The 114585-nt window shown below is 72.4% G+C and carries 92 protein-coding genes and 1 pseudogene (1 of these 93 running past the window's edge); 54 read left to right on the top strand and 39 right to left on the bottom strand.

The window, feature by feature from the left end; translation table 11 throughout:
• On the top strand, positions 1-230 hold the final stretch of the coding sequence (gene fabG, locus ACE1OA_RS02845; RefSeq protein WP_432752181.1) for a 3-oxoacyl-ACP reductase FabG. 529 nt of this gene lie to the left of the window's left edge; only the last 230 of its 759 coding nucleotides appear in the window; its start codon lies off the left edge, out of view; the stop codon is at positions 228-230.
• Positions 231-492: 262 nt separating this feature from the next.
• A complete protein-coding gene (locus ACE1OA_RS02850) occupies positions 493-1182 on the top strand; it encodes an esterase/lipase family protein (RefSeq protein ID WP_384868505.1) in 690 nt (229 codons plus the stop codon).
• Between the two features lie 64 nt (positions 1183-1246).
• Here ACE1OA_RS02850 and ACE1OA_RS02855 read toward each other — a convergent pair whose 3' ends face one another.
• From ACE1OA_RS02855 to ACE1OA_RS02915, 13 genes are all read right to left on the bottom strand, one after another.
• Positions 1247-2323 carry a Zn-dependent alcohol dehydrogenase gene (locus ACE1OA_RS02855; RefSeq protein ID WP_432752182.1) on the bottom strand — a complete coding sequence of 359 codons (1077 nt, stop codon included), beginning with the start codon at positions 2321-2323 and terminating at the stop codon, positions 1247-1249.
• 27 nt (positions 2324-2350) lie between these two features.
• A complete protein-coding gene (locus ACE1OA_RS02860) occupies positions 2351-3814 on the bottom strand; it encodes an aldehyde dehydrogenase (protein WP_432752183.1) in 1464 nt (487 codons plus the stop codon).
• A gap of 38 nt (positions 3815-3852) precedes the next feature.
• Positions 3853-5733 carry an alkyl/aryl-sulfatase gene (locus ACE1OA_RS02865; RefSeq protein WP_432752184.1) on the bottom strand — a complete coding sequence of 627 codons (1881 nt, stop codon included), beginning with the start codon at positions 5731-5733 and terminating at the stop codon, positions 3853-3855.
• Positions 5734-5789: 56 nt separating this feature from the next.
• Entirely contained in the window at positions 5790-7619 is a 1830-nt protein-coding gene (locus ACE1OA_RS02870; RefSeq protein WP_386540389.1) for an AMP-dependent synthetase/ligase, read from the bottom strand.
• Between the two features lie 49 nt (positions 7620-7668).
• Positions 7669-8511, bottom strand: a complete 843-nt coding sequence (locus ACE1OA_RS02875; RefSeq protein WP_432752185.1) for an enoyl-CoA hydratase/isomerase family protein — start codon at positions 8509-8511, stop codon at positions 7669-7671.
• Between the two features lie 128 nt (positions 8512-8639).
• Complete coding sequence (locus tag ACE1OA_RS02880; RefSeq protein ID WP_432752186.1) at positions 8640-9968, bottom strand: MFS transporter; 1329 nt, start codon at positions 9966-9968, stop codon at positions 8640-8642.
• Between the two features lie 297 nt (positions 9969-10265).
• Positions 10266-11468, bottom strand: coding sequence for a TetR/AcrR family transcriptional regulator (locus ACE1OA_RS02885; RefSeq protein ID WP_386540300.1), 1203 nt, complete (start codon positions 11466-11468; stop codon positions 10266-10268).
• Between the two features lie 99 nt (positions 11469-11567).
• Positions 11568-12353 (bottom strand): SDR family NAD(P)-dependent oxidoreductase, encoded by a 786-nt coding sequence (locus ACE1OA_RS02890; RefSeq protein WP_386540299.1) that lies wholly within the window; start codon positions 12351-12353, stop codon positions 11568-11570.
• Positions 12354-12414: 61 nt separating this feature from the next.
• Positions 12415-13581: a CaiB/BaiF CoA transferase family protein gene (locus ACE1OA_RS02895; RefSeq protein WP_386540297.1), complete on the bottom strand. Its 1167-nt coding sequence runs from the start codon at positions 13579-13581 to the stop codon at positions 12415-12417.
• 72 nt (positions 13582-13653) lie between these two features.
• Positions 13654-14448, bottom strand: a complete 795-nt coding sequence (locus ACE1OA_RS02900) for an enoyl-CoA hydratase-related protein (RefSeq protein ID WP_432752187.1) — start codon at positions 14446-14448, stop codon at positions 13654-13656.
• Positions 14449-14494: 46 nt separating this feature from the next.
• Entirely contained in the window at positions 14495-15688 is a 1194-nt protein-coding gene (locus ACE1OA_RS02905; RefSeq protein WP_432752188.1) for an NAD(P)/FAD-dependent oxidoreductase, read from the bottom strand.
• Positions 15685-15882: a ferredoxin gene (locus ACE1OA_RS02910; RefSeq protein ID WP_386540291.1), complete on the bottom strand. Its 198-nt coding sequence runs from the start codon at positions 15880-15882 to the stop codon at positions 15685-15687. Before ACE1OA_RS02910 ends, ACE1OA_RS02905 begins: the two co-directional genes overlap by 4 nt.
• Positions 15883-15903: 21 nt before the next feature.
• Positions 15904-17139 carry a cytochrome P450 gene (locus tag ACE1OA_RS02915; protein WP_386540289.1) on the bottom strand — a complete coding sequence of 412 codons (1236 nt, stop codon included), beginning with the start codon at positions 17137-17139 and terminating at the stop codon, positions 15904-15906.
• A gap of 251 nt (positions 17140-17390) precedes the next feature.
• Between ACE1OA_RS02915 and ACE1OA_RS02920 the strand changes: the two genes are divergently transcribed.
• The 4 genes from ACE1OA_RS02920 to ACE1OA_RS02935 are packed head-to-tail and all read left to right on the top strand — an operon-like array spanning position 17391 to position 20247.
• The gene (locus ACE1OA_RS02920; protein WP_386540287.1) at positions 17391-18578 is read left to right on the top strand and encodes a lipid-transfer protein; all 1188 of its coding nucleotides are present in this window, start codon (positions 17391-17393) and stop codon (positions 18576-18578) included.
• 3 nt (positions 18579-18581) lie between these two features.
• Entirely contained in the window at positions 18582-19037 is a 456-nt protein-coding gene (locus ACE1OA_RS02925; RefSeq protein WP_386540285.1) for a MaoC family dehydratase N-terminal domain-containing protein, read from the top strand.
• Positions 19034-19429 carry a MaoC/PaaZ C-terminal domain-containing protein gene (locus ACE1OA_RS02930; protein WP_386540283.1) on the top strand — a complete coding sequence of 132 codons (396 nt, stop codon included), beginning with the start codon at positions 19034-19036 and terminating at the stop codon, positions 19427-19429. The genes ACE1OA_RS02925 and ACE1OA_RS02930 overlap by 4 nt, the downstream gene beginning before the upstream one ends.
• A gap of 11 nt (positions 19430-19440) precedes the next feature.
• Positions 19441-20247, top strand: a complete 807-nt coding sequence (locus tag ACE1OA_RS02935; RefSeq protein WP_386540282.1) for an SDR family NAD(P)-dependent oxidoreductase — start codon at positions 19441-19443, stop codon at positions 20245-20247.
• A gap of 289 nt (positions 20248-20536) precedes the next feature.
• Here ACE1OA_RS02935 and ACE1OA_RS02940 read toward each other — a convergent pair whose 3' ends face one another.
• The 4 genes from ACE1OA_RS02940 to ACE1OA_RS02955 are packed head-to-tail and all read right to left on the bottom strand — an operon-like array spanning position 20537 to position 24610.
• Positions 20537-21058 (bottom strand): acyl-CoA thioesterase, encoded by a 522-nt coding sequence (locus ACE1OA_RS02940; protein WP_386546249.1) that lies wholly within the window; start codon positions 21056-21058, stop codon positions 20537-20539.
• Complete coding sequence (locus ACE1OA_RS02945) at positions 21055-22227, bottom strand: acyl-CoA dehydrogenase family protein (protein ID WP_386546251.1); 1173 nt, start codon at positions 22225-22227, stop codon at positions 21055-21057. Before ACE1OA_RS02945 ends, ACE1OA_RS02940 begins: the two co-directional genes overlap by 4 nt.
• A 36-nt stretch (positions 22228-22263) precedes the next feature.
• Positions 22264-23424: an acyl-CoA dehydrogenase family protein gene (locus ACE1OA_RS02950; RefSeq protein ID WP_432752189.1), complete on the bottom strand. Its 1161-nt coding sequence runs from the start codon at positions 23422-23424 to the stop codon at positions 22264-22266.
• 19 nt (positions 23425-23443) lie between these two features.
• Entirely contained in the window at positions 23444-24610 is a 1167-nt protein-coding gene (locus tag ACE1OA_RS02955; protein ID WP_432752190.1) for a thiolase family protein, read from the bottom strand.
• Positions 24611-25032: 422 nt separating this feature from the next.
• Here ACE1OA_RS02955 and ACE1OA_RS02960 point away from each other — a divergent pair, with 422 nt between their 5' ends.
• From ACE1OA_RS02960 to ACE1OA_RS03005, 10 genes are all read left to right on the top strand, one after another.
• The gene (locus tag ACE1OA_RS02960; protein WP_432752191.1) at positions 25033-25959 is read left to right on the top strand and encodes an acyl-CoA thioesterase; all 927 of its coding nucleotides are present in this window, start codon (positions 25033-25035) and stop codon (positions 25957-25959) included.
• Between the two features lie 119 nt (positions 25960-26078).
• Positions 26079-26981, top strand: coding sequence for an SDR family NAD(P)-dependent oxidoreductase (locus ACE1OA_RS02965; protein ID WP_432752192.1), 903 nt, complete (start codon positions 26079-26081; stop codon positions 26979-26981).
• Positions 26982-27220: 239 nt separating this feature from the next.
• A complete protein-coding gene (locus tag ACE1OA_RS02970; protein WP_386546258.1) occupies positions 27221-28750 on the top strand; it encodes an acyl-CoA synthetase in 1530 nt (509 codons plus the stop codon).
• Positions 28751-28802: 52 nt separating this feature from the next.
• Positions 28803-29960 (top strand): acyl-CoA dehydrogenase family protein, encoded by a 1158-nt coding sequence (locus tag ACE1OA_RS02975; RefSeq protein ID WP_386546260.1) that lies wholly within the window; start codon positions 28803-28805, stop codon positions 29958-29960.
• Between the two features lie 20 nt (positions 29961-29980).
• Complete coding sequence (locus ACE1OA_RS02980; RefSeq protein WP_432752193.1) at positions 29981-31588, top strand: thiamine pyrophosphate-binding protein; 1608 nt, start codon at positions 29981-29983, stop codon at positions 31586-31588.
• 507 nt (positions 31589-32095) lie between these two features.
• Positions 32096-32953, top strand: a complete 858-nt coding sequence (locus tag ACE1OA_RS02985) for an ABC transporter ATP-binding protein (protein ID WP_432752194.1) — start codon at positions 32096-32098, stop codon at positions 32951-32953.
• Positions 32950-33906 (top strand): ABC transporter ATP-binding protein, encoded by a 957-nt coding sequence (locus ACE1OA_RS02990; protein WP_432752195.1) that lies wholly within the window; start codon positions 32950-32952, stop codon positions 33904-33906. Before ACE1OA_RS02985 ends, ACE1OA_RS02990 begins: the two co-directional genes overlap by 4 nt.
• A complete protein-coding gene (locus ACE1OA_RS02995) occupies positions 33903-34790 on the top strand; it encodes a branched-chain amino acid ABC transporter permease (RefSeq protein WP_432752196.1) in 888 nt (295 codons plus the stop codon). The genes ACE1OA_RS02990 and ACE1OA_RS02995 overlap by 4 nt, the downstream gene beginning before the upstream one ends.
• The gene (locus ACE1OA_RS03000; protein WP_432752197.1) at positions 34783-35997 is read left to right on the top strand and encodes a branched-chain amino acid ABC transporter permease; all 1215 of its coding nucleotides are present in this window, start codon (positions 34783-34785) and stop codon (positions 35995-35997) included. The genes ACE1OA_RS02995 and ACE1OA_RS03000 overlap by 8 nt, the downstream gene beginning before the upstream one ends.
• Entirely contained in the window at positions 35994-37250 is a 1257-nt protein-coding gene (locus ACE1OA_RS03005) for an ABC transporter substrate-binding protein (protein ID WP_386542228.1), read from the top strand. Before ACE1OA_RS03000 ends, ACE1OA_RS03005 begins: the two co-directional genes overlap by 4 nt.
• A 132-nt stretch (positions 37251-37382) precedes the next feature.
• Here the strand turns inward: ACE1OA_RS03005 and ACE1OA_RS03010 are convergent, their stop codons facing one another.
• Positions 37383-38666, bottom strand: a complete 1284-nt coding sequence (locus ACE1OA_RS03010) for a helix-turn-helix domain-containing protein (RefSeq protein WP_386542229.1) — start codon at positions 38664-38666, stop codon at positions 37383-37385.
• A gap of 419 nt (positions 38667-39085) precedes the next feature.
• Here ACE1OA_RS03010 and ACE1OA_RS03015 point away from each other — a divergent pair, with 419 nt between their 5' ends.
• Positions 39086-39376, top strand: coding sequence for a hypothetical protein (locus ACE1OA_RS03015; RefSeq protein WP_386542230.1), 291 nt, complete (start codon positions 39086-39088; stop codon positions 39374-39376).
• Positions 39373-40947: a sodium:solute symporter family transporter gene (locus ACE1OA_RS03020; protein ID WP_386542231.1), complete on the top strand. Its 1575-nt coding sequence runs from the start codon at positions 39373-39375 to the stop codon at positions 40945-40947. The genes ACE1OA_RS03015 and ACE1OA_RS03020 overlap by 4 nt, the downstream gene beginning before the upstream one ends.
• 712 nt (positions 40948-41659) lie before the next feature.
• On the opposite strand, the gene ACE1OA_RS03025 is transcribed toward ACE1OA_RS03020, so the two are convergent.
• Together ACE1OA_RS03025 and ACE1OA_RS03030 are read right to left on the bottom strand one after the other, a co-directional pair.
• The gene (locus ACE1OA_RS03025; RefSeq protein WP_356605198.1) at positions 41660-42088 is read right to left on the bottom strand and encodes a nucleoside deaminase; all 429 of its coding nucleotides are present in this window, start codon (positions 42086-42088) and stop codon (positions 41660-41662) included.
• Complete coding sequence (locus tag ACE1OA_RS03030; RefSeq protein WP_386542232.1) at positions 42085-42948, bottom strand: TIGR03619 family F420-dependent LLM class oxidoreductase; 864 nt, start codon at positions 42946-42948, stop codon at positions 42085-42087. The genes ACE1OA_RS03025 and ACE1OA_RS03030 overlap by 4 nt, the downstream gene beginning before the upstream one ends.
• A 94-nt stretch (positions 42949-43042) precedes the next feature.
• On the opposite strand from ACE1OA_RS03030, the gene ACE1OA_RS03035 reads away from it, so the two are divergent.
• Positions 43043-43510: an Lrp/AsnC family transcriptional regulator gene (locus ACE1OA_RS03035; RefSeq protein ID WP_386542233.1), complete on the top strand. Its 468-nt coding sequence runs from the start codon at positions 43043-43045 to the stop codon at positions 43508-43510.
• 326 nt (positions 43511-43836) lie between these two features.
• Here the strand turns inward: ACE1OA_RS03035 and ACE1OA_RS03040 are convergent, their stop codons facing one another.
• Positions 43837-45822 carry an FG-GAP-like repeat-containing protein gene (locus tag ACE1OA_RS03040; protein ID WP_432752198.1) on the bottom strand — a complete coding sequence of 662 codons (1986 nt, stop codon included), beginning with the start codon at positions 45820-45822 and terminating at the stop codon, positions 43837-43839.
• A gap of 202 nt (positions 45823-46024) precedes the next feature.
• Between ACE1OA_RS03040 and ACE1OA_RS03045 the strand changes: the two are divergent.
• Positions 46025-46391 (top strand): annotated as a pseudogene (locus ACE1OA_RS03045) (IS5/IS1182 family transposase); the annotation flags it as partial.
• Positions 46392-46422: 31 nt separating this feature from the next.
• Here ACE1OA_RS03045 and ACE1OA_RS03050 read toward each other — a convergent pair.
• Complete coding sequence (locus tag ACE1OA_RS03050) at positions 46423-47763, bottom strand: tetratricopeptide repeat protein (protein ID WP_384868490.1); 1341 nt, start codon at positions 47761-47763, stop codon at positions 46423-46425.
• Between the two features lie 138 nt (positions 47764-47901).
• On the opposite strand from ACE1OA_RS03050, the gene ACE1OA_RS03055 reads away from it, so the two are divergent.
• Positions 47902-49251 (top strand): M64 family metallopeptidase, encoded by a 1350-nt coding sequence (locus tag ACE1OA_RS03055; protein ID WP_356605206.1) that lies wholly within the window; start codon positions 47902-47904, stop codon positions 49249-49251.
• Between the two features lie 126 nt (positions 49252-49377).
• Here the strand turns inward: ACE1OA_RS03055 and ACE1OA_RS03060 are convergent, their stop codons facing one another.
• Positions 49378-51030: a cation acetate symporter gene (locus ACE1OA_RS03060; protein WP_432752199.1), complete on the bottom strand. Its 1653-nt coding sequence runs from the start codon at positions 51028-51030 to the stop codon at positions 49378-49380.
• A complete protein-coding gene (locus ACE1OA_RS03065; protein WP_356605210.1) occupies positions 51027-51245 on the bottom strand; it encodes a hypothetical protein in 219 nt (72 codons plus the stop codon). Before ACE1OA_RS03065 ends, ACE1OA_RS03060 begins: the two co-directional genes overlap by 4 nt.
• Positions 51246-51837: 592 nt before the next feature.
• On the opposite strand from ACE1OA_RS03065, the gene lanKC reads away from it, so the two are divergent.
• Entirely contained in the window at positions 51838-54438 is a 2601-nt protein-coding gene (gene lanKC, locus ACE1OA_RS03070; protein ID WP_432752200.1) for a class III lanthionine synthetase LanKC, read from the top strand.
• A 399-nt stretch (positions 54439-54837) separates the two neighbouring features.
• Here lanKC and ACE1OA_RS03075 read toward each other — a convergent pair whose 3' ends face one another.
• The 3 genes from ACE1OA_RS03075 to ACE1OA_RS03085 all read right to left on the bottom strand — a co-directional run bounded on the left by ACE1OA_RS03075 (position 54838) and on the right by ACE1OA_RS03085 (position 58800).
• A complete protein-coding gene (locus tag ACE1OA_RS03075; RefSeq protein ID WP_356605214.1) occupies positions 54838-55011 on the bottom strand; it encodes a hypothetical protein in 174 nt (57 codons plus the stop codon).
• A 641-nt stretch (positions 55012-55652) separates the two neighbouring features.
• Positions 55653-57464, bottom strand: coding sequence for a methyltransferase (locus ACE1OA_RS03080; protein ID WP_432752201.1), 1812 nt, complete (start codon positions 57462-57464; stop codon positions 55653-55655).
• Between the two features lie 124 nt (positions 57465-57588).
• On the bottom strand, positions 57589-58800 hold the full coding sequence (locus tag ACE1OA_RS03085) for a 4-hydroxybenzoate 3-monooxygenase (RefSeq protein WP_432752202.1): 1212 nt from the start codon (positions 58798-58800) through the stop codon (positions 57589-57591).
• Between the two features lie 498 nt (positions 58801-59298).
• Here ACE1OA_RS03085 and ACE1OA_RS03090 point away from each other — a divergent pair, with 498 nt between their 5' ends.
• Positions 59299-60540, top strand: coding sequence for an NAD(P)/FAD-dependent oxidoreductase (locus tag ACE1OA_RS03090; protein ID WP_356605266.1), 1242 nt, complete (start codon positions 59299-59301; stop codon positions 60538-60540).
• Between the two features lie 75 nt (positions 60541-60615).
• On the opposite strand, the gene ACE1OA_RS03095 is transcribed toward ACE1OA_RS03090, so the two are convergent.
• Both ACE1OA_RS03095 and ACE1OA_RS03100 read right to left on the bottom strand, forming a co-directional pair.
• On the bottom strand, positions 60616-61611 hold the full coding sequence (locus tag ACE1OA_RS03095; protein WP_432752203.1) for a helix-turn-helix domain-containing protein: 996 nt from the start codon (positions 61609-61611) through the stop codon (positions 60616-60618).
• A 137-nt stretch (positions 61612-61748) separates the two neighbouring features.
• On the bottom strand, positions 61749-65483 hold the full coding sequence (locus ACE1OA_RS03100) for a S8 family serine peptidase (protein ID WP_432752204.1): 3735 nt from the start codon (positions 65481-65483) through the stop codon (positions 61749-61751).
• Between the two features lie 365 nt (positions 65484-65848).
• Between ACE1OA_RS03100 and ACE1OA_RS03105 the strand changes: the two genes are divergently transcribed.
• The 7 genes from ACE1OA_RS03105 (at position 65849) to ACE1OA_RS03135 (ending at position 75491) form a co-directional block, all read left to right on the top strand.
• On the top strand, positions 65849-67378 hold the full coding sequence (locus ACE1OA_RS03105) for a gluconokinase, GntK/IdnK-type (RefSeq protein WP_432752205.1): 1530 nt from the start codon (positions 65849-65851) through the stop codon (positions 67376-67378).
• 32 nt (positions 67379-67410) lie between these two features.
• Positions 67411-68328 (top strand): cyclase family protein, encoded by a 918-nt coding sequence (locus tag ACE1OA_RS03110; protein ID WP_432752206.1) that lies wholly within the window; start codon positions 67411-67413, stop codon positions 68326-68328.
• A gap of 125 nt (positions 68329-68453) precedes the next feature.
• Complete coding sequence (locus tag ACE1OA_RS03115) at positions 68454-70058, top strand: GMC oxidoreductase (RefSeq protein WP_432752207.1); 1605 nt, start codon at positions 68454-68456, stop codon at positions 70056-70058.
• Between the two features lie 193 nt (positions 70059-70251).
• Entirely contained in the window at positions 70252-71091 is an 840-nt protein-coding gene (locus ACE1OA_RS03120; protein ID WP_384874981.1) for an SDR family oxidoreductase, read from the top strand.
• Between the two features lie 42 nt (positions 71092-71133).
• On the top strand, positions 71134-72600 hold the full coding sequence (locus tag ACE1OA_RS03125) for a cytochrome ubiquinol oxidase subunit I (protein ID WP_356605232.1): 1467 nt from the start codon (positions 71134-71136) through the stop codon (positions 72598-72600).
• A complete protein-coding gene (locus tag ACE1OA_RS03130) occupies positions 72600-73655 on the top strand; it encodes a cytochrome d ubiquinol oxidase subunit II (RefSeq protein ID WP_432752208.1) in 1056 nt (351 codons plus the stop codon). Before ACE1OA_RS03125 ends, ACE1OA_RS03130 begins: the two co-directional genes overlap by 1 nt.
• 60 nt (positions 73656-73715) lie before the next feature.
• On the top strand, positions 73716-75491 hold the full coding sequence (locus ACE1OA_RS03135) for a cation:proton antiporter (RefSeq protein ID WP_432752209.1): 1776 nt from the start codon (positions 73716-73718) through the stop codon (positions 75489-75491).
• Positions 75492-75534: 43 nt separating this feature from the next.
• Here ACE1OA_RS03135 and ACE1OA_RS03140 read toward each other — a convergent pair whose 3' ends face one another.
• A complete protein-coding gene (locus ACE1OA_RS03140) occupies positions 75535-77361 on the bottom strand; it encodes a glycoside hydrolase family 15 protein (RefSeq protein WP_432752210.1) in 1827 nt (608 codons plus the stop codon).
• Positions 77362-77623: 262 nt separating this feature from the next.
• Here ACE1OA_RS03140 and ACE1OA_RS03145 point away from each other — a divergent pair, with 262 nt between their 5' ends.
• On the top strand, positions 77624-78955 hold the full coding sequence (locus ACE1OA_RS03145) for a DUF2254 domain-containing protein (RefSeq protein ID WP_432752211.1): 1332 nt from the start codon (positions 77624-77626) through the stop codon (positions 78953-78955).
• A 97-nt stretch (positions 78956-79052) separates the two neighbouring features.
• Here the strand turns inward: ACE1OA_RS03145 and ACE1OA_RS03150 are convergent, their stop codons facing one another.
• Positions 79053-80183: a polyprenyl synthetase family protein gene (locus tag ACE1OA_RS03150; protein WP_384874995.1), complete on the bottom strand. Its 1131-nt coding sequence runs from the start codon at positions 80181-80183 to the stop codon at positions 79053-79055.
• Positions 80180-81328: a tetratricopeptide repeat protein gene (locus tag ACE1OA_RS03155; protein WP_386542246.1), complete on the bottom strand. Its 1149-nt coding sequence runs from the start codon at positions 81326-81328 to the stop codon at positions 80180-80182. The genes ACE1OA_RS03150 and ACE1OA_RS03155 overlap by 4 nt, the downstream gene beginning before the upstream one ends.
• A 580-nt stretch (positions 81329-81908) precedes the next feature.
• Between ACE1OA_RS03155 and ACE1OA_RS03160 the strand changes: the two genes are divergently transcribed.
• The 9 genes from ACE1OA_RS03160 (at position 81909) to ACE1OA_RS03200 (ending at position 91307) form a co-directional block, all read left to right on the top strand.
• Positions 81909-82784, top strand: coding sequence for a DUF1684 domain-containing protein (locus tag ACE1OA_RS03160; RefSeq protein ID WP_384875001.1), 876 nt, complete (start codon positions 81909-81911; stop codon positions 82782-82784).
• A 194-nt stretch (positions 82785-82978) separates the two neighbouring features.
• Complete coding sequence (locus tag ACE1OA_RS03165; protein WP_432752212.1) at positions 82979-83512, top strand: rhodanese-like domain-containing protein; 534 nt, start codon at positions 82979-82981, stop codon at positions 83510-83512.
• A gap of 627 nt (positions 83513-84139) precedes the next feature.
• Entirely contained in the window at positions 84140-85207 is a 1068-nt protein-coding gene (locus ACE1OA_RS03170) for an ABC transporter substrate-binding protein (protein ID WP_432752213.1), read from the top strand.
• A 4-nt stretch (positions 85208-85211) separates the two neighbouring features.
• Complete coding sequence (locus tag ACE1OA_RS03175; protein ID WP_356605252.1) at positions 85212-86060, top strand: ABC transporter ATP-binding protein; 849 nt, start codon at positions 85212-85214, stop codon at positions 86058-86060.
• A complete protein-coding gene (locus ACE1OA_RS03180) occupies positions 86057-86992 on the top strand; it encodes an ABC transporter permease (RefSeq protein WP_384875011.1) in 936 nt (311 codons plus the stop codon). Before ACE1OA_RS03175 ends, ACE1OA_RS03180 begins: the two co-directional genes overlap by 4 nt.
• A gap of 61 nt (positions 86993-87053) precedes the next feature.
• Positions 87054-88406, top strand: a complete 1353-nt coding sequence (locus ACE1OA_RS03185; RefSeq protein ID WP_356605256.1) for an LLM class flavin-dependent oxidoreductase — start codon at positions 87054-87056, stop codon at positions 88404-88406.
• Positions 88403-90007: an FAD-binding protein gene (locus ACE1OA_RS03190; RefSeq protein WP_432752214.1), complete on the top strand. Its 1605-nt coding sequence runs from the start codon at positions 88403-88405 to the stop codon at positions 90005-90007. The genes ACE1OA_RS03185 and ACE1OA_RS03190 overlap by 4 nt, the downstream gene beginning before the upstream one ends.
• Complete coding sequence (locus ACE1OA_RS03195) at positions 90004-90372, top strand: ferredoxin family protein (protein ID WP_356605260.1); 369 nt, start codon at positions 90004-90006, stop codon at positions 90370-90372. Before ACE1OA_RS03190 ends, ACE1OA_RS03195 begins: the two co-directional genes overlap by 4 nt.
• 26 nt (positions 90373-90398) lie before the next feature.
• Entirely contained in the window at positions 90399-91307 is a 909-nt protein-coding gene (locus ACE1OA_RS03200) for a TauD/TfdA dioxygenase family protein (protein ID WP_356605262.1), read from the top strand.
• Positions 91308-91449: 142 nt separating this feature from the next.
• On the opposite strand, the gene ACE1OA_RS03205 is transcribed toward ACE1OA_RS03200, so the two are convergent.
• Positions 91450-92319, bottom strand: a complete 870-nt coding sequence (locus ACE1OA_RS03205; RefSeq protein ID WP_432752215.1) for a substrate-binding domain-containing protein — start codon at positions 92317-92319, stop codon at positions 91450-91452.
• Positions 92320-92394: 75 nt separating this feature from the next.
• Between ACE1OA_RS03205 and ACE1OA_RS03210 the strand changes: the two genes are divergently transcribed.
• The 7 genes from ACE1OA_RS03210 (at position 92395) to ACE1OA_RS03240 (ending at position 99469) form a co-directional block, all read left to right on the top strand.
• Positions 92395-93162 (top strand): IclR family transcriptional regulator, encoded by a 768-nt coding sequence (locus ACE1OA_RS03210; protein WP_384867990.1) that lies wholly within the window; start codon positions 92395-92397, stop codon positions 93160-93162.
• A 104-nt stretch (positions 93163-93266) separates the two neighbouring features.
• Positions 93267-94478, top strand: a complete 1212-nt coding sequence (locus ACE1OA_RS03215; protein WP_432752216.1) for a 4-hydroxybenzoate 3-monooxygenase — start codon at positions 93267-93269, stop codon at positions 94476-94478.
• 27 nt (positions 94479-94505) lie between these two features.
• Positions 94506-95531 carry an amidohydrolase family protein gene (locus tag ACE1OA_RS03220; RefSeq protein WP_432752217.1) on the top strand — a complete coding sequence of 342 codons (1026 nt, stop codon included), beginning with the start codon at positions 94506-94508 and terminating at the stop codon, positions 95529-95531.
• 16 nt (positions 95532-95547) lie between these two features.
• A complete protein-coding gene (ligK, locus tag ACE1OA_RS03225; RefSeq protein WP_432752218.1) occupies positions 95548-96237 on the top strand; it encodes a 4-carboxy-4-hydroxy-2-oxoadipate aldolase/oxaloacetate decarboxylase in 690 nt (229 codons plus the stop codon).
• A gap of 2 nt (positions 96238-96239) precedes the next feature.
• Entirely contained in the window at positions 96240-97157 is a 918-nt protein-coding gene (locus ACE1OA_RS03230) for an amidohydrolase family protein (RefSeq protein WP_432752219.1), read from the top strand.
• 25 nt (positions 97158-97182) lie between these two features.
• Complete coding sequence (gene ligA / locus ACE1OA_RS03235; protein ID WP_356602096.1) at positions 97183-98493, top strand: protocatechuate 4,5-dioxygenase subunit alpha; 1311 nt, start codon at positions 97183-97185, stop codon at positions 98491-98493.
• A gap of 1 nt (position 98494) precedes the next feature.
• On the top strand, positions 98495-99469 hold the full coding sequence (locus ACE1OA_RS03240) for a Gfo/Idh/MocA family oxidoreductase (protein ID WP_432752220.1): 975 nt from the start codon (positions 98495-98497) through the stop codon (positions 99467-99469).
• A gap of 28 nt (positions 99470-99497) precedes the next feature.
• Here ACE1OA_RS03240 and ACE1OA_RS03245 read toward each other — a convergent pair whose 3' ends face one another.
• Positions 99498-99908, bottom strand: coding sequence for a DUF4345 domain-containing protein (locus tag ACE1OA_RS03245; protein ID WP_356602092.1), 411 nt, complete (start codon positions 99906-99908; stop codon positions 99498-99500).
• A gap of 87 nt (positions 99909-99995) precedes the next feature.
• On the opposite strand from ACE1OA_RS03245, the gene ACE1OA_RS03250 reads away from it, so the two are divergent.
• Entirely contained in the window at positions 99996-100628 is a 633-nt protein-coding gene (locus ACE1OA_RS03250) for a TetR/AcrR family transcriptional regulator (protein WP_432752221.1), read from the top strand.
• 40 nt (positions 100629-100668) lie between these two features.
• Here the strand turns inward: ACE1OA_RS03250 and ACE1OA_RS03255 are convergent, their stop codons facing one another.
• A complete protein-coding gene (locus ACE1OA_RS03255) occupies positions 100669-101379 on the bottom strand; it encodes a TetR/AcrR family transcriptional regulator (protein ID WP_356602088.1) in 711 nt (236 codons plus the stop codon).
• Between the two features lie 93 nt (positions 101380-101472).
• On the opposite strand from ACE1OA_RS03255, the gene ACE1OA_RS03260 reads away from it, so the two are divergent.
• A complete protein-coding gene (locus tag ACE1OA_RS03260) occupies positions 101473-103107 on the top strand; it encodes an amidohydrolase (RefSeq protein WP_356602086.1) in 1635 nt (544 codons plus the stop codon).
• Here ACE1OA_RS03260 and ACE1OA_RS03265 read toward each other — a convergent pair.
• Positions 103074-104165 carry a LacI family DNA-binding transcriptional regulator gene (locus ACE1OA_RS03265; protein WP_384868009.1) on the bottom strand — a complete coding sequence of 364 codons (1092 nt, stop codon included), beginning with the start codon at positions 104163-104165 and terminating at the stop codon, positions 103074-103076. The two genes, ACE1OA_RS03260 and ACE1OA_RS03265, sit on opposite strands and share 34 nt — an antisense overlap.
• A gap of 131 nt (positions 104166-104296) precedes the next feature.
• On the opposite strand from ACE1OA_RS03265, the gene ACE1OA_RS03270 reads away from it, so the two are divergent.
• The 5 genes from ACE1OA_RS03270 to ACE1OA_RS03290 are packed head-to-tail and all read left to right on the top strand — an operon-like array spanning position 104297 to position 109632.
• On the top strand, positions 104297-105937 hold the full coding sequence (locus tag ACE1OA_RS03270; protein WP_432752222.1) for an ABC transporter substrate-binding protein: 1641 nt from the start codon (positions 104297-104299) through the stop codon (positions 105935-105937).
• Positions 105934-106887 carry an ABC transporter permease gene (locus tag ACE1OA_RS03275; RefSeq protein ID WP_432752223.1) on the top strand — a complete coding sequence of 318 codons (954 nt, stop codon included), beginning with the start codon at positions 105934-105936 and terminating at the stop codon, positions 106885-106887. The genes ACE1OA_RS03270 and ACE1OA_RS03275 overlap by 4 nt, the downstream gene beginning before the upstream one ends.
• Entirely contained in the window at positions 106884-107762 is an 879-nt protein-coding gene (locus tag ACE1OA_RS03280) for an ABC transporter permease (protein ID WP_432752224.1), read from the top strand. The genes ACE1OA_RS03275 and ACE1OA_RS03280 overlap by 4 nt, the downstream gene beginning before the upstream one ends.
• Before the next feature lie 5 nt (positions 107763-107767).
• Positions 107768-108814: an ABC transporter ATP-binding protein gene (locus tag ACE1OA_RS03285; RefSeq protein WP_432752225.1), complete on the top strand. Its 1047-nt coding sequence runs from the start codon at positions 107768-107770 to the stop codon at positions 108812-108814.
• The gene (locus ACE1OA_RS03290) at positions 108811-109632 is read left to right on the top strand and encodes an ABC transporter ATP-binding protein (protein WP_432752226.1); all 822 of its coding nucleotides are present in this window, start codon (positions 108811-108813) and stop codon (positions 109630-109632) included. Before ACE1OA_RS03285 ends, ACE1OA_RS03290 begins: the two co-directional genes overlap by 4 nt.
• 34 nt (positions 109633-109666) lie before the next feature.
• Here ACE1OA_RS03290 and ACE1OA_RS03295 read toward each other — a convergent pair whose 3' ends face one another.
• From ACE1OA_RS03295 to ACE1OA_RS03305, 3 genes are read right to left on the bottom strand one after another with little or no spacing between them, the layout of a single operon-like run.
• On the bottom strand, positions 109667-111796 hold the full coding sequence (locus ACE1OA_RS03295) for an ATP-binding protein (protein ID WP_386543144.1): 2130 nt from the start codon (positions 111794-111796) through the stop codon (positions 109667-109669).
• The gene (locus ACE1OA_RS03300; protein ID WP_432752227.1) at positions 111793-114249 is read right to left on the bottom strand and encodes an FxsB family cyclophane-forming radical SAM/SPASM peptide maturase; all 2457 of its coding nucleotides are present in this window, start codon (positions 114247-114249) and stop codon (positions 111793-111795) included. The genes ACE1OA_RS03295 and ACE1OA_RS03300 overlap by 4 nt, the downstream gene beginning before the upstream one ends.
• Entirely contained in the window at positions 114219-114419 is a 201-nt protein-coding gene (locus tag ACE1OA_RS03305) for a hypothetical protein (protein ID WP_356602068.1), read from the bottom strand. The genes ACE1OA_RS03300 and ACE1OA_RS03305 overlap by 31 nt, the downstream gene beginning before the upstream one ends.
• Positions 114420-114585: the final 166 nt, after the last annotated feature.

Genomic DNA, 114585 nt, shown 5'->3' on the forward strand with positions numbered 1-114585 from the left:
TCAACGTCAACGCCGTCGCCCCCGGCTACATCGCGACCGCCATGACCGCCGCCACCGCCGCGCGGGTCGGCGCCGACGCCGAGGAGCACCAGCGGCTCGCCGCCGAGCGCACCCCGCTGCGGCGCGTCGGCCGGCCGGAGGAGGTCGCCTCCGTGGTCGCCTTCCTCGCCTCCGAGGACGCGTCCTACGTCAGCGGGCAGACCCTGTACATCAACGGTGGCGCACGCTGAGATCCGGTGCGTTCCACGCGGTGCACACCCACCGCAATGTGCCGGGCCACACAGCTGTGACGGGCTGTGCTGTGCTCGGCCACAGAACCGGCCCGGCACCCCTCCCGCCCGCGCCGACCCCCTGGATTCCGCTCTTCCGCTCCGTGCATCCTCTCGGTGCGCGCCGCGGTCCGGCCCCGAGAGGCCGGTCGTCCGCGGCGCCGTTCCGACCGGGCCGGGCCCTTGTCCGCCCGCTTTCGACCGTACGGAGAAGAGCCGCTCCATGAGAAGATTCCTCGCCGGATTCCGCACCGCCGTCGTGACGGCGGTCTGTACCCTCGCCGCCGCCGTGGCCCTGCCGGTGGCCCCCGCGCAGGCCGCCACCCACGACCCCGTGCTGTTCGTCCACGGCGTCTACATGGACGGGCCCACCACGTGGACCGACATGATCGCCGACTTCGAGCGTGAGGGCTGGGACCCCGACTCGCTGCAGATGATGAACTACAACTCCTTCCAGGACCTGGAGGCCAGCGCCGCCGAGGTGGTCCAGGAGGTCGCCGCGCTGCGGGCGAAGACCGGGGCGGCCAAGGTCGACATCGTCACCCACTCCATGGGCGCGCCGATGGTCCGCTGGTACCTGAAGTTCCTCGGCGGCACCCAGTACGTCGACGACTTCGTCTCGATCGCCGGCGGCAACCACGGCGGCATCGGGACCGAGTTCTGCGCCCCCGTCCAGCCGTCCTGCCAGGACATGCTGATGTACAGCCCGTTCCTGAACGCCCTCAACTCCGGCGACGAGACCCCCGGCCCGACGAACTACACCGCCATCTGGTCGAACTGCGACGAGGTGCTCAACCCGGACGCGACCGCCCTGCTCGACGGGGCGAACAACATCTGGGCCGGCTGCATCGGCCACCTCACCATGGCGGCCTGGCCGCCGAACTTCGACCGCACCCAGAACGCGGTCGCCTGACGCCCCGATGAGAGAGGCCCTGGTCACCACCGTGACCAGGGCTTCGTCGTGTTCCCGTCGCGGGTCAGGCGATGTCGACGACCGTGCGCAGGGCCTCGCCCGTGCGCATCTGGCGCAGCGCCTCGTCGATGCCGTCCAGCGGCACATGGTGGGTGATCATCGACTCCAGGTCGAGGCGTCCGGCGCGCCACAGGTCGATGATCGTCGCGTACGTGCGGCGCACATCGGCGCCACCGTAGAACGAGGGCAGGAGCTTCTTCTCGCTGCCGACCAGTTCGCCCATGCCGATGTCCGGAAGGTCCCGCTGCCCGCCGACGCCGACGAGGCAGACGGTGCCGCCGTTGCGTGCGGTGTCGTAGGCGGACCGGAGGGTGGCGGGCCTGCCGACGGCCTCGAAGGCGTAGTCGAATCCGACGCCGCCGGTGAGGCGCTTCACGGTGTCCTTGAGCTGCTCCGGGGCGGCCGTGTCGGTGGCGCCGAAGCCCAGCGCCCAGTCGCGCCGGTTGGGCGTGGGGTCGACGGCCAGGATACGCGCGGCGCCGGCGACCTTCGCGCCCTGGACGATGCTCATGCCCACGCCGCCGAGTCCGATGACGGCCACGGAGGAACCGGGCCGCACCCGGGCGGTGTTGAGCGCGGCGCCGATGCCGGTGGTGACGCCGCAGCCGATCAGCGCGGCGATGTCGTACGGCAGGTCGTCCGGGATCGGGACGGCGGCGTTGGCCGCGATCACGACCTCCTCGGCGAAGACGCCCGCGCCGAACATGCCGGGGACGGGGTCCTCGCCCACCCGGAAGTTGGGGGTGGCGAGGTTGCGGTACCCGCTGCGGCACAGGTGGCCCTCGCCGGCCCGGCAGGAGGGGCAAGCGTCGCACGGGGGCATCCAGCAGACGATGACGCGGTCGCCGGCCTTCACGCTTGTGACGCCCTGACCGACCTCGACGACCTCGCCGGCGCCCTCGTGGCCCAGCACGCAGGCCGTGGGGTGCGGTACGAGGCCGGTCATGACCGACAAGTCGGAGTGGCACAGGCCGGCCCGGTGCATCCGCACCCTGACCCGGCCGGGGCCGAAGGAGACGGCTTCCGCGTCGACGACGTCCAGTGTCTCGTCGCCGGTCTTACGAAGGACCGCAGCGCGCATGGTTCTCTCTTCTCGGGTCGGCGGGGCTCAGCCCCGGCGGGGCGGAACGGGCAGGTGGACGCTCTGGTACTCGAAGTAGCCGGCCAGGCCCTCGGGGCCGAACTCGCGGCCGATGCCGGAGTTCTTGAAGCCGCCGAAGGGGGCGGCGGGGTCGAGGCGGAAGCCGTTGACCGAGTAGGTGCCGGTGCGGACCCGGCGGGCGAACCGGACGCCGCGCTCCTCGTCGGCGGTGAAGACGGCGCCGGAGAGGCCGTAGTCGGAGTCGTTCGCGATCCGGACCGCGTCCTCCTCGGTCTCGTACCGCAGGAGGCAGACGACGGGCCCGAAGATCTCCTCCCGGGCGATGCGCATGTCGTTGGTGACCTCGCCGAACAGGGTCGGTTCGACGTACCACCCGGTCTCCCGGTCCGCGGGGGTCCCGCCGCCGGTCAGGACCTCGGCGCCCTCGTCCCGGCCGATACGGACGTAGTCCAGGACGCGCTGCCGCTGGTTGCGGGTGACCATCGGGCCGACGACGGTGGCGGGGTCCGCCGGATCCCCGACCTTCAGCGCCCGGAAGGCCTCGGTGAGCCGGGCGGCGACCTCGTCGTACCGGGAGGCGGGGGCGAGGACGCGAGTGAGGGCGACGCACGCCTGGCCGCTGTTGGCGGCGCAGGTGGCGCCGACGACGACGGGCAGGGCCGTGTCGAGGTCGGCGTCCTCCAGGAGGACGGCGGCGGACTTTCCGCCGAGCTCCAGGGACACCCGGGTGAGGTTCCGGGCAGCGGCGGCCATGACCGCCTTGCCCGCCGCGACGGAGCCGGTGAAGGCCACCTTGTCGATGCCGGGATGGGCGGCGAGGTAGGAGCTCGTCCCCCGGTCGGCGGGGAGCACCGACAGGACGCCCTCGGGCAACCCGGCCTCCTCGCAGATCTCGGCGAGGAGGAAGGCGTCGAGCGGAGTCTCCGGGGCGGGCTTCAGGACGACGGTGCAGCCGGCCAGGAGGGCGGGGGCCAGCTTTCCGGCGATGGTGAACTGCGGGACGTTCCAGGGGGTGATGGCGGCGACGACGCCGACGGGCTGCCGTCGGACGAGGACGGGCCCGGTGAGCCCCTCCCGTTCCTCCTCCAGCGTGAGTCGCTCGGCGGCGGCGAGCGCGGCGGCGAAGATGCCGACCGGGGCGAGGGCCTGGCCGCGCAGCGAGAAGCCCAGGGGCGAGCCGTTCTGCAGGGTGATGAGCTCCGCCATCTCCTGGTAGCGGGCGAGCAGGGCGTCCTTGATCCGGGTGACGACCTCGGCCCGTTCGGCGACGGCCAGCCGGGGCCAGGAACCGTGGTCGAAGGCGTCGCGGGCGGCGGCGACCGCCCGGTCGACGTCCTTCGGGTCGGCGTGCGGAACGCGGCCGACGACCTGCTGCGTCACGGGCGACACGACCTCGATGGTGGCGGCGCCGGCGGGCTCGACCCACCGGCCGCCGATGAAGAGTCTGTCGTACTGGGTGATCTCGGCCATGTGCCGTCTGTGCTCCTGGGGTGGGTGACGGTGTTCCGTCACGGAAGGACGATCGGGAAGGCGGTGCTCGGCTGTTCGAGGAGCGCCTGGAGGGTGGCGAGCGCGCCGGTGTCGCCGTCCGCGCGGATCGCCCCGGTGTCCAAGGCGTCGGTGAAGGCACAGCGGCCGGCGACGATCCGGTCGAGCGTGCCGCGCGCGAGACGGAGGGCGACCTGGGGCTCCTCGCCGCCGGGGGCGTCCCCGGGCAGCGGCGTGAGCACCCCGTTGCCGAGCAGCAGCGTCCACACGTCGCCGGTGTCCGTGAACTCCCAGCGCAGCAGCAGCCGGTGGGCGGCGGCCCGGGGGCCGTCCACGCAGACGGCCAGACTCTCGAAGACCTGCCGTGTGGTGAGGGCTGCGATCATGTCGACGGCGCCGAGGGAGAAGCCGGGCCGCGTCGGGGGCCGCTCGTCGTGCGGGGCGCGCAGCTCCTGGGCGCCGGTGAGGTAGAAGTTGCGCCAGGTCCCGTTCTCCTGGGCGTGGGCGAGCCGTTCGTACGTCGAGGCCAGCAGTTCGCGGGCCTCGGTGTTCGCCGGGGCTGCGAACACCACGTGGTTGACCACCTCGGCGACCCAGCGCAGGTCGTCCTCCTCGTACGAGGCCCGCGCCTTGGCGAGGACGGCGTCGGCGCCGCCCATGTAGGCCACGTACCGCTCGGCCTGTTCGACGGGCGGGTGCTGCCACAGGTGGGCGGGGTTGCCGTCGAACCAGCCCATGTAGCGCTGGTAGACGGCCTTGACGTTGTGGCTGAGGGAGCCGTAGTAGCCGCGGACGCTCCAGGCTCGGCCCAGCTCGCCGGGGAACGCGGTCAGTTCCTCGGCGATCTCGGGGCCGGTCAGGCCGCGGTTCATGAGGCGGACGGTCTGGTCGTGGAGGTACGCGTAGGCGTCGCGCTGTTCGGTGAGGACGCGGTGGACGCGGTCGCGGCCCCAGGTGGGCCAGTGGTGGGAGCCGATGAGAACCTCGGCGTCCTCGAAGAGCCGGAGCGACTCGGTGAGGGAGGCTGCCCAGGCGTGGGCGTCGCGGACGAGGGCTCCGCGGAGGGTGAGCACGTTGTGCAGGGTGTGGGTGGCGTTCTCCGCGATCAGTAGGACCCCGAGGTCGGGGAGGGCGAGGTTCATCTCGCTCGGCGCCTCGGTCTCGGGGGCGAGCTGGAAGACGAACCGCACGCCGTCCAGCGTCGCCTCCTGTCCGGTGGCCTCCACGGTGAGGGTGGGCGGGATCAGCCCGAAGCCGCCCCGGGACATGCCCTGGGCCAGCCCGAAGCCGACCATGCCCTCGGGCCCCGCGGGCAGCCGAGCGCCGTACATGTAGGAGGCGCGGCGGCGCATGGCGGGGCCGGCGAAGACGTTCTCGCTGACCGCGTGCTCCATGAAGCCCTCGGGGGCGACCACGGCGCAGTCCCCCGCGGCGACCGTCGCGGGGTCGGTGACGCCGTGGACGCCGCCGAAGTGGTCGCCGTGGCTGTGGGTGTAGATGACGGCCGTGACGGGGCGGTCGCCGCGGTTGCGCCGGTAGAGCGCCAGGGCGGCCTCGGCCGTCTCCCGCGAGCAGAGCGGGTCGATCACCACCACACCGGTGCCGCCCTCGACCAGGGTCATGTTGGAGCCGTCCAGGCCCCGTACCTGATGGACGCCGGGGACGACCTCGAACAGGCCCTGGAGGGAGTTGAGTTGCCCGATCCGCCACAGGTGGGGGTGGACGGTGTCCGGGCAGTCCTGGTCCAGGACCGCCCAGCGCTCGTTGTCCCAGACGACGCGGCCGCGGCTGTCGCGGATCACGCAGGGTTCGAGCCGGTCGACCAGGCCGCGCGTGGCGTCGGCGAAGTCGGTGCGGTCGTGCGGGTCGGGCCCCGCGGGGTCGAGGTCTGCGGTGTACATGGGTGTCCTTCCGCCGGCTCCGCGACGGGGCCGCGGCCGGCCTGCGCGTCGGGGGATCAGCGGAGCGGGGCGGGCCCGCGGCCGGCCGGGCGGGCGTACAGGGCCTCGATCTCCTTGGCGTACTTCTCGGTGACGACCTTGCGCCGCACCTTCATCGTGGCCGTCAACTCGTCACCGTTGGCCTCCCAGAACACGGGCAGGACGGTGAAGGCGCGGACCTGCTCCACGCGGGCGAGCCGGCCGTTGCCCCGGGTGACGCCCTCCTCGACCGCGGCGCGGACCTTCGGGTGCCGGGCGAGGGCTGCGGGGCCGGTGTCGGTGAGGCCCTGGGCGGCGGCGAAGGCGCGCGCCTCCTCGGGGTCGAGGGTGATGAGGGCGGTCACGTGGGGGCGGGTGTCGCCGATGGCGACGATGGAGCCGATCAGCGGGCACTCCAGCTTGACGGAGTTCTCGATGTGGGACGGCGCCATGTTCTTGCCGGACGAGTTGATGATCACGTCCTTCTTGCGGTCGACGATGCGGACGTAGCCGTCGGCGTCGAGGGTGGCGACGTCGCCGGTGTGCAGCCAGCCGTCGGCGTCGACGGCCTCCGCCGTCTTCTCGGGGTCGTTGCGGTAGCCGCGCATCACGCCGGGGCTGCGGAGCAGCAGTTCGCCGTCGTCGGCGAGCCTGACCTCGACGCCGTGCCGGGCCTGGCCGACGGTGCCGGGGCGCCGCTTGCCGGGCATGTTGGCCAGTCCCGCCGCCGCGGTCTCGGTCATGCCCCACACCTCGCAGAGCGGCACGCCGAGCGCCATGAAGAACTCCAGGGCCTCTGGGGCGATCGGCGCTCCGCCGGACGTGGTCACCCACATCCGGTCGAGACCGAACTCCTCGCGGAGGGGGCGGAGCACCCGCTCGTCGGCGAGCGCGAGGAGCTTTTGCTCCGCGGGGGCCAGGACGGTCCCGGCCACCTCCGCGCGGGCCGCGGCGGTGCCGAGGCGGAAGGCTTCCTCGAAGGCGGCCTCGGCCTGTCCGGTCCGAGCGGCGAGGGCCTGTTCGATCTGGGCCTTGATCTTGTACCAGATCATGGGTACGCCCATGAAGCCGGTGGGGTGCACGTCCTTGAGGACCTGGATCACGGTCTTGCCGTCGCGCACGGTGGTGACCGTGGACCCCGTGGCGATGGGGCCGTAGTGGGCCGACCAGCGGTTGGCGAGGTTGGCGTCGGGGAGGTACGACACCATGCTGCCGCGCAGGTCGGTGCTGCCCGTGATCTCGGTCTGCGAGGTCATGTTGCTGCTCAGCGAGAAGAGCAGGTTGCCGTGGGTCAGTTCGACGCCCTTGGGGGCGCCGGTGGTGCCCGAGGTGAAGATGAGGGTGAGCAGGTCGTCGCGGGTGACGGCCCGCCAGGCGGCGTCGAAGTCGAAGCCCGCCGGTTCCCGGGCTTCGAGGCCGGCGAGGCCGACGGCGCCGTCCGCCTCGCCGTCGACACAGACCACGGTGCCGGTCCCGGCCTGGCGTCCCGCGTCGCGTACCCGGTCGAGGAACTGCTCCTCGCAGACGACGACGTCGTTGCCCGCCACGGAGAACAGATGGGCGATCTGGTCGGCCGGGTAGGTGTTGTAGACCGAGTACGAGGCGGCGCCGAGGTGCATCACGGCGGCGTCGACCAGGTGGAACTCGGGGCGGTTGGTGAGCATGAGCGCGACGGTGCTGCCGCGGCCCACGCCGAGCGAGGCGAGACCGGCCGCGATGCGACGGACCCGCTGGTCGTACTGGTGCCAGGTGAGGGTCACCGTGCCGTCCGACGAGCGCAGGGCGGTCTCGTCGGGAACGGCGGCGACGGTGGCCTGGAAGACGTGGCAGAGGCTCGCCGCCTCGGCCACCTGTCCGGGCGACATCATGTCGGACACGTTCGGCCTTTCTGGGTTTCTCCGGGAGCCGGACGCCGGCTCAGGCGGTGGCGTCCGACAGGGCCTTGGCGGCCTCGGCCGCCTTCGCCGCCTTGGCCTGCGCGTGTGCGGCGCGGAAGGCGTCGACCGCGCGCTGGTGGTCGCCCGAGGCGAAGCACTCCTTCTCGGTGGCGAGGGCCGCGTCGAGGGTGAGGTTGGCGGTGTCGAGCCAGATCCTGTTCAGGGCCTGCTTGGTGCCCTGGACGGCGCGGACCGTGCCGCCGGCCAGCCGGGTGGCGAGGGCGTGCGCCTCGTCGAGCAGGCTCTCGGGCTCCACGACGCGGTTCACCAGGCCGATCCGCTCCGCCTCGGCCGCGGTGAGCTTGTCACCGGTGAGCAGGTACTCCTTGGCGCGCGCCATGCCGACCAGCCAGGGCCAGGCGATGAGGCCGCCGTCGCCGGCGACGACGCCGACCGTCACGTGAGGGTCGGAGATGACCGCGGTGCGCGACATGAGGGTGATGTCGCAGAGCAGCGCGAGCGTGGCCCCGAGGCCGACGGCGGGGCCGTTGATCGCCGCGACGACCGGCTGGGGGACTTCCAGCAGGTCGGTGACGATCTTACGGGCGTCCTTGAAGAAGGCGTCGAGCACCGGTCCCGCGCCGGGCCGGGGGCCCTTGAGGACGTTGCCGCCCGCGGAGAACGCCTTGCCGCGGCCCGTCAGCACCACGGCCCGGACGTCGTCGTCCTTGCGGATCTCGGCGAAGACCCGGGCCAGTTCGCTGTGCAGGGGGATGTGGATCGCGTTGTAGTCGTCGGGGCGGTTGAGCTCCACCGTGAGGACATGTCCGTCACGGCGGAAGGCCAGGTACTCGTAGTCGGAGTAGCGCTCGGTGCTGTTCATGCGTCCTCTTCCAGGGAACTGAGCCAGGCCGGCTACACAGAAGTAGATCGAATTTCCATCAACTTGTGTGGCATCTCGACTTGGCCAAGCGGGCCTCAAGTTCGATGCTGAGCCTAATCACCGTTAACCTAAGCGTCAACGGCCACCTTGGCCGGCGGAGCCGCCGCGGCGAAGGAGGCGACGTCCCGCTCGGGCCTGACCAGCCGCATCGCGGTCAGCGCCGCGACCAGGAGGAGGGCTCCGAGGCCGGCGAAGCCCAACCGGTAGCCGTCGAGCGGGTCCGCCGCGGCGTCCACCAGGCCGCCCAGGACCAGGGGGGCCAGGACGCCGCCCATGCTGTAGCAGCTGACCATCACGCCGATGACCGTGCCGCGCTGACGGGCCGGGGTGACGTCCGAGACGAGCGCCCAGGCCACGCCCTGCGCCCCCACGCACAGGGACGTGCCGACCACGAGGAAGAAGACCTGCGCCGGACCGCGCCCAAGGGCCGGCCAGAGCATCGTGCACAGCCCGGCGACCGCGACCAGTACGCAGGACAGCAGGCCGCGCGAGGCCCTCACACCGGCCCCCCGCTTGGTCATGGTCCGAGAGACGGCCCCGAAGACGATCATGAGCACACCACCGCTGCCGTAGGTCAGCGCCACCAGCCACCCGGTGGTGGTGGCGTCGTACCCCAGGCCCTGACGCAGGGCGAGCGGCAGCCAACTGACCTTGATCGCGACGCTCGCGTAGGTGGCGAAGAACAGGACGGTGAGTCCGACGACGGTGCCGGAGGCGAGCAGCCGGCGGTACGGCACGCGCTCCGGCAGATCGACGAAGATCGATCCCGCATGGCCGACCGCCTCGGGGCCGTCGCGGCCCACGAGCAGCCAGACGACGACCCAGACCAGGCCCGCGGCGGCCGTGACGGCGAACGCCGCATGCCAGTCGAAGCGCGCCACCACGGCAGTGATCACCGGAGCGGCGACGAGCGGGCCGAAGGACGCGCCGGCGATGACGAGGGAGGTGGGCAGCGTGCGCCGGTCGGCCGGGAACCAGCTGTGCGCGACACCGAGAGCCATGGCGGCCGAGGGCCCTTCGGCGAACCCGAGGAGCATCCGGCTGACCAGCAGGACCGTGAAGCTGGTGCTCCACACCATCGGGAGCAGGCAGAGCACCCAGAGCAGGGCGACACCCCCCAGCAGCCAGCGAGCGGGGATCCGGCCGGTCAGGAAGCCGCCCGCGACGGCACCCGCCGCGTACAGCCAGAAGAATCCGCTCTGGACGACGCCGAACTCGCCGGCGTCGATGCCGAGGTCGTGGAGGAGGTCGACGCCGACGAGGCCGACGACGGCCTTGTCGGCGTAGTTGAGGAGCATGAAGGCGAGGAGCGCCATCACCATGAGCCAGGCCCGGCGGCGGTACGACGGGGGCGCTGCGTCGGCGGGCGTGGACGGGGGCAGGGAGTCGGCAGCCATGGGCGACCTTCTTCGCAGGAGGGAGTCGTGGGCTGGACGCACCCACACGGGATCCGCGGCCGCAGTCCTCGCTGAGGTGCGCGTCACAGACCCGGCCGCCGCACACGAGTGAACCACCGCATGAACGACCAGACAAGGCATCGCCCTATCGATGGCTAACTTGTGGCTAGCTGGCCTGGCCGAACGGGTCTCATGGAGGCGATCAGTGGATCACTTGGAAGTCCTCCTCCGGGCGGCACGACAACGGGCCCGGTCCTCGCGAGGAAGGATCGGGCCCGCAGCGGGATCGTCGGAGTGTCAGTCCTCCGGAGGCGTGTCCACCGGCAGGCCGAGCACCGTCCGCCCGAGGGCGACGATCTCCCGGCGGAGCGCCCGGCGGGTCCAGAGCTCGTCGGCCTGGCTGAGCGTGGTCACGACGGTGTGCGCCGTGTGGACCAGCAACTCAGCCTCCGCCGAGGACAGTTCGGGCTGGTGACCGGAGAGGAGGGCCGTCCACTCGGTGACGTAGTCGTGCTGCATCCGGCGGACGGCCTGCCGTTCCTCGGCGGGCACGTTGACGATCTCGTGGAGCAGCGCCCTCATGGCGTCGCCGTGCTGGATGCTGACCCGCACGAACGAGTGCAGGGCGCCGTCGAGAGCCTGGCCGGGCTCCTCCGCGTACTCCAGGGCCGCCGACAGGTCGAAGAGCATCGCCTCCAGGCAGCGGGTCAGCGCCGCGACGAGGATCGCGGACTTCCCGGCGAAGTGGTGGTACAGGCTGGGGCCCGCCATGCCGGCGGCGGCGGCCGCGATGTCCTCCATGCCGACCGCCTCGTACCCCCGCTCGGCGAAGAGCCGGGTGGCGACGGTGAGGACCGCCTCGCGGCGCGAGACCGGCAGCAGGCGGCCGCGCGGCACCGGCCGCCGCCCGCCCTCGGCCTCCTCGTCCGGAGCGAGCCCCCGGAACGCGCAGAGGAGTACGGCGAGATCCGTCATCAGCGGCCGGGCACGGGCGGGCTCGACCTTCCCCGCGTGCTGGCTCATGGCGGCGAAGACGGCGATGACCGCCCGCAGCAGCAGCTCGGCCCCGCCGGCCGTCAGGTCCGGACGGGAGGCGGCGATCGCGGCCCGCAGCGGCTCTATGGTGGCGATGTACCGGGTGCGCAGCTCCTTGCGCTGCTCCGCCGGCAGGTGCGGCAGCTCCCGCTCCCAGAGGACACCCGTGTGACGGCGCTCCAGCATGGCCCCGGCGACCGCGTCGAGCATCTCGCGCAGATCGCTGTACTCGCCCTGGAAGGGCTGGGTGTTCTTGTCGATCGCGTCCACCAGGGTGGCGTGCAGCAGCTCCTGCTTGCCCCGGAAGTGCCGGTACACGGCGGGGCCGGAGATGCCGACCGCCTCGGCGATGTCGGAGATGCCCACGTTGTGGAATCCGGACGCGCGGAACTGCTCGGAGGCGGCAGCGACGATCTGCTGCTTCCGGTCCCGGGGGCGCGTGCTCCTCGGCCGGGCTTCGGTCATCGGGCTGGCATCTCCCCTGTTCAGTTCGCTGCTTCGGCAGCTCGATGGTAACGGCCCGGCCGACCGCCCGATCCGCCGGCCGGGCCGTTCCCGGCCACGTCAGCGGTACAGCGGGAGGATGTGCCCCGACATGAATTGAGACTCCGGGGTCGCCAGGTAGCGGACGGCGCGGGCCACGTCCGCCTCGGTGCCGACGCCGGCCATCAGCTCCTCGGCGCGCCGGGCGTCACGCTCTCCGATCTCGCGGGCCCGCATCCGCAGCCGGCCCGTCGCGATGGGGCCGGGCGCGACGCAGTTGGCGCGGACGCCGCGCGGGGCGAGGTCGGCGGCGAGGTAGCGGGTGTAGTGCATGACGGCGGCCTTGCTGACGCCGTAATGCGCGTACGAGCCCACGTCGTTGGGCTTGACGCCGGTGACGGAGCCCATGGTGACGATGGCCGGCCGGTCGGCGCCGAGCAGGGCGGGCAGCGCGGCCTGGACCGTGGTGACGGTGCCGTAGAGGTTGCGGCGCATGACCTCGTCGAGCTGTTCGAGGTCGACGGCCGAGCCCCGGTTCCCGTCCAGCGGGCCCGATCCGCCGCCCGCGTTGCAGACGAGGGCGTTCAGCCCGCCCCACTCCGCGGTGACCCGGGCGACGACCTCCTCCATGGCGGCCCCGTCGGTGGTGGACGCCTGGGCGGAGACGACCCGGGCACCGGCCTCCTCCAGCTCGCTCATGACTGTCCGCGTCTGGTCGTCGTCGTAGGCGAGGTAGCCGTCGAAGTCGACGTCGACGACGGCCACGTCGTGGCCGGTGCGTGCGAGCTCCAGCGCGACGGCCCGGCCGATGCCGCGTGCGGCGCCGGTCACCAGCGCCGTCCGCCTGCTGCCGTGGGACTCCTGCATGGTGGTCTCCCGAGGTTCGTGGGGTGGATGGGTCCGGCCGGGCGGGCCGGGAGGACACGCGCTAGCGGACGACGCCCGCGGCGCGCAGCCCCGCGACGGCCTCCGGGCCGTAGCCGGCCTGGGCGAGCACCTCGTCGGTGTGGGCGCCGACGACCGGCGCGGGCTCCGGATCGGCGGCGGGCGTGCCCGAGAAGCGGGGCACGGGAGCGGGTTCGACGCCGCCGTGCGGGCCCGTGCGGAAGGTGCCCCGGGCGGCGTTGTGGGGGTGGTCCGGCGCCTCGGTCAGGGAGAGGACCGGAGTCACGCAGGCGCCGCGCCCCTCGAAGGCCGCCGCCCACGCGTCGCGGGGGCGGCCCGCGAAGACGGTGGCGAGCCCCTCGCGCATGGCGGGCCAGGCGGTGCGGTCGTACTGGTCGGCGAAGACGGGATCGTCCTGGAGCCCGAGGACTTCCAGCAGCGCCGCGTAGGAGCGCCGGTCGCCGATGCCGAGGGCGACGTGGCGGCCGTCGGAGCAGCGGTGGACGCCGTACCAGGGGCAGCCGCCGTCGATGGTGTTGGCCGCGCGCTGGTCCTTCCAGCGGCCCTGGGCGAGGAAGCCGTGGACCATGGCGAGGAGGGAGGCGGAGCCGTCCGTCATGGCGGCGTCCACGACCTGGCCGCGTCCGGTGACCCCGGCGCTGACGAGGGCACTGACGACGCCGAAGGCCAGGAGCAGGCCGCCGCCGCCCATGTCGCCGAGGAGGTTCAGCGGGATCACCGGCTCCTCGCTCCCGCCGATGGCGTGGAGCGCGCCGGTGAGGGCGATGAAGTTGATGTCGTGCCCGGCCTCCTGGGCCAGCGGGCCGTCCTGGCCCCAGCCGGTCATCCGGCCGTAGACCAGGGCCGGGTTGCGGGCGAGGAGCGCCTCGGGGCCTACGCCGAGCCGTTCGGCGACGCCGGGGCGGAAGCCCTCGATCACGATGTCCGTGTCGGCGGCGAGCGCCAGCACGACGGCCGTGCTGTCCGGGTGCTTGAGGTCGAGGGTGAGGGAGCGGCGGCCCCGGTGCAGGACCGGGGCGGGGTTGGCCAGTCCGGCCTCGTCGGGCCGGTCGAGGCGGATGACGTCCGCGCCGAGGTCGCCGAGGAGCATGCCCGCGTACGGGGCGGGGCCGATGCCGCCCAGTTCCAGCACGCGGACGCCGGCCAGGGGGCCGTTGGTGTCGAGCCCCGACGGGGGCAGGGGGTTCATGGTCGCGGTTCCTCGTTCCGTGGGTCCCGGCCCCGCGCCCGGCCGACGGGGGCGCGGGCGGGGGGCCGGTGGTCAGCCGTTCGTGCCGAAGCGGGGGGCTCGCTTCTCCACGAACGCGCGGCGCGCCTCCTCGGCGTCGGGTGACGCCGCGCACCAGGCGTACGTCTCGGCCTCCAGGGGCAGGTAGTCGCCGAGCGACAGGGTCTGGGCGGCCAGCAGGTTGCGGCGGGTGCGGGCGACGGCATGCGGTGAGAAGGACACGAGCTGCCCGGCGGTCTCCCGGACCTTCCCGGACAGCTCCTCCGGCGGAAGCACCGCGTTGACCAGCCCCCAGTCGGCGATCTCCCGGCCGCGCAGCTTCGGCGAGAGCAGCATCAGTTCCCTCGCCCTGGCGGGGCCGACGAGGCGGGTGAGGTGCCAGGACGCCCCGAGGTCGCCGGCGAAGGCGACCTTGACGAAGGCGGTGCTGAGCACGGCGGTGGTGTCGGCGTACCGGAAGTCGCAACCGAGCGCGAAGGACAGGTGGGCGCCGGCGATGCCGCCGCGCAGCTCCGCGATGGTCGGCGTGTTCATGTCGTACATGAAGTGGACCAGGCGGGTGTAGTGCAGCAGCGAGGTGCGGCCCGCGAGGTGGTCGCCCGGCGGGTACGGGGGCGGGGTCGTGTCGGAGTTGTCCCGGCCGACGCCCCAGTGCGGGCCGGTGCTTGTGAGGACGGCGGCGCGGACGGCCGGGTCGTTCTCGGCGCGTTCGAGGGCGTCGAGCAGGCCGTCGGCCATCTCGATGGTGAAGGAGTTGCGGCGCTCGGGGCGGTTCATCGCGATGGTGGCGACGCCGTCGGCGACCGTGGAGATGACGGTGTCCGTCATGGTGTGTCTCTCTGCTCGGAAGGCGAGGGGGGCGGTCGCGCGGGGATCAGCCGTGCGCGGCCGCGGCCTCGTGGGGCCAGGGGGCGCGCTCCACGACCCGTGCGCGCAGCGTGCGGGCCTCGCGGGGCATGTTCCAGGTGACGGCGGCGGTGGTCCGGCCGTCCCGCCCGTAGAGGGCGGCGAAGGGGCCCTCGTCCGGATCGCCGGCGACCACGAGGACGTCGGCGTCCTCGGAGGGCCGGCCGTAGGCCTGGATCCTGACGTCGTACTGGTCGGTCCAGAAGTACGGCACGGGGGCGAACGGCTCCCGTCGGCCGAGCAGGGTGCGGGCGGCCGCCATGCCCTGTTCGGTGGCATTCATGCGGTGCTCGACGCGGATCCTGCCGTGGTCGGGGTGGAGCCAGGAGGCGACGTCGCCCGCCGCCACGACGCCGGGGGCAGCCTCGCAGAACGCGTCGCAGAGCACTCCGTCACCGAGGGGCAGGCCGCTGTCGCGCAGCCAGTCGACGGCGGGCGCCGAGCCGATCGCGACCAGGACCACCTGGGCGGGGAGCGTGGCGCCGTCGTCCAGGCGTACGCCGGTGACCCGGCCGTCCTTCTCGGTGAAGCCGACGACGCCGGTGGCGCAGCGCAGGTCGACCCCGCGGGCGCGGTGCAGGCCGGCGACCCGGGCGGCGACCGCGGGGCCCAGCTGACGCACCATCGGTGCGGGCAGCGGATCCACCAGGGAGACGGCGCAGTCGAGTTCACGGGCCACGGCCGCGGCCTCGGCGCCGAGGAATCCGGCGCCGACGACCACGACGGAGGGGGCCGCCCGCAGGGCGTGGCGCAGTGCCAGGGCGTCCTCCAGGTCGCGCAGCACGTGCACGCCGTCGAGGTCGTGGCCGTACGGCAGCCGGCGGGGCCGTACGCCGGTGGCGATGACGAGGCCGTCGTACGGGACGCGTGCGCCGTCCGCCAGTGCGACGGTGCGTCCGGCCAGGTCCAGGCCGACGGCGGCGCGGCCGAGCAGCCACTCCGCGTCGAGCCCGTCGCGCGTCTCCGCGGGGCGCAGGGCGAGCCGTCCGGGCTCCCACTCCCCCTTGAGTACCTGCTTGGACAGCGGCGGCCGGTCGTAGGGCGGGTGCCGTTCCTCACCGACGATCGTGAGGTGTCCGGTGTGGCCCTCGCGGCGCAGGGTCTCGGCGGCGGTCAGGCCGGCGGCGGAGGCGCCGACCACGACGATCCGGGAGGGCGTCACCGGTCGTTCACCTCGATGGCGAGGGCGGGGCAGAGCAGCGCCGCCTCGCGGACGGAGGCGTGCAGTTCGGGGCCGGGGTTCTCGATCAGGAGGAAGGCCACGCCGTCCTCGTCGCGCTGGTCGAAGACGTCGGGCGAGGCGACCACGCACTGCCCGCCGCCGACGCACTTGGCCTCGTCGATGTGGATCTTCATGGGTGGGGGTCCTCTCGGGTCTTACCAGGTCACCAGGAGCGAGTGGGCTCCGTAGATCGACATGTCGTGCTTGAAATCGATGTCGCCGAGCGGCTGGGCGAGGGCCAGCGTGGGGATGCGGCGGAAGAGGGTGCCGAAGACGACCTGGAGCTCCACACGGGCCAGTTGCTGTCCCAGGCACTGGTGGACGCCGAAGCTGAAGGCGAGGTGGTGGCGGGCGGGGCGGGTGACGTCCAGGTCGTCCGCCGGGAGCGTGGACTCGGTCTCGAACGCCTCCGGGTCGCGGTTGGCGGTGTCGATCGCGCAGACGATGCCTTCGCCCTTGCGGATCAGCTGTCCGCCGATCTCCATGTCCTCGCCGGCGACGCGGCGCAGACCGCTGTGGACGACGGTGAGGTAGCGCAGGAGTTCCTCGACGGTGTTCGCGATCAGCGCCGGGTCGTCGGCGTGGGTCCGCACCTTCTCCAGCTGTTCGGGGTGGCTGAGGAGGGCCGCCGTGCCCAGGGCGATCATGTTCGCCGAGGTCTCGTGGCCGGCGGTGAGGAGCAGGAGGGCCATCTTGGCCAGCTCGTCACGGGTGCGGAGACCGGTCTTGAGCTGTTCCTGGGCCAGTCGGCTGAGGAGGTCGTCGGCGGGTGCGATGACCTTCTCGTCGAGCAGGCCGCCCAGCAGGTCGAGGAGCCGGTCGGTGGCGGCGACGGTGTCCTCCGGGGTGGAGGCCCGGTCGACGAACGCCTTGGTGAGGCCGTGGAACTCGTCCTGCGCGGCGTACGGCACGCCGAGCAGTTCGCAGATCATCAGGGAGGGCACGGGCAGGGCGAAGACCTCGACCAGGTCGACCGGCTTCGGCCCGGCCAGCAGGGAGTCGATCAGCTGGTCGGTGATCCCCTGGATGTGGTCGCGCAGCGCCTGCATCCGGCGGGCGGTGAAGTCGCGGGCGAGCACTCGGCGGGGCTCGTCGTGCTCGACCGGGCCGTCGCTGGTGAAGAAGGACTTGGCGCGCTTCCGCCGGGCCTGGATGGCGGCGGACTGGTGCGGGTAGCCGGGGTTGTCCGTGTCGGAGCTGATCGCCGGGTGGCTGAGCACGGCACGGATGTCCTCGTGGCGGGTGACCAGCCAGGGCTCGCTGCCGTCCCAGATGCGGATCCGGCTGACCGGCGCGGCGGCCTGGAGGTCGACGAGCGCCGGCGGGGGGTCGAACGGGCAGCGCGCGGCCCGTTCCATCGGGAACGCGGGGGCTGCGGGGGTATCGGCCATGGGATCTCCCTGGAGTCACGAGCGGAGCGCCACTGCCCCCTCGATCACTGTTTCGATTCAAACCATAGTTAACTTAGAGACGTGGATGTCAAGCCTTGTAGCTCTATTGAGGCGCCTCGCGTTGATCACACCCTAATCATCGATCACATGAAATCAGCGCGCAGATTGCGCTCCCGGTGCCGCCACACCTTGACTCGCATCGGGGCGAGGGTCGAAAGTTAACGGCGATTAGACACTCAAAGGGAGGTCTCATGGGCCGCAGAGTGCTGGTGGCGGGCGTCGGCATGGTGCCGTTCGCCAAGCCCAGTGCCGCCAAGACGTACGACGACATGGGGGCGGGAGCCGTGAAGGCGGCCCTCGACGACGCCGGTCTCCCGTACGCCGGCGTCCAGCAGGTGTACGCCGGCTATGTGTACGGCGATTCGACCTGCGGGCAGCGGGTGGTCTACCGATTCGGTCAGACCCGGGTTCCGGTGCTCAACGTCAACAACAACTGCGCCTCGGGCTCCTCGGCGCTGTGGCTGGCCCGCCAGGCGGTCGAGAGCGGCGCCGTGGAGTGCGCGCTCGCGGTCGGCTTCGAGCAGATGCCGCCCGGCGCCCTCGGGGCCAAATGGGCCGACCGCCCCACGCCGCTGACCGACTTCGCCGCCGCCCTCCACGACGTGTACGCGGTCGATCCCGGCCTGCCGATGACCCCTCAGTACTTCGCCGCCGCGGGTGTGGAGTACATGGAGAAGTACGGCATGGCGCCGGAGACGTTCGCCAGGGTCTCGGTGAAGGCGCGGACACACGCGGCGAACAACCCCTACGCGGTCTTCCGCGACCCGATCACCCTCGACGACGTGCTCGGCTCACCGGCCGTCGCCGGTCCGCTGACGCGGCTGCAGTGCTGCCCGCCCACCTGCGGGGCCGCGGCGGCGATCGTCTGCTCCGAGGAGTACGCCCGTGCCCACGGCCTGCGCCCGAAGGTCGCCATCGCCGCCCAGACGCTCCAGTCGGACGCGGAGGGACTCTTCGACAAGCGGAGCGCCATGTCGCTGGTCGGCTCGGACGTGACCCGCGCGGCGGCGGCGGAGGTGTACGAGAAGGCCGGCGTCGACCCGCGGGACATCAAGGTCGTCGAGCTGCACGACTGCTTCACCGTCAACGAGGTCCTCACCTACGAGGGCCTGGGCCTGTGCGAGGAGGGCGGCGCCGAGAAGTTCGTCCTCGACGGCGACAACACCTACGGCGGTCGCGTCGTCACCAACCCCTCGGGCGGCCTGCTCTCCAAGGGCCACCCGCTCGGCGCCACGGGCCTCGCCCAGACCGCCGAGATCACCTGGCAGCTGCGCGGGGAGGCGGGCGCACGCCAGGTCGAGGACGTCACCCTCGGCCTCCAGCACAACCTCGGCCTCGGCACCGCCGGGGTCGTCACCCTCTTCGAGAAAGTCTCCTGACCCATGCCCATCGACCCCGCCGTCATCGGCACCCGCACCCCGGCGTTCTCCACCGTCGCCGAACGGGGCCGGCTGCGCTTCTTCGCCGCCGCCACCGGCCAGGACGACCCGGTCTACCGCGACGTGGAGGCGGCGAAGGCCGCGGGCCACCCCGACCTGCCGATCCCTCCCACCTTCCTCTTCTGCCTGGAGATGGACGACCCCGACCGGGGCTCCTTCCTCGCAGACCTGGGCGTCGACGTCCGGACGATCCTGCACGCCGGACAGCGGTTCGACTTCCACGAGCAGGCGTACGCCGGAGACACCCTGACCTACACCACCGAGGTGAAGGACGTGTACGCGAAGAAGGGCGGCGCCCTGGAGTTCATCGTCCGCGCCACCCACGTCACCCGGGGCGAGACTCCGATCGCCACCCTGACCGGCACCATCGTGGTGCGCGACCCGAAGGCGGGCCAGTGACGACCACCCTGAGGCCGGGCGCCACGCTCACGCTGGAGTGCCCGAAGATCACCCGTACCGCGCTCGCCCTCTACGCGGGCGCCTCGGGCGACCACAACCCGGTGCACATCGACATGGACGCCTGCCGGGCGGTCGGCATCGACGACGTCTTCGCCCACGGCATGCTCTCCATGGCCTACCTCGGCCGCCTCCTGACCGACTGGGTGCCCCAGGAGCGCATCGCCTCGTACGAGGTGCGCTTCACCTCCATCACCCCGGTCAACGCCACCCCGACCTGCACCGGCGTGGTCACCAGGGTCGAGGACGGCCTCGCCCACCTCGACCTCACCGTCCTCCTGCCCGACGGCACCGTGACCCTCCGGGGCTCCGCCACCCTCACCACCGAACGATAAGGACCACCATCATGGGAACCCTGGACGGCAAGGTCGCCCTCGTCTCCGGCTCGGGCCGCGGCATCGGCCGCGAGGTCGCGCTCAAGCTCGCCTCCGAGGGCGCGGCGGTCGTCATCAACGACCTCGACAAGGAGCCCGCGGAGGCCACCGTCGCGGACATCGTCGCCGCCGGCGGCAAGGCCGTCGCCTGCGTCGGCTCGGTCGTCGAGGACGACTTCGCCGACCGGTTCGTGAACACCGCGGTCGACACCTTCGGCGGCCTCGACATCATCGTCAACAACGCCGGCTACACCTGGGACACCGTCATCCAGAAGATGACCGACGAGCAGTGGGACGCCATCCTCGACGTCCACCTCAAGGCCCCGTTCCGGATCCTGCGCGCCGCCCAGCCGTACATCAAGGCGAACCCGACGGACCACCACCGCAAGGTCGTCAACGTCTCCTCCGTCTCGGGCGTCTACGGCAATCCGGGGCAGATCAACTACGCCTCCGCCAAGGCCGGCGTCATCGGCCTCACCAAGACCATGGCCAAGGAGTGGGGCCGCTACAAGGTCAACGTCAACGCGGTCGCCTTCGGCTTCATCCTCACCCGCATGACCGAGGCCGTCGCGACGGACGGGGACACCACGGTCGAGATCGAGGGCCGCCGGATCAAGGTCGGCGTGAGCCAGGCGGCGATGGACTCGGTCCGACGCACCAACCCCCTCGGCCGGCCGGGCACCCCCGCCGAGGCCGCCGGCGCCGTCTACCTGTTCTGCACCCAGGACTCGAACTACGTCTCCGGGCAGGTGCTGACCGTCGACGCGGGCAGCCGCTGACACCGAGGAACCAGCCCTTCGGCCCGCCCCTGGAAGGGGCGGGCCGAAGGGCTGCGCACAGTGGCGCCAGGCCGCGGAACGGCTCCCGCGGAGCCACAGGGCGCGCCCGAGGCCGGCGCACGCGGCGACCGGGATCAGCAGCGGCAGGGCGTTGGCCACCGGGGAGTCGGTCCCGGTCAGATCGGCGTAGTGGACGATGCCCAGGACGGTCGCGCCGCCCACACCTCGCCTCGCGCGACCTCGACCGGACCCTGGCCGACGTCGAGGCGCTGGTCCTCCAGCCGGTCCGCTACGCCGACCCGCGGCCGGCCACGACGGGACCGTGAGGCTCCTCGCGCGGGGCGAGGCCGACCCGGTCGCGGAAGACGGGCCGCGGGCCGCCGTAGCGGCCGAGGAGTTCGCGGGTCGCCTCGTCCATGGGCCACGGCCGGCCCGTGCCGGACGCCAGCAGGACGGCACCGGACTCGGCGACGACGGCGGGATCGTCGTGGCCTTCCTCGTGGATCGCCGCGGCCAGCGCCAGGCTGCTGCCGCCCAGCACGGGGATCCACAGCCGCACCCGGAGCGACCGCACCGGGGGCCGGACCTCCCGGCGGTACTCGACGAGGTGCTGGCCTATCACGAGCCGGGCACGGCCGCCGAGCACCTCCAAGAGGCCGCCCGGCCCCGCCGGGCCGGGTCCGAGGAGGCGGTTGCGCGCCTCGTCGAGGAGGCGCAGGTGGGCGACGTTGTTCACGTGTCCGTCGGGGCCGAGGTCGGAGACCCGGACGTCCAGGCGGACGGAGAGTCCGGTGGTCGCCGTCCCGCTCACCGGAAGGCGTCCTGGCCGGTCAACAGCTTGCCGATGACCAGCTGGTGCATCTCCGGCGTGCCCTCGTAGGTGAGGACGGACTCCAGGTTGGCCGCGTGCCGCATGATCGGGTACTCGTGGCTGATGCCGTTGGCGCCGAGGACCGTCCGGCTGGTGCGGGCGATGGCGATGGCCTCCCGGACGCTGTTGAGCTTGCCGTAGCTGACCTGCTCGGGGGTCAGGGTGCCGGCGTCCATGCGGCGGCCGAGGTTCAGGGCGAGGAGCAGGCCCTTGTTGAGTTCCAGGGACATGTCGGCGAGCTTGGCCTGGGTGAGCTGGAAGCCGCCGATGGGCCTGCCGAACTGCTCCCGGGTGACGCTGTAGTCGCGGGCCGTCTCCAGGCAGGAGCGGGCTGCGCCCAGGGCGCCCCAGACGATGCCGTAGCGGGCCTGGTTCAGGCAGGAGAGCGGGCCGCGCAGGCCGTGCGCCTCCGGGAGGACCGCGTCGCCGGGCAGGCGCACGCCGTCCAGCACCAGCTCGCTGGTGACGCTCGCCCGCAGGGATCCCTTGTGCTTGATCTCGGGGGCGGAGAAGCCCGCCGTGTCGGTGGGGACGACGAAGCCGCGGATGCCCTCGTCGGTCCGGGCCCAGACGACGGCCACGCCGGCGACGGAGCCGTTGGTGATCCACATCTTGCGGCCGTCGAGGACCCAGTCGGTGCCGTCGCGCCTGGCGGTGGTGCGCATCGAGCCGGGGTCGGAGCCGTGGTCGGGCTCGGTGAGGCCGAAGCAGCCGATGACCTCGCCGGCCGCCATACGCGGCAGCCACTGCCGCTTCTGCTCCTCGGAGCCCCAGCGGTGGAGGGCGTACATCGCGAGGGAGCCCTGGACGGAGACCAGGGAGCGGAGGCCGGAGTCGGCGGCCTCCAGCTCCAGACAGGCCAGCCCGTACTGGACCGCGCTCGCCCCGGCGCAGCCGTAGCCCGCCAGGTGCATGCCGAGGGCGCCGAGGGCGCCCAGCTCCCGGGCCAGCTCGCGGACCTGGGGCAGCTCACCGGCCTCGTACCACTCGGCGACGTGGGGCAGGACCCGGTCGCGGCACCAGGCCCGGACGGTGTCACGGACGGCGCGGTCCTCGTCGTTCAGCAGATCGTCGATACCGAGCGGGTCGGTGACGTCGAGCACGGGCATGGCACAACCTCGTTCTGTGGAAGGGGAGTTCGGGACCTACAGGCCCATGTCCTTGGCGATGATGGTCTTCATGACCTCGTTGGTGCCGCCGTAGATGCGGGACACGCGCGTGTCGGCGTAGTGGCGGGCGATGGGGTACTCGGTCATGAAGCCGTATCCGCCGTGCAGCTGGAGGCACTTGTCGATGACCCGGCCTGCGGCCTCGGTGCAGAACAGCTTGATCCGCGCGGCGTCGGCCGCCGTCAGCTCGCGGGCGTCCTCCAGCTCCATGCCCCGGTCGACCATGGCCTGGGCCGCGGCCACCTCGGCCTCGCACTCGGCGAGGACGAACCTGGTGTTCTGGAAGGCGGCCACCGGCCTGCCGAAGACCGTGCGGTCACCGGTGTACTCCACGGCGCACCGGATCGCCGCGGCGGCGGACGCGACCGCGTTGACCGCGATGGAGAGGCGCTCCCGGGGGAGGTTCTGGCCGAGGTACGAGAAACCCTGGCCGACCTCGCCGAGGACGTTCTCCACCGGGACCCTGACGTCGGTGAAGTGCAGCTCCGAGGTGTCGCGGGCGTGCAGGCCGAGCTTCTCCAGCTGCTTGCCGTAGCCGAAGCCCTCACTGTCGGTCGGGACGACCAGGAGGGTCAGACCAGCCCGGCGGTCCTCGGCGGTGGCGGGGGAGGTCCGGGCGGCGACGATGCACAGTTCGGAGTTGAGGGCCCCGGTGATGAAGGTCTTGGCCCCGTTGAGGACGTAGTGGGTGCCGTCCTCCGACAGCTCGGCCTTCGTGCGGATGCCCGCCACGTCGGAGCCGGTGCCCGGCTCGGTCATGGCGAGGCACAGGCAGATCTCCCCGGAGGCCACGCCCGGGAGCCAGCGCCTCTTCTGCTCCTCGGTGGCCAGGCCCAGCAGGTAGGGCAGGGAGATGCTGGTGTTGATGGTGTAGTGGGCGAAGGAGACGCCGTCGGCCGCCGCGGTCTCCTCGGCGAGGATCGCCTCGTACTTGAAGCTGGTCTCCCCGGGGCCGCCGTACTCCTCCGGGATGCCGAAGCCCAGCACGCCCAGGGCGCCGAGCTTGTGGAACAGCTCGCGCGGGGTGCGCCGGGCCGCCTCCCACGCGGCGAAGTACGGGGTGACCTCCTTGGCGACGAAGTTGCGGACCACGGCGCGGAACGCATCGTGCTCCTCGGTGTAGACGGTGCGCTTCATCGGGTGTCGCTCCTCGGTCCTACAGCAGTTCCAGGATGGTGGCGTTGGCCATGCCGCCGCCCTCGCACATGGACTGGAGGCCGTACCGGAGGCCGTGGTCGCGCATGTGGTGGACGAGGGTGGTCATGATGCGGGCTCCGGAGCCGCCGATGGGATGGCCGATGGCCATGGCGCCGCCGTTGGGGTTCATGCGCGCGTAGTCGGCGCCGGTCTCGCGCAGCCAGGCGAGGGTGACGGAGGCGAACGCCTCGTTGATCTCGTAGACGCCGATGTCGTCCAGGGCCAGGCCGGCCTTCTTCAGCGCCTTGGCGGTGGCCGGGATGGGGCCCTTGAGCATGGTGACCGGGTCGGTACCGGTGACGACAGCCGTGTGGATGCGCGCCATCGGGGTCCAGCCCTGGGCCCGGGCGAACTCGCTGGTGGTGATGAGCAGGGCGCCGGCACCGTCGGAGATCTGGGAGGCGTTGCCGGCGGTGATGGAGCCGTTCTCCCCGTAGGCGGGCTTGAGGGAGGCCAGCTTCTCCAGGGTGGAGCCGCGACGGATGCCCTCGTCGGTGTCGAAGACGCGCTCCGTGCCGTCCTCGTCGGTGACGGTGACAGGGGCGATCTGGGCCTTGAAGCGGCCCTCGTCGATCGCCCGGGCGGCGCGGGCGTGGGAGTCGAGCCCGTGCTGGTCCAGCTCGGAGCGGGTGAGGCCGTACTCGTCGGCGATCATCTGGGCGCCGACGCCCTGGTGGAAGCGGACGCCGTCGTAGCGGTCCCAGACGTCCGGGCCGTGCGGCTCGCCGTACCTGCCGTCGAGCGCGGTCAGGCTGGGCGGGACGGCGCTCATCATCTCCACGCCGCCGGCGACGGCCACGTCGTACTGGCCGGAGACGACCCCCATGGCGGCGAAGTGGACGGCCTGCTGGGAGGAGCCGCACTGCCGGTCGATGGTCACTCCGGGCACGGACTCGGGCCAGCCTGCCGCCAGGACGGCGGACCGGCCGATGCAGCCGGTCTGCATGCCGACCGGGGCGGCGCAGCCCCAGATGACGTCGTCGACGAGGGCGGGGTCCAGGCCGGTGCGGTCCGCCAGGGCCTTGAGGACGTGGGCGGAGAGCGAGGCCGAGTGCAGCCGAGCCAGCGAGCCGTTGCGCTTTCCCACGGCGGTTCGGACGGCGTCGACGATCACTGCGTCACGCATGGTTGCTCCTTGCTGAGGGCGGGAGGGAGCCGCGACGGGCCGGCCACGGCGGAAGCGTTCCGCAGGGCGCCGGCGCGACCGGACGACTTTAAGTTAATTCCAATTAGCCCTACTGTCCACGGGCTTCTCCCACCCTACGGACGGGAAACCGGTTCCGATCGCGGCGATGCCGACCCCGCCGTCACCCCTCGTCACCGACACGGTCACCCATGCGACCGAAGCCTCGTTCGACCCTTTTCACCAGCAGGTATGTCGATCAACAGCGTCGCCGCAAGCTCCACGTGCGCCCATCGGAGACACCCCGTGACCAAAAACCCCGCCGCCCCCCACCTTTACGCAAGGGATGGACACAGCGCCTATTGGAGATTAACTTTGCGGCGTCCGGGTGATGCTCTCCCCGGCGAGCGAAGGGTCTGTGAACCGTGTACCGAACCGGGTCCCCATCCATCGGAGGCGACTCCCCGGCCTCCTTGTCCCCGTACGCCTCGTGCGGTCTCGTCGACTTCCTCGGCCTCGAACCGACGGACGAGCCGGACGGCTTCCGCGGCCGCTGCCACGCGGGGATCCCCGGCCAGGCATACGGCGGCCAGGTCGTCGCGCAGGCGCTGGCCGCCGCCGGGCGCACGGTCGATCCGGACCGGCCCGCCCACTCCCTGCACGGCTACTTCCTGCGGGCGGTGAAGCCCGGGAGAAGCGTCGTGTACCGCGTCGAACGGCTGCGGGACGGCCGGCGGTACAGCTCCCGGCGGGTCACCGCCTCCCAGAACGGCGCGGTCGTCTTCACCCTCTCCGCCTCCTTCAAGACCCCCGAGAAGGACGAGCCGGAACGCCGGCCCCCCATGCCCGTCGTGCCGCCGCCGGAGGAGGTCCCGGACGCCTTCGAGTTCTGGGCGCGGCACGACCCCGAGCGGCACCGGGAGGCCGGGCACGCCCAGGTGGTCTCTATGCGCGTCGTCCCCCCGCCGCCGGGCCCTCCCGCCGGAGGGTCCGGCGGGAACGGGCAGGACGTCTGGTTCCGCACGCACCGGCCGCTGGCCGACGACCCGCTGCTGCACCTCTGCGCCCTGACCTACCTGTCGGACCTCACGCTGGGATCGACGTCGGCGCTGGACTTCGAGGACCTCTACCCGCTGCGGCAGGGGCCGTCCGAGGCGGTGCTCGCCTCCCTCGACCACGCGGTCTGGTTCCACCGGCCGTTCCGGGCTGACGAGTGGCTGCTCTTCACCCAGCGCAGCACCTCCGCCGGCGACGGGCGCGGTTTCAACACCGGCGAGTTCTGGACCAGGGACGGCACGTTGATCGCCTCCGTGGCACAGGAGACCGCCCTCCGCCGCCGCCCGCCCCGCTGAACCCGCCGCGTCCCGGGCCCGGGCGCCCCCGTACGACGAGAACTCAAGGGACGAGCCGCCCCCGCCGATCGTGGGCCAGGGGCCCCGTACCCCCGCCTCCGCAAGAAAGCGAGCACCTCATGGGACAGCTGGACGGCCGCGTCGCGGTGATCACCGGCGCCGGCAGCGGCCTCGGCCGCGAACACGCACTGCTCCTCGCCTCCGAGGGCGCCCAGGTCGTGGTGAACGACCTCCACGGCGCCGCCGCGGTGGTCGAGGAGATCACCGCGGCGGGCGGGGAGGCCGTGCCCGTCGAGGGCAGCGTCGCCGACCTGGAGGTCGGCGAGCGGCTGGTGACCGCCGCGGTGGAGTCCTTCGGCGATCTGCACGTCGTGGTGAACAACGCGGGCGTGGTCCGCGACGCCATGGTGTGGAACATGACCGAGGAGCAGTTCGACCTGGTCCTCGACGTGCACCTCAAGGGCGCGTTCGCCGTCACCCGCGCCGCCGCGCGCCACTGGCGCGCACGGGCCAAGGCCGGCGCGACCGCCGACCGATCGATCGTCAGCACCACCTCCTCCGCCGGACTCCACGGCAACGTGGGCCAGTGGAACTACGCGGCGGCGAAGGCCGGACTCGTCGCCCAGACCCTCACCGCCGTCCTCGAACTCGGGCGGTACGGCGTGCGGGCCAACGCCATCGCGCCGATGGCCCGCACCGCGATGCTCGCCGGCAACCCGGGCTTCAGCGCCGCCGTCGCCGCGCCGGAGGCGGAGGGCGCGCTCGACCGCTACCACCCGAAGCACGTCTCCCCGCTGGTCGGCTACCTCGCCACCGCCGACTGCCCCTTCACCGGGCAGGTCTTCTCGGTGACCGGCGGCCACGTCGGTCTGTACGCCGGATGGTCGCTCACCCACCAGGTCGACGCGGACCGGCAGTGGTCGGTGAAGGAGCTGGCCGAGGAGCTGGGCTCCGACGCCTTCCCCAAGTCGATCCCGGTGAACCGCCAGCGGCTCCTCCCCGTCGACGGCTCCGCACACTGACCCACCGGTCCCGGCGACGTCGGACTCCTCCGCGGCGTCCGCAACGCTCGACCGTTCGGGACCGGCGTCACCGCCGACACGTCCTTGCGTACCGCCACGCTCGACCGTTCAGCCCCGGCCGCCCCACGGACACGTCCGTGGGGTCCGCCTCGCTCGACCGTTCTTCCCGCACCACCCCTCTCCCTCCCCCCTTCCCCCGTGGCCCGCCGAAGCAGCCGGGCCGTCCCTTGGAGGCTGTCGTGCACCTCACCCAGTCCCTGCACCGTGCGCTCCAGCAGGCACCGGACCGACCCATGACGATCTGCGGCGACCGGGTCCGCACCACCCGCGAGGTGGCCGACCGGGTCTCCCGGCTGGCCGCCGCCTTCCAGGGCCTCGGCGTCCGCGAGGACGACCGGGTGGGCCTGCTGGCGCTGAACTCCGACCACCACCAGGAGTTCTTCTTCGCGAGCTGGTGGACGGGCGCCGTCGCGCACCCGCTCAACACCCGCTGGTCGCCCGCCGAGATCGCGTACGCCCTGACCGACTCCGGCACCGAGGTGCTGCTGATCGACGACACCTTCGCGGCGCTGGGCCCCGAACTCCTTGAGCGGGCGCCCGGCCTGCACACCCTCGTCCACTGCGGCGGCGGACCGACCCCCGACGGGATGCTGGCCTACGAGGAGCTGATCGCCGGCTTCGAGCCGGTGCCGGACGTCCGGCGGGGCGGCGACAAGGTCGCCTTCCTGCTCTACACCGGCGGCACCACGGGCACCCCCAAGGGGGTGATGGTGACGGACCAGGGCCTGCAGACGTCCATGATGAGCTCCCTCATCATGACCCAGGCCGCGCTCCCGGGCGGCGTCAACCTGCTGACGGCGCCGCTCTTCCACATCGGTGCGCTGACCGGCTGGTACGCCCAGAACCTCGTCGGCGGCACCCTGGTCTTCCTGCCGAACTTCACCCCCGAGGGCGTCCTCGACGCCGTCCAGAAGCACGGGGTCACCACGACCACCTTCGTGCCGGTCATGGTCCAGACGGTCTGCAACCACCCGGACTTCGCGACGTACGACACCAGCAGCCTGAAGCGGATCACCTACGGCGGCGCGGGCAGCCCGGAGAGCCTGCTGAGGCTCGCCATGGAGTGCTTCCCCCAGGCCCGGTTCACCCAGGGCTACGGCATGACCGAGACCAGCGTGCTCACCGTGCTCACCCACGAGGACCACGTGCGGGGCGGACAGCGGCTGCGCTCGGCGGGCCGCGCCACCCCGGGCATCGAGATCTCGGTCTTCGGCCCCGACGGCAGACCGGTGACGAAGGGAGAGGTCGGCGAGATCGTCACCCGGGGCGAGCACGTGATGGCCGGCTACTGGGGCAAGCCGGAGCTGACCGCCGAGGCGCTGCGGGGCGGCTGGATGCACACCGGCGACGGCGGCTACCTCGACGAGGACGGCTATCTGTACATCGTCGACCGCCTCAAGGACATGATCATCACCGGCGGGGAGAACGTGTACTCCGCCGAGGTCGAGAACGCCCTCGCCTCCCACCCCGCGGTGGCCTCGTGCGCCGTGATCGGCGTCCCCGACGAGCACTGGGGCGAGCGCGTGCACGCCGTGGTCGTGCTGCGGCCCGGGGCGACGGCAACCGCCGAGGAGATCCGGGCGCACGCCAAGACCCTGATCGCCGGCTACAAGGCGCCGCGCAGCGTCGAGTTCGTCGAGACGCTGCCCCTGTCCCCCGCCGGAAAGATCCTCAAGCGGGAGCTGCGGAACGCACGCGCCGACGGCTGACCCCCTTTTTCCTCCCCCACCTCTCCGCTGCACGCAGAAACGAGACCCCATCATGAAGCGCACTGTCTACGACGAGGACCACGAGGCCTTCCGGTCGATGATCCGGGAGTTCGTCTCCAAGGAGGTAGTCCCCCACTACGAGGAGTGGGAGGACCGGGGCATCGTCCCGCGCGACCTGTTCCGCAAGCTCGGCGACCTCGGGGTGACCGGCTTCGGCATCCCCGAGGAGTACGGCGGCCCCGGAGAGACGGGCTACAAGTACCAGGCGATCATCACCGAGGAGAGCGCCCGGGCGGCCGTCATGCTCGGCCACTACGGCCTGAGCACCGGCATGGTCCTGCCCTACCTGCTGACGCTGGCCACCGAGGAGCAGAAGCGGCGCTGGTTCCCCGGCATCGTCAGCGGCGACCTCATGCTGTGCATCGCGATGACCGAACCCGGCGCCGGCTCGGACCTCGCGGGGATCCGTACCCACGCCGAGTTGTCCGACAACGGCCGGCACTACGTCCTCAACGGCGCCAAGACCTTCATCTCCGGAGCCCGCAACTCCGAACTGTGCGTGGTCGTCGCCCGCACCTCGCCGGCGCGGCCCGAGGACCGGCGCGGCGGCCTCAGCCTGCTCGTCGTCCCGACCGACAGCGAGGGCTTCGGCTACGGACGCAAGCTCCAGAAGATCGGCCTGAGGTCCAGCGACACCAACGAACTCTCGTTCATGAACGTCAAGGTGCCGGTGGAGAACCTCCTGGGCGAAGAGGGCAACGCCTTCTCCTATCTGGGCCGCAACCTCGTCAGGGAGCGCCTGGCCGTCGGCGTCGACGCCACGGCGCGGGCCGGCGCAGCCATCGAGTTCACCAAGGCCTACGTCAAGGAGCGCACCGCCTTCGGCAAGCCGGTGGCCGCCTTCCAGAACACCAAGTTCGTCCTGGCCGAGTGCGCCACCGAGGCCGAGGCGGCGCAGTCCCTGGTCGACCGCGGCATCGAGCTGGAGGAGACCGGGGAGCTCACCCCCGCCGACGCCGCCCGGATCAAGCTCTTCGCCACCGAGGTGTGCGGCCGGGTCATCGACAAGTGCCTCCAGCTGCACGGAGGTTACGGCTACATGCTGGAATACCCGATCGCCCGCCTCTACGCCGACGTCCGCGTCAACCGCATCTACGGCGGCTCCAACGAGGTGATGAAGACCATCATCGCCAAGGACCTCGGCCTGTAGGCCGGGCCGGAGACACCGACATGAGGGTTCACCAGCAGCTCGCGGACGCGCTGCTCGATCACGGCGTCGACACCGTCTTCGGGCTGATGGGCGACGCCAACATGCTCTACCTGTGCGACTACGTGGAACGGGGCGGACGCTTCGTTCCCGTGGCCCACGAGGGCGGAGCGGTGGGAATGGCGGACGGCTGGTCGCGGACGACCGGCCGGGTGGGCGTCGCGTCCGTCACGCACGGGCCGGCGGTCACCAACGCCGTCACCTCCCTGGTGGAGGCCGTCCGCAACCGCAGCCGGGTCCTGGTGCTGACCGGGGACACCCCGGCCGAGCCGACCCACTTCCAGCGCCTCGACCTGGCGGCGGTCGCCACCCTGGCCGGCGCCGGCTACGAGAAGGTGCACCGGCCCGGCAGTCTGCTCCGCGACCTCGACCGGGCCCTGCGGCGCATCGTGGCGGAGGACCGCCCGATCCTGCTCGACCTGCCGATCGGGCTGGTGCGCAAGGAGGCGGCCCCCGGCGGCCCCGTGTCCCGCCCGCTCCCGCGGGCCGCGGGGGCACCCGACCAGGAGCGGCTGGACGCCGCTCTCCGGGTGATCACGGGCGCGCGGCGGCCGATCGTCCTCGCCGGACGGGGCGCCGTCGCAGCCGGCGCGAGGGAGGCGCTGATCGCGCTGGCCGAGAAGCTGGCCGCCCCGACGGCCACCACTCTGCTCGCCAAGGAGCTGTTCCGCGACCGCCCCGGCGACCTCGGGATCTTCGGCGGCCTCGCCCACGAGGCGGCCGCGGAGGTCGTCGAGGAGGCGGACTGCGTCATCGCCTTCGGGGCCCGGCCGGACGCGTTCAACAGCGCGAACGGCCGGCTGCTCCGGGGGAAGCGGATCGTCCAGGTGGACAGCGATCCGGCCGCGTTCGGCTGGTTCGCCCCGGTCGACGAGGCCGTCCCCGGCGACGCGGCGACGGTGGCGACGGCGATGGGGGAGGCGCTGTGGGTCGCGGGGCACAAGCCCCGCCAGGACTGGCTGGAGACGGTACGCGAGCGGCTCGCCGGGCAGCGGGCGGGAACCGGCTTCCGCGCCGCCTCGCGCGCCGGCACCGTCGACGTGCGGACCGCCGCGATCCGCCTCGACGAGGTCCTGCCCAGGGAACGGGTCGTGGTCAGCGACATCGGCAGGTTCGCGATGGGCGTCTGGCCCCACCTGCGGGTCCCGCGCCCCGGGAACTTCGTCTGCATGGGCGCCTTCGGTGCCATCGGCCTGGGGCTGGCCGGAGCCGTCGGCGCGGCCGTGGCCCGCCCCGGTGAACTCACCGTCCTCGTGGTCGGCGACGGGGGGTTCATGATGAACGCGGCCGAGTTCACGACGGCCGTCCGGCAACGCCTGCCCCTGCTCGTCGTGGTGCTCGACGACGGCGCCTACGGCGCCGAGCACGTCAAGCTCCGCCACTTCGGGGCCGATCCGGGCCACTCGCTGACCGCCTGGCCGGACCTGGTGCCGCTCGCGGAGGCGATGGGCGGGCGTGGCACGACCGTGCGCCGTCCCGAGGACCTCGACGCGCTCCGCGAGGTCGTACGGAGCCTCGACGGGCCGTTCCTGGTGGACGTCAAGCTCGACCCGGACGTCGACGTGGTCTGAACCCGAGGGTGGTTCCGGTCCCCGGCCGCCCCCGGCGCACTCGCTGCGCCGGGGGCGGCCTCTTCGCGTACGCCCGGGCCGACCGCGGACGGCCCGGCACCGGGCCGGGAGACCGCTTCCCCGGGCGCTCCACCGGCGTCCGTCCCCGTCTCTCCGCGCGTTCCCCCCGGCCCGTCCGCCCGGCCCGGCGGCCCCCTCGTGTGCCCCGTCAACGGAAGAGCGGCGGATTCCTGTGCGGGCGCACACGTTCCCGGACGGCGACCACATACCTCCTGGTCACCCGTGGACTCCCGTCGACGGCGATCCCCATAATCCAGCCACCGACCGGCTCACGGCCGGTGGCCGACCGTGCGGCGTCCGGTCCGGGACGTCCTCCACGCCTCCCGGCGCCGACACGGCTCTTCGCCTCCTCCCCTCCCCGCGGCACCGCGGCGCACCGGTCCCTCCGCCGGAAGAGCGCCCCCTCCCCCGGTCCGGGGTCCTGCCACTCGTCGAAAGCGTGCGCTCATGAACGCCTCCCCACCGTCCCTCCCTCCCCCGGCCGCACTGGAGGTCGACGACCTCACCGTGGTGTACGGGGGCTCCGTACGCGCTCTGGACGACGTCTCCCTGCGGGTGCCGGGCGGAGCCGTCGTGGCCCTCCTGGGGGCCAACGGCGCGGGCAAGTCGACGCTGCTGCGCGCGATCTCCGGCACGCTGCCGCTCCACGGCGGCTCCGTCCGACGCGGCACGGTCGCCTTCGGCGGCATGCCGCTGACCGGCCGTCCCGCGGCCGACGTCGTCGCCGCCGGAGTCGTCCAGGTGCCCGAGGGGCGCCGGGTCTTCACCGCGCTCTCGGTGGAGGAGAACCTGCGCGCCGGGCAGTTGGGGCCGGGCCGGCACGGCCGGGCCGCGTACCGGGAGACCCTGGAGCAGGTCCACTCCCTCTTCCCCGTCCTGGCCGAGCGCAGACGGCAGGCCGCCGGGCTGCTCTCCGGCGGAGAGCAGCAGATGCTGGCCCTGGGCCGGGCCCTGATGTCGCGCCCCCGGCTGCTGCTCCTGGACGAACCCTCGCTCGGCCTCGCCCCACAGGTGGTCGAGCAGATCGCCGGCATCGTGCGGCGGATCCACGAGCGGGGCGTGGGCGTGCTGCTCGTCGAGCAGAACGCCGCGCTCGCGCTGCGGCTGGCCGACGACGCCTATGTCCTGGAGGTCGGCCGGGTCCGGCTGTCCGGGAGGTCCGTGGAGCTGTCCCGGTCCGACGAGGTCCGCCGGCTCTACCTCGGCGAGCGCCCGGACGAGGACGGGGATGAGGGCGGTGGACCCGAGGCAGGGGCCGTGACGGTCGCCGCGGGGCCCCGGACGCTGGGCCGGTGGGCCGGATGAGCCGCTTCTCGCTCTTCCCCGTCCGGCTTCCGTCCCTCCCCGCCGGGCGCGCGCCCGGCGTCGGCGCCGAGGCGCCGGAGGTCCCGGCCCTGACCGTCGAAGGGGTGACCGTGCGGTTCGCCGGGCTCACCGCGCTCGACGGGATCGGCTTCACCGTGGCGCCCGGATCCGTCCACGCCCTCATCGGGCCCAACGGGGCCGGCAAGTCCACCACGTTCAACGTGCTGTCCGGCGTCTACGGGGTGAGCGGGGGCAGCGTGCGGTTCGGCGGAACCGAACTGACCGTCCTTGGGCCGCACCGCATCGCCTCCCTCGGCGTGGCCCGGACCTTCCAGAACATCGTCCTGACCGCCGGCACGGTCACCGACAACCTGATGCTGGGCCGGCACACCCTCACCCGTGCGGGCTTCGCCGCGACGGCCCTGCGGCTGCCCGGTGCCGTCCGCGAGCAGCGGCGGCACCTCGAACGGGTCCGGGAGATCGGCGCGTTCGTGGGGCTCGGCGCCGTCCTCGACGCACCGGTCGCCCTGCTGCCGTACGGCGACCGCAAGCGGGTCGAGCTGGCGCGCGCCCTGTGCATGGAGCCGCGGCTCCTGCTGCTCGACGAGCCGGTGGCCGGAATGAACACGGCCGAGCGCGCGGGCATGGCACGGACGATCACCGAGATCAGGGACGCCCTGGGCATCTCGATCCTGATCGTCGAGCACGACATGGGCATGGTCATGCGGCTCGCCGACGAGGTGACCGTGCTGGACTTCGGGCGCCGGATCGGCGGCGGAACCCCGGAGCAGGTGCAGCGCGACCCCGCCGTCGTCCGGGCCTACCTCGGCACCGGCGGCGACGAGGGTGACCAGGGGACTCCCGACGAGGGGACTCCGGACGCCAGGCCCGCCGACCACGGGACCACCGACGACGGAACGCCCGCCGACCCGGCCACGGAGGAGACCCCGTGAACACCCTGCTGCAGACCCTCTTCAACGGACTGGCGCTCGGCTCCGTCTACGCGCTGATCGCCCTCGGCTTCAGCCTCGTCCACAAGGCCTCGCACGTGGTGAACTTCGCCCACGGCTCCCTGCTGCTGCTCGGCGGCTACCTGGTGACGGTCCTCCACGAGTCCCTCGGGTTCCCCGTCGCGGTGGCCGTCGCCGCCGTCGGCACCGGGGCGGCCGCGATGCTGGAGGCGCTGGTCCTGCGCCGGCTGCGCCGCTCCGGGGCGGCCGTGCCGACGATCCTCACCATCGGCGTGGACATCCTGCTGCTGACCGAGCTCGCCCGGCGCATCGGCGGGGACGTCCTGCGCTCCGGCGACCCCTGGGGCGCCGCGGTGGTCTCCGTCGGCGGCATCACCGTGCCCCAGACCCGGATCGCCTGCCTGGTGGTCACCCTCCTCCTGGTCGGCGCCTTCTTCACCGCCTTTCGCTGGTCCCGGTGGGGCCTCGCGATGCGCGCGATGTCCCTCGACGAGGAGGCGGCGGCCCTGATGGGCGTACGTGCCGACCGACTCCGCATGACCGCCTGGGCGCTCGCGGGGCTGATGGCCACGGTCGCGGCCGTCTTCCTGGCCGCCTTCCCCACCCCCGGCCTCGACCGGACCACCGGCCACATCGCGCTCGCCGCGTTCCCCGCCGCCGTTCTCGGCGGGCTCGGTTCCGTCGGCGGCGCGCTCCTCGGCAGCCTCGTCGTGGGGATGGCCGAGGCCGCGGCGGTCGGTTACCAGCAGCACCTCGACCTGCTGGGCGGCGGGCTCGCCGACATCGTCCCGTACCTGGTCATGGTCCTGGTCCTCATGGCCAGACCGCAGGGCCTGCTCGGATCCAAGGAGCTCACCCGTGTCTGACGCACCGTCCTCCTCTCCCGCCTCCCTCGTGGCGGGGCGCGCCACGGGCGTCCTCGCACGCCTGCGGAGCGCCCCCGGCAGGCCCGTGGCGCTCGTAGCGCTGCTCGTGCTGCTGGCCCCGCCGTTCTACCTCGACGCGTTCTGGCTGCAGACCGGTCTGTTCGCGATGGCGGCGGTGGTCGCGGCGCTCGGTCTGAGCCTGCTGTCCGGCACGGCGGGCCAGCTCTCCCTGGGCCATTCCTTCTTCCTGGCGGTGGGCGCCTACGGCTATGCCTGGTTCGCGGACGCCCCGCGCACCAAGGGCGGCCACACGCTCACGGGCCTGTCCCTTCCGCCGTCGCTCGCCTTCCTGGCCGCCGTCCTGCTCGCCGGGGCCGCCGGGGCGGTCTTCAGCCCCCTCTCGGGACGTCTCCGCAGCATGTACCTGGGCGTGGCGACGCTGGCCCTGGTCTTCATCGGACAGCACGTGCTGGTGAACGCCACGCCGGTCACCGGCGGCTTCAACGGACGCTCGGTGCCGCCGATGGAGTTGTTCGGGCTCTCGCTGTCGGACGCCGGCGACGGCCTCACCGTGCTCGGCGTGCCGTTCGGCGGGCTGGAACGGCTGTGGTACTTCGGCCTGGTGCTGGTGGTCGCCGCCTACCTGGGGGCGCGGAACCTGCTGCGCGGCCGGCCCGGCCGGGCCATGGGCGCCCTGCGCGACAGCGAGGTCGCGGCGGCGGTGATGGGCGTGCCCGCCACCCGCTTCCGCGCCGCGGCCTTCACCGTCTCCTCCATGTACGCCGGTGCGGGCGGCGCCCTGCTGGCGCTGGCGTACCAGCGCATCGTGCCGGACACCTTCGGGCTGACCCTCTCCATGGACTTCCTGGCGATGCTCGTGATCGGCGGTCTCGGCTCGGTCGCCGGGGCGGTCGCGGGCGCGGTCTTCGTCACCGTGCTGCCGCAGCTGCTCACCCACTACGCGGACGCCCTGCCCCTCGTGGTCGCTCCGGGGTCCCCGGAGCCGGGGCTGGGTTCGGTGGACGCGGCCCGCTACCTGTACGGCGCGGCCCTCGTCCTCACCCTGCTGTTCCTCCCCGGCGGGCTGGCCTCGCTGCCCCGCCCCTCCCTGCCGCGGGTCCTCCGGGGCCCGCGCACGCCCGTCCTCCCCCAGCCGCCCGCCGCGACGACCGCCGGCGGGAACACCCTCAAGGAGCCCACCTCATGAACCGCACACACCTCGGCACCGCCGCCGTCACCGCCTCCCTCGTGCTGACGCTGGCCGGCTGCAGCGGGAAGGCCGGATCCCCCGCGGACGACACGAACGCCGGTGGCGTCAAGACCGGTCCCGGCGTGACCGCCACCGCCATCAGAGTCGGCATCATCACCGACCTGACCGGTGCGGCGGCGCCCCTCGGCAAGCCCTCCCTCCAGGCGACGCAGCTCTACGTCGACCAGGTCAACGCGGCGGGCGGCGTGTGCGGCCGCACACTGGAGCTCGTCGTCCGCGACCACGGCTTCGACGTGCAGAAGGCGGTCGCCGCGTACGCCGAGGTCCAGCCTCAGGTCGCGGCGCTGGGCTCGCTGCTGGGCTCCGCGCAGACGGCGGCGCTCCTCGACTCCATCGAGCGCGACGGGCTCGTGACCATGGTCGGCGGCAGCGCGGCCTCCAGCCTCGGGCACGAGCACATCCAGGTGATGAGCACGACCTACGACCTCGACATGATCAACGGCGTCGACTGGCTCGTGCGGACGCAGGGGCTCAAGGCCGGTGACAAGGTCGGACTGGTCCACCAGCCGGGCGAGTACGGCGAGAACGCCGCCGAGGGCGTGCGGTTCGCGGCGAAGAAGGCCGGGCTCGACCTCGTCGTGCAGTCCGTCAAGCCCACCGAGACCGACATGACCGCGCAGGTGACCGCCCTCGGCGCCGCGAAGGTCAAGGCGATCGTCTTCGCCGGGACCCCCGGCCAGACCGCCTCGCTCGTCGGCGTGGCCGCCGCCGGCGGCCTGAAGGTGCCGGTCCTGGCGCACGCCGCCGCCTACGTGCCGCAGCTCCTCGCCACCCCGGCGAAGCCCGCGCTGGAGAAGATGCTCTACGTCACGGGCGGCGTGCCGGCGCTCAGCAGCGACCTGCCGGGGGTGAAGAAGCTCGTCGCGGACTACCGCGCGAAGTACCCGAAGGAGGAGCTGAACGTCGGCGTCCAGGTCGGCACGACGAACGGGGCGGTGCTCGTCGAGGCGCTCAGGGCGGCCTGCGCGGCCGAGGACCTCAGCCGGGCCGGCATCACGGCCGGGCTGCGCACCCTCAAGGGCTTCGACAAGGGCATGGGCGGCGTGCTGGACTTCTCCGACCCGGCGAAGTCGCCCAGCCGCAAGAGCTACGTGCTCCGGCCGGCGGCCGGTCTGCCGGGCGGTCTGAAGACCGTCCAGGACGGCACCGAGGTCCCGGCCGTCGCCGAGTACCTGGCCGCGCGCGGCTGACGCCCGCCCGTCACCCCGTCCACCGGCACGAACGGCCCCCGCGGCTTCCCCCGCGCGGGGCCGTTCCCGTGTCGTCGTCGAGGGGTGGCCGCGCATGACGCCGGGCGCCCTCACCGGGGCGGGGGAGCCTCGTCACGCGGTGCCGTGCAGCCGGTACGCGTCGAGGGCCAGCGCCAGGTCGATGAGGTCCCGCGGACGGTCCAGACGGCGTCCGGTGAGGCGTTCCAGCCGGCGCAGCCGGTTCAGCACGGTGTTGCGATGGCAGTACAACAGGGTGCCGGCCTGTCCGGCGGAGCCCTGGCAGTCCAGCCAGACCTCCAGGGTCTCCATGAGGATCCGCCGGTCCGTCGCCTCCAGTGCCATCACCTCGCCGAGGGTGCGGGTGATGAGTTCCTTCGCCAGGTCGGGCCGCGACAGGACGAACCCGGCGGACATGCGGTCCTCCAGGGCGGCCAGTTCGCCGTCCCGCGTGCAGGTGCCGAGGGCGAGCTCCGCGAGCTCGCGGGCCCGGCGCAGCTCGGCCAGACCGTCCACGACCGGGCTCAGGCCGCCCCGGACGCCGGGCCCGACGGGCACGACCTCACGCAGCTGCTCCAGCGGCCGGTCCCGCAGCAGCGCGACCACCACCTGGCCGTCCGCGTAGGGGCACCAGTTGAGCTGGATGCCGCCGGCCTCCTGCCGGACCGGGGCCTCAGGGGGCCGCTCCGCCGCCGCCCCGGCGAGCCGGACGACGGCGTAGCGTCCGGCGAGCGGCAGCTCAAGGATGACGGCGGCGCCCGACAGGTCCACCGGGTCGCTGTGACCGCGCAGGAGCGCCTTCAGGGCGGGTAGGAGTTTGCGCGCGTCGTCGCGGGTGAGCCCGGCCGTGCGCTCCCGGTGCGCCTCCTTGAGGAGATTCATGTCCCGCTCGACCCACCGCCAGAAGTCGTTCGCCGCGTACACCAGCAGCTGCGCGTCCTCGGCGTTCTCCGCCAGGACGGCCTCCACGAGGCCGTCCCAGATGACCGAGGCGCCGATCCGGTACGCCTGGGTGACCGCCAGCAGCGGAATGCCCTGGGCCGCCCTCCTGCGGCCCACCGCCCAGGCCCGTTCGCCGGATTCGGCGAACCGCTCGGGGTGGGCGAGCGAACCGACGGCGACCTCCAGTGCCACGTGGGTCGACTGGGCGACGTCCGGTGGGGCGAGCAGGGGGCTCGAGTAGTGCACGATCTCGGCCCGCAGTCGGGGGAGCGCCTTGTCGACCAGGGTGGAGAGCCTGCCGAGAAGGGTGGTGGCGGCTCTCTGGAGCACGGTGTCGACCTGGGTGGGGTCACCGTCCGCGCCCGGCCGCCCGGGCGGCCGGGTGCCGTCGTCCCCGGGCGGCGCGGGCCGGCCGGGGGCGGCGGCTCCGATCGTTCCGTACCGCGCTGTCTCCAAGGCCACCTCCATTGCTCACGGCTGCCGACTCGCAGGTCCTGGCATTCTTGGCCATGACACGGACAAAGACCAGGCCCGGTCACGGGCTGGTCCGCTCCGGCGCGGAGACGTCGGGCCGGGGCGTGGGAGCGCGGCCGTCCGGGTGTGGGCCGGCACAGGCCGCGCGCCGGAAGACTGTGCCCCGTCACCCGATGGACCCGCCACGTGTCCGGCGGCGTCCGGGCGCTGGACGTGCCGCACGCCCCCCGCCATGCTGCCCTGGTCGCCGGTGACCACGCACCTGAACCAGGGCGGGCGAGGCGGCCCCTCTCTTCTTCCGCGCGGCGGAGGCACCGACACCGTGCCTCCGCGGCCTCCCCTCCCCTGCCGTTCCGGGCCGAGTCCGGGCCCGGCCTCCGACGAACTTCCGTGGAGCCTTCGTGAACTCCCCGCACCGTCCCCCGCGGACCGGCAGTCGCCGTCCGCGTCGGCCCCACCGCCACGCCTGGGCCGTGGTGGTGGGCTACGCCGTCCATGTCGTGGTCTCGGCCCTCTTCCCCGCCCTGATGAGCACGCGGGTCGTGGGCCACCTGAGCGTCGGCCTGTGCCTCATGGGCGCGCTGGCGGCCGCCATGGGCGTCGCCCTGGTCCGCTCGGGGCGCGACGACCGCCCCGGGTCCCCGGACGCCGACGCACCCGGTGTGACGGCCGGTCAGGAGCGGTGGACGTGAGCGGCGGCTCCCAGGCGACCACCGTGGTGGGGTTGCTCGTCTTCATGGCCCTCTGCGGTCTGTTGTGCGTGGTGACCAACTCGGGCTCGGAGGACGGCGACGAGGGTCCAGGCGGGGATGCGGCGAGCGGCGGCCTGAGGCCGTGGCAACAGGGCCTCGCGATCAGCGGCACGGGCATGTCGTCGGTCAGCCTGATGGCGATCACGGGGATGGTGGCGGTCACCGGCCACGACGGGGTGATGCTGCTCCTCGGCATGGTGCTGAGCATGGTCCTGCTGGCCATGGTGTTCGCCGAGCCGCTGCGCCGGGCCGGACGGCGGACGGTCGGCGGCGCGGTGGCACGCCGGCTGCCGGGGGCCTCGGTCCGGGTCCCCCTCGCGCTGGTGACCCTCCTGGTGTGCCTGTGCTTCCTGGTTCTCCAGCTGTCGGCGGTCGGAGCCATGACCGCGCACGTCCTCGGCCTGTCCGGCACCGGCCCCAGGACGGCGTGCATCATGACCGTCGGGGCGCTCATGGTGTCGCTCGCCGTGACGGGCGGCCTGCGCGGCACCGCGCTGGTGCAGATCGTGAAGGTGGGCGTGCTGCTGCTCGTGTACGCGGCCCTGGCCCTCGTCGTCCTGCGCCGGTTCTCGTGGGACCCGGACCGGCTGCTGGCGGCAGCCGTGGACGGGAGCCCCTTCGGGGAGGCGCTGCTCGGTTCGGGCGTGCAGTACGGCTCCGACGCCGTCGGTGTCCTGAACCAGGTCGGCACGGCGATCGCCCTTCCGCTCGGCATCGCCTGTCTGCCCCAGGTGACGATGCGGGTGCTCGACGTGCGACGGCCGGACGAGACCCGGCCGGCGATGCGGTGGGCCGTCGGGCAGATGCTGGTGATCTCGGCGCTGCTGGTGGTGGTCGGCTTCGGTGCCGCCGCGGTGGTCGGAGGAAACGGTCTCGCGGGCGCCGACCCGACCGCCGGCGCGGTCCTGTCACTCGCCGGGGCGCTCGACCGGGACGGCCTGCTGCTGTCGGCGGTGGCCTGCGCCGTCTTCCTGGCCGCGCTCGCGACGGTGGCCGACGTCGTCCTGGCAGGGGCCCGCACGGTCGCCCACGATCTGTACGCCCACGCTCTGCGCGGTGGTGGCGCACGCCCCGGGGCGGTCGCGGCCTGCGCCCGCTGGACCGCTCCGGTGATCGGTGCGGTCGCCGTGGTCCTCGCTGTGCTGGCGGGCGAGTGGCCCCTGCTGCTGCTGTCCACCGTGGCGGCCACCCTCGCCGCCTCGGCGCTCGCGCCGGTCCTCCTGTACTCCCTGCTGTGGCCGCGCTTCACGGGCCGGGGGGCGGTGTGGTGCCTGTACGGCTCCACGGTGCTCGCCCTCGGCCTGACGGCCGCGTCCCCGATGGTCTCGGGCGCCCCGACCGCGGTCTTCCCGCACCTGGACTTCCACCTCACGTCGTTGATGGCGCCAGGCGTGATCACCGTGCCGGCGGGCTTCGCCCTGGGGTGGCTCGGCTCGGTCCTGAGTCGCTCCGGCCCCGCTCCGACGCGGGGGTTCCGGTACGACGGCGGCGACCGCGTCCCGCGCTCCTGACCGGCGACGCCGCCGGGGTGCCGTACGGAAGCTCCGTACGGCACCCCCGGCCGTCGGCGGAGACCCAGGGGGGAAGGAGACGGACATCTGGGTGCGGTCGCGGGGCGGTCGGGCGCCGGAGGGCGCGTCCGCCTGGGTGGCGGGGTGCGGCACCGACGCGCCCGCGCCGCCCACCCGCCACTCCGGCATCCTGCCCCCATACGGCCCCGGGCCGGTCCGAGAGCCGGAATCGAGCGGCGCTCGACGTACCCGAAGGTCGTGGGCGGCTTCTGCCGCTGGAGCGACAAGGTGCTCTTCGGCACGGATGACACGGCGAGGCAGGAGTTCTCTCCTCTCGGGCGTGCGGATCCGTCGTCGGTGCGTCCGGCGACGTTCCACCACGACATGGTCCGCTCCACGACGGACTCCGCACGGGTGCCAGGATCCGGACCATTCCCGGACCGCCTGGCCCGTCCGGGGCACCAGCGCCACCGTTTACGCAGGCCAGGGCCACGGGGCTCCAGTACCGCCACCAGACGAAGAACCTGCTGGTGAGCTACTCGCCGAAGAAGCTCGGCTTCTTCCAGAGCCTGAAGTCGGGCTCCTGGAGGAGAGTTTCCCCTCCAGGAGCCCATTCCGATCAGAAGCCGACCGGTTCCGTTCCATTACGCCGAGTATCCAAGGGCTCCGTTCGGCCTTCTTCCCGGACCAGTCACGGACCGGATCCAGACGCTCAGCGGTAGTACCCCTCGACCACGGACCGCACCTCGTCGAGCAACGCCGGGCCGTCCTGAGGCACCGGCTGCCGCCCACTGCCCGGCCTGATGTCCAGGAGCTGTTCGTTGGAGAGGGCGAACACCACCCTTCGCAGCCCTGCCTGTTGGATGACCGCTGCGCACATCCCACACGGCTGGCAGCTGGTGTACATCGTGGTTTCCGCCGCGGTTGCCACGTCCAGCTCCCTCGCGGCCCACCTCGCCAGCTTCAGCTCCGGGTGCGCGGTGATGTCCTTGTCGGTGAGGGTCGTGTTGTGCGCCTCTGCCAGGACCGTCCCGTCCGGCCCCGCCAACAGCGACCCGAACGGCGGGTCACCGCCCTCGCGTGCCTTGGCCGCGAGGGCGATGGCCCGCCGGAGGAGGGTGTGGTCGTCGGAAGTGGTCATGACGGTTCCGATCCGGTGCGGGGAGAGGAGAAGTGAGCGGCCACCGTGGCGAGCGCCTGCCAAGCCGCCTGCGGCCGGCAGGTCTGGCGGGGGTCGCCGCTGTAGGTGTCGAGGACGACGGTCTCGGCGCCCAGCAGCCGCAGTTGGTCGAGGTCGTCCATGATCTGGTCGATCGTTCCCTCCCCTGCGAGCCGTTGCGGTCCGGTGATCGGCGCCTGGGTGAGCTTGAGAGCGATCCGGGGGGCCAGCGCGGGCACGGGGAGATGCTGCTCGTCCGCAGCCACCTTCATCCTGACCGCAGCTTCGCGCAGCCACGGCAGGGTGCAGCGCAGTGGATGCCATGCGTCGCCGAGCCGCACGGCACGGCGCAGCCCCGCCTGACTGTTGCCGCCGACCCACACCGGGATCTGTCCGCTCCCGTAGGAAGCGGTATTCGCCCAGGCCGCCCGGATGTCCCGCAAATGATCGTCGGTCAGCCGTCCCCGGCGTTCGAACGGGATCCCAAGGGCGGCGAACTCCTGCCGTGCCCAGCCCACCCCCACGCCGAGGACCAGCCGGCCGCCGCTCAACTCGTCCAGGTTGGCCGCCATGCGGGCGGTGAGCAGCGGGTGCCGGTAGGGAGCGATGAGTACCGTCGTGCCGAGGCGGATCCGAGTGGTGAGACCTGCGAGCCAGGACAAGGTGGTGAACGGCTCGTAGAAGGGTGCCGGATAGCGCTCGGCCACGTCGGGGGTGATGGCGATGTGGTCCGAGACCATCAGCAGGTCGAAGCCCAGGCCTTCCACGGTCTGGGCCCAGCTCCGCAGGATTCCCGGGTCGGTGCCGGGACCGAAATTGAGGACGTTGATTCCGATCTTCACGGAACCAAGGCTAGTCAGGGAGCAGGCGCCGCCAGAAGGGATTCCTGCCTGCTCAGGCACGGTTCCCCAGTGGATCCACCGGTAATCTGAGCGGATGACCGAGAATCTTGACGCGACCGACTGGGCGATCCTGGATGAGCTCCAGCGGGACGGCAGGATCGCGCTCACAGAGTTGGCACGGCGGGTGAATCTGAGCGCGTCGGCGACGACGGAGCGGGTGCGGCGGCTGGAGGCGGCCGAGGTGATAACGGGGTACCGCGCGGAGGTGGACCTCGAGCGGACCGGATACATGGCGCTGGCAGTGGTTCGGCTGAAGTATCCGGGCACCCGGCACGAGCCCTTGCGTCAACTGCTCGCGGAGCGCTCGGAGATCCTGGAGTGCCTGCGCACCACTGGAGAGGACTGCTACGTCCTGAAAGTGGCAGCCACGTCGATGGCCCAGCTGGAGGAGATCGTCGACGCGCTGGCCCAGTTCGGGAGCACGACCACCAACCTGGTCCTCAGTCCGACGCTGCCGTTCCGCGGCCCACGAAAACCTCAGGCCGCTACCCGGTCGCTCTGATGCGGCAGCCCCGCCACGGCCCAGAGGAGCACCCGTTCGCTCGACACGGACGTCGATTCCTCCTGCTCCCTGAGGGTCCTACGGGAAGCCGATCCGGATCACGTCCTGCTCTACGGGACGCTCGCCGAAGGACCTGACCGCCGCCCGCCCACACCGCAGCGTCCTCACCCTGGAGCGTCAGAGCTGAAAGAGCTCAGTGCCTGTGCGGTCGAGGCGTCTTGCCGAGACGGCAGACAGAGTCTCTCCGGCTGTGGAGCGGCATGCGGAAAGCACCGGGCCGCGGGGGAGGCGAACTTCATCGCCTCCCCCGTGGCCCGGTGCGAACGTCATACGCAGCGTCCGTCCATCCAGTCGGTGAGGCCCGGCGTCCACGAGGTGGCCAGACGGGTCGCATCGGCGTCCAGCGCCCGCTGCCAGGAGGCGTAGTTGCCGGAGGCCGGCGGGGGCGGCTCCTGCCAGTCGACGACGTCGTACCAGTCGGGGAAGCCGGTGAGGGCCGCGGAGAGGCCCGCAGCGCTGACCCGGCTCCGGAGCACCGGGTCCAGGTCCTTGTCATCCGTGTAGATCATGATCTCCTGGGACGCGATGCGCTCCGCGATCGGTGCGAGCACCTCGTTCCAGGCCGTCTCCCGGATCGACGAGTCGCTGCTGAGGAGAGACTCCTTCGTTTCCGCCTTCACCTCCACCAAGACGACCATGCCGAGGTCCTTGGCGCTGTCGAGCCACTCGCGGAACGTGTACACGGTCTCACCCGTATATGGGCCGCGTGTGATGGTGCGTCCATCGAGCGGGTTCGGCCCGCTCGCCCACGTCAGCTCCGAGATGGGATCGGACGATCCGGTCAGCCCGAAGGTGGTTCTGTTGTGCCACATCACGGCCTTGGTGCCGTTCTTGGTCAGCCGCAGGTCGGCCTCCACCCCGGCCGCGCCCCAGGTCTTCTCCTGGGCGAGGCCTCTGGGGTGGTTCGCTGCACGGATCTGGTCTTCTTGCCAGCCTCCCACCTCCTGGGGCCACCCGCCGTGCCCGAACACCGCGGGACAGTAGGGCAGCAGGGAGGGGCTGGAGTACCCCTCCATCATGTGGACCTGGCTGAAGGTCCAGTTGCCGGGCGCGGACTCCCAGCTGTGCAGTGCACTGTTGAGGTCACCGTCGGACTTGGCGGTGAAGGTGATCGTCTTCACCCGTCCGTCGGCGTAGCCGTAGAGAGTGGCCAGGTCGTCGCGGCCGTCCCCGTTGAAATCACCGGTGACGATCTTCATACGCGAACGATCGTACGAGCCCGCCGGGAGGCCCAGCATGTCCCGCCGGGCGCCGAACTTTCCGTCCGTGCCGAGACGGAAGCCGATCACCGCGTCGTGTCCGTCTGCGTAGTCGTACCAGGCAGCCAGTTCGTCACGGCCGTCACCGTCGAAGTCACCCGCGTGCAGACTCGCCTGCCGGAACGTCCAGCCCGTGGACTCCCAGCCGTGTACGGGCTCGGCGAACCCGCCATCGGTCTGCCCGGCCCAGTACATCAGCTTCACACTGCCGTCCCGGTACCCGTACAGCGCCGCGAGGTCGTCACGACCATCCCCGTTGAAGTCACCGGTGGCGAACTTCATGCGGTTGACGTACCAGCCATCCCCAGGGGCCCGCTCGAAGGAGGAGAGGTGCGCGCCGAAACCGCCGTCCGGGCGGGCGAGCATCGTGAAGAGCTTGTCGCGGCCGTCTCCGTAGGCGTACCAGACGGCGACGTCGTCACGGCCGTCCCCGTTGAAGTCGCCGGCCTGGGCGGTCATGGCGTCGAAATTCCAGTTGCCCGGCGCCGCGGTCCAGGAATGGAGAGGACTCTCGAATCTGCCGTCTCCACGGCCGAGCCAGGTCAGCAGGGTGACCCGGCCGTCCTCGTAACCGTAGAAGGCAGCGAGGTCGCCCACACCGTCCCCGTTGAAGTCGCCGGTGAGGCGCTGCATGTTCTCGACCCAGTAGCTGCCTGCGGCAGTCTCCCAGCCCACCCCGGGCGCGGCGAAGGCGCCGTTCGAGCCCGCGAGGAAGGTGCGTACGGCGTCGTGCCCGTCTGCGTAGTCGTACCAGGCGGCCAGATCGCTGCGGCCGTCACCGTTGTAGTCGTGACGGGCACCGGTGCCGGCCAACCGGGCACCGGTGCCCGGTGCGGCCGCCTCAATGGTCGGCGCATCCGCCGTGCCGTCGAATGCCGCGGCCGTCCCTGCTGGTTGCCCGGGCGCGGCGGTCGCGCTACCGGCACCCGTGGACAGGCCGAGCAGAGCGAAGCACAGCACGGCCGAGCCCACTGCTATGGAAGGTCTCCTCATCCAGCTCTTCACATCCCTTGCCGTCGAACGAGAAAATGCACCCCTCGGTGGGGTGCATGGGGGGCGAGCCTCGCCCGGCCGGATCGTTCATCTCGCCACAGCCATGGCAAAGACGACGACCGACGCCTGCGGGCCGTCGATCATTAGATCATTCAAGATCCTTCTACAGAGCCATCTCAATTGGCTCGGTAGCCCGTGGAGCGTGGCGGGGATCGTTGAGCGGCTGGTGCCGGATGAGTTGTGGGAGCTGTTTCAGCGGGTGGTGCCGAAGGAGCCGTCACGGCCGTCGGTTCACTGAGTGGTCGAAGGCCAGGGTCTGGGCCAAGCCGCACCGCCTGCTGCTCGACGAGCTCGGCTCCCGGGGCGAGCTGGACTGGTCGAGATGCGCGATCGACTCGGTGAACATGCGGGCTCTGAAAAGGGGACCTGACCGGTCCGAATCCTGTCGACCGGGGCAAGTACAGGTCGGAGATCCATCTGATCACCGAGCGGACCGGTCTGCCCATCTCCGTCGGAATCTCGGCGGCGAACCCCCATGACAGCCAGGCCTGATCCCGCTGGTGAAGGGCAACTCATCCAAGGGCACGGTCGGCTGCTCGTTCAGCGCCGCGGGAACACCGGTGCCGTCGGAGCCGGCCCCAGCGTCGTCGTGCCGGGGGCCGACCGGTGGCCCAGCCCCGTACGGTAGGCGTCCAGGGCTGCCTCGGTACGGCCGCCGCGGCGCAGAAGGTCGCCCAGCAGACGGCACAGGTCGGCCAGGTCGCCGCTCGCTCCGCTGCGCTCCAGCAGCCCCAGGGCCATGACGTAGTGCTCCTCGGCGGTCTCGGCGTCCCCCCGCTCCTCCGCGATCAGCCCGAGCAGTCGGTGCGCACCCCCCGCGTGCACCGCGCCGTGCCGGTCACCCAGTTCGAGAAACGCCGAGAGCAGCTCCGACGCCTCGTCGTGCCGTCCGAGCCGCCGGAGGACATCGGCCAGCTCCACCTCCACCTGCGCCGTGAACAACGCCGCACGTCTGACGTTCAGCATGTCCCGGGCTGCACGCAACTCCCTTTCAGCTGAAGCCAGTTCTCCGTTCTGGGCCTGGACGTAGCCGCGCATCCAGTGGCAGTGCGCGAGATCGGTACGCAGGCTCAGCTGCTGGTAGATCGCCTGCGCCTTGGCCAGCGAGGCGTCCGCTTCGGCCGTGCGCCCCTCGGCGAGGAACGTGCGCGCCACCTGCCGGTGCATGCCCGCGACCAGCGCCGGGTCGTCGACCTGCGGAGCCAGCGCCAGGGCGAGCTCGGCGGCGTGCGCGGCACGGGCGTGGGCGCCCATGTCCATGTACGGGCCGATCACGGCGGCGTACAGGACGACCAGCGCCTCGGGGTCGGCCAGTCCGCTCGCCCCGAGCTCGTCGATGGTGGACTCGAGGAGGTAGCAGGCATAACGCAACTCGCCGGCCAGGAGGTGCGCGACGGCACGGCCGCGGATCGCGCGTACGCGGCGCGGCAGCGGCTCATCGGCGAGGAGCCGCTCGGCAGCCTGGAAGTGGCGCCCCGCGTCGACCAGTTGACCGGTCTCCAGGGCACAGTCGCCGAGTCCGAGCAGCGCCTCGGCCTGCTCGGGCACGAGCTCCAGGTGCTCCGCGTCGGTGAGGAGGCGCCGATAGCGCACGGCGGCCTCCTCCGCGGTCCTGGTGGCCAGCTGCCGGCGCGCGTCGACGAGGTCGAGCCGCAGTTCCGTGGCGAGGTGCGCGGGCCTGCCGGTGGCCAGCTCCTCGTACGACGTGCCGAGCCGCTCCGCGAGGAAGCGCAGGGCGGTCTCCGAGGGCCTCACCTTGCCCGACTCCAGCGTCGACACGTACGCGGGGGTGTACGAGGGCTCGGCCAACTGCCTCTGAGTAAGCCCGCGTTGAGCACGCAGCCGCTGCACCCGGCGGCCGATCGAGGCCGGATCGTCCATCAGGACCCCCTGGTTCGTGAACTGCCCAGTATCCAGAAGCAGTAGGCATTGCGCACACCTTCACCCTCCCCCTAGGTTAAGCGACTTGTTCAGCAGGCTTATCCCTGCCCTTAACTCGCCTGGCAAGGGGCTGATTTCATGCGTTCAGCACGACGAGCGGCCATGGCGGTCGGAGTGGCCGTCGCCCTCACGGCCGTACTCGCCGCCGCACCCGGCAGCGCCGCCGCGGAGCCGCCCGCACCTCGCACGGCCGGAGTCGAGGTGGAGATACCGGGGCCTGAAGACGGGACGTTCGCCGGCTCCGGCCACACGCACGTGCCGCCGGAAGGCCGGAACCGACCGGCCGCCCGCCTGACGTCGACCGAGGTGGCCGCCGACGGCGAGGTGGCCAAGATCGTCGACAACGGCCCCACCGCCGACCGGCTCGACATCGTCGTCGTCGGAGACGGCTACACCGTCGCCGAACTGCCCCGCTTCCACGCCGACGCCCAGAAGAAGTGGGCGGAGCTGACGGCCGTCGAGCCGTACACCACCTACCGCAACCTCTTCAACGTCTGGACCGTCGACGCCGTCTCGAACCAGTCCGGCGTCTCCGGCGACCCCTCTCCCGACACCCTCCGGGACACGGCCCTCGGCTCGTACTTCTGGTGCGACGAGATCGAGCGGCTCCTCTGCGTCGACCAGGACAAGGTCGACGGATACGTCGCGAAGACGCCGGAGGCCGATCTGGTGCTCGTCCTCGCGAACAGCACCAAGTACGGCGGCGCGGGCTACAACGAGCCCAGCGAGACCCTCGGCTACGAGGGCATCTCCACGGCCTCGGCGGGCAACGAGAAGTCCGGCCAGGTCGCGATCCACGAATCCGGCCACTCCCTGGGCAAGCTCGCCGACGAGTACTTCTACGCCGACTACCCCGGCTACGAGCGTTACCTGGGCCCCGAGCCCGCCGACTCCAACATCACCACCCTCACGGCCGACGACATGGCCGACCGGGGCGCCAAGTGGCACCGCTGGCTCGGGGAGCAGTCCCCCGACGGCGGCACCGTCGGCGCGTACGAAGGCGGCGGCTACTACGCCACCGGACTGCGGCGCCCCACCGAGGACTCCCTGATGCGCTCCCTCGGCAAGCCCTTCAACCTGCCCGGAGTGGAGGCGATGATCGCCGGCTTCTACCGCGAGGCGCGCATCGCCTCCCCCCTCACATCCACCGACCGTCCCCTCCGCACGGGCGACACCGCCAAGGCGCTCGTTCCCCGGCTGACGGGGGCGGACGGGCGTCAGCTCACCATCCGCTGGTACCTGGACGGGCGGGAGATGAAGTCTCTCGCGGGCCGCGACCGCGTACGGGTGTCCGACCTGGCCCTGCGGCTGCTCGACCTCCGGAAGCACACGCTGTCCCTCACGGCCGAGGACCGCACACCTTCGGTGCGGGACCGCGGCATCGCCCGAACGATGAGGTCCACCGTCAGCTGGACGATCCGGCTCTGACGGCTGCGGCGGGCGTACGCCGCGGTGCGCAGCCGACTCGGGGACGCGTGACTCGGGGCGCGGCCGGGCCGTATCCCGCTGGGGTCACCCAAGCGGCAGCCAGGTCCGGCGCCGGCTGCCGTGAGGTCACGAGGACCAGTCGTGCTCCGTGACCCGAGGCTCCCGTCGAGGGCTCGGCCGCCCCGAAGCTCCCCGCCCTCCGTTCCCGCCCTGCCTTCCCGCGACGCTGCCCAGCCAGCCGAGCAGAAAGCCGGCGGGAATCGACACGAGGACGACCGTCTCCAGCGGGAACCAGTCGATGTGCCACTCCGGGAAGAGCGCCGAAGGGGTGCCCGAGAAGACGGGGCTGGAGACCTGGAGTCCGCCGGTGCAGCCCAGGCCCCCGTACAGCGTCCAGAGCAGCCCGGATCGGGTGTAGCCGCTCCAGAAGAGGGAGTACACCAGCGCCGGGAGCAGGCAGGAGGCGGCCACCGCCAGGGACAGCGTCGTCAGGAACAGGACGTTCCATCCCTGCACCCAGACGGCCAGCAGGATGCTCAGGATTCCGACCCCGGCAGACGCCAGGCGGGCGGCGGCCACCTCCCGGCCCTCGGTCGTGCGTCCACGGCGCAGGGCCTTCGTGTACAGGTCGTGGGCGATCGCCCCCGCGGCCGCCAGGGTGATGCTCGCCACGGCGGCCAGCGTGGTGAGGAACACGGCACAGGAGACCAGGACGACGAGCAGCGCCCCGTTCGTGTGGGTCGAGGAGCCGCCCGCGAGTTCGCCGGTGAGCAGCAGCAGGGTGCTGTTGCCGCCGGGGTCCGCGGCCAGGATCGCCGGTGTGCCGATCAACGCGGCGCCCCCGAAGCCGATCAGCGCAACAGCGAGGCAGAACGCGCCGACGGCGCCGATCGTGTGCCGCACCGTACGACGCGCGGTGGCCCCGTCGGAAGCCGTGCCGAGTTGCATGGCGACGTGCGGCAGGCACGCCACTCCCAGTACCACGGTGATCACCAGGCCGATGAAGTCGAGCGTGCCTTCGAGGTCGTTGCTCGCGGCGAAGCGGAGGCCGGGACGCATATAGCCGGCAGGCCGGCCGCTGCCCTGTCCGGCGGCGTCGATCAAGGAATCGGGGCTCCAGTGAAAACGATGGAGCAGCACCGCTGCCACCGTCAGGGCGGCGCCGAACAGCACCAGCGTCTTCATCATCTGGATGACGATCGCGCCGCGCATGCCGCCGAACACCGTGGCGCAGACGACCAGTGCGCCGATCATGACGATGGCCGTCTTCTCGGGTCCGGGACCGGTCACTCCCAGCAGCGCCGTGGTGGTGACGCCCGCGCCGGAGAGCTGCACGACCAGAACGGGGACGCACACGCTCAGGGTCACGACGGCGGTCGCGATCCTCGCCCCCGGCCCTGGAGCCCGCAGGGCGAACGTGTCGCCCAGGGTGTAACCGGCGTGCTCGCGCAGGGGGCGCGCCAGCAGGAGGAGCAGGCCGAGTGACAGCACGGTGCACAGGGCGATGAACAGCCCGTCGTAGCCGAAGACCGCGACGCTTCCGGTGGTGCCGAGCACCACGGCCGCGGGCAGGTAGACGCCGGACAGGACGATGGCCCCGCGCAGGGGCTTCAGCCTGCGGCCCGCCGTGTAGAAGTCGTTGATCCGGTCCCTCTCGGGGCCGCTGAGGACGCAGACGAACAGGATGGGGATGATGAGCGCCAGAAAGCCCACCAGGACGAAGACCCGTGTGTCGCTGTCGAGGGCGCCCGACACGGCCGGCAGGATCGCTGGGCTCATCTGCTCTCCTCCCCGTCCTCCTGAGGAGCCGGGTGTCCGTCCGCGCGACGGTCGTACCGCACCGCCGTCCACACCAGCAGGGAGCCCTGGAGGAGCAGGGCCAGCACGCCGATGCTGGTCTCTCCCCAGACGCGGGTGGCCATCAACTCGGCTGCGGAGCAGGCGAGCAGCACGTGCAGGGCGAAGGCCGATCCGTTGACCAGGGCGAAGGCCACGCCCGGGCGGTGAGGGCGTGGACGATGGTGAAGGCGGGGGGCGTGCGGGTGGGTCATGGCGGTCTCCGTACGTGGTCGGGCGCGGCCCGGGACGACCGGGCGCGGCTGATGGCGGCTCGACTCGGGAGGAGTGGCCGCCGGCGCTCTTCGGGGTGCCCTGGCTGCTGATCGAGGTGCGCGTGCAAGTCGGGGGATCGCGGCGGTGACAGGTCAAGGCCGCGGCACGGCCGTTCGGTTCGGAGGTCCGTGCCGTTCCGGCGTGACGCGGACAATAACGGAACTGGCAGTCACGTATCTAGAGGGAGGAGCCCTTCGGCTTCCCGCTTCGCGTTCGGCTCGTGCGTTCGGCCGCGGGCTGCGCCTGACGCGCTGAAGTCCGTTGCCCGGGCGGGCCGTTACCTGCCGACGACAGCCTCCCCCGGGCGCGATGCCATCGGCCGGCAGCAGTGAGCGACATGCGTTTCGTCGCCTCGTCGCGGGCGATCCCGCCGCTACCGGTCGCATGCCGACGACGAACCGTTTCCATACCCGCAGGTCCTAGCGTCCGGCACAGCCGTCATGACCGCCCACGACCACCCTGCGAGGAGATTCCGTGCTCGAAGGCTTCGGCGAAGCGCTCGCGGACCGGGAGTACTACCTGCCGCTGCCCAGCGTGGCCGACCCCGGGCCGCGCTTCGCTCCCGGCGAGGTGCCGCCGGGCCTGCGCGGCGTCGCCCAGGGCATCTGGACGGTCTGGGGCAGGCCGCGGACCGGGCTCGCCGAGCAGGGCTGGAAGATCCACGTGTCGGCGCGGCTGGACCGGGCGCAGCACGTGCTCGACACGGTCGCCGGGATCTGCTTCTCCGAAGGCGTGCCGTTCAAGCACCTGAGCGCCCGGCTCTTCTTCCTGTTCCTCCATCACAAACACGCCGGGCGGGCCCAGGCGGGCAAGTTCGTCGCCGTCTACCCGCCGGACACGGCGACCGCCCGCCGACTGCTGGAACGCCTGCGCGACGCGCTCGACGGGGAGGAGGGACCGTACGTCCTCACCGACCGGCGCTTTCGCGACTCACGGACGGTCCACTACCGCTACGGCTCCTTCGGTGCCCGCAGCCGGCTGCGCGCCGACGGCACCCGGGAGGGGCTGGTCCGCGACGGCTCCGGCCGCGAGGTCGTGGACCAGCGGCTGCCCGCCTTTCACCTGCCCGAGGGGATCGCGGACCCCTTCGTCGAGCAGGAGGAGCGGCCGCACGTGGGCCCGATCCTGATCCGCGACTACGAGGTGACCCGCGCGGTGCGCCTGAGCAACGCCGGCGGCAACTACCAGGCCCGGGACCGGCGGACCGGCCGCACCGTCTTCGTCAAGGAGGCGCGTGCCCACAACGGCCTGGTCTTCGACGGGACCGACGCGCAGCGGCGGCTGCGGCACGAGTACGGCGTGCTGCGCGAGCTGCACGAGGCCGCCCCCGGGGTGGGCCCGGAGCCGCTGGACCACTTCACGGAGTGGGAACACGACTTCCTCGTCACCGAGTACGTCGACGGACAGCCGCTGGTGGGCTGGCTGAGCCGGTCCTCCCCGCTGGCCCGCGCCGACCGCACGGCCGAGTCCGTCGCCGCGTACCACGAGGCGTGCCGGCAGCTGCTGGCCGCACTGGACGCGTCGCTGGAGCGGCTGCACTCCGCCGGCTACCGGTTCGGCGACCTCAGCCTGGGCAACGTCATGGTCACCCCGTCGGGCGGGGTACGGCTGGTGGACTTCGAGGCGGCGTCGGCCCTGTCCGCGGCACCCTCCGGGATGGGCACTCCGGGGTTCACGCCGCCGCCCGGCGTGCTCCGGGCCGACTCCGATCCGCTGCTGCAGGACCGGTACGGCACGTCGGCTGTCGCGTTCGCCTTCCTGGCGCCGTTCCACGAGATCGCCGAACACGCGCCCGCCAACCTCGTACTGCTGCGCCGCGACCTGGCGGACGTCGCTCCGCCGCAGGACCTGTGGCAGCGGGCCACCGCCTTCCATCCGACGGAGGACCAGCCGCAGGACCAGGGCGGCCCCGGCCGCCTGCCCTCCCCCGCCGAGCTGGACACCGATCCGCGCGGCTGCCTCACCCGGCTGGCCGAGGAGGTGGCCGCGGGGCTGCTGGAGATGGCTGACGCCGGCCGCCCGGAGTGGGCCTTCCCGCCCTCACCCGAGGCGTTCCGGACCAACAACGTGTGCCTGGCCTACGGCACCGCCGGGGTGGTGCACGCCCTGCACCGCGCCGGGGCCGCGGTGCCGGAGGAGATCCGCGAACGGCTGCGCCGCGACACGCTGGCGCAGCGCGACGCGCTGCCCCCCGGGCTGCTCGTCGGCTCGGCAGGCGTCGCACGGGTCCTGGCCGGCCTCGGCCTGCTGGACGAGGCCGTCGACCTGCTCCGGGACGCCGACGCCCACGCGCTCACCGCCTCCTGCGGCACGCTGGCGGGCGGGCGGGCCGGGGTCGGCCTGGGCTGGCTCGCCCTGCACCGGCTGACCGGGGAGAGCAGCCATCTGGAGCGTGCCGCCGCGGCAGGGGAGCGCCTGCTGCGCACCCCCGACCTGCCGGCCACGCTCGGCGAGCACGACGCCCGCGGCCTGCTGCACGGCCGCTCGGGGCTCGCCCTCTTCCTCCACCGCCTGGCCCGCGACACCGACGAGGCCCGCTACCTGGAGGCGGGCCGCATGCTGCTCCACCAGGAGCTCGACCGGACCTTCCCGCTGGACGACGGCGCCCTGTCCATCTCCGACGACACGCGGCTCACCCGTGCCATGCCGTACCTGGCCACGGGCGCGGCCGGGGTCGCGGCGGTGCTCGCCCGCTACGTGGCCACCGCGCCGGACGAACGCTGCGCCGCGGCGCTGCCGAGGCTGGTGGCCGGCATCCGGGTCTCCTGCGCCACGAAGGAGGCGGGCCTGTACCGGGGGCTGGCCGGACTGACCTGGTGCCTGACCGGGCATGCCGAGCGCACCGGCACGGACGCGGCCCGCGGGGACGCCGTGCGCGCCGCGACCGGCCTGCTGAAGTACGCCGTCCCGTACCGGCGCGGTGTCCGCTTCCTCGGGGCGGGTTCGCAGCGGTTCACCGCCGACCTGTCCAGTGGCGGAGCCGGCGTCCTGCTGGCCCTCCACCGCCTGCTGGCCGGGCCGCTCTTGACGGAGGAGCCCCACCGGGCGCGTCCCCGCATCCCCGCGTTCCGCTGACGTCACCGGGCGGGCGTCCCATGAACCCCTGGGCACGGCGGCAGGCAACTCCGTGCCGAGGTGTGCAGTCATCAACCGACACGACCCCGAGAAAGGTGGTGAGCATCCATGAGCCAGATCCTCGCGCTCCAGGCCCTGGACACCGAGCCGGAGGCCCATTCCCTCCCTCCCTGCTTCAGCGTCGCCTGGAGCATCAGCGACATCTTCCCCGAGCCGATGTAGCCCGCCGGCACCCGTGGAGGGCCGGGACCGGTGGTCCTGCCAGCGGCCCCGGCCCGGGTCGTGGGCGCCGTTCTCAGGCGCGGGACCGCGTCCCTGGTGCAGGGCGGCGCCACATGAGGGGCCGGGCGGCACCGAGCGCGCGAGTCGCGCGCTCCCCGGCTGCGGGCCGACGCGCCCTCAGCGGCTCTTCACCATGGGCACGGTGAAGCTGACCTCCTTGCCGGAGTGGTAGTCGGTGTGGTCCCAGACCGACATGTGGGTCTTGTCCTTCAGCCGCAGTTGGAGCACCTCGTCCGCGTTGCTCCAGTTGTAGTAGAAGAACCGGAAGTTCTTCGACTCAGTGGCTTTCACTTCCTTCGTTCCCGCCCACTTGCAGTCGCGCGTCGCATCGTGCTCGCAGGTGGACCAGGCTCTGGCGTAGAGGCCACAGTCCTCGCCGTGCCAGATGTCGATCCGACTCAGCCTGTCGTCGGATGAACGCCACGTTCCCGCGAACCCACTTGCGACACACAGGGCGGATGCCTGTTTCGCCGAGGTGAGCGTCAGCAGGGCGGAGAGGGAGAGCGTCAACGCGGCCGTCAGGAACAAGGCCGTCATCTGGCGGAGCGGACGGCGGACCGAAGAGGCGTGTGTCATCGTGAACCTCCGGTAGCGGGGGGCAGCGCGCGGACGGTCGCCTCGACCGGCAGTCCCGTGCAGCCGGAACGACAGCGGAGTCCTGATGGTCTCGACGACGTCTCGATCCGCGGTGCGCCGCACATGCGGGCCTGCACTCGTACCAGGTGCCCCCTACCTCTTCCAGACCAGCACTCCTGGATCCTGCCCGCAAGTGGGGATGCCGCCTTGCACGCCGTTCAACGATGCAGGCGATCCACTGTGGAGCGGTCAACGAGTCTCGTCGTCGAGTCGGCTGCCCGCAGGGGGCGTTGCCCGGTCCGGCGGCACCCGGTCGTCCGGGGCCGCCGGAGCTCCCCTCCGGGTGGGCCGGCGCCTCAGGGCCGGCGGGCGTGGAGGGCGTGGGCGCCGAGCGCGAGGGGGGTGTGGCCGGCGAGTTCGAGGCCGTGCTCGGCGAGCAGACGGGCGTAGTGGTCGGCCGTACGCTCGCGTCCTCCGGTGTTGCACATCATGTGAAGGTCCCACGCGGTGGCGAGCGAGGGTGCGGTGTCGGCCGGCAGGAGGCGTTCGACGATGAGGAGGTCCGCGTGCCGGGGCATGGCGTCGGCGCAGTGGCGCAGGATGCTCCGGCAGCGGTCGTCGTCCCAGTCGTGCAGGACCCGGGAGAGGAGGTAGACGTCGCCGCCCGGGGGTACGTCCGCGAAGTCGCCCGCCCGGTATCGGCACCGCTCGCCGGCCCCGGCGGCGGCCAGGTACGTGCGCGCCGCCGCGAGCACCTGAGGGCGTTCGAGGAGAACGCCGCGCAGGGTGGGGTGGGCGGTCAGGATGCGACCGAGGAGTTCTCCGGTGCCGCCGGCGACGTCGACCACCGTGCGAGGGCGGCCGGGGGCGGTCGCGGCGGCGGTGAGGACCGGGTGCGCGGGGAGAAGATCGAACATGACGGCGCTCGACGCCATGGACTGGTCGAACAGGGTGGCCAGTTCGGGGTCGCGGGCGAAGTGGTCGAAGTGGTTCTCGCCGTGGAGGTGCTCGAAGCCGGGTCGTCCGCTGCGTACGGTGTGGGCCAGGTGGGCGAAGGACTCGTAGAAGGGGCCGCCGTACATCAGCGCCAGAGGCCGCATCGATCCCGGGGTCTCCGCGTCCAGAAGCGCGCCGACGCCGGTGAGCCGGAATCCGTCGGGGCCTTCGGAGACCACGCCCAGCATGGCGAGGTACCGCAGCAGGGTCGCCAGGCTCTCCGGGTGGGCGCCGACGGCGCGGGCCAGCTCCGCACCGTCGATCCCGGTGTGGCCGTTCATGGCTTCCGGCAGCCGGAGCCGCGCGCACGCCGCCAGGGCCTGGGTGGTCCAGGCTCCGGTCAGCAGCCACAGAAGCGTTTCCGCCGGCTGCGGTCCGCCTGGCGGTCGTGGGTGCCCCGCGGAGGCGAGAGGCCGGCCGAGGTGCTCCGTCAGTACGTCACGATGGTCTCCGCCCGCGTAGAGCTCGACGCGTCGGTACGCCGTCTTCGTGTCGGCGGGGGCGGTGAAGTAGAACACGGTGCCGTCCTCGTGCGGGTTGTACCCGCCTCCGTCGGCAGCCGCTCCGTGCCGCGCGAAGCTCGCCAACAGCCCCCGCAGCACCAGCGGGTCGGGCCGCGCGACGTCGAAGGCGAGGTGCGCCTCGTGGTCCAGGCCGCGTTCCTCCTCGGCGATCCGGGACAGTCCGGAACCCGGTGGCACGGTCAGCGCGAACACCTCGACCGCCCGGCGTTCGTCCGCGGGGCCTCGGACCACGGGACGGAGGATCCTCACGTCGAGATCCGCGGGATCGCGGCGGTGGCGTGCGGCGAGACGGTCGCGCACGACGACGCTGGGCTGCGCCTGCCCGTCCGCGGACAGCCCGCACGCCGCCAGGTCCGTCCGGAGCCCGTGCTCGTCGGGAGGGAACACGAGCACGGCGGCGTGCGCGAAGCGGCACTGATCCGTCAGTGCCCGCAGTTCGGGACCGTCGAGTCCGGGCAGCACGCGCGAGAGCAGGACGGACGTGTCCTGCTCCCGGACGAATCCGGCCGTCGCGCTCAGCCGCTCCGCGTCGTCGCCGGCGTTCGCCCGGATCGGTGCCGTGGGTGCCGTGGGTGTCGAGGGTGTCGTGGGCGGCCTGGTGGCCGACGCCGTGGTCGCGGGCATGGTGAAGCGAGGTTCGGAACGCATTCCCTGTCCGTGGGTGAAGGAGGAAGCCCGGGCCCGGACCCCCGGAGCTTGCCCGTGCACGGTGCACGGGCAGCCCGGGGCCTGGCCCGGAACGGGACGCAGAGGAGGAGAAGGAGGGGAACGGTCAGATGCCGACGTAGTTCTCGGCGAACCAGTCCTGTTGGGTGCGCGAGGTGCGCAGCGAGGCGAGGCGGGAGCGGCGCAGACGCTCCTGGAAGGGGGAGGCGCCCTCGGAACCCGGGGCGGCGTGCAGGAGGCGGATCATCCAGTGCGAGAACTCCTGCGCACGCCAGATGTGCGCCAGGCACCGCTCCGAGTAGGAGGCGAGCGGCTCGGGGTCGCCGTGAGCGAGGGCGCCGGTCAGGGCCTGGGCAAGGATCTCCGCCTCCAGGACCGCGAGGTTCGCGCCCTTCGCGGCGGACGGGCTGATCAGGGCGGCGGCATCGCCCACCAGGAACAGTGAGCCGTGTCGCAGCGGTTCGAGCACGTCGGACTCCAGGTCGACGACGGCGCGCTGGACGATCCGGCCGCGCAGCAGGTGTCCGTATGCGCTCGCGCGCATGCGCAGGTCGAGTTCGTCCCAGACGCGGTCGTCGCTCCAGGCGTCGGCCTCGGTTCCGCTCTCACACTGCAGGTAGTAGCGGGTGATCTCGGCGGAGCGGGCCATGTGCCCGGCGAATCCCCGCGGGTGGACCGCGTAGCCCACCGCGTCCAGGCTCGGCGGCGCCTCGGCGAGCAGCCCCAGCCAGGACACACCGTGGTCGCGGTGGTGGCGGTGGACCGCGCCGGGCGGAAGCGAACGCCGCCCCGCCCCGTGGCGGCCGTCGCAGGCGGCGACGTACCGTGCCCGCCAGCGGCCGGGGTGCCCGTCCGCCTCCCGTACGGTCACCGTGGGCGCGGGGCCGTCCGCGTCGGACACGACGACCGCCTCGGTGTCGAAACGGATCCGCCCTCCGGCATCGATGAACTGCGCCAGCAGATCGGTGACCAGTTCGTGCTGCGGATAGACGGTGTGCGGGTCACCCCTGCCGAGCCGTCGGTAGTCCAGGCGGAAGCGGCCGTCGTCGGTACGGAACTCGCAGACGCCGTGCTCCTGCCCGCGCCGGCGCAGCCCCTCGTCCAGGCCGTTGCGTTCCAGGATCCGCACGGTGTGCGCGGCGAGGAAGCCCGCCCGCGCCCGCTTCTGGACGTGGTCACGGCCGGCACGTTCGAGCACCACACAGTCGATGCCGCTGCGCAGTAAGAGGTTCCCCAGGACCAGGCCGGCCGGGCCGGCCCCGAGGATGACCACATCAGCCGAGTCCTGCGCGACCCGGGCGTACTGACTCTCTGTCACAACAGTGGATCTTAGGCACTCAAAAATATGCGGATGACCGCATATCACCCGAATGCCGCATGATGCGAAAAGGATTCTCCCCTCGCCGGGGGCGAAGCGGTTCCGAACCCGGGACCCGTGAGGCCTGCGACCGAGGCCGTCCCCCTCCCACGGACGCCGTGTGCGAGCGACGGCCGCGCCGCTCGGGCACACGGGCCGAGGCCGGCCGGGTCCGCGCGCCCGACGGCTGCGGTCGCGGCGCCGCCGACCACGTCGACGCGCCTGACCTGGGCTCCTGCCCGTCAAGCGGCTCGCCTCGTGGACGCCGCCGGCCGGCTGCCCGATCATGCCGCCCGGCGCCCGGGCCGGTGCGAGGCCGGACCGCGAGACCGGAGGGCGACGGTGTTCTAGCCTGGAAGGACACGCAGCCCGCGGAGGCGGGGACCTTCCGTTCGTCCGGCGTTCCCGTCGTCCGGCCACCCGCTCCCGGGCGATGCGTCCGATCGGCGGGTGAGATCAATGGGCGGCACGGCCGGCACGGCCGGCGACGGAAACCACCACGACGTGATCGTCGTCGGCGCACGCTGTGCCGGCGCACCGACCGCGATGCTCATGGCTCGTCAGGGTCACCGGGTTCTCCTGGTCGACAGGGCGACGTTCCCGAGCGACACGATCTCCACGCATCTGATCCATCCCCCCGGACTGGCCGCGCTGGACCGGTGGGGACTGCTGGAGCAGGTCGTGGCGAGCGGGTGTCCTCCCATCGACACGTACGCCTTCGACCTCGGACCGTTCTCCATCGTCGGGTCGCCTGCCGGCGAGGGGTTCGAAGCCGCGTACGCGCCGCGCCGCACGGTCCTCGACAAGATCCTCATCGACGCCGCCGCGGAGTCCGGTGCGGAGGTGCGCGAGGGCTTCACGGTGGAGGAGCTCCTGTTCGACGGAGCGACCGTGACCGGGATCAAGGGGCACCGCAAAGGCGGCGACACCACCGTCGACCACGCCCGGTTCGTCGTGGGCGCGGACGGCGTCCACTCCTCCGTCGCGAGGGCGACGCAGGCCGCCGGCTACGCGGAGAAGCCGAAGATCAACGCCTACTACTACGCGTACTGGGCCGGCCTGCCCATGCACGGCACCTACGAGGCGTACGACCGCGGCGACCGCGCCTGCGCCGCGTGGCCCACGAACGAGGACCGGACGATGGTCGTCTGCGGCTGGCCCATGCATGACTTCGAGGCCAACCGCGACGACGTCGAGGGCAACTTCCACGCCACGCTGGCTCGTGCTCCGGCGCTCGCCGAGCGGGTCGCCCGGGGCACCCGGGCGGAGCGGTTCGTGGGGACGGCCATCCCGAACTACTTCCGTACCCCCTACGGTCCCGGCTGGGCCCTGGTCGGCGACGCCGGATATCTGAAGGACCCCATCACCGCCCAGGGCATCCAGGACGCGTTCCGCGACGCGGAGCGGTGCACCCGCGCACTCGACGACGTGCTCACCGGCCGCCGGTCCTTCGACGAGGCGATGCGGGCCTGGCAGGAGGCGAGGGACGCCCAGGTCATGGGCATGTACGAGTTCACGGCCCAGTTCGCGACGATGGAACCGCCACCCCCGGAGATGCAGCAGCTGCTCCTCGCCGTGTCGCAGAGCCCCTCGGCACGCGACGAGTTCGTCAGGGTCACGGCGGGCATGACCCCGCCCGAGGAGTTCTTCGGCCACATGCAGGAACGGATGAGCCACCACCGGGCGCCCGACGCGGCCTGATCCCGGCACTCAGCTGGGCGCCAGGATGGCTGCGGGATGTGGCAGAGCCCCCTCGGACTGAGGCAGCGCCCTCCCTCAGGGAACCTCCGCCCAGCCGTTTCGCATGGCGTGGGCTCCGAGCTGCATCCGGGTCCTGACTCCGGCCAGGTCCATGAGGTGGCGCAGGCGCCGGTGCAGCGTGCGCGGTGACAGGCCGAGTTGGGTCGCGGCGGTCAGGTCCGTCAGGCCGGCCAGGAGCAGGGCGAGGATCCTTCGGTCGAGGTCGGTGGGGCCTTCCGCGCCGACCTCGACCGTGGGAGCGGCCTCTCCGCCGGTGCCCGCCAGTTCGATGGGGCGGGCGGTGCGCCAGACCGTCTCGAAGAGTGCGTCCAACGCGTCCAGGAGACCGCTGCGGTGCAGCAGCACCGCGCCGGGTTCCCCGGCCGCCGTGACCGCGAGCGGGACGAGGCCGAGGTCGGCGTCGGCCAGGACGAGTTTCATCGGGAGCTCGTCGGCGACACGCAGCTGCACGCCCTTGGCCAGGGAGGCGATCGCGTCGTCGATGATGCCGGGTTCCGCCAGTACGGCCCGGTCCAGCACGGCGCGGAAGTGCACGCCCCGGCCGATGGCCACGGGTTCGGCCGTGTTCTCGTCGGGCGGCAGGGCGACGAACGGCGCGGTGATGAAGGAGCGGACCTGCGTGCGGGCCGCCTGCTGCACCTGGAGGAACCGGTGCCGGATGGCGTCGACGCCCGTGACGACTTCGATCAGGTCGCTGATGCTGCTCCCGGTCATCGCCGCCCGGTGTTCCTCGGCGAAGGTCACCAGGGCGTGCTCGGCCATCCGGAGCCCGTCGCGGCGCTGGCTGATGAGGGCGCCGAGCGCCATGGCCGGCGGCGCGGCGGTGAACCGCTGGTCCGCCGGCGACCTGGTCACGAGTCCCCACGAGACCAGGCGGGACAGGGCCTTGTCCACATGTGCGTGCGGGAGACCGAGCTGCTCGGCGAGCAGGGCGGCGAGGGAGCCGGGCTGTCCGAGCAGCGCCCGGTAGACGCGCTCGTCTTCGGGTTCGAGGCCCAGGACATCCAGCATCGGCGACCGACTCTCCTCCACTTGCCGCAGCGGGGAGAGTATGCGCCATGGCGGCAGACCCTGAATAGTCCCAGCTGGGAGCAGGTGGGAGGGGAAGGGCCCCGGGGAGTCGCCTCCCCGGGGCCCGACTGCGCGGTTCATCGCAGGCCGTAGGCCCGGATGATCTCGTTCTTGACGCTGAAGCCGCCGTCCGTCGCGGCGCTCGCGCGGACCGAGACGAAGCCGCCGGGCTTCTTGGCCGGCTTGAACGAACCCGTCCAGGAGCCGCCGGAACCCTTGGCCAGGGTCACCTTCTGCCAGGTCTTTCCGTCGTCGTACGAGACGTCCAGCTTGACCGTGGTGATCTTGCCCGGCACGGTGCCGCCGTCCATCGACACCGGCTTGAGCGCGATCCGCTGGGTCTCGTTGGCCTTGACGTCCCCGTGCAGGTCCGTCTCCAGCGAGTAGTCCAGGTTCAGCACCGAGAACCGCTCGAAGAAGTCCGAGTCGACGGTGTCGGACATGTAGGTCCACTCGGTGTGGGTGCGCGTCGAGAGCCGGAAGACGTCACCGGGACGCTCCACGTCGAGGACGGCGCGGTAGGGCAGGTTGCCCGCCGGAACCTCCACCCACTGCATGTCGCCGCTGACCGGGTTGTCGTGGATCAGCGTGTCGCCCTGGAAGACCTGCAGGTGGGACGGGGTCTCACCCCACGGCAGGTTGCCGCCCAGCCGCATGTTGTCACTGGAGGAGGCCCAGGCCTGGACGTTCCAGGTCATGTAGTTCTGCCAACGGGAGTTGTACACGCCGAAGGACTCGCCCTGGGCGGGCCGGGACAGGGGCGCGAACCAGTTGAGGCGGGTGGTGCTGCCCTTGGCGTACGTGTTGTCGCCCGACACCATCACCCAGGGCAGGGCGGTGTCGACGCCCTGCGCGTGGAACTCGCGCCAGACCTGGCCGGGGGTCACCCATTCGGTGCGGGTGCCGGGGTGCCATTCCATCTCGGGGAAGTTGAACGACGGGCTGAGGGTGAAGTCGGAGCGATAGCCCTCCGACAGCTTGCCGTCCGTGGCCGAGTAGTAGTGGGCGTCGATCCGGGCGAGGTCCCGCTGGGCCGGCTTGTAGACCAGGGGCCGGTTCGGCACCTGGCCGGGGTAGTCCCGGGTCAGGTCGTAGACGTAGGGCGTGTACTCGGTCTGCTTCACCGTCAGCTTGAAGACGCCGGTCTTGGCCATGGCGATGAGGCCCTTGCCCGCGTCACGGTGGACGGTGGCGACCGGGATGGCGGACTCGCCGACGTACTCCATCAGGCCGCCGACACCGTCGTTGACCACGATCAGTGCCTTCGCGCCAGCCGCGACCGCTGCCTCGGTGCGCTCCTGCGGCGAGACCTCGTCGCTGCGCTCGACGACGACGACCTTGCCCTTGGCGTCGACCTTCGCGTACGCCGCCACCGCGCCGTTGCCCGCGTAGACGGTGCTCAGCCGCTCCGTGCCGGTGCCCAGCCCGCTGCCCGCCTGCACCCGGGCGTCGAAGCGGACCCGGCCGTCCTGCGTGCTCAGGGCGAGCTGCGGCTCGCCCTTGCGCCAGCGGGTGACGAGCATGAACTCGCCCTGCTTCATCGCCTCGGTCGGCGCGACGTAGACGTCGTCGTACGTCGGCGGCAGCACGTACGCGCTGCGGTAGTCCATGTACGGGTCGAGGCCCTTGTAGTGGACGTTGAAGTCGACCTTGCGCTGGCGGTCCTCGGTGCGCTGCGGCGCCTCGGTCTGCAGCAGGTTCGCCTTGCTCGCGTCCAGGACCACGTCCGCGGAGCCGTCCTTGAGCACGGTCTCCGGGTCGACCAGCACGGCCAGACCCGAGCGGTCCGCCTTCTCGCCCGGCACGTCCACGTACGCCGAGACGGTGTACACGCCGGGTGCCATGCGCATGGTGGTCGAGCCGTCGACGTAGACGCTCCACGGCCAGAAGTCACCGGCGAGGTTGATGGAGACCTGGCCGGCGGCGGGCTTGCCGTCCCGGCCGACCAGCTTGATGTTCAGGTCGTAGCGCTCCTCCTCCTTGAGGAGCGCCACCGAGGTGCGGGTCACCGGCTTCCCGGTGGCCGCGTCGGTCGCCGTCACATAGCCGGTGTGCCGGCCCGCCGGGGCGGCCTTCGGGTCACCGGTCACCGGGACGGCGGCGGTGCCGCCCGCCGGGACGGTCACCGTGGTGGCTCCGAGCGTGAACGGTCCGCCGTCGTTGCTCAGCGCCAGGTTCAGCGTGACGTCGGCGGAACCGGTGTTGATGTAGGTCAGGTCCTTCGTGACGGCGGCGTCGCTCGGCTGGTGCGGCCAGGTGTGGTTGCCGAAGAAGAGCGATCCGGTGCCGCGGACCGTCGTGCGTACGGCGGCGGCCACGTCGAGACGGCCGGTGCCGACCTCGTACGGCGAGTACCCGCTGTCCAGGCCCTTCGCGGTGCTCATCAGGTGTTCCTTGAGCTGCGCGCCGGTCCAGTCCGGGTGCTGCTGGGCCAGGACGGCCGCCGCGCCCGCCACGTGCGGGGTGGCCATCGAGGTGCCGCTGATGGTGCGGTAGAGGCCCTCACCACCGCCGGTCATCTCCTGCGAGCGGGCCGCGGTGATGTCCACGCCGGGAGCCGCGATGTCCGGCTTCATGCCGCCGGAGTAGGCCAGCGGACCGGTGCTGGAGAAGTATGCGAGCCGGTCCTGCTTGTCCGTGGCGGCCACCGTCAGCGCCGAGGCGGCCGCGCCGGGGGCGGAGATGCTCTCCGGGCCCGCGTTGCCGGCGGCTATGACGAACAGCGTGCCGTACTGCGCGGAGAGCGCGTCGACCGTCTGCGACATCGGGTCGCTGCCGTCCGTCGGGTAGGAGTCGCCGAGGCTCATGTTGACGACGTCGGCACCGGACTCGGCGGCCCACTGCATGCCGGCCATGACCCAGGAGTCCTGGCCGGAGCCCTCCGCACCGCCGAGCACCTTGCCGACGAACAGGTCGGCGCCCGGGGCGACGCCCTTGTTGTCGCCTCCGGAGGCGGCACCGGAACCGACGATCGTGCCGGCCACGTGCGTGCCGTGCCCGTTGACGTCGGTGATGCCCTCCCCCGGCACGAAGCTGGCCGTGCCGTCGATCAGGCCGGCGAAATCGGGGTGGTTGACGTCGATGCCGGTGTCGAGCACCGCCACCTTGACGCCCTTGCCGTTGTACCCGGCGGCCCAGGCTTCGGGCGCGCCGATCAGCGGCACGCTCTCCTTGAGACTGGCCTTCACGCGACCGTCGAGCCACAGCTTCGCGACTCCCGCACCCAGCGTGGCGCTGCCCTGCGGCGCGACGGAGGTCCAGAACGTGCGGGCCTGCCGCTTCTCGGTGCTGAGCACCGAGCCGCGGATGCCCTTGAGCCTGCGGGTCAGCTTGCTGCCGCGGGGAGCCGTCGGCTCGGCGACCGCGCGGGACGTCGACGGGGCGTACGTCGCGATCAGCGGTACGGCGGCCGACTTCGCGTCGTCGTACCCCATCTCGATCAGGTCGGTGACGTTGAACAGCCGCCGGTCCAGCTTGGCCGCGCCCAGGAGCGGCGCGGCCTCGTCCGGTATGACGAACAGATCGCCCTTGATCTGCTGGATCTTGACGCCGCCGACGGCGCTGTCCGGCCGGTCGACCTCGGCGGCCTGCTTGCCGTCGGCCATGGTGGTGACCGTGACGACGTCGCCGGTGACCAGGGTGACCTTGTGGGTCGCCGAGGGCTTGGCGGGAACGGTGGGCTTGCTCGGGGCAGCCTGCGCGGGTGCCTGCAGAACGACGAGCCCCGAGGCCAGCAGGGGCACCGCGGTGGCCACCGAGATCAGCTGCCAGCGCCTGCGCCGGAAGGCGGGGAAGGAAGAGGGGGAGGACATGCCAAGGGTCTATCGACCGGTGAACGCCGCCGTGAAGGCCTCATGGCGGCAAGTCCTCGCCATGGCAAAGGTCTGCCAGCCGTGAACCGCGCGATACCGGGCGGAAAGACGCCGGACGGATGCGGGGTCGGCCGGCCGGAGGGGCGGCACGGGCCCTCTCGTCCGCCGACGTGCGCCGGGGGACGACGCGGGTCAGATTGGAGGTATCCGACCCGCCGGACGGAGACGTCCCGGCGGGCAGACGAGGTGGAGGAGCACGTGGCGGAGCCTGTCCGGACGGCGCACCCGAGTGCACCCGGCCGCCGAGGGGAGACACCCGGTGGCGGTCGGCCGGTGTGCGCCGCCGTCGTCGAGGTCGGCCGTCCGTGGCACCCGAAGAAGTGACAGGGGAGCCGGCCCGGCTGGTTCTGGTCGTCGGTGTCTCCGGGGCGGGCAAGTCGACGGTGGGCCGTCTGCTCGCCGCGCGTCTGGGCTGGGTGTACCGGGACGCGGACGAGTTCCACTCCGAGGCCAACCGCGCCAAGATGGCCGCCGGCCATGCCCTCACGGACAGCGACCGGCGGCCGTGGCTCGAAGCGATCGCGGAGTGGATGGACCGGACGACCGCGGCCGGTCAGCGGGCCGTCGTGGCCTGCTCGGCGCTCAAGCGCGGCTACCGCGACGAGCTGCTGGCAGGGCGCCCCGACGCTCTGCTGGTGTACCTGCACGGCTCGCCCGAGCTGCTGCGCTCCCGGCTGGCCGGGCGGCACGGGCACTTCTTCCCGGCGGACCTGCTGGACAGCCAGCTCGCGGACCTCCAGGAGCCGGAGCCCGACGAGCACCCGCTGGTGGTGGAGGTCGACCAGCCTCCGGAGGCCGTCGTCACCGCCACGCTGTCGCTGATGGGCCGGGAAACCGCTGTCGCGGCACCGGCGGAAGGGCAGCACGCGGAGCGGGCCCCGCACGCCGTGGTCCGCGACGGCTCTTCCACGTCCGCCGACCCCACGGGCGCGTCGTGGCGCCTGGTCCGGGGAGAGCAGAGCGCGGAGGTGGTCCAGCTGGGCGGCGCCCTGCGCGGGTACGCCGTGGACGGCCGGCCGCTGCTCGACGGGTTCTCCACCGGGTCCACCATCACGGGCGGGCGGGGGCAACTGCTCGTCCCCTGGCCGAACCGGGTGGGCGGCGGGCGCTACGACTTCGGCGGCAGAACGCTGCAACTCCCCCTGACCGAGGTGGAGAACGGCAACGCGATCCACGGACTCCTGCGCTGGACCCTGTGGCAGCTGCTGGCCCGCGCCGACGACGCGGTGATCCTCGGCACGACGCTCTGCCCCCAGCCCGGATATCCGTTCCTCCTCGATGTCCGGGTCGAGTACCGGCTGGGGCCCGACGGGCTCAGGACGGTGGTCCGGGCCACCAACACCGGTAAGGAGCCCGCGCCTTACGGTGTGGGCCAGCATCCCTATCTCACGGTCGGCACCGAGCTCGTGGACAGCGCCGTGCTGACCGTTCCCGCCCGGTACCTGCTGCGGACCGACGACCGGGGCCTGCCCGTCGGCCGGGAGCCCGTCGACGGCACCCCGTACGACTTCCGCGCCGCCCGCCCCATCGGCGACCTGCGGCTGGACACCGCCTTCACCGGACTCGACCGCGCCCCCGACGGCCGGGTTCTCGTGCGGCTGGCGCACCCCTCCGGACTGCGTGGCGTCGATCTGTGGCTCGGCGAGGGAACCCGCTACGTGCAGGTGTACACGGGCGACACCCTGGCCGAACCCGAACGGCGGCGACGGGGAGTGGCCGTGGAGGCGATGTCCTGTCCGCCGGACGCCTTCCGCAGCGGCACGGACCTCACCGTCCTGCAGCCGGGCGCGACCCACGTGCTCCGGTGGGGGCTGAGCCCATGGGGGTACGCGTGACACCGTCCGTGGAGCCGTCGGGGTCGGCTCACATGACCGCACACGATTTCCGTGTCCTCCACCAGCGTCTCCGGGACGGGACGGCGGGGCCGGCGGGGGACGGCCGGTGCGGCGCGCTGCGCCATCTGACCCCGGAACGGGTGGCGGCGGCCGTCGCGGAGGTCCGCCTCGGACGCAGCGTGTCGCTGGCCGCTCCGATCGAGACCGTGCCGGGCCCCGACGACCCCGAGCCCGCGGTGCACCGGATGACCGGACCGAGCCCGGGCGATCTCGGCTCGGACGGGCTGCACTTCGCCACGGACCGCTTCGCCATGAACGTCCACGGGGACGCGGACAGCCATCTCGACGCCCTCTGCCATGTGGTGTTCGACGGGGAGCTCTACGGCGGTGTGCCTGCGAGCACCGTGACGGCCGAAGGCGCCCGTGCGCTCTCCGTGGACGTGGTCCGCGACGGCATCGTCGGCCGGGGGGTGCTGCTGGACGTCCCGCGGCTGCGAGGCGTGCCCTGGCTGGAACCGGGCGACCATGTGACCTCGGACGACCTGACGGCCGCCGAGACCGCGCAAGGGGTCCGCGTCGGGCCGGGAGACCTGCTGTTCGTGCGGACGGGGCATCGTCGTCGGCGCGCCGCACTCGGGCCGTGGAACTCGGCCGAGGCACGCGCGGGTCTTCACCCGACGGCCATGGGGTTCCTGGCCGAGCGCGAGGTCACCGTCCTGGGCGGCGACGGCAACAACGACACCGCGCCCAGCGCGGTGGCGGACATCGCCTTCCCCGTGCACGTCCTGGCCGTCCAGGCCATGGGCATCCACCTCATGGACTACCTGGGGTTCGAGGATCTCGTCCCGGTCTGCGCGCGGGCCGGGCGCTGGAGCTTCCTGTGCGTGGTCGCCCCCCTGCGGCTGACCGGAGCCACGGGGTCGCCCGTGAACCCGATCGCGGTGCTGTGACCGCACGCGCGCCGGGACCGCCGCTCCGGTCGCCGTCCACGGGGAGGGCGGATACTTTCGAGGAAGGTGGGACCGCTGGGCCCTCGTCCAGTGGGGCGCCAGGTGCCTGACACTAGGTCGGGGCCATGATCCCAAGGACGGTGGTCGCCGTGGGCGACGCCCCTCACTACGACGTCATCATCATCGGCACCGGCGCCGGCGGAGGCTCGCTCGCCCATCGCCTCGCCCCCTCGGGGAAACGCGTCCTCCTGATCGAACGCGGCGGATACCTGCCGCGCGAGCGGGACAACTGGGACTCGACGGCCGTGTTCGTCAAGGGCAAGTACCGGGCGCCGGAGTTCTGGCTGGACAAGAACGGCGCCGAGTTCCCGCCCGAGGTCAACTACTACGTCGGCGGCAACACGAAGTTCTACGGCGCCGCCCTCTTCCGGCTGCGCCCCGAGGACTTCGGCGAGATTCGCCACCACGGCGGCCTCTCGCCCGCCTGGCCGATCCGGTACGAGGATCTGGAGCCGTACTACACGCAGGCCGAGCACCTCTACCTCGTCCACGGACGGCACGGTGAGGATCCCGGTGAGGGGCCGGTGAGCGCGCAGTACGCTCGTCCGCCGGTGGAGCACGAACCACGGATCCAGCAGTTGAGCGACGACCTGGAGAAGCGCGGCCTGCACCCGTTCCACCTGCCGATCGGTGTCGATCTCACTCAGGAGAACGGCGGGCGGGCCACCCATGCGAGTGTCTGCATCCGGTGCGACCGGGTCGACGGCTTCCCGTGTCTGGTGCGCGGCAAGTCCGACGCCGAGGTGATCTGCGTCGAGCCGGCGCTGGAGCACCCCGACGTCGAGATGGTCACGCACACCCAGGTGGTCCGTCTGGAGACCGACGACCGAGGGCGCAGGGTCAGCGCGGTCGTCGGGCGTCTGGCGGACGGTTCGGAGGTCCGGTTCTCGGCGGACGTGGTGGTCGTGTCCTGCGGGGCGGTCAACTCCGCGGCCCTGCTGCTGGCCTCGGCGAACGAAAACCATCCCGGTGGCCTGGCGAACAGCTCCGACGTGGTCGGCCGGTTCTACATGCGGCACAACAACCTCGCCCTGATGGCCGTGTCCAAGGAACCCAATCCCACCCGGTTCCAGAAGACCCTCGCCCTCAACGACTGGTACCTCGGCGCGGACGACTGGGACTACCCGCTGGGCGGCATCCAGATGCTGGGCAAGTCGGACGCCGAACAGATCCACGGCGAGGCTCCCCGGTGGGCCGGTGCGGTGACACCGGACATGCCGTTCGAGGTCCTGGCGCATCACGCCGTCGACTTCTGGCTGTGCGGTGAGGACCTGCCCCTGGCGGAGAACCGGGTCACCCTCGACGGAGACGCCCGCATCCGGCTCGCTCTCGACGAGGAGAACAACGTCGAGGGCCTGAAGCGCCTGAGGCACAAGCTGCAGGGAATGCTGGGCCACCTGGGCATGCACGAGCACCATCTGCTGTCCCGCAGCATCTACCTGCACAAGGGCATGCCGATCGGGGCGACGGCGCACCAGGCGGGCACCGTGCGCTTCGGCACCGATCCCGCGGACTCCGCACTGGACGTGAACTGCAAGGCCCACGACGTCGACAACCTGTACGTGGTGGACACGAGCTTCTTCCCGAGCATCGGCGCCGTCAACCCGTCGCTGACAGCCATCGCCAACGCCCTGCGGGTCGGCGACCATCTCCTCGCCCGGCTGGGCTGAGACCGCGAAACAGTCCGTCGGTCCGTCGGCGCCCGCCCCGTTCGTCCGTTCCTCCGTCGGGAGGAAGCTGCTCGGCCCAACGGCCCAGTGGGGACCCCCGAGAGGTGCCGGCCGCCGCATCCGGTGGTTGCGTGTCTCTGCCGGGCCGGCGCCGGGCACGGCGCGACCGCGCGCAGCGAGGAGGCACGACGGTATGGATTCGACCGCGGGTGCACCGGAGAGTGTGATCCCGGCACGTTTGCTGCACGGCCAGAAGGCTCTGGTCACCGGTGCCAACTCGGGCATCGGCAAGGCGACTGCCATCGGCCTGGGCCGAGCCGGTGCCGACGTGGTCGTGAACTACGTGGCGGGTCGCGAGGCCGCCGAAGCGGTGGTCGAGGAGATCGTCTCGTTCGGCGTGCGCGCCGCGGCGTACGAGGCCGACGTGTCCCAGGAGGACCAGGTCGTCGCCATGACGGAGCGGATGGTCGAGGAATTCGGGACCGTCGACATCCTGGTCGCCAACGCGGGACTGCAACGTGACGCCCGGTTCACGGAGATGACCCTCGCGCAGTGGCAGAAGGTCCTCGACGTCAACCTCACCGGTCAGTTCCTGTGTGCCCGCGAGGCGACCAAGGAGTTCCGGCGCCGGGGCGTGGTCCCCGAGGTCTCCCGCTCCGCCGGGAAGATCATCTGCATGAGTTCGGTGCACCAGGTCATTCCCTGGTCCGGTCACGTGAACTACGCGTCCTCCAAGGGCGGCGTGCAGATGATGATGCAGACCCTGGCCCAGGAGCTCGCGCCGGAGCGGATCCGGGTGAACGCGGTCGCACCGGGAGCGATCAAGACGCCGATCAACCGCTCGGCCTGGGAGACACCCGAAGCGCGGGAGGACCTCCTGAGGCTGATCCCGTACGACCGGATCGGTGACCCGGAGGACATCGCCCACGCCGTCGTCGCCCTCGCCTCCGACCTCATGGACTACGTGGTGGGAACGACCCTCTACGTCGACGGCGGCATGACGCTCTTCCCGGGCTTCGCCACGGGCGGCTGACCTTCTCCCGGCCCGTCACGTCCACGAACAGCGAAGGCTTGCATGTCCACCTCGCTCCACCTGCTGGCGGATGCCCCGGCCCAGCTCCTGCCGGCGCGGGAACTCATGGCCTTCACCCTGGCCTCCCACATCATCCTCGTGCCCCTCGGCGTGGCCTTTCCCCTGATCACCCTGGTCATGCACTACCGCGGGCTGCGCCGCAAGGACGCCACGGCACTGCTCCTGGCGCGGCGCTGGTCGGCCGTCATGGCGGTGCAGTTCGCCCTCGGCATCGTCACCGGCACGGTGCTGTCGTTCGAGTTCGGCCTGTTGTGGCCGGGCCTGATGGGGCGGTGGGGTGATGTCTTCGGCGTCGGATTCGGCGTCGAGGCATGGGCCTTCTTCCTGGAGGCCGTGCTCATCGCCATCTACCTGTACGGATGGCGGCGGCTGAAGCCGCGGACGCACTTCCTCCTCGGGCTGCCCCTGCCGTTCGTCGCGCTGCTCGGGGCGTTCGGCATCCTGGCCGCCAATTCCTGGATGAACACCCCCCAGGGCTTCTCGCTCGACTCGGAGGGCAACCCGGTCGACGTGAACGTCTGGAAGGCGATCTTCACGCCCATGTTCGGGCCGCAGTACTGGCACTTCGTCGTGGCGATGATCCTCACCGCGGGTTTCATGGTGTCCGGTGTCTACGCCATGGGCTGGCTGCGCGGCCGCCGGGACCACTACCACCGGCTCGGCTTCGCCGTTCCGTTCACCATCGCCGCCGTCGCCGCACCGGTGCAGTTCGTCCTCGGCGACTCCATCGCCCGGTCGGTGTTCCACAAGCAGCCGGTGAAGTTCGCCGCGCTGGAGATCGTCTGGAAGACCGACACCCGCGTGCCGGAGTACCTCTTCGGGCGACTGAACGAGGACGGGACCGTCTCCGGCGGCATCAAGATCCCCCTGCTCGACTCGGTGCTGGCCGGCTTCAGTCCGAACACCGAGGTGGTGGGACTGACCTCCGTCCCCGCGGACGAGCGCCCCAACGCGACGCAGGCGACCATCGCCCACTGGGCCTTCGACCTCATGGTCGTCATCGGGTCCGTGCTGGTGCTGCTCGCCCTCTGGTACGGGTTCGTCTGGCTGCGGCACCGCCGGCTGCCCGCCTCGCCGTGGTTCTACCGCTCCGCGGCCTGTGCCGGGGTCGCCTCCGTGGTGGCCGTCGAGTGCGGCTGGATCGCCACCGAGGTGGGGCGCCAGCCCTGGATCGTCTACCAGAACATGCGGGTCGCCGAGGCCGTGACGTCGACCCGCTCCACCAGCCTGTGGATCATGCTCGGCGTGGTGATGGTGGTGTACGTGTTCCTCTTCGGCTCGTTCGTCGTCATCCTGCTGAAGATGCGCACGCGTTGGCGGCTCGCCGACGAACAGCAGGCCGCGGCGGAGACGGACCGCACCCCGGAGGACGACATCCCCTACGGGCCGCGCGCCTCCCTGTCCGCGGGTGACGTGCCCGCCGCCGGCCGCGGGGGTGACCGCCCGTGATGGCCGACCTCATCGCCGTGGTGCTGCTCCTGGCCGTGACCGCGTACGCCTGCGCGGGTGGCACGGACTACGGGGCCGGATTCTGGGACCTGACGGCCGGCGGGACGGAACGCGGCCGGCGTCCGCGATGGCTCGTCGACCACGCCATGGCTCCCGTCTGGGAGGTGAACAACGTCTGGCTGATCTTCGTCCTCGTCATCATGTGGACCGGCTTCCCGGTCCTGTTCCAGACCGTGTTCTCCGCGATGTGGCTCCCGCTCGCCCTGGCCGTCGTCGGCATGGTCCTGCGGGGCGCCGGTTTCGCCCTGCGCAAACCCTCCCGGCGGCTCGCCGGCCGACGGCTGTACGGTGCCGTGTTCGCCGTGGCCTCGGTCGTCACGCCGTTCTTCCTCGGCGCCGCCGTCGGCGGGGTCGCCTCGGAACGCGTGGCGCCCGGCACGGAGGCCTCGGCGGACGTCTGGACCGGCCCGACCTCGCTCGTGTTCGGGCTGGTCGCCATCGCGACCACGGCCTTCCTCGGGGCGGTGTTCCTCACCGGGGACGCCCGCAGGTTCGACGCGCCCGATCTGGTCGGCTACTTCAGGCGGCGGGCCCTGGGCAGTCTCGCCGTGCTCACCGTCCTCGCGGTCGTCACCGGGTTCGTCACCCACGAGGACTCCCCCCACGTCTGGCACGGACTCACCCACGGCCTGGGGCTGCTCTTCGTCATCGTGGCCGGAGCGGCCGCCCTCGCGACCGCCTGGCTGCTGCTGCGGACACCGGGAACATGGGTACGCGTCACGGCGGTCGGAGTCGTCGCGTCCGCCGTCGTCGCCTGGGGCATGGCCCAACGGCCCTACCTGCTCCCCACCTCGCTGACCGTGGCCGACGCCGCGGGCGCGCCCTCCACGCTGACGTGGCTGTCGATCGTCACCCTGGTGGCCCTGGTGGTCGTCGTGCCGGCCGTGGTCCTCCTCTACTGGCTGGACGCCCGCGGCGAGCTGGCGGAGCTCACCGACGCCGAACTGCGCAGAGGAGGCGGCACCGCCGGCGACGGAACGGTACGCGACGGCTGATCGCCCGCACGTGCCCAGTCCGATCCCGTACGCGCCCGGCCCCCGAGGGAGGAAGCCGCTGTGACCGACGACGAGATCCTTCTCGGACTCGCCCTGACGGTGGTGCTCGCCACCGGCTCGCAGATCCTGGCGAGCAAACTGCGCGTCCCCGCCCTGATCATCCTGCTTCCCGTCGGGTTCGCCGCGGGCGCCGTGACGGACATCGTCCACCCGGACAAGCTGCTGGGGCCGGACTTCTCGAACCTGGTGTCGCTGTCGGTCGCGGTGATCCTCTACGACGCCGGTCTGGGACTCGACCTGCGCAAGCTCGCCCATCACACGCGGGGGATCGTGGGCAGGCTGCTCGTGTACGGCGTGCTGCTCACCTTCCTCGTCACCGGGACGGTGGCCCCGGCGATGTTCGGCATGCCCCTGCGGGTGGCCGCGATGCTCGGGATGATCCTCGTCGTCTCGGGGCCCACGGTCGTGGGGCCGATCCTCGACTTCGTGCGGCCGAGCGACAAGGTGCGGCGCATCCTGATCTGGGAGGGGACGCTGACCGATCCGATCGGCGCCATCCTGGGGGCCCTCACGTTCCACGCGGTCGCCTCGTCGCACCAGGTCGACATCGGCCGGGGCTACCAGCTGGGCCAGTTCGCCATCAGTCTCGCCTTCGGGCTGGCGGGCGGGGTGGTGGGAACGGCGCTGCTGTGGTTCACCCTGCGCACCCTGCGACTCGGCGAGACCCTGGGCACGCTGGCGCAACTCGCCATCGTGATCGGCGTATCGGCGGGCTGCGACGTGCTGCGGGACGACACGGGGCTCATCGCCGCGATCGTGGCGGGACTGGCCGTGGCCAACATCCGCGGCTTCGACATGCCCTCGCGCCGGCCCTTCTTCGAGACCCTGGTCCAGCTGATCATCGGACTGCTGTTCATCTCCATCTCCTCCACCGTCACCCCGGCGTCCCTCGTGCCGGTGCTCCTTCCCGCGCTCGGCCTGATCGCGATCCTCGTCCTGGTGGTCCGCCCGCTCGTGGCCTTCGGCGCCGCGGCGCACACGGACCTCACACGGGGGGAGCGCGCCTTCGTCGGGTGGATGGACCCACGCGGCATCGTCGCGGCGGCGACGGCGTCGGCCTTCTCCGCCGGCCTGGCCGAGCGGGGGGTGGCCGGGGCGGCGAAGATCCTCCCGGCCACCTTCCTGGTGATCGTGGGCACCGTCCTGCTGTACTCGCTGACGGCGGCGCCGATGGCGAGGCGCCTCGGCGTGGTCAAGGAGGAGGGCCGGCGCGTCCTCCTGGTGGGCGGCGATCCGTGGGTGGTCGACCTGGGACGGGCCCTGCGGTCCGCCGGCCTCGACGTGCTGATGTGGGCGGGACTCGACGAGGAGCGGGAGAGGATCAAGGAAACGGGCCTCGAACTGGCCAAGGGCGACCTGCTGGCGACGGCCATCAACCCCGGGGCGCGTCTGGAGGGTGTGACGGCCGTCTTCCTGGCCACCGACGACGACGACTTCAACGCGCTCGCGTCGATCGTGATGCAGGACAACGTCGAAGGGCCGGTCTACCGGGTGGGGCCGCCGCACGACAGCCACGGCGTGGTGGCTCCGTACACCGGCGGCGACATCCTCTTCGGCCGCTCGCTGGTCCGGCACGTCCTCGCGGAGCGCTACGGGCGGGGAGCCCGGTTCACGGTGCAGCCGGCCACCGCCCCGCTGCCGCCGGAGTACGACACCCTGTTCGTGGTGCGGGCGGACCACCGGCTGGATCCCGTCACGGAGAGGCAGGAGACCGTGCCGCGGGCCGGTGACACCGTCGTCCTCCTCGGACCGGCACCCACCACCACGCCTCGGTGAGGCGCGCGGCGGCGGTCCCGGGCGGGCGCCGCCGCCGCGCGCCCTACAGCATCGAGTCGAGGGTGATCGCCGCGTCGATCAGGGCCAGGTGGGTGAAAGCCTGCGGGAAGTTGCCCAGCTGGCGTCCCGTCAGGTCGATCTCCTCCGAGTACAGGCCCAGGTGGTTGGCGTAGGTGAGCATCTTCTCCAGGACCAGCCTGGCCATGTTCGTGCGTCCGGCCCGGGCCAGGGCGTCGACGTACATGAAGGTGCAGAGGGAGAAGGTCCCCTCGGAGCCGCGCAGCCCGTCGGGCGACGCCTCGGGGTTGTACCGGTAGACGAGACTGTCGCTGACCAGCTCACGCTCCATCGCGTCCAGGGTCGACTTCCACATCGGATCACCCGGCGTGATGAAGCCGACCGTCGGCATGCGCAGCAGCGCCGAGTCGAGCACATCGTCACCGTAGTGCTGCACGAAGGCCCGCTTTCCGGGGTCCCATCCCCGGTCGTACACCTGGGCGTAGATCTCGTCGCGCGCGTCCACCCAGCGCCCGCCGGCCGCCGGCCGGCCGTCGTCGGAGGCGATCCGCAGTGCGCGGTCGAACGCCACCCAGGACATCACACGGCCGTAGGTGAAGTCCTTGCGGCCGCCGCGTGTCTCCCAGAGGCCCTCGCCGGGCTGGTCCCAGTGATCGACCAGCCAGTCGAGCAGGGTGTGCAGCGCCTTCCAGCCCCCGTGGTCGAGATGCATGCCGTGCTCGTGCGCGAAGTAGATGCTGTCGAGCGCCTCTCCGTAGATGTCCAGCTGGAGCTGGTTCGCCGCGCCGTTGCCGATGCGGACCGGTGCGGAGCCGCGGTACCCCTCCCAGTGGTCCAGGGTCTCCTCGACCAGGTCGGCGGAGCCGTCGACCCGGTACATGATGTTCAGCGGTCCGGAGCCGTCCCTCTGGCCGGCGTCCTGCTTCACCCGTTCGTGCAGCCAGTTGATGAACGCGGACGCCTCTTCCGTGAAACCCAGGCCCAGCAGGGCGTACACCGAGAACGAGGCGTCGCGGATCCAGGTGAACCGGTAGTCCCAGTTGCGCTCTCCCCCCAGTTGCTCGGGCAGCCCGGCCGTGGGGGCGGCGACCAGGGCGCCGGTCGGCGCGTAGGTCATGAGCTTCAGCGTCACGGCGGAGCGTTCCACCGCCTCGCGCCAGCGGCCGGAGTAGGTGGACTGCCCCAGCCAGGAACGCCAGAAGCTGACCGTCGTGTGGAAGAGCCGCTCGAACTCCTCCAGGCGGACCTCGTGCGGAGGCCCGTCGGGGGCGGATTCCATGACCAGCCCGCGCTGCTGTCCCGCCCGAAGGCTCAGGGAGAAGCGCAGGTCGTCCCTGTCGCCCGGGAGGATGCTCAGCAGGTGCTCGTCCTGGGGCTCGCGGACGGAGTGGACGGCGAGATCCAGGTCTTCCGAGGTGAACAGGGCCCCGTGCTCCGTCAGGTGCAGTTCGTGCGGCTTACGGCCGTAGTCGAAGCGCGGAGCGATCTCCCCTTCGAACGTCATGCTGCCGCGTACGCAGCGGAGCATGCGGACGATGCGGTGCCGGGCCGTCGCGGTGGTTCCGGTCACCGGCATGAAGTCGACAACCTCGCCGGCCCCGGCCTCCGTCATGAAGCGCGTCACCAGAACGGCCGTGTCCGGGTGGTAGAGCTGTTTGGTCGTGTACGTGTCCGCGACCGGCCGCACGGTGAAGTGGCCCCCCTTGCGGCGGTCGAGCAGAGAGCCGAAGACGCTGGGTGAGTCGAACCGGGGGCAGCAGAACCAGTCGATCGTCGCATCGGTCGTCACGAGAGCCGCGGTCTGCAGGTCACCGATCAGACCGTGGTTCTCGATCAGGGGATAGTCGTCCATCGTGGGCCCCTTTCAGCCCCGGTCGACGACACCCGGGGCACCTGCACTCCGCGGGCGGGGTGGACCGGACGGCACGCGATCAGCTTAGGCGGACGACGTCGGTCCGTCCTGGCGAGGGAGCGGCACGGCAGCGGGCGGTACTGCCGCTGCGCAGGTCCGGGAATCGCCCTACCGTGAGGTGGAGGCGGTCCCCGAGAGGTCGCCCCCCGTCTCGTCGTGCCCCGAGGGCACCTGACTCCTCCCGTGAAGGGGGCGTGGTGTCATGACGTCCTGGGCGGCCCGGTTCAGGTTGCGGCAGTACGCCAAGTCCAGCCTGTGGATCGTGCCGATGCTCGGTCTCCTCCTCGGCGCCCTGCTCGCCGAGCTCGCCCTCGCCGCGGACAGTGCCGACTGGCCGCCGAGCGGCTGGCACTACTCCGCCACGACGGCGAGCGGCGTGCTGGCCGCCATCGTGGGCGCGATGGTGGCGCTGCTCGGGTTCGTCGTCACCATCGGCGTACTGGTGGTGCAGCAGGCCACGAACACCCTCTCCCCCCGGTACATGCGCCTGTGGTATCGGGACCGGCTGCAGAAGGCGGTTCTCGCGACCTTCACGGGGACCTTCGCGTTCGCCTTCTCCCTGCTCCGCAGCGTCGAGTCCGCGTCGGTCCCCGACCTGGGGGTCACCCTGGCCGGCGCGGCGGTGGCGGTCAGTCTGGTGCTCCTGCTCATCTACCTCAACCGGTTCACCCACAGCCTCCGGCCGGTGGCCATCGCGGAGTTGGTCACGCGCCTGGGGGAGACGGTCTTCACCGAGGGCGCCAGGGCGATCCGGGGCGCCGCGCCCCGTGGGGACGGGGCGGTGCCGTCCGACGGTCCGGTGACGCACGTGCGTGCCGTGCGCGGTGGCGCCATCCAGGCGTTCGACGTGCCCGGCCTGGTCGCCGAGGCGGCGCGCCACGACTGCGTCTTCGTCGTGACCCGGCTGATCGGGGACTTCGTACCGCCCGGCACCGTACTGGTGGAGGTGCGCGGGGGCACCCCCGGCCCCGCGCCGGAGCGGGTGACCGGTTTCGTCGCCCTCGGGGCCGAGCGCACGATCGAACAGGATCCCGCCTTCGCGCTGAGGATCCTCGTCGACATCGCGATCAGGGCCCTCTCCCCCGCGGTGAACGACCCCACGACCGCGGTGCAGGTCATCAACTACATCGAGTCCTTCCTGCACACGGTCGGCACCACACGGCTCCCCGGACGCCACGTCCTGGCCGATCCGGGCGGGAACCCCCGGGTCGTGCTTCCGGGCCGGGACTGGGACAGCTACCTCCAGCTCGCGGTCTGCGAGATCCGCGACTACGGAAGTTCGTCCGTGCAGATCTGCCGGAGACTCCGGGCCATGCTCGAAGGCCTGCTCGACGCCCTGCCGCCGGCGCAGCACTCCGCCGTGCGCACGCAGTTGCTCCTCCTGCAGGAGTCGGCCGAGCGGGCGTTCACCGACCCGGCCCGCCTGGCCATCGCGGAGCGGGCCGACCACCAGGGCATCGGCGGGCAGTACTCCTCCCCTCCCCCTGCCGCGCCTCCGTCGGACCGGCCGCCGGAGGAGGGCGCACCGTCGTGAGCGCGCCCCGCTCCGCGGACACCACGGGTCCGCCGCGCGGGCGGCCCGCGGCCGTGCCCGGCGGGTCACCGGCCGGCCGCGGGGGGTGCGGCGCGGGTCACCGGGTGCGGTCGAGCAGGTGGGTGAACAGCGCGTCCAGTTCCTGTGCGGCGGTGTGCGTCAGCGGCGCGTCCCGCAGTGCGCGGCGAGCGGTGTCCAGCTCCCGGCGGGCTTCCTCGCGGGTCGCGGTCCGGCCGCCGGCCTCCTCCACGAGGGCCGCCACCTGTGCGGCGGTCTCGCCGTCGATCCGCCGGGCGGAGTCGAGCCGCGCCGCGAGTTCCCGCGCGGCCCTGCCGCCGCCTGCCAGTGCGGCGAGGACCGGGTAGGTCTTCTTGCCCCGGCGCAGGTCGGCGTGGACGGGTTTGCCGGTCACCGCCGGGTCGCCCCAGATGCCGAGGATGTCGTCCACCGCCTGGAAGGCGAGGCCGAGATGGCGTCCGGCGCGTTCGAGCGCGGTCACGGTCCGGTCCGGGGCGCCGCCGAGGACCGCGCCGAGCGCGATCGCGCCACCCAGCAGCGCGCCCGTCTTGTGCCCGGCCATCGACCGGTACCCCTCCGGCACGACCGCACCGGGGCCTGACCAGGGCCGGTCCTCGAAGCGCAGGTCCTCCGCCTGGCCGGACACCAGGGTGTTCAGCGTCCGGCAGAGGCATCGGACCGCGGCGGCCGCGTGGGGGCCCGGTGCCTCGGCCAGGCTCGCCACGGCCTGGGCGAAGAGTGCGTCGCCGGCCAGGACGGCCGGGCCCGTCCCGTACGCCTTCCACACGGCCGGGCGCTGCCGGCGCAGGGCGTCGGCGTCCATGATGTCGTCGTGGAGCAGGGAGAAGGTGTGCACGAGTTCGACGGCCACGGCGCCCGGCACGGCGTCGGCGCCGTCCGCCCCGGCGGCCTCGGCCCCGAGCACGGCGAGCGCCTGCCGGACGCCCTTGCCCTCGGAGCCGCCGGGGTCCGGGGTCCCGGCCGTGTCGGCCCAGCCAAGCGCGTACGCCGCCATCTCCCCCGTCCAGGGATGCAGCCGGCCCACCGCCTCCACCAGTGCGGGCCGGACCAGTTCCCGGCATCGCTTCAGGACGTCGGTCGCCGTGGCGTCGTGACCACGAGAGGTGGGCGCCGAGGTCGCGGCGGCCGCGGAGCCGGGGAGGCCGGCGGGCGGGCGGACGGGTGAGGCGGACGTCGGGAGGGCGGTCATCGCAGCCCCTCCGGGTCCGCCGTCCGCAGGGCCTCCGCCCCGACCGCCGGCAGGATCGGCCCGGCCACCCCCGCACCGTCCCCGGCGTGATCCGGCAGCGGCCCGACCCCCAGCTCGGCCGCGGCCTTGTCCACCATGTCCCGGGCGTGCCGCAGCCCGATGCGGTCCAGTGTGGAGCGCAGTTCGGTCAGCTCCGCGGCGGTGTTCCCGGCGTCGCGGCCCAGCCGGGCACCGGCCTTGACCAGGCCCAGCCGCGACAGCGCCGTCCCGCGCGGCTCGTCCATCTCACGGAACTCCTCCAGCGCCAGCGCGTACAGCTCACGAGCCTGCTCGTACCGACCCGCCCGGTAGAGCACGTTGCCGCGCATCTTGTGGTTGTAGGCGAGCGCGCTGGACAGCGATATCTCCCGGCACGCCTCCTCCGCCCGCGACAGCAGGGACAGGGCGCGCTCCGCGTCCCCGTCGCGTACCGATACGACGTCGGCGATGCCCCGGAGCGCCCACGCCCACCCGCGCCGGTCCTCGGCGCGCGACGCCGTCTCGGCCGCCTCCTCGAAGAGGGCCAGGGCGTCGTCGTAGCGGCCGGTGTTGCGGTGCATCTGCGCGATGCCCTCCAGCGCCCACACCGTGTGCCGGGCCTCGCCCCGACGGCGGGCCTCGGCCAGCAGCTGCTCGTGCAGCCTCCCCACGGCCTCGTAATCGCCCTGGATACGCCCGGTCTCGGCGAGTCCCGCCAGCGAGTAGCCCCGCACGACGACGTCCCCGCCCCGCTCGCCCGCCTCGGCCGCCAGGTTCAGCAACCGGTACGCCAGCCTGAGCGCACCGCGCTGCCGGGCCAGCGTGCCGCCGCTCCACAGGGCCCAGGCCATCGCCCCTTCGTGGCCCGCCGAACGCGCCGCCCGGTAGCTCGCCTTCCACGCCCGGTCGGCCTCCCCGATCCGCCCGAGCCTGCGACACGCCTCCGCCACGGCCAGACCGCAGCGCGCCGCCTCCCGAAGATCGCCGGACCGCTCCGCCGCCCGGAGCTCCCGCACGCCCCGGGCGAGCACCTCGGGCAGGGAGGCGTTCACCGACAGTGACCCCAGAGCCCCTTGGTACTCCGGCGCCGACGCCTTCGCCGGCCTCTCACTCACCTGACCTGCCATCAGAACCTCCTCATGCCGACTCGACGATCAAGCCGGCGCGAGGGTCAAGACGTGCACAGCGGGCGGGGGTTCCTCCTCGGCCGCAATGTCCGTCTGGCTACGGGCGCGAGGGTCCTCCTCAAGTGCTACCCGGCCGTCCGAGGCTCCTCAGCGAGACGTACGCGGGGCCGCGGTCGGCACGTCATGGCGATCCCCGCGGACGGCGGGGCGAGCCCGTGCGGCGACGGTTCCCCGGCGGGGCACCGCGCGGTGATCGGTCCGGGTGATGGAGGGATCACTGGTGCGCTGTACGGAAGTTGTGCTTTCCTGAACCCATGAGCCTGCTCGTGATGCGTCGACACGTGGACTACGTGCACGTCACGACCATGGCCTGTTCCGGCTGACACCGAGGCCTCGACCCGGCGTCCGGACACCGACGCGCTCAGCCCGCAGGGCTCCTGGGCGCCTCCCCGACGGCCTCGTCCTGCCCCATGGTCCGTCCCTCCTGCCGTGCGTGCCGGTCCCCTGTCTTCGGGACTCCGGCCCACCGCGGCGGACAGGCCGCCCAGAGCACACCATCCACAGCAGCAGGAGGAGACGCATGAGCGTCCGTGACATCCCCGAGGCCCGCGAGACCGTCGACGGCGACATCGACGGGCGCACCGGCGCACCCGATCCGGCGCGCTTCGCCGCGGAGTGGGAGGAATGGCACCGGGACAAGGACGCCCGGCTCGCCGCCGAGCACGGCTTTCTCGCGATCACCGGCCTGCACTGGCTCTCCGCCGAGCCGCAGAAGGTCCCCGGCGCCCCGGGGAGCTGGTCGACGGGGCCCGAGGGCGTCACCGTGGAGCTCGACGAGGGGACCGAACTCGTCGTCGAGGGCGCGGTGGTGCGAGGGCGGCACCTCTTCGGCATCATTCCGGAGCGCGGCGGCGTCGACGCCGTCTGGCAGGACACCGTGATCGAGGTCGCCAAGCGCGGCGGTCACGACGTGGTCCGGCCCCGCCACCCCGACCACCCGCTGCGCGTCGAGTTCACCGAGACGCCGGCCTACGCGCCCGATCCCCGCTGGGTCGTCACGGGCCGCTACGAAGCCTTCGACGAGCCGCGGCCGACCACGGTCGGCGCCTCCGTCGAGGGACTTCGGCACGTGTACGACGCTCCGGGCCGTGTCGTCTTCCGGCTCCGGGGGCGCGAGCTGAGCCTCACCGCGTTCAACGGGCGCACGCCGGGCAGCCTCACGGTGCTGTTCACCGACGAGACCTCCGGCGTCACCACGTACGCGGCCAACCGCCAGCTCACGGTGGCAGCGCCCGGGCCCGACGGCACGGTCGTGCTCGACTTCAACCGCGCCACCAACCTGCCGTGCGCCTACACCGACTTCGCGACCTGCCCGCTGCCGCCGGCCGAGAACCGGCTGCCCGTCGCGATCGAGGCCGGAGAGCGGATCCCCCGGGAGCGCGGCCCGGTCGACTGAGCCCCGTCCCGGTCAGGGCCGCGGAAGCCGCCGGCCCGGATTGTTGCCACGGCGTGACGGCGCCATGGCCACCCCGTGGCGATTACCGTCCGGCACGAGGCAGAGCGGCTCTGCGGACTTAGCCTCCCCGGAACGGCCCTGCCGCTGATGACGCGGCCGGGGCCGCTCCCCGTCTCCGCCGAGGGCAGGTCCCCATGAGTATCTCCAGCACCCCGAGTGTCGACGAAGCACGGTCGCGACTGCCCGACCTGCACGTGGTCGACGTCCGTGCCCCCGGCGAGTTCGCCTCCGGTCGCCTGCCGGGCGCCGTCAACGTCCCCCTGGACCGCATCGAGGACCATCTCTCCGACCTGCGGGACGCCGCCGAGCGAGGACCACTGCTCCTGGTGTGCGCCGGCGGCGCCCGCTCCGAGAAGGGTGTCGCGGTCCTCGCCTCCCACGGGATCACCGCCGCGCGCCTCACCGGCGGCACCCGGGCCTGGGCCGCCGCCGGCCACCCGCTCGAGCACCCGCCCGGCCCGGTGCGCGCCGTCTGGGGGATGGAGCGCCAGGTGCGCTTCACCGCCGGCGCCCTCGTGCTGCTCGGTCTGGCTCTCGGCCTGCTCGTGCATCCGGCGTTCCAGGCGCTGTCGGCGGGGATCGCCGGAGGTCTGGTGTTCTCGGCGCTCACCGACACCTGCGGCATGGCCGTGGTGCTCGGTCGGCTTCCCTTCAACCGGCGCGGCTGAGCACCGCACGGACCCCTCCGGGGGTCTCTCCCATGAACGCGGTCCAGCAGGTCCGGGGTGTCGGTCCACCCCGGACCTGTTCTGTGTCCTCCGCGTGCTCCCGTGCGATCCGGGACCCGGCTCGCAGGCCGTACGGGCCCGATATGCGGACGCGCCGGTCCGATATCCCGGTGAACGCATTCGGCGGGCGAACGCCGAGCCGGGAGAAAACCCTTTCCCGGCACGGTGTTTCGGGCCGGTTGTGAACGCCGTACGACACGCGTATGTCGCCTGATTCACTATGCGAGACGCAGTCGGACATGACATTGACGGGTCCGGTTTTCGCTGCGAGTCTCTTGGTCGTGAGCACGCCCGAGAACCTCGCCGCGCGGCTGCACGTCGATCTCCGACGTCAAGCCAGCGCCATCTGTGCCGCCGGCCGATAAATCCGCCGGCCGGCATCCTTCTCCTGCTCTTCTGCCCGCCGTGGACGTGCCGTGCCGCGTCACCGCGATGGCTCACCGGGCTTTTCGCCGGCGTCTTCGGACCCGGCCCCTTCACCGCCGTTCGGCGCCTTCCACGTCCTTTCCCAGAATCCCGGCACGCCGTTTCCGGCAGCCATTCCATCGAACGTGAACAGGAATCCCCATGACCACGACGGCGTCGAACCGACGACAGTTCCTCACCCTGCTCGGGCTCTCGGCGGTGGCGGTGAGCTGCGGCACGGCCGCCACCGGAGCCTCCGGCAAGGGGCAGACCCGGACGCTGCGGTACCAGGGGTGGGCAGGACAGGTGACTCTGCCGGAACTGGCAGCGGACCTCGGCTACCTGGAAGACGTGAAGCTGGAGTGGGTCGGCAACACGATCAGCGGCCCTCAGGACATCCAGTCCGCTGCCACCGGGCAGACGGACTTCGGCGGCGCATTCAACGGCGCGGTCGTCAAACTGGCCGCGAACAACACCCCCATCAAGGCCGTCATCAGCTATTACGGCTCCGACAAGTACGCCTACAACGGCTACTACGTCCTCAATGACAGCCCGATCCGATCCGCCCGCGATCTGACCGGCAAAAAGGTCGGAATGAACACCCTGGGGGCGCACGCGGAAGCCATGCTCGACATCTATCTCCAGCGCGGCGGTCTGTCCCGGGCGGAGATCGAAAAGGTCGAGCCGCTGGTCGTGCCGCCGGTGAACACCGAGCAGTCCCTGCGGGCGAGACAGATCGAGGTGGCCGTGCTCGGCGGAATTCTGCGCGACAAGGCACTCGCGTCCGGGGGAATTCGTCCGCTGTTCACGGACTTCGAACTGCTCGGCGCCTTCAGTGCCGGGTCCTACGTGATGACGGAGCGCTTCCTGAAGCAGAACCCCGACACGGCCCGCACCTTCGTCACCGCGGTGGGACGGGCCATCGAGTGGTCGCGCACCACTCCGCGCGCCGAGGTCATCGCCCGGATGACGGAGATCGTGAAGAGGCGCGGACGCAACGAGGACCCCGCGCCCCTGAAGTTCTGGCGGTCCTACGGCGTCGCCGAGACGTCGGGCCGGATCACCGGCAAGGAACTCCAGCTCTGGATCGACTGGCTCGCCGAGCGCGGCGACATCCGGAAGGGCCAGGTCACGTCGGGCGACCTCTACACCAACGAGTTCAACGCGGCGGGTCGGGGCGGCGCGACGCCCTCCTCGCCGGCCCCCTCCGCCTCGACGAGCGGGAGCTGATCCCATGCCTGTCACCACACCCAAGATCGTGTTCGAGGACGTGCGGAAGGTCTTCACCGTCAAGGACTCGCCGGTGAAGGGGGGTTCGGGGGCGCGGAAGTCGAGGGAGTTCACGGCTGTCGACGGCATCGACCTGGAGGTCGCCGCCGGTGAGTTCGTCGTCCTGGTCGGCCCCAGCGGCTGCGGCAAGTCGACCCTGCTGGATCTGCTCGCCGGCCTCGCCCGGCCCACCGGCGGACGGATCCTGCTCGACGGCGAGCCCGTGACCGGTCCCGGCCTCAACCGCGGCATCGTCTTCCAGCAGTACGCGCTGCTGCCCTGGCGCACCGCGCAGGGCAACGTGGAGTTCGGCCTGGAGGCCACCGGTGTTCCGCGCCGCGCACGGGCGGCACGCGCACGGGAGTTCCTCGACCTGGTCGGCCTGACCGGGTTCGAGGACCGGCATCCGCATGAGCTGTCGGGCGGGATGCGGCAGCGGGTGGCGATCGCCCGCAGTCTCGCGTACGACCCGGACGTGCTGCTCATGGACGAGCCGTTCGCCGCCCTGGACGCCCAGACCCGCGAGTCGTTGCAGGACGAACTGCTCCGCATCTGGCAGCGCACCGGGAAGACCGTCGTCTTCATCACGCACGGCATCGACGAAGCCGTCTACCTCGGGCAGCGCGTCGCCGTCATGACGTCCAGGCCGGGCCGCATCAAGCAGGTCGTGCCGGTCTCCCTCGACTCCCGCACCACCACCGACGACATACGTTCCAGTCCCGAGTTCGCACGCCACCGGCACGAGATCTGGTCGCTGCTGCACGACGAGGTGGCCCTGGCCCAGCAGTTGGAGAAGCAGGAGGCCTCCGCATGAGCCTCACGACCCGCACCACCACCGCCGAGGGGACTCCCCCGGCGGCCCCGGCGGAACCCGCCGAAGGCGTCCACGCCCCCGTCGCCGCGCCCGTCGCGTCCGCGGCACCGCCGGCGCGCCGGACCCCCTCCCGGACGGTCCGTCTCCGCGAGGCGGCCCGGCGGCCGGTGTCCCTCCTGGTGACCGGCGCCACCAAGTCCGCGGCGATCGCGGCCCTGCTGCTGCTGTGGGAGGCCGCGCCACGGCTCGGACTGGTCGACCGGACCTTCCTGCCCCCGTTCAGCGAGGTCGCCGTCGCCTGGTGGGCGCTGGCGGCCGACGGTCAGCTCGCCGACAACACCTACGCCAGCCTGGTGCGCTCGTTCAGCGGATTCGGTCTGGCCCTGGCCGTGGCCGTACCCCTCGGTCTGCTGATCGGCTGGTACCGGCCCGTGGCCGATCTGCTCAATCCGCTGCTGGAGGTGTTCCGCAACACCGCCGCGCTGGCCCTGCTGCCGGTCTTCGTCCTGCTGCTGGGCATCGGCGAGACCTCGAAGATCTCCATCGTGGTGTACGCCTGCGCCTGGCCGATCCTGCTCAACACGATCAGCGCCGTACGCCATGTCGACCCCACCCTGCTGAAACTCGCCAGGTCGATGGACCTGTCCGCGCCCCGCCTCTTCCAGAAGGTCATCCTGCCGTCCGCCGTACCGATGATCTTCACCGGCATCCGGCTGGCCGGAGCGGTGTCGATCCTGGTGCTGGTCGCCGCCGAGATGATCGGCGCGAAGGCGGGCCTCGGCTATCTGATCAACGCCTCGCAGTACAACTTCGCGATCCCGCAGATGTACGCGGGCATCATCACGATCTCCGCCATCGGCGTGACCGTCAACCAGCTCCTGGTGGCCCTGGAGCGCCGGCTCAGCTCCTGGCGTGTATCCGCCGGCGACTGATCCGGCCGCCCTCCCGCCGCGCAGTCCCCGATCGTCCCACCGCCCCGATCCGAGGAACCCCATGACCGCGACCCGCCCCCGCCGGCTGCATCTCAACGCCTTCCTGATGAACGCCGGCCACCACGACGCCGCCTGGCGCCACCCGCGTACCCAGCCCGAACGGGTCACCGAACTGGCCTACTTCCAACAGCTCGCCAGGACCGCCGAGCGCGGGCTGCTCGACTCGGTCTTCCTCGCCGACGGTCTCGCCCTGTGGGGGAACGCCCGGTACAACGCGCTGGGCGGCTTCGAACCGCTCACGCTGCTGTCCGCGCTGGCGGCGGTCACCGAGCGCGTCGGACTGATCGCCACCGTCTCCACCACCTTCAACGAGCCCTTCCACACCGCCCGCTGGTTCGCCTCCCTGGACCACATCAGCGGCGGCCGGGCCGGCTGGAACATCGTCACCTCCGGCACCGTGAACGAGGCCCGCAACTTCGGTCAGGACGAGCACCTGGAACACCGGCTCCGCTACGAGCGGGCCCGGGAGTTCGTCGAGGTCACCACCAAGCTGTGGGACAGCTGGGAGGACGACGCGATCCTGCTCGACCGGGAGCGCGGCATCTACGCGGACACCGACCGGGTGCGGGAGATCAACCACCGCGGGGAGCACTTCGGGGTGCGGGGTCCGCTGAACGTCCCGCGCAGTCCGCAGGGCCACCCGCTCCTGGTGCAGGCCGGTTCGTCGGAGGACGGCAAGGAGTTCGCCGCCCGGTACGCCGAGGCCGTCTTCACCGCCCAGCAGACGCTCGCCGACGGCCAGGACTTCTACAAGAACCTCAAGTCCCGGCTCGCCGGCCACGGCCGCGGCGAGGACCAGCTGCTGGTGCTCCCGGGCATCGCCCCCGTCATCGGGTCGACCGAGGCCGAGGCGCGCGCGCTGGAGCAGGAGCTCACGGAGCTGCAGATCCCCGAGTACGGGCTCGCCCAGCTGTCCGGAATGCTCGGGACGGACCTGACGGGACTGCCCTTGGACGGGCCCCTGCCCGAGCTGCCCGAGGAGCGGGACATCAACGGCAACAAGAGCCGCTTCACGCTCGTCGCCGAACTCGCCCGCCGCGACGGCCTGACGGTACGCGAGCTCATCGCGCGCCTCGGCGGCGGACGTGGCCACCGCGTCTTCGCCGGCACACCGGAGCAGATAGCCGACGAGCTCGAGGAGTGGTTCACCCAGGGCGCCGCCGACGGCTTCAACATCATGCCGCCTCATCTGCCGGGAGGGCTGGAGGACTTCGTCGACCACGTCGTGCCGATCCTGCAGCGCCGCGGCCTGTTCCGTACGGAGTACACCGGCCGCACCCTGCGCGAGCACTACGGGCTGGCCCGCCCCGCCAACCGGCTGGCGGCGGCAGCGGCGGAAGGAGGCACCCGGTGACCGGGCTCGATCTCACCGCGGACGTCCTGGTCGTCGGCGGTGGCCCGGCGGCGACGTGGGCGGCGCTCAAGGCGGCGCAGGCCGGGGCGGACGTGGTCCTCGCCGACAAGGGCTACTGCGGCACGAGCGGCGCCACGGCATCGAGCGGCACCGGAGTCTGGTACGTCCCGCCGGAACCCGCCGCGCGCGAGGCGGCCATGGCGAGCCGGGAGGCGCTGGGCGGGTTCCTGGCCGACCGGCGCTGGATGGCGCGGGTGCTGGACCGGACGTACGCGGGCATGAACGAACTGGCGGTGGCCGGCCGCTATCCCTTCCCGACCGGGCCGGACGGAAAGCAGCTCAGGAACGGCCTGCAGGGGCCGGAGTACATGCGCCGGATGCGGATCCGCGTCCAGCGGGCCGGTGCGCGCGTCCTCGACCACAGTCCGGTGACCGAGCTGCTCACGGACCCGTCCGGGGCGGTGGCCGGGGCCAGGGGGCACCGGCGCCAGGCCGGGGAGCCGTACCGGGTGCGCGCCGGAGCGGTCGTCCTGGCCACCGGGGGCTGCGCGTTCCTCAGCGGCGCCCTGGGCTGCAACGTCAACACCGGCGACGGTGCGCTGTTCGCCGCGGAGGCGGGCGCGGAGCTGTCCGGCATGGAGTTCTCCAACGCGTACGGCATCGCACCCGAGGGCACCTCCGTCACCAAGACCGCGTTCTACTCCTTCGCGACGTTCTACCGCGAGGACGGCTCGGTCCTGGAAGGTGCGGCCAGCCAGGGCGGCAGGTCCGTGATCGCGAGAACGCTGCTCAGCGAGAAGGTGTACTGCCGCCTGGACCGGGCGGACCCGGCTGCCCGGCAGTCGATGCGGCTGGCCCAGCCGAACTTCTTCCTCACCTTCGACCGGCTCGGCATCGACCCCTTCACCCAGCGGTTCGCCGTCACGCTGCTGGCCGAGGGCACCGTGCGCGGCACCGGCGGCATCCGCGTCGCCGGCGACGACTGCTCCACCACCGTTCCGGGGCTGTACGCGGCCGGGGACGCGGCCTCCCGTGAGGCGATCTGCGGCGGCTTCACCGGCGGCGGCAGTCACAACGCCGCGTGGGCCATCTCCTCGGGCTCGTGGGCGGGTGAGGGTGCTGCCCGCCACGCCTTCTCCCTGGGGAGCCGCTTCCCGGAGCGCCGGACGGTCCCCCTGGGCGGGGCCGGGATCCGGCCCACGGGCAGGCCGGGTACGGCCGCCGGCTTCCGTGACGTCGTCGCCGCGGTCCAGGCCGAGGTGCTGCCCTACGAGAAGAACTACCTGCGCCACGGCGAGCGGCTCACCGCGTCCCTGCGGGTGCTCGACGGCGTCTGGCAGGAACTGCGCGGCGGCCCGCACGCGGAAGGCGGGGACGTCGTGCGGGCCCGGCAGGCGTCGGCGATGGCGGCCCACGCCCGCTGGATGTACACCGCGGCGCTCGCCCGCACCGAGAGCCGCGGCATGGCCAGGCGACTCGACTTCCCGGCGCAGGACCCGCGGCAGCACCACCGCATCGTCACCGGCGGCCTCGACCGGGTGTGGACCCGGCCCGAGCCCCTGACCCCCCTGGCGGACAGACCACTGGAGGTGGCTTCGTGATCGAACTGGTCTCGGCGGAACGCTGCATCACCTGCGACAAGTGCATCAAGGTCTGCCCCACCGACGTCTTCGACCGGGGTGAGGACGGGGTCCCGGTGCTCGCCCGCCGCGACGACTGCCAGACCTGCTTCCAGTGCGAGGCGAACTGCCCGGTCGACGCCCTGTACGTCGCGCCGCAGACCCGCCCGCTGCCCGACGACCCCGGCGTCCGCGACGAGGAGCACCTGGCCCGTACCGGACTGCTCGGCAGCTATCGCCGGCACATCGGCTGGGGACACGGCCGCACACCCGGCGCACTGCGGGCCGTCGGCCCTCCCCTCGGCCCACCGGGGGCCGACCGCCCCTCACTGCCCCTCACATCCTGACCGAACACCCCTGGAAGGAAACGCACATGACCACCAGCACCGGCTTCGACGTCCGCAGGACCGGAGGCCGTATCGGCGCGGAGATCCACGGTGTGGACCTCCGCGCCGACCTCGACCCCGCCGTCGTCTCGGAGATCAACTCGGCGCTCCTGGAACACAAGGCCCTCGTCTTCCGGGACCAGCAGCTCGACGAGGCGGGTCAGCTCCGCTTCGCGTCCCTCTTCGGCGAGCTCACCACGGCGCACCCGACCGTGCCGTCGGTCGACGGCCGGCCCCAGATCCTGCCCGTGGACGGCGACGAGGGCATCCGCGCCAACACCTGGCACACGGACGTCACCTTCGTCCGCACACCGCCGAAGGCGTCCACGCTGCGCAGCATCGTGGTCCCGCCCTACGGCGGCAACACCCTCATCGCCAACTCGGGCGCCGCCTACCGGGATCTGCCCGAGCCGCTGCGCGAGCTGGCCGACAGGCTGTGGGCGGTGCACACGAACGCCTACGACTACGCCGCCCCCGCCGCCCCGGCGAGCGAGAAGGCGGCCGAGCACCGCAAGCAGTTCGTCTCCCGGAAGTACCGCACAGCCCATCCGGTCGTCCGGGTGCACCCCGAGACCGGGGAGCGCGGACTGTTCATCGGGGGCTTCGCGCAGAGCATCATCGGCCTCGGCTCCTCGGAATCCCGCGACCTGCTGCGCATCTTCCAGTCGTACGTGACCCGTCCCGAGAACATCCTGCGTGTGGTGTGGCAGCCCGGCGACCTCGTCCTGTTCGACAACCGCATCACCCAGCACTACGCCCCGGACGACTACGGCGACCTGCCCCGGCTGCTGCACCGGGTGACCGTCGCGGGCGACGTCCCGGCCGGCGTGGACGGCACGCTCAGCCACATCATCGAGGGCGACGACGCCGCCCACTACACCCCGGCGGCAGCCTGAGTCCCCGGGGAGTGTCCCGCCGGTCGGGGGCCGGAGCCCGGAACCCGGCGAGACCGGCGGGACACTCCCCGGGCCGCCGGGCCCGCGGCAGGCCGCGCGTCCGGCAGGGCGCTCCGGTCGCCGTCGTGTCCGTGCACGGGCGCTACGCGCCTAGGTCCTGTCCGGGCGATCCTCTCGGGCGCGCGACGACGGCTGCGGCGTCTCGCGGCGTTGTCGGAGCCGCCCGAGTACGCCCAGTACGAGGGCGATCCTCCGCCTTGCGATACACCACATCCGACGCCGCGGGCCGATCCTCGAAGATCGCCCGGACAGGACCTAAGGCCCGCATGCCCCTGGCCCGCGCGGTCACCGCGCTCTCGTCCGAGCCGAGGAGGCCGAGGACCTCGAGGGCGCGGCGCGGCTGGGACGCTGAGGCGAGGACGCCTCCGCCGAACGTCGAGCTGATGGCGGTGTCGCCCGGCAGCGGGCCGGCGACGACGACGCCCGGCAGGTCCATCAGCTCGCTGTGCTGCTGGAACGCCAGGTCGGCCCGGCCGTCGGACAGCAGGCTGCCGGCCGGCACCCCCGGCGGTGCCTGGACGAGCCGGCCGGCGAGCGCGTCGGCGAGGCCCAGGCGGCCGATCAGGGCGACCAGGGCGGTCCCGCTGGGACCGGTGGAGTACGCGATCGTCCTCGCGGACTCCAGGACGGTGCGCAGGTCGGCTTCCGTCTCGAGCGCGGGAACCGGAGATCCCGCCGGCACGGCGGCGACGACCTGGGAGATCCACAGTGGTCGCGCCGTGCCCGCCAGGAGGTGGCCCTCCTTCTCCAGTGCGGTCAGCGCTCCCTCGGCGAGCACGAGCAGGTCGGCCTCGGCGCCCTCGCGCACCCGCCGGGCGATCTCGACCCCGCCGGCGGCCTCGAACCGCACGGGCAGCCCGTGCGCGAGCCGGATGTGTGCGGACAGCTCGGCCAGTACCGGCCGTGTCGCCATCGAGGACAGGCCGGAGATCACTCGGTCCGCGTGGTCCACGTCGCCTCCTTGGTGTCCGGCAGAGAGTACGGCGCTCGGCCGGGCGGCTCAACGCCGGTCTGCGAGACTGACCGCGTGAGCGCACCCCGGAGCACGGCGGCTGGAAAGGTCCTGGAGGTCCTCGCGGCCTTCGACCGCGAACACCCGTCGCAGACACTGTCGGAGATCGCCCAGCGCACCGGTCTGGCCCTGAGCACGACGCACCGGGTGGTCGCCGAGCTGGCGGGATGGGGTGCGCTGGAGCGCGGGGAGGACGGCTCGTGGCATGTCGGGCTGAGGCTCTGGGAGATCGCCTCGGGATGCCCGCGCACGCAGATCCTGCGTGACGTGGCGCTGCCCTTCATGCAGGACCTCTACGAGGCGACCCACGAGAACGTCCAGCTCGCGGTGCGCGAGGGCGCGGAGCTCGTGTTCGTCGAGCGGATCGCCGGGCACCGGTCGGTGGAGCTGGTGACGGAGGTCGGGTCCCGATTCCCGATCGGCTCCACCGGGATGGGGCGGGTGCTGCTGGCCCACGCTCCGCCGGACATCCAGGAGGCGGTCCTCGCCTCGCCGCTGCGGGCCTGGACCCCGCACACCGTCACCGACCCCAAGACCCTGCGCGCGGAGCTGGACCGGATCCGCCGCGAACACGTCTTCGTCAGCGACCGGCAGCTCTCGGAGAGCACGGTCGCGGTGGCCGCGCCCGTGCGGATCGGCCGGAACGGTCCTGTCAGCGCCTCGTTGGGGATCGTGATCACGGCACGGAGCGCGAACCGGGCGCGCGGGCTGCGTGAACCGCTGCTGCGGGCCGCGTACGGGATCTCCGACGAGCTCGGCCGGCGTACCCACCCGGCCGACTGAGATCCGAGCGGCTTCCGCCTGACGGAAACGCCGGAGACCGGCCGCGGCCCCGGGTGTCACCGTTCGACGTGTTCGGGAACGTTCACCGTTGATCAGGAGATGCCATGGCCGACGCCGTCGTCGACACCGTTGCCTCGGTCCCCGTCGCCGTCGTCGGCGCAGGCCCGGCCGGTCTGATGCTGGCTCACCTGCTGGGGCGCGCCGGGGTCGAGACGATCGTGGTCGACACCCGCACCCGGCACGAGATCGAGACGACGCAGCGGGCGGGCATTCTGGAGGCCGACGCGGCCCGGGACCTGGTCGAGACGGGCGTCTCCGACCGGATCCTGCGCGAGGGCCACGAACACGAGGGCACCGAGTTCCGGTTCGGCGGCCGGCCCCACCGGATCCACTTCAAGGAGCTGGTGGGCGAGTCGGTGTGGCTCTACCCGCAGACCGACGTGTTCGTCGACCTGGCCGACGCGCGGGACCGCGACGGCGGCAGGGTCCACTTCGGCGTGCAGGACACCGAGGTCCTCGACATCACCGGCGGTGCCCCCCGGGTCCGGTACACCGCGGCCGACGGTTCCCGGCACGAGATCCGCGCCCGGTACGTGGTCGGGGCGGACGGGTCGCGCAGCATGTGCCGCAACCTGGTCCCCGAGGACCGGCGGGCGCGGTACGGCAAGGAGTACCCGTTCGCCTGGTTCGGCATCATGGCCGAGGCACCGGCGAGCGCACCCGAGCTGGTCTACGCCCACTCCGAACACGGCTTCGCGCTGATCAGCCGCCGGACCGAGACCGTCCAGCGGATGTACTTCCAGTGCTCCCCCGACGAGTCCGTCGACGCCTGGCCGGACGACCGGATATGGGAGACGCTCCAGGCCCGGGTGGCCGGTGAGGACGGCTTCCGCCTCAAGGAGGGCCCGATCCTCGAGAAGAGCGTGCTGCGGTTCCGCTCGTTCGTGCAGGAGCCGATGCGCTGGGGCTCGCTGGCGCTCGCCGGAGACGCCGCGCACACCGTGCCGCCGACCGGCGCCCGCGGACTCAACCTCGCGCTGCACGACGTGAAGGTCCTGGCCGACGTCCTGCTGCGGGCGCTCGGCACCGCGGGCGACGCAGCGCTGGACGAGTACCAGCCGCGGGCGCTGCAGCGGGTCTGGCGGGCGCAGAACTTCTCCCACTGGATGACCCAGCTGCTGCACACGGCGCCCGGCGGCTCGCCGTTCGACCTGCGGCGCCAACTCGGCGAACTCGACAACGTGGTGGGCACGCGCGCCGGCCGCACCTATCTCGCCGAGCAGTACACCGGCTGGCCCGTCCGCTCCCAGGGCTGATCCCCGACGACCCCCAGGAGAAACCCCATGATCATCGACTGTCACGGTCACTTCACCACGGCGCCGCCGCAGCTGGCGCGGTGGCGTGACCGGCAGGTGGCGGCGGTCGGCTCCCCCGCGGACGCGCCCGATCCCGACGACCTCGTCATCACCGACGACGACCTCCGCGAGGCGATCGAGGGCAACCAGCTGCGCCTCATGGACGAGCGGGGCATCGATCTCACGGTCTTCTCCCCGCGGGCCAGCTTCATGGCCCACCACATCGGCGACTTCGGGGTCTCCTCGACGTGGGCGCGGATCTGCAACGACCTCGTCCACCGTGTCGGCACGCTCTACCCCGGCCGCTTCGCGACGGGCGCGATGCTGCCGCAGTCGCCGGCCGCCGACCCGGCCACCTGCCTGCCCGAGCTGCGCCGCGCGGTCGAGGAGCTCGGCGCGGTGGCGGTCAACCTCAATCCCGATCCGTCGGGCGGCCGGTGGACCGCGCCGCCGCTGACGGACCGCAGCTGGTACCCGGTCTACGAGGCGCTGGTCGCGTACGACGTCCCCGCGATGATCCACGTCAGCACGTCGTGCAACCCGGCCTTCCACACCACGGGGGCCCACTACCTGAACGCGGACACCACGGCGTTCATGCAACTGGTCCAGGGCGACCTGTTCGCCGACTTCCCGTCGCTGCGGTTCGTGATCCCGCACGGCGGCGGGGCGGTGCCCTACCACTGGGGCAGGTTCCGCGGCCTGGCGATGGCGCTGGGCCGTCCCGACCCCGAGACGCTGCTGGACAACGTCTTCTTCGACACGTGCGTGTACCACCAGCCCGGCGTCGACCTGCTCACGCAGGTCGTGCCCAGCCGGTCCGTCCTGTTCGCCAGCGAGATGATCGGCGCCGTCCGCGACGTCGACCCGCGCACCGGCCACCACTTCGACGACACGAGGCGGTACGTCGACGCCACCCCGAACCTCACCGACGAGGAACGTGCCGCCGTCCACTCCGGCAACGCCCTGCGCGTCTACCCCCGACTCGCCGCCCGGCTCTCCGCGGCCGGCCGCTGACCCAGGAGAACGCCCCATGGAACACGCCCGGATCGGTGTCGTCCGCACCTCGATCAGCCGCGCCGAGCCCGCGGACGTCGCCGCGCTGTCGGCGTTCGGCGTCGCCACCGTGCACGAGGCCATGGGCCGGGTGGGCCTGATGCGGCCGTACCTGCGCCCGGTGTACTCCGGGGCCCGGCTGTGCGGTCCGGCGGTGACCGTGCTGCTGCAGCCGGGCGACAACTGGATGCTCCACGTCGCCGCCGAGCAGATCCGGGAGGGCGACGTGGTGGTGGCGGCCTGCACGACGGAGAGCGAGGACGGGTTCTTCGGCGAGCTGCTCGCCACCTCGTTCCGCGCCCGAGGCGGTCGGGGCCTGGTCATCGACGGAGGCGTGCGGGACGTGGCCGAACTGGAGGAGATGGACTTCCCGGTCTTCTCCCGGGCGGTCAACGCCAGGGGCACGGTCAAGGCCACTCTCGGTTCGGTCAACGTTCCGGTGGTCTGCGCCAACGCGCTGGTCAGGCCCGGCGATGTCGTCGTGGCGGACCGCGACGGTGTGGTGGTGGTGCCGCGGGAGCGGGCCGCCGAGGTCGCCGGGGCGGCGGCCCGGCGCGAGGCGGGCGAGGAGAGCAAGCGGGCCCGGTTCCGCGCCGGCGAACTCGGCCTGGACATGTACGGCATGCGCGGCCCGCTGGCCGAGCTCGGCCTGCGCTACGAGGACTGACGATGACGAGTTTCGAGAAGACCCCCGGCTGGCTGGACTGGTACGCCGATCCGAGCCGGCCGCGGTTCCGGGTGCCCGCGGGGGCCGTCGACGCGCACTGCCACGTGTTCGGCCCGGGAGCCGCGTTCCCGTTCGCGCCGGAACGGAAGTACACCCCGTGCGACGCGTCCAAGGACCGGCTCTTCGAGCTGCGCGACCACCTGGGCTTCGCCCGTAACGTGGTGGTCCAGGCGACCTGCCACGGCGCCGACAACAGCGCCATGGTCGATGCCCTGCGGGCCTCGGGGGGCCTGGCCCGGGGCGTGGCGACGGTGCGGCCCGGGGTCTCGGACGCCGAGCTCGCGGAGCTGCACGAGGCCGGGGTGCGCGGCGTGCGGTTCAACTTCGTCAAGCGGCTCGTCGACGCCGCGCCGGAGCGCGAACTGCGGGACGTCGTCGAGCGGATCGCCCCCTACGGGTGGCACGTCGTCGTCTACTTCGAGGCCGCCGACCTCGCCCGCCTGCGCGACTTCCTCCTGTCGACACCCGTCCCGCTGGTCGTCGACCACATGGGCCGGCCCGATGTCACCGAGGACCCGGACGGACCGGAGTTCGGGGCGTTCCTGGACTTCCTGCGGGCGCGGCCGGACATCTGGTGCAAGGTGACCTGCCCCGAGCGGCTCACCGTGAGCGGCCCGCCCGCCCTCGACGGGGAGCGGCACGCGTACCGCGACGTCGTCCCGTTCGCCCGCCGCGTCGTCGAGGAGTTCCCCGACCGGGTGCTGTGGGGCACGGACTGGCCGCACCCGAACCTGGTGTCCCACATGCCCGACGACGGGCTGCTCGTCGACTTCCTCCCGCACATCGCGACGACGCCGGAGCTGCGGCGCAGGCTCCTCGTCGACAACCCGATGCGCCTGTACTGGCCGGACGCAGGCTGACCCGCCCCACGATCGGAGCCCGACCATGTCGCTCGACAAGACCTACAAACTGGTGCCGGGGACGACCGTCTTCGACGCCGAGCAGTCCGCCAGGGGCTACCACCTCAACCAGTTCTGCATGTCGCTGATGACGGCGGAGAACCGCGAGGCCTATCTCGCCGACGAACGCGCCTACCTGGACGCGTGGCCGCTGCGGGAGGAGCAGAAGCGGGCGCTGCTCGACCGTGACCTCAACGCCGCCGTGCGCGAGGGCGGCAACATCTACTTCCTCGCCAAGTGGGGCGCGACGCTGGGGTTCTCGTTCCAGCGGATGGCGGGTTCGATGACCGGGATGACCGAGGAGGAGTACCGCGCGATGATGGTCGGCGGCGGCCGCTCCGTCGAGGGGAACCGCATCGACCACGCCGTCCTGGAGGCGGCGTACGCCGACCCCGCGCCGCCGGCCGAGCACGCCACGATCACCGGCGCGGTCTTCACCTCGCACGTGCCGGCGATCGGCGCGGCGATGGACCACGGCAAGACCGAGGAGCCGTACTGGAGGCCGATATTCGAGGGGTACGCGTTCTCCAGGCAGTGGGAGCAGGAGAACCTCCCCGACGTGATCCTCCTGGTCTACAACGACCACGCGTCCGCGTTCGACCTGTCGCTGATCCCGACGTTCGTGCTCGGCACCGGCGCGGCGTACGCCACCGCCGACGAGGGGTACGGGCCCCGTCCCGTCCCCGGCATCGAGGGCGACCCCGAGCTGGCCGCGCACATCGCGCACTCGCTCATCAGGGACGACTTCGACCTCACGCTCGCCAACGAGATGACCGTCGACCACGGTCTGACCGTCCCGCTGTCGCTGCTGTTCGGCGACGTCGAGACGTGGCCGTGCAGGGTGATCCCGTTCCACGTCAACGTGGTGCAGTACCCCGTGCCCTCGGGCGCCCGGTGCTTCCGGCTCGGTCAGGCGCTGCGCAGGGCGATCGAGTCCTACGACCGGCCGCTGAAGGTCCAGGTGTGGGGCACCGGTGGGATGAGTCACCAGCTGCAGGGTCCGCGCGCCGGTCTGATCAACCGGGAGTGGGACGGGGCCTTCCTCGACCGGCTGGTCGACGACCCCGTCGGCCTGTCGCGGGTCCCGCACCTGGAGTACGTCGAGGAGGCCGGCTCGGAAGGCATCGAGCTGGTCATGTGGCTGATCGCCCGCGGGGCGATGAGCGACGTCGACGGGTCCGGACACGTCGAGGTCAAGCACCGCTTCTACCATGTGCCGGCGTCCAACACCGCCGTCGGCCACCTGATCCTCGAAAACCACCCGCGGGCCCAGGAGCCCGCCGAAGGAGCGAACTGACATGACCGACGACCGAACCCTCCGGGTGGCCCTGGCCGGCGGCGGCGCCTTCGGCGCCAAGCACGCGGCCGCGCTCCGGCGGATCGAGGGCGTCGAGGTGGCCGCCGTCGTGAGCGGCAGCCTCGAGAGCGCCCGGACGTTCGCCGCGGAGCAGGGCGTCGGGCGCGCCGTGGCCTCCCTGGACGAGGTGCTGGCGATGGACGACATCGACGCCGTCGTCCTGGCCACCCCCACCCCGCTGCACGCCGAGCAGACGCTGGCGTGTCTGGCCGCCGGCAAGCACGTCCAGGTGGAGATCCCCCTCGCCGCCTCCCTCGGCGACGCGGAGGCGTGCCTGGCGGCGCAGCGGCGCACCGGGCTGGTGGCCATGGTGGGCCACACGCGGCGCTTCAACCCGAGTCACCAGTGGGTGCGGCGGCAGATCCGGGCCGGCGAGTACACCATCCAGCAGATGGACGTGCAGACGTACTTCTTCCGCCGTTCGAACCTCAACGCGCTGGGGCAGCCGCGCTCGTGGACCGACCACCTCCTGTGGCACCACGCGGCGCACACCGTGGACCTGTTCGCGTACCAGACCGGCTCGCCGATCGTGCAGGCCAACGCCGTCCAGGGGCCGATCCACCCCGAGCTGGGCATCGCGATGGACATGTCGGTCCAGCTGCGCGCGGAGAACGGCGCCCTCTGCACGCTGTCGCTGTCGTTCAACAACGACGGGCCGCTCGGCACGTTCTTCCGCTACATCGGGGACAACGGCACGTACCTCGCCCGCTACGACGACCTGGTCACCGGCAGGGACGAGAAGATCGACGTGAGCGGGGTCGACGTCTCGATGGACGGTATCGAGCTGCAGGACCGTGAGTTCGTCGCCGCCATCCGCGAGGGCCGCGAGCCGAACTCCTCCATCGCCCAGGTCATGTCCTGCTACCGGACGCTGGCGGCCCTGGAGGAGCAGCTGACCGCCGTCCCGGTTGCGTAGCACGGCGCCGACGTCCGGCCGGGCGCTCTCAGCGCCCGGCCGGTACACCCTGCCCGCCGCGCGGGATCCGTTCGTCCGCGTCGGCCAGCAGGAAGAAGACCGGCGGCAGACCGAGCTCCAGCACGGTCAGCGCGATCTGGAACCCGTGCGGCAGGCCGTGCACGGCGAGCGAGAGGAGCCGGCCCACGCCGCCCAGCAGGAGCACACCGGCCAGCCATCGCACCGCCCGGGCCGGGATCGGACGCTGTCGCGCGGCCCACAGCCACGCGAGGCCGTAGCCGGCGAAGGCGGCCCCCATGAACCGGCCCCAGCTGTCGACCGTCGCGCCGGCGGAACCGGCTCCGGGGATCGCCGCGTTGCCGAGCACCACGTGGAGCAGGCCGATCGCCACGCAGCTCCAGCCCATCACCTGCGCGAGTGCGCGTAAGGCCCTGGCCATGTTCCCTCCCAGCAGTCGGACACGTCTGGTTGACATGTGTCTACTAAGGTGGCGCTCCAGTAGACGCATGTCAACTAAGATGTGTTCGTGCCTCCCCGCAAGCGCCTCGCCCCCGCCGACCGCCGCGCCCAACTCCTCGCCGTCGGCGCGCGGTTCTTCGCCTCGCGTCCCTACGCCGAGGTACTGATGGAGGACGTCGCCGAACAGGCGGGCGTCTCCAGGGCCCTGCTGTACCGTCACTTCCCCAGCAAGCAGGCCCTCTTCGCGGCCGTCTACCAGCAGGCGGCGGACCGGCTGCTCGCCGAGACGCGGCTCGACCCGGCCGATTCCCTGGTGGACCAGCTCACCCAGGGCATGGACGTCCACCTGGACTACTTCGTGGCCAACCGCCACGCCGTCCTCGCCGCCAACCGGGTCCTCGCGGGCGATCCCGTGATCCAGACGATCATGACGAACGAGCTGGACGCCCTGCGCGCGCGGCTGCTGGCCGTCCTGCCCCTCGCGGACGAGGGGACCCGGGAGGCCGTGTCGGGTGTCCTCAAGGGCTGGCTGGTCTTCGTTCAGGTCCTGACCGTCGACTGGCTCACCCACGAGACCTGCACCCGCACCCGCTTGCGTGACGTCTGCATCGGGGCGGTCCTCGGCGCCCTGCGACCGCTGCTCGCCGAGGACCCGGCCCCCGACTGGCCGGCCCCGGGACCCGGCACGCCCCGCGGGTGACGGACCCGGCCCGCCGCGCGGTCGTCGGGCGGGGCCCCGCTCAGTCCTCGTCCGCCGCCGGGCGGAGCGCCGCCAGCGCGCCGAGGGTCAGTTCCAGGGCGAAGGGGTAGCCGCTGTCGCGCATGTCGGCGGCGAGCAGCGGGAAGGTCGCGGCGACATGCGGGTGGGTGTCGGCCGGCAGCCTGCCGTAGACCTCGTGCCAGACCGCCTCGTCGGCCTCCCGGGCGGCCTTCGGCAGTGCCAGCGCGGCCGCGTCCTGGGCGGCGAAGGCCAGGGCCTGGTCGACGAAGGCGTGGTAGGCGCGGACGGCGAGGGCATCGGGGAAGCCCGCCGAGCGCAGGATGCCGAGGATCCGCTCGACGGCCCGGGTCTCGTGGGGGCGTCCCGTGGTGCGGTACGCGCCGAGGACGGCCGCCTGCGGGTGGGTGAGATAGCAGGCGTGGATCCGCAGCCCCATCGAGCGCAGGTCCTCCCGCCAGTCCCCGGTCGCCCGCCAGCCCTCCTGCGCCCTGCCGATCATCTCGTCCGCGAGGGCGAGGAGGAGGGCGTCGGTGTTGTGGAAGTAGCGGTAGAGCGCGCTCGGGTCGGCGCCGAGCGCGGCGCCCAGCCTCCGTACGGAGAGCGCTTCGGCACCGTGCTGGGCGACCAGCCGGAGCGCCGTCTCGACGATGAGCTGCTCCGAGAGGACGGCGCCCTGCTTCGTGGGCCTCCGGCGCTGCCGCCTGGCTTCGGGAACGACACGTTCGGACATGGCCGGGACCTTACGTCAACACCATTGACGTGTAAACGGCCTTGCCGCTTCCATGGCGCCACCGCCCGTCGTCTCACGCTCTTGGAGTTTCGAATGGCCAAGGCCGATCTGGTCTTCACCCGTGGCCCCGTCTTCACGGTGGACCCGGCCCGCACCCGGGCGACCTCGCTCGCCGTCGTCGGCGACAGGATCGCCGCCGTGGGCCACGACGAGGTACGGGATCTCGTGGGGCCCGGCACCGAGGTGGTCGACCTGACGGGGAAGCTGCTGATCCCCGGCTTCCAGGACGCCCACATGCACCCGGTCTTCGCCGGCGTGGAGCTGGCCGAGTGCGACCTGACCGAGACGGTCGGCGTCGACGACTACCTGGCCCTGATCCGCGCGTACGCCGACGCGCACCCCGACCGCGAGTGGATCACCGGGGGCGGCTGGTCGATGGAGAGCTTCGAGGGCGGGCTGCCGACCCGGCAGCTGCTCGACTCCGTCGTCCCGGACCGGCCGGTCCTGCTGTCCAACCGGGACCACCACGGCGCCTGGGCCAACACGCGGGCGCTCGAACTGGCCGGGGTCACCGCCGCCACCCCCGACCCCGCCGACGGCCGGATCGAGCGCGAGCCGGACGGCACGCCCAGCGGCATGCTCCAGGAGGGCGCCACCGCGCTGGTCGGCCGGCTGCTGCCGACCTGCACTCCCGCGGAACTCCTCGCCGGGCTGCTGCGGGCCCAGAAGCTGCTGCACTCCCTCGGCATCACCGGCTGGCAGGACGCGATGCTCGGTGAGCTCCACGGCCGGCCCGACCCCTCGGACGCGTACGTGACCGCGGCGGGGGACGGCTCGCTCACCGCCCGGGTGACCGGGGCGCTCTGGTGGGACCGGGCGCGGGGGGCCGAGCAGATCCCCGAACTGGTGGCGCGACGCGAGAAGCTGGGAACCGGACGGTTCCGCGCGGGCTCGGTGAAGATCATGCAGGACGGTGTCGCGGAGAACTTCACCGCCGCCATGACCTCCCCCTATCTGGACGGCTGCGGCTGCGCCACGGCCAACAGCGGTCTGAGTTTCGTCGACCCCGGGGCGCTGCGCGGATACGTGACGGAGCTCGACGCCCTCGGCTTCCAGGTGCACTTCCACGCCCTGGGCGACCGGGCCGTGCGCGAGGCCCTGGACGCGATCGAGGCGGCGGTGGCGGCCAACGGGCACCGCGGCAACCGCCACCACCTCGCCCATCTCCAGGTCGTCCACCCGGACGACCTCACCCGCTTCGCCGCGCTCGGCGCCCTGGCCAACATCCAGCCCCTGTGGGCGGCCCACGAGCCCCAGATGGACGAGCTGACCATCCCGTTCCTGGGGCCGGAGCGCGCCGCCTGGCAGTACCCGTTCGGCGACCTGGTGCGCGCCGGCGCGACCCTCGTCGCCGGCAGCGACTGGCCGGTGAGCAGCCCCGATCCGATCGCCGGCATCCACGTGGCCGTGAACCGCCGGGATCCCGAAGCCGACCACGACCGGGTCTTCTACCCCGAGCAGCGGCTCGACCTCCCGACGGCGCTCGCCGCGTACACGGCCGGCGCCGCCCATGTGAACGGTCACGACGACGCGGGCAGCCTGCGCGTCGGCAACCTCGCCGACCTGGTCGTGCTGGACCGCGACATCCTGACGGCGCCCGCGGAGGAGATCGCGGAGGCCCGGGTGGAGCGGACCTATGTCGCCGGCCGGCTCGTGCACGCGGGCTGAGGGGACCGGACCGATGACGCCCGTACGTCGAGGCGGGTCGGGACGAGCACCCCCGGCAGCTCCTGGGCACCGTGCTCCAGGACCGCCACCAGGCGTGCGACGCCCGCCTCCGCGATCGCCTCGGGCCGCAGGCTCAGGGTGGTCACCGGCGGCTCGGTGTGCTCGGCGGTGACGTCCTCGCTCACACAGACGAGGAGCAGGTCGCCGGGGACGTCGAGGCCGAGGCGGCGCACCGCGTCGAGGACGAGGGGCGGACTCGCCTCGGCCACGACGAGGAGGGCGTCGGGCCGTGCCCCGTCGGCCGCAGGGTCGCCCGCGAGGGCGGTCTCGACGGCGCGGACGACGGCCGGGTTGCCCGGTGCCCCGACGCGGACGACCCGTTCCGGCACGCCGTGATCCGCGCACCACGCGCGGTGCGCCGCGAACACCTCGGTGTGGAAGCGGGTGGTGCTGTCCGGCACCACGAGGACGGGTCGCCGGGCGCCCTGCTCGCGGACGTGGTCGAGGGCCTCGCGCACGGCGCCGCCGGCGTCCACGTCCACCCAGTACGCCCCGGGCCGCCCCTCGACGGAGCGGTCGCTGAACACGGGGATCCGGGCGGCGAGGAGGTCGTCGACGATCCGGTCGTCGGCCACCGGGTCGGCGACGATCACCGCGTCCAGCGCCAGGTCGGCCCACTCGCTCTGCAGGGAGCCGGCGGGCAGCAGCACCATAGCGTAGCCGCGTCGCAACGACGTGGCCGCGGTGGCGGCGGTCAGCCGGGCGAAGTACGGCGACTCCAGGAAGGCCCAGGGGGCGTCGGCGAACTCCCCGACCACGTATCCGATCAACCGGGCACGTCCCGCGCGCAGCCGGCGCGCGGTGGCGTTGGGCCGGTAGCCCATTCTGCGCGCGGTCTCGCGGGCCTTCTCCCGTACTTCGGGGGAGAGCCTTCCGGTGCCGTTCAGTGCCGCCGAGACGGTCGTCTTGGAGAGGCCCGCCTCGCGGGCCACGTCGACGAGGCGGACGCGTGGGAGGGGCGGCGAGGGCTGCCCGCCGTGCGGTGAGGCGTCGGTCATGTGACTGATGCTGCCACCCTCGCGACCTTTGCAAAACCGTTCCCGCAGAGCCTTGTGCGGGAACGTTCCCGCATCAATACTCGCTCCATCCCCCAGCGCCCGTCACTACACCCGTAAAGGGGTGGGTCTGCATGCGCATGTCCAGAACCATCGCGCTTCTCGTCTGTACCGCCGCCCTCGCGGCCACCACCGGCGCCTGTTCCGGCGCGACGACGCCTCGGCACGCCGCCGGCGGCGGCGCGGACTTCAAGGTCACTCCGCTCTCACCGCCCGCCCAGGGCCCGCTGAAGTCCTTCACCTGGTCCCTGTACGCCGAGCCCTACACGCTCGACTACGCCCTCGCGTACGACTACCCGCCGAACACGGTGCTCGCCAACGTCTGCGAGCAGCTCCTGCGGGTCACGCCCGACATGCGGATCGAGCCGGGCCTCGCGGTGAAGTACGACCGGCCCGACCCGCGCACGCTCGTCTACACCCTGCGCCCCGGAGTGAAGTTCCACGACGGCACGACCATGACCGCCGACGACGTGGTCGCCTCCCTCGCACGCCAGATGGACCCGAAGACCGGTTCCCCCTGGGGCTCGGCGTTCAAGTACGTCGACGCCGTCGAGAAGACCGGCCCGCTGGAGGTGACGCTCCGGCTGAGCAAGCCCGACGTCCTGCTCAACGAGCTGATGGCCGCCTCCCCCGGCACCATCGAGAGCGCCGCCACCCTCGCCGCGGCCGGCAAGGACTACGGCACCCCCAAGGGCAAGGTCAACTGCACCGGTCCGTACGCCCTCGACACCTGGACCCAGGGTGCCGAGATCACCCTGAAGAAGCACGGCGCCTACTGGGACCCGAAGCTCGCCCCCAAGACGGACACCGTGAGGTTCACCTTCATCGAGGACCCGGCCGCACGCACCAACGCCTTCCTCTCCGGCACCGCCGACGGCGGTTACATGGTGGCCCCCGCCTCGATCGGGCAGCTCCGCTCCGGCGGCAAGGGCACCGTCCTCTTCGGCCCCAACACCGCCGCGTCGAATCTCGCCGTGCTCGACTTCCGCGGCCCCCTCGGCAACCTGAAGGTCCGCAAGGCCCTCTCCCTGGCCCTCGACCGGAAGAACATCATCAAGGCCGCGGCCGGCGGCATCGGCGTCCCCGCCAAGGCCCCCGCCGCGCGCGGCGCGTGGGCGCTCGCGCCGGAGAAGACCGCCGCGCTCTACGACACCCTGCCCGAGCCCGTCCACGACGTCGCGGCCGCGAAGAAGCTCGTCCAGGAGTCCGGTGCCAACGGCCGCAGGATCACCCTGGCCACCAGCACCCTCGCGCCCGAGATCAGCGTCGTCGCCAACGCCGTGCAGGCCGCCGGGCGGGAGATCGGCCTGGACGTCGAGCTGAAGTCCGTTCCCCCCGAGGCGTACAGCAGCATCTTCGTCGACCCGGAGGCGCGCGCCGACCTCGACCTGGTCATCACCAACGGCTACGACAACACGCCCGACCCGCTGGAGTTCTACCAGTACCTGCGCACGGGCGACTTCGGGAACTACGGCAACTGGTCGGACTCCGAGTTCGACATCGCCTTCGACCGGGCCAACGCCGAACCCGACCCGGCGGTCCGCGCCGAGCGGACGGCCGTACTCCAGGGGATCGCGATGCGCGAACTGCCCGTCATCCCGCTCTACGAGGCGCCCTACATGGTCTTCCTCGGCAAGCGCGTGACCGGCGCCCCGACCGGGATCGCCCAGCTGTACTACCCGTGGGCCGCGACGATCGGGGCCGCGGCCAGATGACCTGCAACCTCATCGGACGGATCCTCGGCCTGGTGGCGGTGCTGTTCGCGACCTCCGTCGTGGTCTTCGGCAGCGTCCACCTGGCACCCGGCGACCCGGTGTCGTTCCTGCTCCACGGCCGCCCCGCGACCCCCGAGGCCGTGGCGGCCCTGCGCTCCCAGTACCACCTGGACGACCCGCTGGCCGTGCAGTACGCGAAGTGGCTCGGCGGTGTCCTCCAGGGCGACTTCGGCAGCTCCGCCCAGTACCACCAGGACGTCACCGCGCTCATCGGGTCCCGGCTGCCCGGCACGGCCCTGCTCGTCGTTTACGCGGCGCTGCTCGTCGCCGTCGTCGGCGTGGCGGCCGGAGTCCTCGCCGCGCTGCGCCCCGGCCCCCTGGACCGGGCGGTGCTCCTCGGGAGCGGCGTCGCCACGGCCACCCCGTCGTTCGTGACCGCGATCGCGCTCGTGTCGCTGTTCTCGGTCCGGCTGGGCTGGTTCCCCGGGCCCGGCGGCACACCGGCCGGGTTCTCCGACCGGCTGTACCACCTGACCCTGCCGGCCTTCGCCCTGGCACTGACCTTCGCGGGTCTCCTGGCCCGGGTCACCCGCTCGGCGATGCTCGACGAACTCGGCCGGGAACACGTGGAGGTGGCACGCGCGCGCGGCGTCCCCTGGTGGACCGTGGTCCGCCGGCACGTGCTGCGCAACGCGCTCGGACCGGTCGTCACCGTCGGCGGCACGATGCTCGCCGGACTCCTCATCAGCACCTCGATCGTCGAGACGGCCTTCGACGTGCCCGGCCTCGGCTCCCTGCTGGTGCAGTCGGTCACCGCCAAGGACTTCGCCGTCGTGCAGGCGATCACCCTGCTCAGCGTGGGCGCGTTCGTCCTCGTCAACCTCGCCGTCGACCTGCTCGTCCCCCTCATCGACCCCCGGCTGTCCCTCCACGGGGAAGGCTCCTCATGACCACCACCGCGCCTTCGGAGCGCGCCGTCCTGCACCGCAGGCCCGGGCTGCGGCGCCTGCGCCTCGCCGGCCAGGGCCCGTTGTTCACCGCCTCGGTCGCGGTGCTCGCCGCGCTCGTCCTGATCGCCGTGCTCGCCCCCGTCCTCGCTCCGTACGACCCCGAGGCCCTCGACCTCGCGGCGAGCCTGGCCGGGACCACCGGCGAGCACCTGCTCGGCACCGACCAGTCCGGGCGGGACATCCTGTCGCGGCTGATGCACGGAGCCCGCACCGGGCTGCTCGGACCGCTGCTCGTCGTCGGCGTCTCCACCCTGCTGGGCACCCTGCTCGGCGTGGTGGCGGCCTGGCGCGGCGGCTGGGCGGACTCGGTCCTGTCCCGCTCGATGGACATGGTCTTCGCGATCCCCGGACTGCTGTTCGCGATCCTGCTCGTCTCGGTCGTCGGATCCGGGATGACCGCGCCGGTGATCGCGATGGCCGTGGCCTACACCCCGTACGTGGGCCGCCTGGTGCGCGGCATCGCGCGCCAGGAGAAGGCCCGCCCGTACATCGAGTCCTACCGGGTGCAGGGCTGGTCCGGCTGGACCGTCTGCCTGCGCCACCTGCTGCCGAACATCGCCCCCACCGTCTTCGCCCAGTCCGCGATGAACTTCGGCTACGCGCTGATGGACCTGGCGGCCCTGTCCTACCTCGGCTTCGGCGTGCAGCCGCCGACCGCCGACTGGGGCGCCATGATCAACGAGGGCCAGTCGGCCGTCCAGCAGGGGGCGATGCTGCCCGCCCTCGCGCCCTCCGCGTGCATCGTGCTCGCCGTGGTGGCGTTCGGCATCGTCGGCGAGGGGCTCGCCGACCGGATCGCGAGGCGGGAACGGTGAACAGCATGAAGAAGCAGCGGGACCCGCGGAACCGGACGCGCGCGACCGCGGTCCCTGCCGGGGACACGACTCCCGGCCCGGACACGCGCCCGCTCCTGGAGATCGACGGGCTCGGGGTCCGGCTGCCCGGCGACCGGGCCGCGCGGCCGATCCTGGACGGGGTCGGCCTGCGGGTACGGCCCGGGGAGAGCGTCGGTCTGGTCGGCGAGTCCGGCTCCGGGAAGTCGGTGGCCTGCCGCAGCGTCCTCGGACTGCTGCCCGCGGGCGCGCACACCAGCGGCGAGGTCCGGGTCGCCGGCCGGGACGTACTCGCCATGAGCCGTACGGAGCTGGCCGCGCTGCGGGCCCGGCAGGTCGCGATGGTCTTCCAGGACCCGCGTTCCTCCGTGAACCCGCTGCGCCGCGTCGGGGACTTCCTCACCGAAGGGCTGCGTGCGGCCGGCACCCCCGCCGCCGCGGCGACCGCGCGGGCCCTGGAACTCCTCGACGCGGTCGGGATCCGGGACCCGCGCGGCGCCCTGCGACGCCGGCCGCACGAGTTCTCCGGCGGCATGCTGCAGCGGGTGGTCATCGCCGCGGCGCTCGCCGCCGAGCCCGCGCTGATCGTCGCCGACGAGCCGACCACGGCCTTGGACGTCACGACCCAGGCGGAGATCGTCGGCCTCCTCGACCGGCTGCGGGTCGAGCGCGGCGCGGGCCTGCTCTTCGTCACCCACGACCTCGAACTGGCCGCCGCCGTCTGCGACCGGGTGTACGTGATGTACGCGGGCCGGATCGTGGAGACCCGGGGCACCGACGAGCTGTTCGACCGGCCGCGCCACCCGTACACCGCGGGGCTGCTCGCCTGCACGCCGAGCATCGCGGCGGACACGCCCGCGCCCCGGCCCATCCCCGGGCGTCCCGTCTCCCTCGCCGAGGCGCCGCCGGGGTGCGCCTTCGCCGCGCGCTGCGCCCACGCGGTGCCGCGCTGCTCCGAGGAGAAGCCCGTACTCGCCCGGCACGGCGACGGACTCGCCGCCTGCCACCGCGCCGACGAAGGGATCACGCTGTGACCGCCTCCGCGCAGGAAGCACCGCTCGCCGAGGGGCCGGTCATCGAAGGACTGGCCGTCGAGGGGTTGCGGAAACGGTACGGGGACCACGCGGCGGTCGACGACGTGTCCTTCTCCCTGGCGCCCGGCGCCTCCCTCGCGATCGTCGGGGAGTCCGGCAGCGGCAAGACCACGACGGTGCGGATGCTCGTCGGCCTGGAGCGCCCGGACGGCGGGACCGTCCGCCTGGACGGCCGGGACCGCTCCACCCGCCCGCGGGGCAGGGCGGAACGGCTGGCCAGGGCCCGGGAGATCCAGATGGTCTTCCAGGATCCGTACCTCTCGCTCGATCCCCGGGTGACCGTCTCCGGCTGCCTGGACGAGGTGCTCCGGCTCCACACGGACCTCGACGCACCGGGGCGCGTCACCCGGGTCGCCGCGCTCCTGGACCAGGTCGGCCTCGGCGCCCGCGAGGCCGCCGCGCTCCCCCGCGCCCTCTCGGGCGGCCAGCGGCAGCGCGTGGCGATCGCCCGCGCCCTCGCCGTCGAGCCCCGGGTCCTCGTCCTCGACGAGGCGGTCGCCGCGCTCGACGTGTCGATCCAGGCACAGATACTCGAACTCCTCGGCACGATCCGCCGCGAGTCGGGAATCGGCTACCTCTTCGTCACCCACGACCTGGCGGTGGTCCGGCACATCGCCGACGAGGTCCTCGTCCTCAGGTCCGGTCGCGTCGTGGAGTCGGGCCCGGTCTCCCGGGTCCTGGGCTCCCCGGAACACCCGTACACCCGCCTCCTGCTCGACTCGGTGCCCCGCCGCGGCCGGTTCCCCGGGAGCGGGTGACGGGCGGCGCCCGAGGGGCCCGGCGTCCTCATGATCACCCGGACGGCGGGTCCCCGGGTTCCGCACCGGGGCCGCCCGCCTCGAGACGGCGTCGCACCTCATCGGCCATCGGGTTTCCGAGGGACTCGAGGATCGCGACCGCCTCGGCGAGGGCCTCCCTGGCCTCGGCCGTCCGTCCGACGGCGGCGAGCTGTTCGGCGAGACCGTCCAGCGAGCGGGCCAGCCCGAGCAGATCCCCGACGCGCCGTCGTACCTCGACGGCCCGTCCGTACCAGCCCATCGCCTCATCGGTCCGGCCGATCGTCCGGCAGACGTCGCCCAGCCCGTGCAGGGACTTGGCCTCGGTCGGCAGATCGGCCGCGGCCCGCGCGCCGGCCAGGGCCCGCTCGTACTCCTCGTACGCCGTGACGGGCCGACCGAGGGCGAGACTCAACGCGGCCATCTCGGTCCGCGTGATCGACTCGCCTCGCCGGTCGCCGTTGCTCTGGTGGATCGGCAGTGCCTCCCGCTGGCGTTCCAGGGCTTCCTCGTGGCGCCCCATGAGGCGCAGCGTCCAGGCGATGTTGTAGATGCTGGTCGCCTGCCAACGGCTGTCGCCGATGGCCCGACTGATCGTCAGCGCCTCGGTGAAGTGGCGCATGGCGTCCTCGTGGAGACCCATGTCCGACTCCGCCCCCGCGACACAGATGAGGCTCCAGGTCTCGGCCCACTGGTCGCGCAGGCGGCGGGTGGCCTGTACGGCGGTGTCCGACAGCGCCCGCCGGTAGGTGTCGTGCCGGCGCAGCCGCAGGAAGTACACCAGCGCCACCGGCAGCTTCCACGCCACGTCGTCCAGGCCGAGCTGCACCGCCTGGTCCACGGCCGGTACCAGGCTGGGCAGTTCGGAGTCGCACCACGCGAGTGCGGCCTCGGGCCCCGGGAACGGCGCGGTCTCGCCGTCCGCGCGGCCGTCGAGAGGTACATGCTGACGCTCGGGGACCAGCACACGGTCCGCGGCGTCCGCCATCCGCAGATAGTGGGACAGCTCGCGGGCCAGCGCTTCGGCCCGGACCTCGTCGGTCTCCTCCACCGCGACCCGTTCCCGGGCGTAGTCCCGGAGCAGATCGTGGTAGCCGTACCGTCTCGGTCCCGACACCTCCAGCATGTTCACCGCCACGAGACCGCGCAGAACCCGCAGGGTCTCCGGTTCGGGCAGGCCGATCAGCGCGGCGGCCGTCGACAGGGAGAAGTCCGGCCCGGCATGCAGGGCGAGCAGCCGGAAGGCCCTGGCGCCGGCGGGTGGAAGCTGCTGATAGGACCACGAGAACACAGTGCGCACTCCGCTTCGCTCGTCCGACATGGACAGCGATTCCAGCCGGCGGCCGTCACCGTCCAGTTCCTCGATCAGTTCCTCCAGACTCGTGCCGGAGCCCGCCTGCTGGGCGGCGATCCGGACCGTGAGCGGGAGGCGGCCGCAGCGCCGCACCAACCGGGTCACCTCGTCGCCGTCCGCACCGTCGTCGTCGCCCGACAGCCTGCGGAACAGCTCCACCGCCTGTGGCGTGTCCAGCGGTCTGATCTGCACGGGCGTGGCGCCGTCCACGGCGGTCAGGCCGCCGAGCCGGTCCCTGCTCGTGACGATCGTGAAGCAACCGGGGGCGGAGGGGAGCAGCGGCCGCACCTGGTCGGCGCTGCCCGCGTTGTCCGCGATCAGGAGCACCCGCTTCCCGTCGAGCAGGGAGCGGAAGAGCGCGGACATGGCGTCCAGCGAGCCCGGCACCCGGTCCGCCGGCGCCCCCAGGGCCGAGAGGAATCCGTGGAGCACCTCCTCGGGCGCGAGGGGTGCGAGCGGGTCGTAGCCCCTCAGGTTCGCGTAGAGCTGGCCGTCCGGGTACCGGTCCCTCGCCTGGTGTCCCCAGTGGACGGCGAGTGCGCTCTTGCCCACCCCCGCCGGCCCGGAGACCGTGGCGACCCCGTTCGTCGTCGTGGCGACCGTACTGAGGGCTGCCAGGACGTCCGATCGGTCGGTGAAACAGGTCGCGGCCCGGGGCAGTTGCCTCGGCACCGGCAGAGCCGGCTCCCGGAGGTCGTCCCCGCGCCCGTGGACGCCGCCGTAAATGACCCCGGCCTGCACCACATGGGTGGCGCGGCCGGCGAAGGTGTTGCTCTCACCGTCCGCGCTCACGTGGACGACCCCGCCCTTCGTGCTCCGGGCGCACGGCCGGGAGCCGCCGCCGGGACCGGGCCGGCGGACAGCCGGTCGATCGCGGTACGCAGACCGGCCAGGAACCGCGCTCCGGCCGGAGCCGTCCCGGCCCCGGCCGCGAGCGTGTCCACGGCGGCGTCGGCCCAGTTCAGAGAGCGGCGGAAAGCCGCGGCGGCGTCGGCCGACCGGAGCCGTTCCCGCCCGCGGGACCCGCCCGGCGTCCCTTCGCGTGGGGGCCCACCGGCACGCGCCTGCCAGAGTTCCGCCAGGGCGACCTGGGCATAGGCGCCGTGGAGCGCTTCCCTCGGCGATACGGGGGCGGTCCGCCATGGCACGGCGAGGGAAGCGGGTCCGTCGGTGTCGAAGAAGACGTACGCGTCCGTCAGCGCGTCGAGTTTGGCGCTCTGGAAGTGCCGGAGCAGCGCGGCCGGCGTGTCGGTGGTTCTCGTGGGCGTCGCCAGGGCCACCGCACCGAACGGCGCCCGCCCGCCGAGGGCATGGAGATACGGGTCGCCCGGCATCGGCCGCACGGGGACCACGACCCGGGACGCCGCCCGTAACGGGGCGGCGTAGGCGGGAACCAGCAGGGTCAGCTCGCGGCCCGCCCGGCTGAGGGCGATCTGCCAGGCCGTCCACTGCCGTGGGGAGAGCCGGTCGAGGGCGATGTCGTCGTGCGGGACGACAGGTCCGGCGGGAGGGACGCGGTACGGATCGAGGTCGTCCAGGGCGACGGGCAGCCAGGGTGTGATCAGCCGTCTGACCCCGATCCAGCCGTGGGGCGGCCCGCTCCTCCCCCGGACGGTCACCTCGGTCGTGTGTTCCGCCTGGTCCACCCGCACCGCGCCGAGTCCGGGCAGGTGCGCCAGCCCGTTCCGTACGGGGAGGGGCAGTCGTGTGGTGACTCCGGCGTGCCAGGCGACGGCCGCCGCGACGCCGGCGATGTGCGCCCGGTCGCGCGGTCCGTCCCCCGTGCCGCCCTGCGGGTCGTCCCCCGCGCCTCCGGATGCCTCACGGCGAAGGCGGTCCTTCGCCCACGTCCGGACGAACGGGTGGCGGAGGACCTCCGCGGTCTCGGCCGGGTGGCTGCTGTCCAGCTCCATGAGCAGTTGCCGGCCGGCAGCGGCCGCCACCGCCAGGTCCGACGTGCTGTCGTGGCGCGGATCCAGCCCCGCGACCAGGGCCCTGGTCAGCGACAGCTGCATGTCCGCGAGAGCCTTCGTCCCCTGGACCGTCCCCGCTCCCGAGGCGAAGGCGTCGAAGGCGCCGTCCGGCAGCCGATGAACCCGCGGCGGGGCGGGATCGGTGGGGCGCGGAACCGCGATCCCCCGCATCCGCGCCGCCGGGATCTCCGACGCCAGCCGCTTCAGATCGGCGCAGTAGACGGAGGGATTGTCGAATCCGTTGCCGGGCCGGAAGCGGTGGGCGTAGTGGCCACCCCCGCAGACGCGGACCACCGGGCAGGCGAGGCAGGTGGCACACAGGCCCGCGTATCCCTCGTTGCGGGCGGCGACCCCGGGATGGCGGGCGAGGTCGTCCACGCTGTGCGTGAAGACGGACATGCCTGTCGCGGGAGCGCCGTCGTAGGCCGTCTTGAGCGAGTCGACCTGCTCCCACGATCCGTCGGTGTCCACGACCGCGAGGGCGACGGGCCGGAGCCCCACGGCCTCGCTGCCGCTCCCACCGCCCCAGGCAGCCGACGCGAGAGCATCGAACAGGCGGATCGGCACGGGCCGGCCGTCGGCGATCCAGCGTGCGTGGATGCGGCCCAGCCAGGAGGCGTAGGGCGTGGAGACACCGCTCGGCCGGGGCGGCGGGTGTGCCCAGTTCGCGTGCGGCAGCAGGAAGTCGAGGCGGGGCGGCACCTGCTCCATCAGGGCCTCGTACACGCTGATCGGGTCGTTCGCGACGTCGACGGTGCAAAGGAGCCCTCCGTACAAGGGGCGGAACTCCTGACGGCGCAGCAGGGCCAGGCCACGCAGCACCGCCGCATGGCTGCTGCGGCCGTTCGCGTACCGACGGTGCCGGTCGTTCGCGGCCCGGTCGCCGTCGAGCGAGATGCCCGCCTGCACCCCGGATTCGGCGAAGAGCTCGAGGAAAGCCGGGTCGAGCCGCACACCGTTGGTCTGGATGTGCAAGCTGAGCCGGACGACGCCGTCCAGGACGCTACGGAGCGTGTGGATCAGCTCGCGCAGGCGCGCGACGCCGAGAAGCAGCGGTTCGCCTCCGTGGAGGGTGATGCGCACCGTGGGGATCGCATGCCTTCCCGCGTGTTCCGCGATGCGCTGCGCCACCTGCTGTGCGACGGACGGACTCATGGTGCGGGGTTTCGCCCGCCAGCTCTGGTCCGCGTGCTCGTAGACGTAGCAGTGGTCGCAGGCGAGATCGCAGGCGCCGTGGACCTTCAGGACGTACTGGTCGATGAAGGAAGGCACTCGTCCCCGCCGATTTCGGAGTTGAAGGCCGCCATTCGGGCGGGGAGCTCCGGGGTGACGACGCGGGTACGGAATTCCGCGACCAGTCCCGCGCGATCCGTGAAGAGGGTTGCCAGCGAGATGTTCCTGAGGTCGGGAAGCGGACGCGCGAGAGGTTCGAGGTCGCTCATGGTCACCTTTTCCGCTGCGGCTGGAGATGATGGCCGATCGAGAGTGCTCAGGTCTGCGAAAACACGGCGCGGTGACAAGGGAACTGCCCGCAAGGGGAACAAGAAGGGAGGTATGCGCATCCCCCCGGCCTTCCCAGGCTAGCAGCGGGGCGCCCCGCTGTCCCTC

It is taken from the genome of Streptomyces sp. JL2001 (genome assembly GCF_050917515.1).
Lineage (GTDB): Bacteria > Actinomycetota > Actinomycetes > Streptomycetales > Streptomycetaceae > Streptomyces.

Excerpts from the sequence above, each read along its gene's own strand:
- ACE1OA_RS03055 (WP_356605206.1), top strand. The coding sequence starts at position 47,902 with ATGCGTTCAGCACGACGAGCGGCCATGGCGGTCGGAGTGGCCGTCGCC.
- ACE1OA_RS03305 (WP_356602068.1), bottom strand. The coding sequence starts at position 114,419 with ATGAGCGACCTCGAACCTCTCGCGCGTCCGCTTCCCGACCTCAGGAAC.
- ACE1OA_RS03125 (WP_356605232.1), top strand. The coding sequence starts at position 71,134 with ATGTCCACCTCGCTCCACCTGCTGGCGGATGCCCCGGCCCAGCTCCTG.
- ACE1OA_RS03240 (WP_432752220.1), top strand. The coding sequence starts at position 98,495 with ATGACCGACGACCGAACCCTCCGGGTGGCCCTGGCCGGCGGCGGCGCC.
- ACE1OA_RS03120 (WP_384874981.1), top strand. The coding sequence starts at position 70,252 with ATGGATTCGACCGCGGGTGCACCGGAGAGTGTGATCCCGGCACGTTTG.
- ACE1OA_RS02910 (WP_386540291.1), bottom strand. The coding sequence starts at position 15,882 with ATGAAGATCCACATCGACGAGGCCAAGTGCGTCGGCGGCGGGCAGTGC.
- ACE1OA_RS02880 (WP_432752186.1), bottom strand. The coding sequence starts at position 9,968 with ATGGCTGCCGACTCCCTGCCCCCGTCCACGCCCGCCGACGCAGCGCCC.
- ACE1OA_RS03150 (WP_384874995.1), bottom strand. The coding sequence starts at position 80,183 with ATGACCGCCCTCCCGACGTCCGCCTCACCCGTCCGCCCGCCCGCCGGC.
- ACE1OA_RS03115 (WP_432752207.1), top strand. The coding sequence starts at position 68,454 with ATGATCCCAAGGACGGTGGTCGCCGTGGGCGACGCCCCTCACTACGAC.
- ACE1OA_RS03200 (WP_356605262.1), top strand. The coding sequence starts at position 90,399 with ATGACCACCAGCACCGGCTTCGACGTCCGCAGGACCGGAGGCCGTATC.
- ACE1OA_RS03095 (WP_432752203.1), bottom strand. The coding sequence starts at position 61,611 with ATGCTGGATGTCCTGGGCCTCGAACCCGAAGACGAGCGCGTCTACCGG.
- ACE1OA_RS03165 (WP_432752212.1), top strand. The coding sequence starts at position 82,979 with ATGAGTATCTCCAGCACCCCGAGTGTCGACGAAGCACGGTCGCGACTG.
- ACE1OA_RS02945 (WP_386546251.1), bottom strand. The coding sequence starts at position 22,227 with ATGCCCGTGCTCGACGTCACCGACCCGCTCGGTATCGACGATCTGCTG.
- ACE1OA_RS03180 (WP_384875011.1), top strand. The coding sequence starts at position 86,057 with ATGAGCCTCACGACCCGCACCACCACCGCCGAGGGGACTCCCCCGGCG.
- ACE1OA_RS02865 (WP_432752184.1), bottom strand. The coding sequence starts at position 5,733 with ATGTACACCGCAGACCTCGACCCCGCGGGGCCCGACCCGCACGACCGC.
- ACE1OA_RS02955 (WP_432752190.1), bottom strand. The coding sequence starts at position 24,610 with ATGCGTGACGCAGTGATCGTCGACGCCGTCCGAACCGCCGTGGGAAAG.
- ACE1OA_RS02965 (WP_432752192.1), top strand. The coding sequence starts at position 26,079 with ATGGGACAGCTGGACGGCCGCGTCGCGGTGATCACCGGCGCCGGCAGC.
- ACE1OA_RS02950 (WP_432752189.1), bottom strand. The coding sequence starts at position 23,424 with ATGAAGCGCACCGTCTACACCGAGGAGCACGATGCGTTCCGCGCCGTG.
- ACE1OA_RS03275 (WP_432752223.1), top strand. The coding sequence starts at position 105,934 with ATGACCTGCAACCTCATCGGACGGATCCTCGGCCTGGTGGCGGTGCTG.
- ACE1OA_RS03040 (WP_432752198.1), bottom strand. The coding sequence starts at position 45,822 with ATGAGGAGACCTTCCATAGCAGTGGGCTCGGCCGTGCTGTGCTTCGCT.
- ACE1OA_RS03145 (WP_432752211.1), top strand. The coding sequence starts at position 77,624 with ATGACGTCCTGGGCGGCCCGGTTCAGGTTGCGGCAGTACGCCAAGTCC.
- ACE1OA_RS02985 (WP_432752194.1), top strand. The coding sequence starts at position 32,096 with ATGAACGCCTCCCCACCGTCCCTCCCTCCCCCGGCCGCACTGGAGGTC.
- ACE1OA_RS03255 (WP_356602088.1), bottom strand. The coding sequence starts at position 101,379 with ATGTCCGAACGTGTCGTTCCCGAAGCCAGGCGGCAGCGCCGGAGGCCC.
- ACE1OA_RS03060 (WP_432752199.1), bottom strand. The coding sequence starts at position 51,030 with ATGAGCCCAGCGATCCTGCCGGCCGTGTCGGGCGCCCTCGACAGCGAC.
- ACE1OA_RS03280 (WP_432752224.1), top strand. The coding sequence starts at position 106,884 with ATGACCACCACCGCGCCTTCGGAGCGCGCCGTCCTGCACCGCAGGCCC.
- ACE1OA_RS02860 (WP_432752183.1), bottom strand. The coding sequence starts at position 3,814 with ATGGCCGAGATCACCCAGTACGACAGACTCTTCATCGGCGGCCGGTGG.
- ACE1OA_RS03050 (WP_384868490.1), bottom strand. The coding sequence starts at position 47,763 with ATGGACGATCCGGCCTCGATCGGCCGCCGGGTGCAGCGGCTGCGTGCT.
- ACE1OA_RS03160 (WP_384875001.1), top strand. The coding sequence starts at position 81,909 with ATGAGCGTCCGTGACATCCCCGAGGCCCGCGAGACCGTCGACGGCGAC.
- ACE1OA_RS03245 (WP_356602092.1), bottom strand. The coding sequence starts at position 99,908 with ATGGCCAGGGCCTTACGCGCACTCGCGCAGGTGATGGGCTGGAGCTGC.
- ACE1OA_RS02855 (WP_432752182.1), bottom strand. The coding sequence starts at position 2,323 with ATGCGCGCTGCGGTCCTTCGTAAGACCGGCGACGAGACACTGGACGTC.
- ACE1OA_RS02895 (WP_386540297.1), bottom strand. The coding sequence starts at position 13,581 with ATGAACCCCCTGCCCCCGTCGGGGCTCGACACCAACGGCCCCCTGGCC.
- ACE1OA_RS03090 (WP_356605266.1), top strand. The coding sequence starts at position 59,299 with ATGGGCGGCACGGCCGGCACGGCCGGCGACGGAAACCACCACGACGTG.
- ligA (WP_356602096.1), top strand. The coding sequence starts at position 97,183 with ATGTCGCTCGACAAGACCTACAAACTGGTGCCGGGGACGACCGTCTTC.
- ACE1OA_RS03285 (WP_432752225.1), top strand. The coding sequence starts at position 107,768 with ATGAAGAAGCAGCGGGACCCGCGGAACCGGACGCGCGCGACCGCGGTC.
- ACE1OA_RS02900 (WP_432752187.1), bottom strand. The coding sequence starts at position 14,448 with ATGACGGACACCGTCATCTCCACGGTCGCCGACGGCGTCGCCACCATC.
- ACE1OA_RS03230 (WP_432752219.1), top strand. The coding sequence starts at position 96,240 with ATGACGAGTTTCGAGAAGACCCCCGGCTGGCTGGACTGGTACGCCGAT.
- ACE1OA_RS03185 (WP_356605256.1), top strand. The coding sequence starts at position 87,054 with ATGACCGCGACCCGCCCCCGCCGGCTGCATCTCAACGCCTTCCTGATG.
- ACE1OA_RS02990 (WP_432752195.1), top strand. The coding sequence starts at position 32,950 with ATGAGCCGCTTCTCGCTCTTCCCCGTCCGGCTTCCGTCCCTCCCCGCC.
- ACE1OA_RS03260 (WP_356602086.1), top strand. The coding sequence starts at position 101,473 with ATGGCCAAGGCCGATCTGGTCTTCACCCGTGGCCCCGTCTTCACGGTG.
- ACE1OA_RS03175 (WP_356605252.1), top strand. The coding sequence starts at position 85,212 with ATGCCTGTCACCACACCCAAGATCGTGTTCGAGGACGTGCGGAAGGTC.
- ACE1OA_RS02850 (WP_384868505.1), top strand. The coding sequence starts at position 493 with ATGAGAAGATTCCTCGCCGGATTCCGCACCGCCGTCGTGACGGCGGTC.
- ACE1OA_RS02870 (WP_386540389.1), bottom strand. The coding sequence starts at position 7,619 with ATGATGTCGCCCGGACAGGTGGCCGAGGCGGCGAGCCTCTGCCACGTC.
- ACE1OA_RS02890 (WP_386540299.1), bottom strand. The coding sequence starts at position 12,353 with ATGCAGGAGTCCCACGGCAGCAGGCGGACGGCGCTGGTGACCGGCGCC.
- ACE1OA_RS02980 (WP_432752193.1), top strand. The coding sequence starts at position 29,981 with ATGAGGGTTCACCAGCAGCTCGCGGACGCGCTGCTCGATCACGGCGTC.
- ACE1OA_RS03005 (WP_386542228.1), top strand. The coding sequence starts at position 35,994 with ATGAACCGCACACACCTCGGCACCGCCGCCGTCACCGCCTCCCTCGTG.
- ACE1OA_RS02925 (WP_386540285.1), top strand. The coding sequence starts at position 18,582 with ATGCCCATCGACCCCGCCGTCATCGGCACCCGCACCCCGGCGTTCTCC.
- ACE1OA_RS03170 (WP_432752213.1), top strand. The coding sequence starts at position 84,140 with ATGACCACGACGGCGTCGAACCGACGACAGTTCCTCACCCTGCTCGGG.
- ACE1OA_RS03215 (WP_432752216.1), top strand. The coding sequence starts at position 93,267 with ATGGCCGACGCCGTCGTCGACACCGTTGCCTCGGTCCCCGTCGCCGTC.
- ACE1OA_RS03110 (WP_432752206.1), top strand. The coding sequence starts at position 67,411 with ATGACCGCACACGATTTCCGTGTCCTCCACCAGCGTCTCCGGGACGGG.
- ACE1OA_RS03155 (WP_386542246.1), bottom strand. The coding sequence starts at position 81,328 with ATGGCAGGTCAGGTGAGTGAGAGGCCGGCGAAGGCGTCGGCGCCGGAG.
- ACE1OA_RS02885 (WP_386540300.1), bottom strand. The coding sequence starts at position 11,468 with ATGACCGAAGCCCGGCCGAGGAGCACGCGCCCCCGGGACCGGAAGCAG.
- ACE1OA_RS03265 (WP_384868009.1), bottom strand. The coding sequence starts at position 104,165 with ATGACCGACGCCTCACCGCACGGCGGGCAGCCCTCGCCGCCCCTCCCA.
- ACE1OA_RS03080 (WP_432752201.1), bottom strand. The coding sequence starts at position 57,464 with ATGCGTTCCGAACCTCGCTTCACCATGCCCGCGACCACGGCGTCGGCC.
- ACE1OA_RS03100 (WP_432752204.1), bottom strand. The coding sequence starts at position 65,483 with ATGTCCTCCCCCTCTTCCTTCCCCGCCTTCCGGCGCAGGCGCTGGCAG.
- ACE1OA_RS03270 (WP_432752222.1), top strand. The coding sequence starts at position 104,297 with ATGCGCATGTCCAGAACCATCGCGCTTCTCGTCTGTACCGCCGCCCTC.
- ACE1OA_RS02975 (WP_386546260.1), top strand. The coding sequence starts at position 28,803 with ATGAAGCGCACTGTCTACGACGAGGACCACGAGGCCTTCCGGTCGATG.
- ACE1OA_RS03140 (WP_432752210.1), bottom strand. The coding sequence starts at position 77,361 with ATGGACGACTATCCCCTGATCGAGAACCACGGTCTGATCGGTGACCTG.
- ACE1OA_RS02920 (WP_386540287.1), top strand. The coding sequence starts at position 17,391 with ATGGGCCGCAGAGTGCTGGTGGCGGGCGTCGGCATGGTGCCGTTCGCC.
- ACE1OA_RS03130 (WP_432752208.1), top strand. The coding sequence starts at position 72,600 with ATGGCCGACCTCATCGCCGTGGTGCTGCTCCTGGCCGTGACCGCGTAC.
- ACE1OA_RS02875 (WP_432752185.1), bottom strand. The coding sequence starts at position 8,511 with ATGAACAGCACCGAGCGCTACTCCGACTACGAGTACCTGGCCTTCCGC.
- ACE1OA_RS02915 (WP_386540289.1), bottom strand. The coding sequence starts at position 17,139 with ATGGCCGATACCCCCGCAGCCCCCGCGTTCCCGATGGAACGGGCCGCG.
- ACE1OA_RS03025 (WP_356605198.1), bottom strand. The coding sequence starts at position 42,088 with ATGACCACTTCCGACGACCACACCCTCCTCCGGCGGGCCATCGCCCTC.
- ACE1OA_RS02935 (WP_386540282.1), top strand. The coding sequence starts at position 19,441 with ATGGGAACCCTGGACGGCAAGGTCGCCCTCGTCTCCGGCTCGGGCCGC.
- ACE1OA_RS03035 (WP_386542233.1), top strand. The coding sequence starts at position 43,043 with ATGACCGAGAATCTTGACGCGACCGACTGGGCGATCCTGGATGAGCTC.
- ACE1OA_RS03220 (WP_432752217.1), top strand. The coding sequence starts at position 94,506 with ATGATCATCGACTGTCACGGTCACTTCACCACGGCGCCGCCGCAGCTG.
- ligK (WP_432752218.1), top strand. The coding sequence starts at position 95,548 with ATGGAACACGCCCGGATCGGTGTCGTCCGCACCTCGATCAGCCGCGCC.